Source organism: Micromonospora sp. DT15 (assembly GCF_049841475.1).
In the GTDB taxonomy this organism is placed as follows: Bacteria; Actinomycetota; Actinomycetes; order Mycobacteriales; family Micromonosporaceae; genus Micromonospora.
Map to the genome: position 1 here is coordinate 1 of NZ_JBNCKJ010000006.1, position 115,343 is coordinate 115,343.

The 115,343-nt window shown below is 71.9% G+C and carries 105 protein-coding genes and 1 riboswitch (1 of these 106 running past the window's edge); of the genes, 18 read left to right on the plus strand and 87 right to left on the minus strand.

Going from position 1 to position 115,343, the window contains the following annotated elements; genetic code table 11:
• Positions 1-555: 555 nt before the first annotated feature.
• Positions 556-1,848 (minus strand): tyrosine--tRNA ligase, encoded by a 1,293-nt coding sequence (gene tyrS, locus ACLQ3F_RS14660; protein WP_357206815.1) that lies wholly within the window; start codon positions 1,846-1,848, stop codon positions 556-558.
• A gap of 99 nt (positions 1,849-1,947) precedes the next feature.
• Here tyrS and ACLQ3F_RS14665 point away from each other — a divergent pair, with 99 nt between their 5' ends.
• Positions 1,948-2,337 carry a PaaI family thioesterase gene (locus ACLQ3F_RS14665; protein WP_355009142.1) on the plus strand — a complete coding sequence of 130 codons (390 nt, stop codon included), beginning with the start codon at positions 1,948-1,950 and terminating at the stop codon, positions 2,335-2,337.
• 22 nt (positions 2,338-2,359) lie between these two features.
• Here the strand turns inward: ACLQ3F_RS14665 and ACLQ3F_RS14670 are convergent, their stop codons facing one another.
• From ACLQ3F_RS14670 to ACLQ3F_RS14690, 5 genes are all read right to left on the minus strand, one after another.
• Positions 2,360-3,697 carry a hemolysin family protein gene (locus ACLQ3F_RS14670; protein WP_425849318.1) on the minus strand — a complete coding sequence of 446 codons (1,338 nt, stop codon included), beginning with the start codon at positions 3,695-3,697 and terminating at the stop codon, positions 2,360-2,362.
• 177 nt (positions 3,698-3,874) lie between these two features.
• On the minus strand, positions 3,875-4,516 hold the full coding sequence (locus ACLQ3F_RS14675) for a hypothetical protein (RefSeq protein WP_425849321.1): 642 nt from the start codon (positions 4,514-4,516) through the stop codon (positions 3,875-3,877).
• A 9-nt stretch (positions 4,517-4,525) separates the two neighbouring features.
• Complete coding sequence (locus ACLQ3F_RS14680; protein ID WP_425849324.1) at positions 4,526-5,026, minus strand: GNAT family N-acetyltransferase; 501 nt, start codon at positions 5,024-5,026, stop codon at positions 4,526-4,528.
• A gap of 38 nt (positions 5,027-5,064) precedes the next feature.
• Positions 5,065-6,540 carry a serine hydrolase domain-containing protein gene (locus tag ACLQ3F_RS14685; RefSeq protein WP_425849328.1) on the minus strand — a complete coding sequence of 492 codons (1,476 nt, stop codon included), beginning with the start codon at positions 6,538-6,540 and terminating at the stop codon, positions 5,065-5,067.
• 52 nt (positions 6,541-6,592) lie between these two features.
• Complete coding sequence (locus ACLQ3F_RS14690; protein WP_425849330.1) at positions 6,593-7,096, minus strand: ArsR/SmtB family transcription factor; 504 nt, start codon at positions 7,094-7,096, stop codon at positions 6,593-6,595.
• Positions 7,097-7,256: 160 nt separating this feature from the next.
• On the opposite strand from ACLQ3F_RS14690, the gene ACLQ3F_RS14695 reads away from it, so the two are divergent.
• The 3 genes from ACLQ3F_RS14695 to ACLQ3F_RS14705 all read left to right on the plus strand — a co-directional run bounded on the left by ACLQ3F_RS14695 (position 7,257) and on the right by ACLQ3F_RS14705 (position 11,843).
• Positions 7,257-9,872 (plus strand): cation-translocating P-type ATPase, encoded by a 2,616-nt coding sequence (locus ACLQ3F_RS14695; RefSeq protein ID WP_425849332.1) that lies wholly within the window; start codon positions 7,257-7,259, stop codon positions 9,870-9,872.
• 50 nt (positions 9,873-9,922) lie between these two features.
• Complete coding sequence (locus ACLQ3F_RS14700; RefSeq protein WP_425849335.1) at positions 9,923-10,813, plus strand: universal stress protein; 891 nt, start codon at positions 9,923-9,925, stop codon at positions 10,811-10,813.
• Positions 10,814-10,964: 151 nt separating this feature from the next.
• Positions 10,965-11,843, plus strand: a complete 879-nt coding sequence (locus ACLQ3F_RS14705; RefSeq protein WP_425849338.1) for a universal stress protein — start codon at positions 10,965-10,967, stop codon at positions 11,841-11,843.
• Here the strand turns inward: ACLQ3F_RS14705 and ACLQ3F_RS14710 are convergent.
• The 5 genes from ACLQ3F_RS14710 to ACLQ3F_RS14730 all read right to left on the minus strand — a co-directional run bounded on the left by ACLQ3F_RS14710 (position 11,836) and on the right by ACLQ3F_RS14730 (position 15,865).
• On the minus strand, positions 11,836-12,471 hold the full coding sequence (locus tag ACLQ3F_RS14710) for an FMN reductase (protein ID WP_425849340.1): 636 nt from the start codon (positions 12,469-12,471) through the stop codon (positions 11,836-11,838). The two genes, ACLQ3F_RS14705 and ACLQ3F_RS14710, sit on opposite strands and share 8 nt — an antisense overlap.
• The gene (locus ACLQ3F_RS14715; RefSeq protein ID WP_355009150.1) at positions 12,468-13,610 is read right to left on the minus strand and encodes an LLM class flavin-dependent oxidoreductase; all 1,143 of its coding nucleotides are present in this window, start codon (positions 13,608-13,610) and stop codon (positions 12,468-12,470) included. The genes ACLQ3F_RS14710 and ACLQ3F_RS14715 overlap by 4 nt, the downstream gene beginning before the upstream one ends.
• Before the next feature lie 163 nt (positions 13,611-13,773).
• The gene (locus ACLQ3F_RS14720; protein WP_357201284.1) at positions 13,774-14,049 is read right to left on the minus strand and encodes a ubiquitin-like small modifier protein 1; all 276 of its coding nucleotides are present in this window, start codon (positions 14,047-14,049) and stop codon (positions 13,774-13,776) included.
• 2 nt (positions 14,050-14,051) lie between these two features.
• On the minus strand, positions 14,052-15,137 hold the full coding sequence (locus ACLQ3F_RS14725; RefSeq protein WP_425849344.1) for a WD40/YVTN/BNR-like repeat-containing protein: 1,086 nt from the start codon (positions 15,135-15,137) through the stop codon (positions 14,052-14,054).
• Between the two features lie 86 nt (positions 15,138-15,223).
• Positions 15,224-15,865: a DNA-3-methyladenine glycosylase gene (locus tag ACLQ3F_RS14730; RefSeq protein ID WP_357260294.1), complete on the minus strand. Its 642-nt coding sequence runs from the start codon at positions 15,863-15,865 to the stop codon at positions 15,224-15,226.
• A gap of 184 nt (positions 15,866-16,049) precedes the next feature.
• Here ACLQ3F_RS14730 and ACLQ3F_RS14735 point away from each other — a divergent pair, with 184 nt between their 5' ends.
• The 3 genes from ACLQ3F_RS14735 (at position 16,050) to ACLQ3F_RS14745 (ending at position 17,452) form a co-directional block, all read left to right on the plus strand.
• A complete protein-coding gene (locus tag ACLQ3F_RS14735; RefSeq protein ID WP_355009154.1) occupies positions 16,050-16,505 on the plus strand; it encodes a hypothetical protein in 456 nt (151 codons plus the stop codon).
• An 86-nt stretch (positions 16,506-16,591) separates the two neighbouring features.
• Positions 16,592-17,017 (plus strand): DNA-binding protein, encoded by a 426-nt coding sequence (locus tag ACLQ3F_RS14740; RefSeq protein WP_357201296.1) that lies wholly within the window; start codon positions 16,592-16,594, stop codon positions 17,015-17,017.
• Between the two features lie 81 nt (positions 17,018-17,098).
• Positions 17,099-17,452 (plus strand): MmcQ/YjbR family DNA-binding protein, encoded by a 354-nt coding sequence (locus ACLQ3F_RS14745; protein ID WP_425849347.1) that lies wholly within the window; start codon positions 17,099-17,101, stop codon positions 17,450-17,452.
• Between the two features lie 43 nt (positions 17,453-17,495).
• Here ACLQ3F_RS14745 and argH read toward each other — a convergent pair whose 3' ends face one another.
• From argH to ACLQ3F_RS14800, 11 genes are all read right to left on the minus strand, one after another.
• Entirely contained in the window at positions 17,496-18,959 is a 1,464-nt protein-coding gene (gene argH, locus ACLQ3F_RS14750) for an argininosuccinate lyase (RefSeq protein WP_357201303.1), read from the minus strand.
• Between the two features lie 76 nt (positions 18,960-19,035).
• A complete protein-coding gene (locus tag ACLQ3F_RS14755; RefSeq protein ID WP_425849350.1) occupies positions 19,036-20,247 on the minus strand; it encodes an argininosuccinate synthase in 1,212 nt (403 codons plus the stop codon).
• Entirely contained in the window at positions 20,244-20,759 is a 516-nt protein-coding gene (locus ACLQ3F_RS14760) for an arginine repressor (protein ID WP_355009159.1), read from the minus strand. Before ACLQ3F_RS14760 ends, ACLQ3F_RS14755 begins: the two co-directional genes overlap by 4 nt.
• Positions 20,756-21,709, minus strand: a complete 954-nt coding sequence (gene argF, locus ACLQ3F_RS14765; RefSeq protein ID WP_425849353.1) for an ornithine carbamoyltransferase — start codon at positions 21,707-21,709, stop codon at positions 20,756-20,758. The genes ACLQ3F_RS14760 and argF overlap by 4 nt, the downstream gene beginning before the upstream one ends.
• Positions 21,706-22,935, minus strand: coding sequence for an acetylornithine transaminase (locus ACLQ3F_RS14770; protein WP_357201315.1), 1,230 nt, complete (start codon positions 22,933-22,935; stop codon positions 21,706-21,708). Before ACLQ3F_RS14770 ends, argF begins: the two co-directional genes overlap by 4 nt.
• Positions 22,932-23,837 (minus strand): acetylglutamate kinase, encoded by a 906-nt coding sequence (argB, locus tag ACLQ3F_RS14775; protein WP_425849357.1) that lies wholly within the window; start codon positions 23,835-23,837, stop codon positions 22,932-22,934. Before argB ends, ACLQ3F_RS14770 begins: the two co-directional genes overlap by 4 nt.
• A gap of 114 nt (positions 23,838-23,951) precedes the next feature.
• A complete protein-coding gene (gene argJ, locus ACLQ3F_RS14780; protein WP_425849359.1) occupies positions 23,952-25,124 on the minus strand; it encodes a bifunctional glutamate N-acetyltransferase/amino-acid acetyltransferase ArgJ in 1,173 nt (390 codons plus the stop codon).
• On the minus strand, positions 25,121-26,122 hold the full coding sequence (gene argC / locus ACLQ3F_RS14785; RefSeq protein WP_357201324.1) for an N-acetyl-gamma-glutamyl-phosphate reductase: 1,002 nt from the start codon (positions 26,120-26,122) through the stop codon (positions 25,121-25,123). Before argC ends, argJ begins: the two co-directional genes overlap by 4 nt.
• A gap of 154 nt (positions 26,123-26,276) precedes the next feature.
• Complete coding sequence (locus ACLQ3F_RS14790) at positions 26,277-27,107, minus strand: hypothetical protein (protein WP_425849362.1); 831 nt, start codon at positions 27,105-27,107, stop codon at positions 26,277-26,279.
• The gene (locus ACLQ3F_RS14795) at positions 27,104-29,344 is read right to left on the minus strand and encodes a hypothetical protein (protein ID WP_425849364.1); all 2,241 of its coding nucleotides are present in this window, start codon (positions 29,342-29,344) and stop codon (positions 27,104-27,106) included. Before ACLQ3F_RS14795 ends, ACLQ3F_RS14790 begins: the two co-directional genes overlap by 4 nt.
• A gap of 62 nt (positions 29,345-29,406) precedes the next feature.
• Positions 29,407-30,228: a hypothetical protein gene (locus ACLQ3F_RS14800; RefSeq protein ID WP_425849367.1), complete on the minus strand. Its 822-nt coding sequence runs from the start codon at positions 30,226-30,228 to the stop codon at positions 29,407-29,409.
• Positions 30,229-30,404: 176 nt separating this feature from the next.
• Here ACLQ3F_RS14800 and ACLQ3F_RS14805 point away from each other — a divergent pair, with 176 nt between their 5' ends.
• Positions 30,405-31,292 (plus strand): Crp/Fnr family transcriptional regulator, encoded by an 888-nt coding sequence (locus ACLQ3F_RS14805; RefSeq protein WP_425849369.1) that lies wholly within the window; start codon positions 30,405-30,407, stop codon positions 31,290-31,292.
• Positions 31,293-31,491: 199 nt separating this feature from the next.
• Here ACLQ3F_RS14805 and ACLQ3F_RS14810 read toward each other — a convergent pair whose 3' ends face one another.
• The 12 genes from ACLQ3F_RS14810 to ACLQ3F_RS14865 all read right to left on the minus strand — a co-directional run bounded on the left by ACLQ3F_RS14810 (position 31,492) and on the right by ACLQ3F_RS14865 (position 45,856).
• Positions 31,492-34,458: a hypothetical protein gene (locus ACLQ3F_RS14810; protein ID WP_425849372.1), complete on the minus strand. Its 2,967-nt coding sequence runs from the start codon at positions 34,456-34,458 to the stop codon at positions 31,492-31,494.
• Complete coding sequence (locus tag ACLQ3F_RS14815; protein WP_425849375.1) at positions 34,455-36,563, minus strand: NB-ARC domain-containing protein; 2,109 nt, start codon at positions 36,561-36,563, stop codon at positions 34,455-34,457. The genes ACLQ3F_RS14810 and ACLQ3F_RS14815 overlap by 4 nt, the downstream gene beginning before the upstream one ends.
• Positions 36,564-36,579: 16 nt before the next feature.
• Entirely contained in the window at positions 36,580-36,906 is a 327-nt protein-coding gene (locus ACLQ3F_RS14820; protein ID WP_396796583.1) for a hypothetical protein, read from the minus strand.
• A gap of 340 nt (positions 36,907-37,246) precedes the next feature.
• Positions 37,247-39,796 (minus strand): phenylalanine--tRNA ligase subunit beta, encoded by a 2,550-nt coding sequence (gene pheT, locus ACLQ3F_RS14825; RefSeq protein WP_425849376.1) that lies wholly within the window; start codon positions 39,794-39,796, stop codon positions 37,247-37,249.
• 40 nt (positions 39,797-39,836) lie between these two features.
• Complete coding sequence (pheS, locus tag ACLQ3F_RS14830; protein WP_425849378.1) at positions 39,837-40,904, minus strand: phenylalanine--tRNA ligase subunit alpha; 1,068 nt, start codon at positions 40,902-40,904, stop codon at positions 39,837-39,839.
• 219 nt (positions 40,905-41,123) lie between these two features.
• Positions 41,124-41,921 (minus strand): TrmH family RNA methyltransferase, encoded by a 798-nt coding sequence (locus tag ACLQ3F_RS14835; protein ID WP_425849381.1) that lies wholly within the window; start codon positions 41,919-41,921, stop codon positions 41,124-41,126.
• 83 nt (positions 41,922-42,004) lie between these two features.
• Complete coding sequence (gene rplT, locus ACLQ3F_RS14840; protein ID WP_030488429.1) at positions 42,005-42,397, minus strand: 50S ribosomal protein L20; 393 nt, start codon at positions 42,395-42,397, stop codon at positions 42,005-42,007.
• A 31-nt stretch (positions 42,398-42,428) separates the two neighbouring features.
• Positions 42,429-42,623 carry a 50S ribosomal protein L35 gene (gene rpmI, locus ACLQ3F_RS14845; RefSeq protein WP_007458415.1) on the minus strand — a complete coding sequence of 65 codons (195 nt, stop codon included), beginning with the start codon at positions 42,621-42,623 and terminating at the stop codon, positions 42,429-42,431.
• A 19-nt stretch (positions 42,624-42,642) separates the two neighbouring features.
• Positions 42,643-43,293, minus strand: coding sequence for a translation initiation factor IF-3 (infC, locus tag ACLQ3F_RS14850; RefSeq protein WP_124818759.1), 651 nt, complete (start codon positions 43,291-43,293; stop codon positions 42,643-42,645).
• 612 nt (positions 43,294-43,905) lie between these two features.
• Positions 43,906-44,379, minus strand: a complete 474-nt coding sequence (locus ACLQ3F_RS14855) for a PH domain-containing protein (protein ID WP_355009173.1) — start codon at positions 44,377-44,379, stop codon at positions 43,906-43,908.
• A gap of 318 nt (positions 44,380-44,697) precedes the next feature.
• A complete protein-coding gene (hisG, locus tag ACLQ3F_RS14860; protein WP_030488425.1) occupies positions 44,698-45,543 on the minus strand; it encodes an ATP phosphoribosyltransferase in 846 nt (281 codons plus the stop codon).
• Between the two features lie 49 nt (positions 45,544-45,592).
• On the minus strand, positions 45,593-45,856 hold the full coding sequence (locus tag ACLQ3F_RS14865; protein ID WP_030335709.1) for a phosphoribosyl-ATP diphosphatase: 264 nt from the start codon (positions 45,854-45,856) through the stop codon (positions 45,593-45,595).
• A gap of 133 nt (positions 45,857-45,989) precedes the next feature.
• Between ACLQ3F_RS14865 and ACLQ3F_RS14870 the strand changes: the two genes are divergently transcribed.
• The 3 genes from ACLQ3F_RS14870 to ACLQ3F_RS14880 are packed head-to-tail and all read left to right on the plus strand — an operon-like array spanning position 45,990 to position 48,442.
• The gene (locus ACLQ3F_RS14870; RefSeq protein WP_425849384.1) at positions 45,990-46,853 is read left to right on the plus strand and encodes an ABC transporter substrate-binding protein; all 864 of its coding nucleotides are present in this window, start codon (positions 45,990-45,992) and stop codon (positions 46,851-46,853) included.
• 5 nt (positions 46,854-46,858) lie between these two features.
• Positions 46,859-47,695 carry an amino acid ABC transporter permease gene (locus tag ACLQ3F_RS14875; RefSeq protein WP_425849803.1) on the plus strand — a complete coding sequence of 279 codons (837 nt, stop codon included), beginning with the start codon at positions 46,859-46,861 and terminating at the stop codon, positions 47,693-47,695.
• Positions 47,696-47,698: 3 nt separating this feature from the next.
• Positions 47,699-48,442, plus strand: coding sequence for an amino acid ABC transporter ATP-binding protein (locus tag ACLQ3F_RS14880; RefSeq protein ID WP_357233466.1), 744 nt, complete (start codon positions 47,699-47,701; stop codon positions 48,440-48,442).
• A 28-nt stretch (positions 48,443-48,470) separates the two neighbouring features.
• On the opposite strand, the gene ribH is transcribed toward ACLQ3F_RS14880, so the two are convergent.
• The 7 genes from ribH to rpe all read right to left on the minus strand — a co-directional run bounded on the left by ribH (position 48,471) and on the right by rpe (position 54,679).
• A complete protein-coding gene (gene ribH / locus ACLQ3F_RS14885) occupies positions 48,471-48,971 on the minus strand; it encodes a 6,7-dimethyl-8-ribityllumazine synthase (protein WP_091401939.1) in 501 nt (166 codons plus the stop codon).
• Positions 48,972-48,973: 2 nt separating this feature from the next.
• Positions 48,974-50,239 (minus strand): bifunctional 3,4-dihydroxy-2-butanone-4-phosphate synthase/GTP cyclohydrolase II, encoded by a 1,266-nt coding sequence (locus tag ACLQ3F_RS14890; RefSeq protein WP_425849387.1) that lies wholly within the window; start codon positions 50,237-50,239, stop codon positions 48,974-48,976.
• Positions 50,236-50,919 (minus strand): nicotinamide riboside transporter PnuC, encoded by a 684-nt coding sequence (pnuC, locus tag ACLQ3F_RS14895; protein WP_425849390.1) that lies wholly within the window; start codon positions 50,917-50,919, stop codon positions 50,236-50,238. The genes ACLQ3F_RS14890 and pnuC overlap by 4 nt, the downstream gene beginning before the upstream one ends.
• On the minus strand, positions 50,919-51,563 hold the full coding sequence (locus ACLQ3F_RS14900; RefSeq protein ID WP_396794506.1) for a riboflavin synthase: 645 nt from the start codon (positions 51,561-51,563) through the stop codon (positions 50,919-50,921). The genes pnuC and ACLQ3F_RS14900 overlap by 1 nt, the downstream gene beginning before the upstream one ends.
• Position 51,564: 1 nt before the next feature.
• Entirely contained in the window at positions 51,565-52,626 is a 1,062-nt protein-coding gene (gene ribD, locus ACLQ3F_RS14905) for a bifunctional diaminohydroxyphosphoribosylaminopyrimidine deaminase/5-amino-6-(5-phosphoribosylamino)uracil reductase RibD (protein ID WP_357204697.1), read from the minus strand.
• Between the two features lie 165 nt (positions 52,627-52,791).
• A riboswitch (FMN riboswitch) is annotated at positions 52,792-52,962 on the minus strand.
• A 78-nt stretch (positions 52,963-53,040) separates the two neighbouring features.
• Positions 53,041-54,108 carry a GGDEF domain-containing response regulator gene (locus tag ACLQ3F_RS14910; RefSeq protein WP_425849804.1) on the minus strand — a complete coding sequence of 356 codons (1,068 nt, stop codon included), beginning with the start codon at positions 54,106-54,108 and terminating at the stop codon, positions 53,041-53,043.
• Entirely contained in the window at positions 53,999-54,679 is a 681-nt protein-coding gene (rpe, locus tag ACLQ3F_RS14915; protein WP_357204699.1) for a ribulose-phosphate 3-epimerase, read from the minus strand. Before rpe ends, ACLQ3F_RS14910 begins: the two co-directional genes overlap by 110 nt.
• 254 nt (positions 54,680-54,933) lie before the next feature.
• Between rpe and ACLQ3F_RS14920 the strand changes: the two genes are divergently transcribed.
• The gene (locus ACLQ3F_RS14920) at positions 54,934-55,824 is read left to right on the plus strand and encodes a septum formation family protein (RefSeq protein WP_425849393.1); all 891 of its coding nucleotides are present in this window, start codon (positions 54,934-54,936) and stop codon (positions 55,822-55,824) included.
• A gap of 82 nt (positions 55,825-55,906) precedes the next feature.
• The gene (locus ACLQ3F_RS14925) at positions 55,907-56,797 is read left to right on the plus strand and encodes a septum formation family protein (protein WP_425849805.1); all 891 of its coding nucleotides are present in this window, start codon (positions 55,907-55,909) and stop codon (positions 56,795-56,797) included.
• 79 nt (positions 56,798-56,876) lie between these two features.
• On the opposite strand, the gene ACLQ3F_RS14930 is transcribed toward ACLQ3F_RS14925, so the two are convergent.
• The 4 genes from ACLQ3F_RS14930 to ACLQ3F_RS14945 form a co-directional block, all read right to left on the minus strand.
• Entirely contained in the window at positions 56,877-58,313 is a 1,437-nt protein-coding gene (locus ACLQ3F_RS14930) for an RsmB/NOP family class I SAM-dependent RNA methyltransferase (protein WP_425849395.1), read from the minus strand.
• Positions 58,310-59,236: a methionyl-tRNA formyltransferase gene (fmt, locus tag ACLQ3F_RS14935; RefSeq protein WP_357204704.1), complete on the minus strand. Its 927-nt coding sequence runs from the start codon at positions 59,234-59,236 to the stop codon at positions 58,310-58,312. Before fmt ends, ACLQ3F_RS14930 begins: the two co-directional genes overlap by 4 nt.
• Positions 59,237-59,241: 5 nt before the next feature.
• The gene (def, locus tag ACLQ3F_RS14940; RefSeq protein WP_357189739.1) at positions 59,242-59,799 is read right to left on the minus strand and encodes a peptide deformylase; all 558 of its coding nucleotides are present in this window, start codon (positions 59,797-59,799) and stop codon (positions 59,242-59,244) included.
• An 85-nt stretch (positions 59,800-59,884) separates the two neighbouring features.
• Positions 59,885-62,368: an ATP-binding protein gene (locus tag ACLQ3F_RS14945; RefSeq protein WP_425849397.1), complete on the minus strand. Its 2,484-nt coding sequence runs from the start codon at positions 62,366-62,368 to the stop codon at positions 59,885-59,887.
• Positions 62,369-62,607: 239 nt separating this feature from the next.
• On the opposite strand from ACLQ3F_RS14945, the gene ACLQ3F_RS14950 reads away from it, so the two are divergent.
• On the plus strand, positions 62,608-63,888 hold the full coding sequence (locus tag ACLQ3F_RS14950) for a hypothetical protein (protein WP_425849399.1): 1,281 nt from the start codon (positions 62,608-62,610) through the stop codon (positions 63,886-63,888).
• A 74-nt stretch (positions 63,889-63,962) separates the two neighbouring features.
• Here ACLQ3F_RS14950 and ACLQ3F_RS14955 read toward each other — a convergent pair whose 3' ends face one another.
• From ACLQ3F_RS14955 to pyrR, 15 genes are all read right to left on the minus strand, one after another.
• On the minus strand, positions 63,963-64,946 hold the full coding sequence (locus tag ACLQ3F_RS14955; protein ID WP_425849400.1) for an AAA family ATPase: 984 nt from the start codon (positions 64,944-64,946) through the stop codon (positions 63,963-63,965).
• Positions 64,947-65,203: 257 nt separating this feature from the next.
• A complete protein-coding gene (locus ACLQ3F_RS14960; RefSeq protein WP_425849402.1) occupies positions 65,204-67,114 on the minus strand; it encodes a primosomal protein N' in 1,911 nt (636 codons plus the stop codon).
• Between the two features lie 59 nt (positions 67,115-67,173).
• Entirely contained in the window at positions 67,174-68,367 is a 1,194-nt protein-coding gene (gene metK, locus ACLQ3F_RS14965; protein ID WP_091401916.1) for a methionine adenosyltransferase, read from the minus strand.
• An 88-nt stretch (positions 68,368-68,455) separates the two neighbouring features.
• Complete coding sequence (gene coaBC / locus ACLQ3F_RS14970) at positions 68,456-69,664, minus strand: bifunctional phosphopantothenoylcysteine decarboxylase/phosphopantothenate--cysteine ligase CoaBC (RefSeq protein ID WP_425849404.1); 1,209 nt, start codon at positions 69,662-69,664, stop codon at positions 68,456-68,458.
• A gap of 14 nt (positions 69,665-69,678) precedes the next feature.
• Positions 69,679-69,942, minus strand: a complete 264-nt coding sequence (gene rpoZ, locus ACLQ3F_RS14975) for a DNA-directed RNA polymerase subunit omega (RefSeq protein ID WP_030335666.1) — start codon at positions 69,940-69,942, stop codon at positions 69,679-69,681.
• 64 nt (positions 69,943-70,006) lie between these two features.
• Complete coding sequence (locus tag ACLQ3F_RS14980) at positions 70,007-70,540, minus strand: guanylate kinase (RefSeq protein ID WP_355009192.1); 534 nt, start codon at positions 70,538-70,540, stop codon at positions 70,007-70,009.
• A 25-nt stretch (positions 70,541-70,565) separates the two neighbouring features.
• Complete coding sequence (gene mihF / locus ACLQ3F_RS14985) at positions 70,566-70,883, minus strand: integration host factor, actinobacterial type (RefSeq protein ID WP_030335662.1); 318 nt, start codon at positions 70,881-70,883, stop codon at positions 70,566-70,568.
• Positions 70,884-71,061: 178 nt separating this feature from the next.
• Entirely contained in the window at positions 71,062-71,898 is an 837-nt protein-coding gene (gene pyrF / locus ACLQ3F_RS14990) for an orotidine-5'-phosphate decarboxylase (RefSeq protein WP_425849407.1), read from the minus strand.
• Positions 71,899-71,971: 73 nt separating this feature from the next.
• Positions 71,972-73,246, minus strand: a complete 1,275-nt coding sequence (locus ACLQ3F_RS14995) for an adenosylmethionine--8-amino-7-oxononanoate transaminase (protein ID WP_425849410.1) — start codon at positions 73,244-73,246, stop codon at positions 71,972-71,974.
• A gap of 296 nt (positions 73,247-73,542) precedes the next feature.
• Entirely contained in the window at positions 73,543-74,589 is a 1,047-nt protein-coding gene (locus ACLQ3F_RS15000; protein ID WP_425849412.1) for a quinone-dependent dihydroorotate dehydrogenase, read from the minus strand.
• A complete protein-coding gene (carB, locus tag ACLQ3F_RS15005; RefSeq protein ID WP_425849415.1) occupies positions 74,586-77,933 on the minus strand; it encodes a carbamoyl-phosphate synthase large subunit in 3,348 nt (1,115 codons plus the stop codon). Before carB ends, ACLQ3F_RS15000 begins: the two co-directional genes overlap by 4 nt.
• Complete coding sequence (gene carA / locus ACLQ3F_RS15010; RefSeq protein ID WP_425849417.1) at positions 77,926-79,089, minus strand: glutamine-hydrolyzing carbamoyl-phosphate synthase small subunit; 1,164 nt, start codon at positions 79,087-79,089, stop codon at positions 77,926-77,928. Before carA ends, carB begins: the two co-directional genes overlap by 8 nt.
• Positions 79,089-80,366, minus strand: a complete 1,278-nt coding sequence (locus ACLQ3F_RS15015) for a dihydroorotase (protein ID WP_425849419.1) — start codon at positions 80,364-80,366, stop codon at positions 79,089-79,091. Before ACLQ3F_RS15015 ends, carA begins: the two co-directional genes overlap by 1 nt.
• Entirely contained in the window at positions 80,363-81,289 is a 927-nt protein-coding gene (locus tag ACLQ3F_RS15020) for an aspartate carbamoyltransferase catalytic subunit (protein ID WP_030335650.1), read from the minus strand. Before ACLQ3F_RS15020 ends, ACLQ3F_RS15015 begins: the two co-directional genes overlap by 4 nt.
• Positions 81,286-81,870 carry a bifunctional pyr operon transcriptional regulator/uracil phosphoribosyltransferase PyrR gene (pyrR, locus tag ACLQ3F_RS15025; RefSeq protein ID WP_357196210.1) on the minus strand — a complete coding sequence of 195 codons (585 nt, stop codon included), beginning with the start codon at positions 81,868-81,870 and terminating at the stop codon, positions 81,286-81,288. Before pyrR ends, ACLQ3F_RS15020 begins: the two co-directional genes overlap by 4 nt.
• A gap of 288 nt (positions 81,871-82,158) precedes the next feature.
• On the opposite strand from pyrR, the gene ACLQ3F_RS15030 reads away from it, so the two are divergent.
• Positions 82,159-82,647, plus strand: coding sequence for a transcriptional regulator BldD (locus ACLQ3F_RS15030; protein ID WP_007458348.1), 489 nt, complete (start codon positions 82,159-82,161; stop codon positions 82,645-82,647).
• Between the two features lie 91 nt (positions 82,648-82,738).
• On the opposite strand, the gene nusB is transcribed toward ACLQ3F_RS15030, so the two are convergent.
• The 5 genes from nusB to ACLQ3F_RS15055 form a co-directional block, all read right to left on the minus strand.
• Entirely contained in the window at positions 82,739-83,149 is a 411-nt protein-coding gene (nusB, locus tag ACLQ3F_RS15035; protein ID WP_184188983.1) for a transcription antitermination factor NusB, read from the minus strand.
• Positions 83,150-83,172: 23 nt separating this feature from the next.
• Positions 83,173-83,730: an elongation factor P gene (gene efp / locus ACLQ3F_RS15040; protein ID WP_007458344.1), complete on the minus strand. Its 558-nt coding sequence runs from the start codon at positions 83,728-83,730 to the stop codon at positions 83,173-83,175.
• 98 nt (positions 83,731-83,828) lie between these two features.
• On the minus strand, positions 83,829-84,254 hold the full coding sequence (gene aroQ / locus ACLQ3F_RS15045) for a type II 3-dehydroquinate dehydratase (protein WP_396794527.1): 426 nt from the start codon (positions 84,252-84,254) through the stop codon (positions 83,829-83,831).
• Positions 84,251-85,330, minus strand: coding sequence for a 3-dehydroquinate synthase (gene aroB / locus ACLQ3F_RS15050; protein ID WP_357260334.1), 1,080 nt, complete (start codon positions 85,328-85,330; stop codon positions 84,251-84,253). Before aroB ends, aroQ begins: the two co-directional genes overlap by 4 nt.
• Before the next feature lie 10 nt (positions 85,331-85,340).
• Positions 85,341-86,339: a helix-turn-helix transcriptional regulator gene (locus ACLQ3F_RS15055; protein ID WP_357196201.1), complete on the minus strand. Its 999-nt coding sequence runs from the start codon at positions 86,337-86,339 to the stop codon at positions 85,341-85,343.
• A 79-nt stretch (positions 86,340-86,418) separates the two neighbouring features.
• Between ACLQ3F_RS15055 and ACLQ3F_RS15060 the strand changes: the two genes are divergently transcribed.
• Entirely contained in the window at positions 86,419-87,147 is a 729-nt protein-coding gene (locus tag ACLQ3F_RS15060) for an alpha/beta fold hydrolase (protein ID WP_425849425.1), read from the plus strand.
• A 150-nt stretch (positions 87,148-87,297) separates the two neighbouring features.
• On the opposite strand, the gene ACLQ3F_RS15065 is transcribed toward ACLQ3F_RS15060, so the two are convergent.
• From ACLQ3F_RS15065 to ACLQ3F_RS15130, 14 genes are all read right to left on the minus strand, one after another.
• On the minus strand, positions 87,298-87,801 hold the full coding sequence (locus ACLQ3F_RS15065; RefSeq protein WP_425849428.1) for a shikimate kinase: 504 nt from the start codon (positions 87,799-87,801) through the stop codon (positions 87,298-87,300).
• On the minus strand, positions 87,801-88,979 hold the full coding sequence (gene aroC, locus ACLQ3F_RS15070) for a chorismate synthase (protein ID WP_357196238.1): 1,179 nt from the start codon (positions 88,977-88,979) through the stop codon (positions 87,801-87,803). The genes ACLQ3F_RS15065 and aroC overlap by 1 nt, the downstream gene beginning before the upstream one ends.
• A 201-nt stretch (positions 88,980-89,180) precedes the next feature.
• Positions 89,181-90,104, minus strand: a complete 924-nt coding sequence (locus ACLQ3F_RS15075) for a glycosyltransferase family 2 protein (protein WP_425849431.1) — start codon at positions 90,102-90,104, stop codon at positions 89,181-89,183.
• Complete coding sequence (locus ACLQ3F_RS15080; protein WP_357196188.1) at positions 90,101-90,775, minus strand: glycosyltransferase; 675 nt, start codon at positions 90,773-90,775, stop codon at positions 90,101-90,103. The genes ACLQ3F_RS15075 and ACLQ3F_RS15080 overlap by 4 nt, the downstream gene beginning before the upstream one ends.
• Positions 90,772-91,251 carry a UDP-N-acetylglucosamine--LPS N-acetylglucosamine transferase gene (locus ACLQ3F_RS15085; RefSeq protein ID WP_124821238.1) on the minus strand — a complete coding sequence of 160 codons (480 nt, stop codon included), beginning with the start codon at positions 91,249-91,251 and terminating at the stop codon, positions 90,772-90,774. Before ACLQ3F_RS15085 ends, ACLQ3F_RS15080 begins: the two co-directional genes overlap by 4 nt.
• Positions 91,252-91,465: 214 nt before the next feature.
• Complete coding sequence (locus ACLQ3F_RS15090; RefSeq protein ID WP_425849433.1) at positions 91,466-92,728, minus strand: hypothetical protein; 1,263 nt, start codon at positions 92,726-92,728, stop codon at positions 91,466-91,468.
• On the minus strand, positions 92,725-93,627 hold the full coding sequence (locus ACLQ3F_RS15095; RefSeq protein ID WP_425849808.1) for a sulfotransferase domain-containing protein: 903 nt from the start codon (positions 93,625-93,627) through the stop codon (positions 92,725-92,727). Before ACLQ3F_RS15095 ends, ACLQ3F_RS15090 begins: the two co-directional genes overlap by 4 nt.
• Before the next feature lie 8 nt (positions 93,628-93,635).
• Positions 93,636-95,273: a lipopolysaccharide biosynthesis protein gene (locus ACLQ3F_RS15100; RefSeq protein WP_425849435.1), complete on the minus strand. Its 1,638-nt coding sequence runs from the start codon at positions 95,271-95,273 to the stop codon at positions 93,636-93,638.
• Positions 95,270-96,562 carry an O-antigen ligase family protein gene (locus tag ACLQ3F_RS15105; RefSeq protein WP_357196177.1) on the minus strand — a complete coding sequence of 431 codons (1,293 nt, stop codon included), beginning with the start codon at positions 96,560-96,562 and terminating at the stop codon, positions 95,270-95,272. Before ACLQ3F_RS15105 ends, ACLQ3F_RS15100 begins: the two co-directional genes overlap by 4 nt.
• Before the next feature lie 68 nt (positions 96,563-96,630).
• Entirely contained in the window at positions 96,631-98,229 is a 1,599-nt protein-coding gene (locus ACLQ3F_RS15110; protein ID WP_425849437.1) for a lipopolysaccharide biosynthesis protein, read from the minus strand.
• Entirely contained in the window at positions 98,222-98,737 is a 516-nt protein-coding gene (locus ACLQ3F_RS15115) for an acyltransferase (RefSeq protein WP_355009213.1), read from the minus strand. The genes ACLQ3F_RS15110 and ACLQ3F_RS15115 overlap by 8 nt, the downstream gene beginning before the upstream one ends.
• Positions 98,738-98,869: 132 nt before the next feature.
• The gene (locus ACLQ3F_RS15120) at positions 98,870-100,807 is read right to left on the minus strand and encodes a hypothetical protein (RefSeq protein WP_357196168.1); all 1,938 of its coding nucleotides are present in this window, start codon (positions 100,805-100,807) and stop codon (positions 98,870-98,872) included.
• Positions 100,808-101,028: 221 nt separating this feature from the next.
• Positions 101,029-102,735: a glycoside hydrolase gene (locus ACLQ3F_RS15125; RefSeq protein WP_425849439.1), complete on the minus strand. Its 1,707-nt coding sequence runs from the start codon at positions 102,733-102,735 to the stop codon at positions 101,029-101,031.
• Between the two features lie 250 nt (positions 102,736-102,985).
• The gene (locus tag ACLQ3F_RS15130; RefSeq protein WP_425849441.1) at positions 102,986-103,816 is read right to left on the minus strand and encodes a shikimate dehydrogenase; all 831 of its coding nucleotides are present in this window, start codon (positions 103,814-103,816) and stop codon (positions 102,986-102,988) included.
• Between the two features lie 205 nt (positions 103,817-104,021).
• On the opposite strand from ACLQ3F_RS15130, the gene ACLQ3F_RS15135 reads away from it, so the two are divergent.
• Complete coding sequence (locus tag ACLQ3F_RS15135) at positions 104,022-104,513, plus strand: peptidoglycan-binding domain-containing protein (RefSeq protein ID WP_425849442.1); 492 nt, start codon at positions 104,022-104,024, stop codon at positions 104,511-104,513.
• A gap of 112 nt (positions 104,514-104,625) precedes the next feature.
• Here the strand turns inward: ACLQ3F_RS15135 and mltG are convergent, their stop codons facing one another.
• The 8 genes from mltG to ACLQ3F_RS15175 form a co-directional block, all read right to left on the minus strand.
• Positions 104,626-105,819, minus strand: a complete 1,194-nt coding sequence (mltG, locus tag ACLQ3F_RS15140) for an endolytic transglycosylase MltG (protein WP_357196156.1) — start codon at positions 105,817-105,819, stop codon at positions 104,626-104,628.
• Complete coding sequence (gene ruvX, locus ACLQ3F_RS15145; RefSeq protein ID WP_184184558.1) at positions 105,819-106,277, minus strand: Holliday junction resolvase RuvX; 459 nt, start codon at positions 106,275-106,277, stop codon at positions 105,819-105,821. The genes mltG and ruvX overlap by 1 nt, the downstream gene beginning before the upstream one ends.
• A gap of 72 nt (positions 106,278-106,349) precedes the next feature.
• A complete protein-coding gene (alaS, locus tag ACLQ3F_RS15150; protein WP_425849445.1) occupies positions 106,350-109,028 on the minus strand; it encodes an alanine--tRNA ligase in 2,679 nt (892 codons plus the stop codon).
• On the minus strand, positions 109,025-109,330 hold the full coding sequence (locus tag ACLQ3F_RS15155; protein WP_091401860.1) for a hypothetical protein: 306 nt from the start codon (positions 109,328-109,330) through the stop codon (positions 109,025-109,027). The genes alaS and ACLQ3F_RS15155 overlap by 4 nt, the downstream gene beginning before the upstream one ends.
• A gap of 30 nt (positions 109,331-109,360) precedes the next feature.
• Positions 109,361-109,825: a DUF948 domain-containing protein gene (locus ACLQ3F_RS15160; RefSeq protein ID WP_124823092.1), complete on the minus strand. Its 465-nt coding sequence runs from the start codon at positions 109,823-109,825 to the stop codon at positions 109,361-109,363.
• Positions 109,826-109,974: 149 nt separating this feature from the next.
• Positions 109,975-110,670 carry a hypothetical protein gene (locus ACLQ3F_RS15165; protein WP_425849809.1) on the minus strand — a complete coding sequence of 232 codons (696 nt, stop codon included), beginning with the start codon at positions 110,668-110,670 and terminating at the stop codon, positions 109,975-109,977.
• A 2,438-nt stretch (positions 110,671-113,108) separates the two neighbouring features.
• A complete protein-coding gene (locus tag ACLQ3F_RS15170; protein WP_425849446.1) occupies positions 113,109-114,647 on the minus strand; it encodes a replication-associated recombination protein A in 1,539 nt (512 codons plus the stop codon).
• A gap of 74 nt (positions 114,648-114,721) precedes the next feature.
• Positions 114,722-114,934, minus strand: coding sequence for a hypothetical protein (locus tag ACLQ3F_RS15175; protein ID WP_124855015.1), 213 nt, complete (start codon positions 114,932-114,934; stop codon positions 114,722-114,724).
• A gap of 140 nt (positions 114,935-115,074) precedes the next feature.
• Between ACLQ3F_RS15175 and ACLQ3F_RS15180 the strand changes: the two genes are divergently transcribed.
• On the plus strand, positions 115,075-115,343 hold the beginning of the coding sequence (locus ACLQ3F_RS15180; RefSeq protein ID WP_425849448.1) for a GNAT family N-acetyltransferase. The gene runs 472 nt beyond the window's last position; only the first 269 of its 741 coding nucleotides appear in the window; the start codon lies at positions 115,075-115,077; the stop codon falls past the right edge of the window.

A 115,343-nucleotide genomic window follows, 5' to 3' on the forward strand; every position in this document is an offset into this window, starting at 1 on the left:
AATCATAATTGGCACTGGCTTTACAAGCACCCTGTTGAGTTCTCAAAGAACAACCACACACCGACCAGAAGCCCCACACTCAGTGGAACCCCAACCGGGGCTTTTACCGCTTCGCGCCCCGCGCTTTCAGCGCCAGGCACTTTTACTACGTTACCCGCTCGTTTCCGCCCTGTCAAACCGATATTTCGCGGTTCGTCATGCTTCAACCCGATAACGCGGGCACCATGTCGCGACCGGCTTGCGCCGCTCTTGTCATGGGTTCGGCAGGCCGGCCGTCGCGATTTCCCGCGACCCGCCCGGTGCCCTGCCGGTTCGTAACCATACCCGGTCGGTTTCGCAGCGCCAAATCCGCCTCGCGGCGTTTCTGGTGGCACCTCCCGGTTGGGGCTCCGGTGGGCGTGCCCACCCGACCCCCAGGCCGTTGGCCTGCGCTCCGGCCGCTTCAGGCTTTCGCCTGTTTCGTCCGTTCCGCGCTGGCAGAGAGAAAGTTACGCGTCCGGCGGGATGATCGTCAAATCCGCCGGACGCGTCCCCCGTCACATCGTCGACAGGTGGCTATTCACCCAGCTCAACGCCCGCGAACGAACGCTTCCCCCGGCGCAGCACCAGGTATCGCCCATGCAGCAGGTCGGCCGGCGACACCCCGGCGTCCACAGCGGTCACCCGGTTGTTGTTGACGTAGGCGCCGCCTTCGGCGATCACCCGCCGAGCCTCCTTGAGGCCACTCACCAGACCGGAGTCCCGCAGCAGACCCGCCACATCCGGCAATTCGCCGGTGAGGCGTACGAGGCCCGCCTCGGCCAGGGCCGCGCGCAGGGTCTCCGGCGACAACTCGTCCAACGATCCACGGCCGAAGAGCGCCTGACTGGCGGCGATCGCCTGTCGGGTCTCGTCGGCACCGTGCACCAGTGTGGTCAGCTCCTCGGCGAGCGCCCGCTGCGCCAGCCGGGCCGCCGGCCGTTCGGCTGTCGCCTTGGCCAGCTCTTCCAGCTCGTCGCGGGTGCGGAAGCTGAAGTACCGCAGGTAGCGGTCGACCTCCTGGTCCTCGACATTGAGCCAGAACTGGTAGAAGGAGTACGGGCTGGTCATCGTCGGGTCGAGCCAGACGGCACCGCCCTCGCTCTTACCGAACTTCGTACCGTCGGACTTGGTGACGAGCGGCGTGGTGAAGGCCTGCACCGGCCCCGCGCCCCGTCGGCGTACGTAGTCGACGCCGGCGGTGATGTTGCCCCACTGGTCGGAGCCACCGAACTGGAGCTGACAGCCGTGCCGGCGGTGCAGCTCGAAGAAGTCGTTGGCCTGGAGCAGTTGGTAGCTGAACTCGGTGTAGCTGATGCCGGTCTCCAGCCGGGCCCGCACCACCTCCCGCGCGAGCATCTTGTTCACCGGGAAGTGTTTGCCCACGTCGCGGAGGAACTCGACGATCGACATCTCGCCGGTCCAGTCCAGGTTGTTGACCAACTGCGCCGCGTTCTCGCCGGAGTACGACACGAAGGGCGCGAGCTGGTCGCGGATCCGCTCGACCCAGCCGGCGATCACCTCGGTCGGGTTGAGCGCCCGCTCGGCGCTCTCCTTCGGGTCACCGATCTGCCCGGTCGCTCCGCCGACCAGCAGCAACGGGCGATGGCCGGCGAGTTGCAGCCGGCGGGCCATGAGGACCTGCATGAGGTTGCCGACGTGCAGGCTCGGCGCGGTGGGGTCGAAGCCCACGTAGTACGTGGCGGCACTCCCACCGTCGAGCAGCTCGCGCAGCTCGTCGAGGCCGGTCGAGTCCTGTATCAGGCCACGCCAGAGCAGGTCATCGGTCAGGGAGTCCCGCCCGGGCGGCGGGGGGCTGCTGTCGGTCACGGTCACCGATTCTCCCCCATCGCCGGCGCCAACCCATACCGGGTTTGGCGCAACCCGCCCCGGCTAGGCTTGCGCCAGTTGATCGAGGAGGGCCTTGCCATGGAGATTCCGGACCTGACGGGTGGCTTCGTCGCCCTGCTCGGCCTCAAGTTCGAGGAGGCCAGCGCCGACCGGGTGGTCATCAGCTGGCAGGTCGGCCCGCAGCTGCACCAGCCGTTCGGCATCCAGCACGGCGGGGTGTACTGCTCGGTCGTGGAGACCGCGGCCAGCGTGGGTGGCGCCCTCTGGCTGGCCGACCGGGGCACTGTGGTCGGGGTGTCGAACCAGACCGACTTCCTGCGGGCCGTCCGGGAAGGCGAGCTGAGGGCGATCGGCACCCCGGTGCACCGGGGCCGCAGCCAGCAGCTCTGGCAGGTGGAGATCACCGACGCCGACGAGCAGCTGGTCGCCCGTGGTCAGGTCCGGCTACAGAACCTCTCGCCCGCCTGAGCGACGGCGTTCGCCGCACCGGTCAACTGCGGGCCTCATCCAGCACCGGCTCCGCAGGCTGGTCGGCGTCGGCGTCGCCGTCGGCTTCATCGGGTACGCGGCTGAGCCGTACCTCGGTGATCGCCCGGTGGTCGATGCCGGCCACCATCAGCACCCAACCGTCGAGCGTGACGTCCTCCCCGGCGACGGTGGGGATGTGCCCAAGCCGGGCCAGTACCAGCCCGGCGACTGTCGTGTAGTCACCGGCCGGGCGCGACGGCAGCTCCACGCCGATGTCCGGCAGGTCGTGCACCGGGAAGGTGCCGGGCAGCACCAGCGCACCGTCGGGGTCACGCCGCACCGAACGCACATCCCGGTCGGTCTCGTCGTAGATCTCACCGACGATCTCCTCCAGGATGTCCTCCAGCGTCACGATGCCGTCGACGGCGCCGCGCTCGTCCACGACGAGCGCGATGTGCTGACGCTCGGCCTTGAACTGGCGCAGCGCCTCCACCACCGGCAGCGAGTCGGGCAGCAGCATCGGCGGTCGGGCGATCTCGTCGACCGGGCGGTCGTCGGGCACACCCACCAGGTCACGCAGGTGGATCACTCCGGCCGTGTCGTCCAGGCCGCCGTGGCGCACGACCGGAGCCCGGGAGTGCCCGGTGGCGGCCAGCACGAGCCGCGCGGCCTCCGCCGTGGTCCCGCTGTCGAGCGTGAAGACCTGCAACCGGGGTACGAGGACAGCCCGCAACCGCCGATCGGCGATCTCCACCGCACCCGCGATGATGGTGCGCTGCTCCTTGGTGAAGCCGTGGTTGCCGGCGACGATGTCGCGCAGCTCGTCCGGGCCGATCTCCTCCGGCTCGTGTTTCGGGTTGAGCCCGACCAGGCGGACCACCACGTCGCTGGTGGCGCCGAGGGCCCAGACCGCCGGCCGGGTGAGGCTGGCGAGCAGGTCGAGCGGGCGGGCCACCAACAGCGCCCACCGTTCGGCGGACTGCATGGCGATCCGCTTGGGCGCCAGCTCGCCGAAGACCAGGGTGACGAAGGTCAGCGCGAGGGTGACCGCCACGATCGCCACCGTCTCGGCGGCGCCACCGAAGACCCCGAGCAACGGCACCAGGGGTTTCGCCAGGGAGACCGCCGCGGCGGCGGAGGCCAGGAAACCGGCGAGGGTGATGCCGATCTGGATGGTGGCCAGGAAGCGGTTCGGGTCCTTGGCGAGCCTGGCCAGCACCCGTCCGGCCCGGCTGGTGCGCTCCAGCCGCTGGATCTGGCTGTCTCGCAGCGACACCAACGCCATCTCGCTGCCCGCGAAGAGCGCGTTGATCACGACCAGGACTCCGACCAGGGCCAGTTGGCTCCCGTAGCTCTGCACGCCCGGTTCGCTCCCTCGTGGTGGTGGCACCGGCTGCCCCGCGCGGCACCCGCCGGTCGGCGAGCCCGCCCGGCGTAGGCGTGTCTTTGCCCCGTCCGGCGCCGGCCGAATCCTGCTCCGGCGAGGCTACGCCGAACCGGACGACGGTGACGCTACGCCGACCGGGGCATCGGTGGGTCAGGCCGACTGGGGCGTTGGCGACGCCGGCAGGTCGAGGACGTACGAGTCGCCGTCCGGGCGGAAGCCGAGCCGGTGGTAGTAGGGGGCCACCATCCGGGGCGGGCTGACCACCCGGTGGAAGCCGCGTTCGGTGAACAGGTGGCTGCGCCGGTAGACGAACTCACCCGGGGTGAAGTCACGGAACTTCGGGGTCACATAGTCCAGGTCGATCTGGGCGACGCCGGGCGCCTCGGCGTGCGCCAGCACCACCCCGACCACCTCGTCAGCGGTGACCACGAGGAACGCCGAGCGCCCTGACGCCTCCGGATCCCAGCGGAAGCCGGGATTGAACCGGGCGATGTCGGCGGCGTGCACCCGCAGCGTGTGCGCGAGGAACTGGTCGCCGACGCCGACCTCCACCACCTGGTACGTCTTCTCGTCGTGCCGGGTGGCGAGCATCCCGCGCAGGTACCAGATGTTGATCACCGCGAGCACGACGTTGAGCCCGACCATGGGCCAGACCTCGATCGCGGCGTTGTAGCCGATCAGCACGACGCAGCCGACGAGGTTGATCGCGCGCAGTCGCAACACGCGCGACTGCAGCAGCGACCAGACCAGCACCGCGGAGCCGGCCCAGCCGACGAGATCCAACCAGTTCACGTCGCGAGACTAGTGCCCGCCCAGGTCAGGGGCGTCGGCGGGCAGCTCCAGCAGCCACTCCTCGACGTCTTCGCCGCGACCGTTGGCGTACCCCGAGTCCTCACCGACCACCACGAACCCGCACTTGCGCAGCACCGCGAGGGAGGCGGCGTTGTCCTTGGCGGTGCGGGCGTGCACCGGCCGGGGCAGCTCGCGCAGCAGGGCGGCCAGGGCCGACGTGGCGTGGCCCCGACCCCAACGTGCCGGGTCGATCCAGTAGCTGACCTCGGTCTGGTCGCCGACCGGGAAGGCGGTCACGTAGCCGACCACCTCGCCGTCGACCTCGGCGGTGCGGACCAGGTTCTGCGGGTTGGTGAGCACCCGGGCCCAGTGTGCGGCGAACTCCCGACGGTCGGACGGGTCCTTCGGGCCGAACGCGGCCATCCGGTTGGCCTCCGGGTCCTGCTGGAACAGGAAGAACTCGACGAGGTCGTCCTCCAGGACCGGGCGCAGCCGCAGATCAGAAGTCATCGGCCGAGGGTACGCAACGGCGGGCCCGCGCGACTCGCTCAGTCACTCACGGCAGCCACCGCCAGCACGGCGGCGAGCAGGGAGCTGGCCACCGACAGCAGGCGACGCCACGGCACCCGCGCGTCGACCACCGGCAGGGCGGACCACCGGGTCACGGCCACTGTCGCTCCCACCGCGGACAGACCGGCCCCGAGCGGCCAGAGCCATGCCGGCACCGCCGACCAGTCGCCCATCCGGTGCGCCAACCCGAGATAGGCGAACGCCCACACCACCGCCGCGATCACTGTCACCCGGTCCAGTTCGCGGCGGCGTGCGGTGCGGAGCAGGGACAGGCCGCCGAGGAAGGTGAAGGCCATCGCCAGGCCGGCGCCGATCCAGACGGGCGCCGCCGGTGTCGCCTCCCCCGCCTCCTTCTGCGGTACGCCGAGCAGCCGCAGGCCGATCGACTCGACACCCTTGTCGGTGTTTCCGAGCACCACCGCGGCCCGGCCGGTGGCCCGTTCGAGGCCGATGTAGGACCGGAACCCGCCGGTGGCGCCGTTGTGCCAGATCACCTCGTGGTCGCCGTGCCGGGTGGTGAACCAGCCGTATCCGACGCGGGTGTTCCCGTCCTCGCGGAAACGGGCGGTGGTGGCGTCGGCGCCGGGCGCGGTGCCGGCGAGGGTCGCGGCGGCCAGCCGGCCCAGGTCCTCGGCGGTGGACCAGGGGCCGATGCCGGCCGGCGCGTACCCCTGTCCCGACCAGGGGTCGAGCGGCCGGCCGGCGGCTCGGCCGCCGTGGGCGCGGTCGGCCGGTAGGTCGTCGGCGTGGGTGGCGATGACTGTGGCGTCCATGCCGAGCGGCTGGAGCAGCCGGGCCCGCAGCAGCTCGGGGTACGCGACGCCGGCCTTCGCGGCGAGCGCGTGGCCGAGCACGGACGGGCCGAGGTTGGAGTAGTGGACCTCGCCGCGGTCGTCGGTGTCGGGGGTGACCCGGTTGGCGACACTCCGGATGGTGTCAAGGTCCTGCCCGGCGTAGGGGTTGCCGCCGGAGACGTTGGACCAGAGGATGCGCGCCCAACCCAGGACGGAGCCGGGGGCGAGCCGGGGCAGGCCGGCCCGGTGGCTGGACAGCTCGGCGAGGGTGACGTCGCGGGCGGGGCCGGTGAGCGTGGACCACGTGGCGTCGAGCCGGTCGTCGGGGTGCACGACCCCGGCGGCGGTCTGGTCGGCGAGGAGCATGCCGGTGAGCGCCTTGGTGACCGAGCCGATCTCGAACGCGGTGCCGGGCTCGACGGGCTGGCCGGTCCGGTCCCGGTCACCCAGGCCGGCGGTGCGGATCCGGCCGTTCTCGACCAGTGCGACGGCGAGCCCGCGGTGTCCCGACGGGTCGCGTACGGCCGCGCGTGCGGCGGCGGCCAGATCGGCGTCGCCGGTGGTCTGCGCGCCGAGGTGGGCCACCCGGGGCATGAGCGCGATTCCGGCGAGGCCGGCGATCAGCGCGACGACGATGGTGATCACTGTCGTTCGGCGCATGGTGTTCCTCCCTCCTGTTCGTCGTGCGGGCTGTCGGTGCTGCGGGCGTGGGTCAGCGGCCGGCGGCGGTGAGGATGGTCAGCAGCGGCACCACGCGTTCGGCGGGGACGGCCCACCGACCCCGGCCGGCGCTGCGCAGCCAGCCGGCGGCGGTGATCTGGCGCAGGTGGTGGTGGAGTTGGCCGGTGGTGCCCAGCTCCTCGATCTCGGCGAGCTCGCTGGTGCTGTGCCGGCCGTCGAGGATCTCGCGCAGCAGCCGCAGCCGCACCGGGTGGGCCAACGCGGAGAGCGTGCTGGCCAGCTCCGTCCAGTCCGCGGCGAGCACGTCGTCGACGGTGCGGCCGTACTGCCAGTCGTAGTGCTGCCCGGCGACGCGGACGGTGCCGGTGTAGAGGACCGCGCCGGTGCCCTCGGGTGGCAGGCGCTGCTTGAGGCCGTCGAGGGCCCAGAAGGTGCCCTCGGATGCGGGCGGCGCTGGTGGCGCCGCTGCCAGGCGCTCACTCAAGGCTGCGAACTGCGTCTCCAGCGCGGCGAGCCGCGACTCCATGGTGGTCATAGGTTGATAGTACGTACAAACGTACTCCCGTACAATCGGGACTCGGGTCTTTGGTCCCGGGCCCCTCGGGCGCAACGCCTCTGCCCTGGGTGATCACTCAGCGGGATGGTGAGACGGACGGCGTGCCGGTGACGCGCCGCGCGGGACGGGGAGGTCACTGGTGGCGAAGACGGGCGGTCCGGGCCGGACGCTGGAGGGCACGATCGATGTGCCCGTCGCGGTCGGGCTCGACGCGGCAGAGGCCGCCGCCCGATTGCGGGTGAACGGACCCAACGCGGTGGCGCCACCGCCGCGCCGGCATGCGGCCGTACGGGTGCTGCACCAACTCACGGACCCACTGGTGGCCCTGCTGCTCGCCGCCGCGGTGGTGACCACGCTGCTCGGCGACTACCCGGACACCGCGGTGATCGTCCTGGTCGTGCTGGTGAACACGATCATCGGGGTGGTGCAGGAGATCCGCGCGGACCGCGCCATCGCGGCGCTGGGCCAGCTCGCCGCTCCCACCGCCCGGGTGGTCCGTGACGGCCGGGACCTGGCCGTCCCCGCCGCCGACCTGGTCCACGGCGATCTCGTCCGGATCGAGGCCGGCGACATCGTGCCGGCCGACCTGCTGCTGGTTGAGGCGAACCGGCTGCAACTGGATGAATCCGCGTTGAGTGGTGAGTCGGTGCCGGTGGGGCGGACCGTCGGTCAGGAGGCGCTGGCCGGGACGGTGGTCACCACCGGACGCGCGGACGGCACGGTGATCCGGACGGGGCCGGCGAGCGCGTTGGGCCGGATCAGCGCCCTGGTGGCGGGCACGCGGCCCGGCGCCACTCCCCTGCAGCGCCGGCTCTCCGCCCTGGGCCGCACGCTCGGGTTGGTCGCGGTCGTCCTGTCGGGGCTGGTCTTCGCGATCGGGGTGCTCAGCGGTCGACCGGTGGTCGACATGGCCATCACGGCGGTGAGCCTGGTCGTCGCGGCGGTACCCGAGTCGCTGCCGGCGGTGGTGACCCTGGCGCTGGCGCTGGGCGCGCGCCGGATGGCCGCCGCGCACGCCATTCCGCGTCGGCTGCACGCGGTGGAGACACTCGGCTCGGTGACCGTGATCGCCTCCGACAAGACGGGCACCCTCACGGAGGGGCGCATGGCGGTGCAGCAGGTCGCCACCGCCGACGGGGGGCGGTACGAGGTCACCGGCAGCGGGTACGCCCCGCACGGCGCCGTGCACCAGGATGGCGCGCCGGTGGCCGTACCGGAGGAACTCCGCCGGCTGGCGCGGGCCGGGCTGCTCTGCAACGACGCCGCCCTGTCACCTCCGGACGACGAACGACGCGACTGGGGTGCCGTGGGGGATCCTCTCGAAGCGGCGCTCGTGGCCTTCGCGGCCCGGTGCGGCCTCGACCCCCAGGACACCCGCGCCGCCTGGCCGCGGGTCGCCGAGCACCCGTTCGACCAGGCCCAACGGCGGATGGTCACCGTGCACCGCTCCTGCGACCAGCGCAATCTCGTGGTCTGCAAGGGCGCCCCGGAGAGCGTCCTCACCACGTCCCTGCTCGACGCCACCGACGATGAGATCGCCGCGCTGACCCGCACCGCCCACCGGCTCGCCGGGGAGGGCCTGCGGGTGCTCGCCGTCGCCGCCGCGCTGTCGGACACGTCGCCGGACCCTGCCACGCCGACCGGCCTGCGCCCGCTCGGGCTGGTCGCCGTCGGTGACCCGCTGCGCGCCGGCGCACCCGAGATCGCCGAGAGCCTCGACGCCGCCGGGGTACGGCTGCTGCTGATCACCGGCGATCACCCGGCCACCGCCGCCGCGATCGGCTCCCAGCTGGGCCTGTGGCACGACGGTGATCCTCTCGCCCGCGGCGACGACGACTCGACGGCGCACCCGGACACCCGCGTCTTCGCCCGGACCCAACCGGAACAGAAGCTCGACATCATCGCGGGCCTGCAGGCCCGCGGTCACGTGGTCGCGATGACCGGCGACGGAGTCAACGACGCGCCGGCGCTGCGCCGCGCCGACATCGGGGTGGCGATGGGTGGCGGCACCGAGGTCGCCCGGCAGGCCGCCGATCTGGTCCTCGTCGACGACGACCTGTCCACAGTGGCCGCCGCCATCGGTGAGGGCCGCCGCATCTACGACAACATTCGCCGGTTCCTGCGCTACGCCCTCTCCGGCGGGGTGGCCGAGATCCTGGTGATGCTCATCGGCCCGCTGTTCGGGCTGGCCGTACCACTGCAACCCGCACAGATCCTCTGGATCAACCTGCTGACCCATGGGGTGCCCGGGGTGGCCCTCGGTGCCGAGCCGGCCGAACCCGGCACCCTGCGCCGGACGCCCCGTTCGCCACAGGAGTCGGTGCTCGGCGCCGGGCTCGGTCGGGACGTCCTGGTCACCGGCGCGCTGATCGCCGCCGTGGTGCTGGGCGCCGGTGTGGTCGCCGCCGACCGGGACCTGCCCTGGCAGTCGGTGGTCTTCGTGGTGCTCGGGCTGGCCCAGCTCGGCGTGGCACTGGCCGTCCGGGCGCCCCGGCCGGCAGGCGCGCGGCGCGGCAACCCCGGCCTCCTCGTCGCGGTCGCGGTGTCGGCGCTGCTGCAGGTCGGCGGGGTGCTGTTCGCCCCGCTGCGGGACCTGCTCGGCACCGACCCCCTGGCACCGACCGTACTGCTGGCCTGCGCGGTGGTCAGCGCCCTGCCCGGGTTGGTGCTGTGGCTGGCCCGTCGCCGTCCGACCCCGCCGAGCGACCGGGTCGACGGGACCAATGGCCCCCGGTCCCTTACCGTCCGCCCCTGACCGTCCGGCCCGCATTGCAGGAGGATGAAAACGGAACGAAGGAGGACGTGATGATCAACAGATCCGGTGCCCCAGTGGTGGTGGCTGTGGACGGCTCGACATCGGCGCTGGAGGCGGTGCGTGTCGCCGCCCGGGAGGCCGCGACGCGGGGCCGCCCGCTGCGGGTGGTGCACGCGTTCATCTGGTCGCTCTACGGCGTGTCGTTGGAGCCGGCGCCGGGCGCTCCCGTCAACGCCGGGTTCCGGCGCCAGGCGGAGCAGCTGGTCGCCGAGGCGGTGACCGAGGCCGGCAAGGTCGCACCGGAGCTCGCCGTCACCGGCGCGATCGTCGAGGGCGCGCCCACGCCGATGCTGCTGGTCGAGGCCCGGGACGCGGCGCTGCTGGTGCTCGGCAGCCGGGGCCTGGGCGGCTTCGGCGGGCTGCTGATCGGCTCGGTGGCGGTGCAGGTCTCCGCCCGCGCCGACTGCCCGGTGCTGGTCGTCAAGGGTGAGGCGCGCGCCGACGGGCCGGTCCTGGTCGGGGTAGACGGTTCGGACCTGTCCGCCCAGGCGTTGGGGTTCGCCTTCGAGGAAGCCTCGTTGCGGGGCACCGACCTGGTGGCCGTGCACGCCTGGATCATCCCGGTCGCGCCGAGCGACCTCCTGCCGGTGGCCTTCGACGTGGAGGCGCTCGCCGCGGAGGAGGAGCGGGTGCTCGCCGAGGCGATCGCCGGCTGGTCCGAGCGCTACCCCGACGTGCCGGTGCGGCGCCGAGTGGCGTACGGCGCGCCGGCGCGGATGCTCGTGGAGGAGTCGGCCTCAGCGCAGCTCACCGTGGTCGGTGCACGCGGCCGTGGCGCGCTGGCCGGCATGCTGCTCGGCTCGGTGAGTCACACGGTGCTGCACCACTCGCACAGCCCGGTGGTGGTCGTTCGGCACCGCCGCGAGGACCGCAAGGACTGACCCCTCGTCCCGTCCGCGCCGGCCGTTCCCCCACGGCCGGCGCGGACCCGCGTCCGGTATCACGTCACCCGCCTGGCCGGTCGGCCGGTGCCGGCGCGTTCGGCGTCGTGACGGCTGCGCACCGCCGACAATGGGCTGACCGACCCAGGGAGTGCCGATGAACCGACCTGTCGTGGTGGGCGTGGACGGATCGCCGTCCAGCCTCGTCGCCGCGGAGCACGCCGCCCACGCCGCGCTGCTCCGGTCCCGGACGCTGCGCCTGGTGCACGGCTACCTGCACCCCTTCGGCTACGGCGTGCCGCTCAACCCGTACGACATCGGTGTGCCACCGCCCTCCGCGGAGGCGCAGCAGATGCTGGAGCGCACGGCGGCCGAGCTGACCGACCGGTGGCCCGGCCTCGCCGCCGAGGTGCGTCAGGTCCTCGGGGGCCCGGGGGCCACCATGATCGAGGAGTCCCGCCAGGCCGACCTCGTCGTGGTGGGCAGCCGTGGTCTGGGTGGGTTCACCGGCCTGCTGCTCGGCTCGGTCGGCGCGCAGGTGGCCGCGCACGCCCACTGCCCGGTGCTGGTGATCCGCCCGGACGAGCAGCCGATCCCGGTGGACGCCCCGGTGCTCGTCGGCGTCGACGGATCCGAGTCGTCCCGGCTCGCCGTGGGCCTGGGCGCCGACGAGGCGGCGCTGCGGGACGTGCCGCTCGTGCTGGTGCACGTCGGCCCTGCGGACGGGGACCGGACGGTGCCGGAGGAGATCGAGGAGTCGCAGGCCGCGTACCAGGCCGACGTGGTGCGGCTCCTGGCCGACGCCTCCGCCGTGGTGCGCGCCGAACACCCCGACCTGGTGGTGCGCGAGCATCCGCTCCGGGCAGCCGGCGCGGCCCAGGGGCTCATCGAGGCCAGCGGCACGGCGGCGCTGCTGGTCGTGGGCACCCGGGGCCGGGCCGGTTTCACCGGGATGCTGCTCGGTTCGGTCAGCCAGGCGGCGATCCAGCACGCGCACTGCCCGGTGCTGGTCGCCCACCCGGTCAGCTGACCGGCGCTCCGTCGCCTCGGCCGAGCATCTGCAGGAAGTCGGTGGTGAGGGCGAACGGATCGGCCGGCCCGGTGGCCGGCGGCCGCCGCTCGATCTGGTCGGCCAACTCCCCGGCGGCGCGCCGGATCCGGGCGCGCAACGCGCCGTCGGCGGTGCCGTCGGACCAGTCCTCCGGAGCGGCGAAGACCGCTGTCGGGACGACCACCGACCGAAGGTAGGCGAACATCGGGCGGACGGCGTGCTCCAGTGCCAACGAGTGCCGGGCCGTGCCGCCGGTCGCGCCGATCAGCACCGGCCGGTCGACCAGCGACTCGGAATCCAACACGTCGAAGAAGGACTTGAACAGCCCGTTGTACGAGGCGCTGAAGATCGGGGTGACGGCGATGAGCCCGTCCGCCCCGGTCACCGTGTCGACGACCTCGCGCAGCGCTGCCGGCGCGAACCCGGTGAGCATGTTGTTCACCACGTCGTGGGCGTACTCGCGCAGGTCCACGACGTGCAGCTCCACGTCGGAGCCGCGCCGGACCAACTCGTCGCGGGTGGCCGCGGCGAGCTGGTCGGCGAGCAGCCGGGTCGACGAGGGCTGACTCAGCCCCGCCGAGATCACGGCCAGGGTGCGGTGAGTCATCGGGTCGCCCCCTCCGGCGCCTTGCCCGTCACGTCGTCGACGGCGTGCACTGTGCTGTCCTTGGCGCCGCCGGCGGCGGCGACCAGCGAGGCGTGCGTCGGCGCCGCCGGCACGTGCGCCGGACGTCTCGCGGCGAACTCCTTGCGCAGCACCGGCACGACCTCCTCGCCGAGCAGGTCGAGCTGCTCCAGCACGGTCTTCAGCGGCAACCCGGCGTGGTCCATCAGGAACAGCTGCCGCTGGTAGTCACCGACGTACTCCCGGAAGCCGAGCGTACGGTCGATGACCTGCTGCGGGCTGCCCACGGTCAGCGGGGTCTCCCGGGTGAAGTCCTCCAGTGACGGCCCGTGCCCGTAGACCGGGGCGTTGTCGAAGTAGGGCCGGAACTCCCGGACCGCGTCCTGCGAGTTGCGGCGCATGAACACCTGCCCACCGAGGCCGACGATGGCCTGGTCGGCGGAGCCGTGGCCGTAGTGCGCGTACCGCTGGCGGTAGAGCGCGATCATCCGCTGGGTGTGCTCCTTGGGCCAGAAGATGTGGTTGGCGAAGAAGCCGTCACCGTAGTAGGCGGCCTGCTCGGCGATCTCCGGGCTGCGGATCGAGCCGTGCCAGACGAACGGGGGCACGCCGTCGAGCGGGCGCGGCGTCGAGGTGAACGACTGCAGTGGGGTGCGGTACTTGCCCTTCCAGTCGACCACGTCCTCGCGCCACAGCCGGTGCAGCAGGTCGTAGTTCTCGATGGCCAGGGGGATGCCGGCGCGGATGTCCTTGCCGAACCACGGGTAGACCGGGCCGGTGTTGCCGCGGCCCATCATGAGGTCCACCCGGCCGTCGGAGAGGTGCTGGAGCATCGCGTAGTCCTCGGCGATCTTCACCGGGTCGTTCGTGGTGATCAGCGTGGTGGCGGTGGACAGCAGCAGCCGCTCGGTACGCGCCGCGATGTAGCCGAGCATGGTGGTCGGTGACGACGGCACGAACGGCGGGTTGTGGTGCTCGCCGGTGGCGAAGACATCCAGGCCGACCTCCTCGGCCTTCAACGCGATGGCGACCATCGCCTTGATCCGCTCACGCTCGGTCGGCTCCCGACCGGTGGTCGGATCGACCGTGACGTCACCGACGGTGAAGATTCCGAACTGCATGACCAGCTCCTCGCGTGTCAACCGGGTGCCGTCGTGGTACCCGGACGCAGCTCACAACTTATTTGACGACGCAACTATTCCGTCGGCGGTACGCCTCGCAGTGGCGCCGGTCACCTCCGTAAGCGGACATCAGGTCGATGGTCTCCCCTCGGTGTCGGCCCCCTCAGCCGCCCGCGACCGACGGCAGCACCTGCACCTCCGCGCCGTCCTCGACGGGGGTGGCCAGGCCACCGGAGTGCCGGCAGTCTTCCCCGTCGACAAAGACGTTGACGTAGCGGCGCAGCTCACCACGCTCGTCGCGGATGCGCCGGCCCAGCCGGGGGTGCGCGACGGCCATCTCGTCGAGGACCGCCCGCAGCGTCCCGGCGGCGGTGACGGTCAGCCGACTCGCGCCCCCGGCCTCGCCGCGCAGCGGGCCGGGTAGCAGCACGGTGACCACGCTCAGACCTCCGCGGCGCGGACGCAGAGCACGTCGGGCAGGTGCGCCGCGATCAGGGACCAGGAGTCACCCTCGTCGCGGCTGGCGAAGACCGAGCCGGAGCGGGTGCCGAAGTAGACCCCACCGGGGCTGGCGTCGTCGGCGCACATCGCGTCGCGCAGCACCGCCGGATAGAACGGGCCCTCGGGCAGCCCCACCGACAGCGGCTCCCACTTGCCGCCGGCGTCGACGGAACGGAACACCCGACAGCGGTGGTCGGTCGGGAACCGCTCGCCGTCGGCCACCAACGGGAAGGTCCACACAGTGCCGCCGCGCCCCGGGTGGGCCACCATCGGGAAGCCGAAGTCGCTGGGTAGCCCGTCGGCGATCGAGGACCAGGTGCGCCCGTCGTCGTCGGAACGGTAGACGCCGTGGTGGTTCTGCGCGTACAGCCGCTCGGGGTTGGCCGCGTCCCGGGCTACCTTGTGCACGCACTGGCCGAACTCCGGCCACTCGTCGGGCATGAAGTAGGCGCGGATGCCGGTGTTGCCCGGCGCCCAGCTCGCGCCTGCGTCCTCCGAGCGGTAGACGCCGCCGGTGGACATGGCGACCAGCAGCCGAGCCGGGTCACGCGGGTGAGGCAGCACCGTGTGCACGGCCTGACCACCGAAGCCGCCCTCCCACTGCGGGCGGTGCGGGTGGTCCCAGAGGGAACGGACCAGCTCGAAGCTGCGGCCACCGTCGGTGGACCTGAACAACGCGGAGGGCTCGGTGCCGGCCCAGACCACGTCCGGCTCGTCGGGGCCGGCCGGCGTCAGCTGCCAGACCCGGCCGAGGGAGACGCCGGTGTCGGCCGGAAACGCGACCGGCGCCTGGTCGGGCTCGTCCCAGGAAGCGCCGAGGTCGTCGCTGGTGGCGACGCTGGGGCCGAAGTGGGAGCTGGTCATGCCCGCGAGCAGCCGCGGGGTGGACCGTCGGGTGTCGACGGCGACCGCGTAGACGCCCGTCATCGGAAAGTGCGGACCGGTGATCTCCCAACTGCGCCGCTCGTCGGTGCTGGTGGCGAGAAACAATCCCTTGGCTGTGCCGATCGCGAGCAGTGTCGCCATAACGTCCTCCGAACCGTCGGTGAGCAGGTCCGGTGATTATGGCCACACCCTCCGACAACCCCCGCCGCCCACACGCCGCAGGTGGGTCAGCTTCGGACGCGCGGCACGTGCCTGCGGTAGGCGCTGACCGTCGGGTCGCCGTCCAGCCAGAACCGCCAGGGCAGATCGTGCGCGCCGGTCACCCCGACCCGGGGACCGGCCACCACCGTCTCCGGCGGCACCGGATCGGCCGGCGGCCGCAGGCGGACCGGGCCGTCGCCGAGCAGGTCCGCCCCGTACGCCTCACGGTCGATGCCGAGCGCGGAGCAGAGCCGGGCGGGCCCGCGGGCCAGATCCACCTCCCGCCGGACGGCCGGCCGGCGCTCCCGTGCCGTGGCCAGCCCGTCGACCACCGCGCCGGCGCGCAGCAGCACGGCGGAAGCCTCCCCCTCGACCCCGGTGACCACGTTCACGCACCAGTGCATGCCGTAGGTGAAGTAGACGTAGGCGTGCCCGGCGGGGCCGAACATCACGGCGTTGCGCGGGGTGCGGCCCCGATGGGCGTGCGAGGCGGGATCGCCACCACTGCCCGCGTACGCCTCGACCTCGGTGATCCGGACGGTGACCCCGCCGGCGGACAGCCGGCAGCCCAGCAGCCCACGCGCCGCCGGCAGCACCGGACCGGCGAGCAGGTCCGCCAGCGCCGCCAGGTCGGTGTCGGTGCTGCGGTCACCGGACGACAGGGCCATGACTCCGACCGTACCCATCCCGGTTCCCCGGCACCCGGCCGGGCGCGCCGACCGCTGAGCGCCGGCCCGAACAAGGCTCACGTCGCACACCAGACAGTCGGCCGAACAGTGAAACCGGACCCTCGGCTCGGGAGTGTTCCCGATGTCGTCGCACGGGGCGACGACATCACGGGAGGAATTCACCATGACCGTACGGAGCATCCGGCTACCACTGATCGCCACCGGCCTGATCGCGGCAGCCGCGACCCTGGCCTTCACCCCGTCGGCCAGCGCGAGCGTCCCGCTGCGGGCCGCGGCGCAGGCCGACAACGCGGCGCTGCCCACGATCGCGGTCGGCGCAACGGGCAAGATCGAGGCGAACGGCGCGGCGGCGATCGTGCCGGTCACCGTGACCTGCTCGAAGGCCCTCGAGTTCGACGTCACTGTCAAGGTCGCGCAGGCGGTCGGCCAGACGATGCGCGCGGGCACGACGGTTCGGAGGGTCACCTGCGCGGAGGGCACCCAGGAGGTGCGGGTCGCGGTGATCCCGGTCGAGCGCCCGTTCGCAGCGGGCGTCGCGTTCGGTGTGGTGACCGCGAGCCCCTGTGACCCGTACTGCACACCCATCTTCGGCGAGCGCCAGTTCAACCTGGTGCGCTGAGGCGTCGCCTGGCGGCACGGCATGCCCGTGCCGCCAGGCTTCAACATTCTGTTGACAATCAGGCGTTCATGCGATGTGCTCGGGGTATGACGACCGAGGACATCTTCACCGCGCCGGACCCGGGCCGGGCCCGCGCCCACCGCACCCACGAGGCATTGCAGCGGATCAGCGAACGGCATGCCGGCACCGACACGCGGCGGGGCCGGTGGGCCCACCCGTACGTGCTCGACCCGTGGGAGGCGGTCGCCCTGGTCACCGCGCTGGCCGCCGGCGGGGCCGAACGCGAACCCGCTGAGGAGCCGATCGACGCCGCCGACCTGACCGCCGCGCTGACCCTGCTGCCCCACGTCCGCGCCGAACTGGACGCACTGGAGGCCGGCCTCCTGACGCTGGCCCGCGACCGGGGGCTGACCTGGCAGGCGATCGCGTACGGGCTGGGGTTGGGCAGCGCGCAGGCGGCCCGGCAGCGCTACGAGCGGGTCGCCGCCCGCTCGGCCGAGCAGACCTCCTGACGACCGCGCCCGTCGGACCGGCACGGCGCGTGTGCGCCAGCAGTCGGGCGGGCACACTGTGCGCACGACGAGGAGGCACCCATGGAGCGCGCGGAGATGCTGGCGTACTGCCTGGCCAAGCCGGGAGCGTGGCTGGACCAGCCGTGGGAGGGCGACGAGGTGGTGAAGGTGGGCAGCCGCATCTTCGCGTTCCTCGGCAGTGACAGCGGCAAGCCGACGGTCGGCATCAAGTGCGGGGCGACCCGGGAGGCGGCCGACGAGTGGCTGCACCGGCACCCCGACGACGCCAGCGTGATGGCCTACATCGGCCGATCCGGATGGAACACGCTGCGCCTCAACGGCGGGATCGACGACGACGAGCTGACCGAGGCTGTCGACTCGTCGTACGACATGGTGGTGGCCAAGCTCCCCAAGCGGGAGCGCCCGACGGCCTGAACCGCCGCGGCGCCGGCGGCAGGCGCCGACGCCACGGCACGGCTCAGCGCGGAACGACCCGCTCGGTGGCCCACTCCCGCCAGCCGGCCAGCCGGTCCGCCGCGGCGGCGAGCTGGTCGGCGACCGGGCCGGGGCCGGTGGAACCGGGGGTGGTCCGGGCCGCGAGAGCCGAACGGACCGAGAGCACGTCGCGCACCGACGGGTCGAGGTGCCCGCTGATCGTGGCCAGGTCCTCGTCGGAGACGTCGTTGAGCTCGCACTCCCGAGCAGCGCACAGCGCCACCAACTGGCCGGTGATCTCGTGCGCGTCGCGGAACGGCACATTGCGTCGGACCAGCCAGTCGGCGACCTCGGTGGCGAGGGAGAAGCCGACCGGGGCGGCGGCGACGAGGCGGTCCACCCGGACCGTCATCGTGGAGATCATTCCCGCCAGGGCCGGAAGCAGCAGCTCCAGGGTGTCGACCGCGTCGAAGGCCGGCTCCTTGTCCTCCTGCATGTCCCGGTCATAGGTCATCGGCAGGCCCTTGAGCATGGTGAGCACTGTCATCAGGCCGCCGACCAGACGCCCGGACTTGCCCCGGGCCAGCTCGGCGATGTCCGCGTTCTTCTTCTGCGGCATGATCGACGAGCCGGTGGCGAAGGAGTCGTCCAGCTCCACCCAGCCGAACTCGTGCGAGGTCCAGAGCACCACCTCCTCGCCGAGCCGGGACAGGTGCACCCCGATCAGGGCGGTGGTGAAGAGGAACTCGGCCACGAAGTCCCGGTCGGCGACGGCGTCCATCGAGTTGGCGAACGACGTACGGAAGCCCAACTCCTTGGCCACCGCCACCGGGTCCAGTGGGAGCCCCGAACCGGCCAGGGCGCCCGCGCCGAGCGGGCTGATCGCCGCCCGGTGGTCCCAGTCGCGCAGCCGTTCGAGGTCGCGCAGCAGCGGCTGCACGTGGGCGAGCAGCCAGTGCCCGAAGGTGACCGGCTGGGCGTGCTGGAGGTGGGTCATGCCCGGCGCGGCGGTGTCGATGTGCCGCTCGGCCTGCTCGACCAGCGCCTCCGCCAACTCGACCAGGCGGCTGGCCACGCCCCGGGCGTGGTCGCGCAGGTAGAGCCGCAGGTCGGTGGCGACCTGGTCGTTGCGGGACCGGCCGGCGCGCAGCTTGCCGCCGAGGCTGCCGAGACGCTCCAGCAGACCGCGCTCCAGCGCGGTGTGCACGTCCTCGTCGTCGATGGTGGGGCGGAACGTTCCGGAGGCGCAGGCGGCCTCCAGGTCGTCCAGCGCGGCCAGCATCCGGCCCAGTTCCTCCGGATCGAGCAGGCCGGCGCCGGCCAGGACCCGGGCATGTGCCCGGGAACCGGCGATGTCGTACGGGGCCAGGCGCCAGTCGAACTGCACGCTCACCGACAGTCGGGCGAGCGCCTCGGCGGGGCCACCCGCGAACCGGCCACCCCAGAGGCTCGTCCGGTTGGTGGCGGCGCTGTTCTCGGTCAGGCTCTTGTCGTCCACGTCGCCCATCATTGCGTTGGTTGCCTTTCGCTCGCGACTGCGGGGCCCGCTTGCCGCGTTTGATCAGTCTTCGCGCTCACACGTGTCACTGTCCGCCACCGCCCAACCGGGCGTCCCGAGCTGCGGCCATCCGGCTCGGCAGCCCCCACAGCTGCACGAAGCCCTTCGCCAGGGACTGGTCGAAGGTGTCGCCGGTGTCGTAGGTGGCCAGCTGGAAGTCGTAGAGGCTCGCCTCGGAGCGCCGGCCGGTCACCGTGGCCCGGCCGCCGTGCAGGATCATCCGCACCTCGCCGCTCACGTGCCGCTGCGCGTCGTCGATGAACGCGTCCAGCGACGCCTTCAGCGGCGAGAACCACAGCCCGTCGTAGACGAGTTCGCCCCAGCGCTGATCGACGCCCTTCTTGAACCGGGCCAGGTCCCGCTCGACGGTCACCGCCTCCAGCTCCTGATGGGCGGTGATCAGGGCGATCGCGCCGGGCGCCTCGTACACCTCGCGGCTCTTGATGCCGACCAGGCGGTCCTCGACCATGTCGAGGCGACCCACGCCCTGAGCGCCGGCGCGCCGGTTGAGCTCCAGGATCGCCTGGCACGGGGTGACCGTCTCACCGTCGATCGCCACCGGCACACCGCCGTCGAAGGTGATCACGACCTCGTCGGGGTCGCGCTCCTGGGTAGGGTCGGAGGTGTACGAGTAGAGGTCCTCGACGGGGGCGTTCCAGATGTCCTCCAGGAAGCCGGTCTCCACCGCGCGACCCCACAGGTTCTGGTCGATGGAGTACGGCGACCTGGCCGACACGTCGATCGGCAGCCCCTTCTCCTCGGCGAAGGCGATCGCCTTGTCCCGGGTCCAGGCGAAGTCCCGGGCCGGCGCGATGATCTTCAGGTCGGGGGCGAGCGCGTACAGGCCCACCTCGAACCGGACCTGGTCGTTGCCCTTGCCGGTGCAGCCGTGCGACACGATCGTGCCGCCGTGCGTGCGCGCCGCCGCCACCAGGTGCTTGACGATCAGCGGCCGGGACAGCGCCGACACCAGTGGGTAGCGGTCCATGTAGAGCGCGTTGGCCCGGATCGCCGGCAGGCAGTAGTCGGCGGCGAACTCGTCGCGCGCGTCCACCACCTCGGACTCGGCGGCGCCGCAGTCCAGGGCACGCTGCCGGATGGCGTCGAGATCCTCACCGCCCTGCCCGACGTCTACCGCGACCGCGATCACCTCGGCGCCGGTCTGCTCCGACAGGTACGGAATGGCGACGGAGGTGTCCAACCCGCCGGAGTACGCGAGCACGACCCGCTCGGTCATGACGTGGTGTTCCCTTCAGCGGTGTCGTCCCGGCGGGCCCAACCGGCGAGCTTGTCTCCGAGCGCGGCCCCGCCGACGGCCTCACGGGCCACGACGAGGATGGTGTCGTCGCCCGCGATGGTGCCGACGATCTCGGGCAGGCCCGCCCGGTCCAACGCGCTGGCCAGGTACTGGGCTGCGCCCGGCGGTGTCCGCAGCACGGCGATGTTGCCGCTGGAGTCGACCCCGTTGAGCAGTTCGCGCAGCAGCCGTACCAACCGGGCCGGCGCGGCCTCGGCGTCGCGCAACGGCCGCTGCCCGTCCTCGGGGATCAGGTAGACTGCCGGACCGTCGCCGCCGCGCACCTTGACCGCGCCCAACTCCTCCAGGTCCCGCGAGAGGGTGGCCTGGGTGACACCGACGCCGTCGGCGGCGAGCAGATCCGCCAGCTCGGTCTGCGACCGGATCGGCCGGTCGCGGATCAGCTCCACGATCCGGGCGTGCCGGGCCGCGCGAGTCAGCGGCGCGGTCATCGCGGCCCTCCCGTGGCGTCATCGCCGGTCGCGGGTTCCAGCAGGAACGTCAGCAGCGCCTTCTGGGCGTGCAGCCGGTTCTCCGCCTGGTCGAAGACAGCGCTCTGCGGGCCGTCGAGCACCTCGTCGGTGATCTCCTCACCGCGGTGTGCGGGCAGGCAGTGCAGCACTATCGCGTCCGGTGCGGCCTGACCGAGCAGCTCCTTGTTGACCTGGTACGGCAGGAACGGGGTGATCCGGTCCAACCCGTCGGACTCCTGCCCCATCGACGTCCAGGTGTCGGTGGCCAGCACGTCGGCGTCGCGTACCGCCTGGGCCGGGTCGGTCAGCACCCGCACCGACCCGCCGGTCTCCGCGGCGATCTCAGCGGCCCGTTTCACCACCGCCTCGTCCGGCGCGAACCCGGCCGGGCCGGCGATCCGCACGTGCATCCCGGCCGTCGCCCCGGCCAGCAGGTACGACTGCGCCATGTTGTTAGCGCCGTCCCCCACGTACGCCAGGGTGCGCCCGGCCGTGCCACCGCACCGCTCCCGGATGGTGAGCAGGTCGGCCAGCAGCTGGCACGGGTGGAAACCGTCGGTGAGCGCGTTGACCACCGGCACGGTCGCGCCCGCAGCCACCTCGGCGATCCGCTCGTCACCGTGTGTCCGCAGCACGATCGCCGCGACGTAGCGGGACAGCACCCGCCCGGCGTCGGCGAGCGACTCCCCGCGACCGAAGTGGGTGACCTGCGTGTCCACCACCAGGGGGTGCCCGCCCAGCTCGGCGATCCCGGCGTCGAACGAGATCCTGGTCCGCAGGCTCTGCTTGTCGAAGAGCACCGCGACCGAGCGGGGGCCGACCAGCGGCCGGTGGCCGAACCGGTCAGCCTTCATGCCCGCCGCCAGGTCAAGGACAGCGGACTGTTCAGCCGGCGAGAGGTCGTCGTCGCGCAGGAAGTGCCGGGTCATCGAGTCGTCCCCGTCGTGGTGGTCAGTGTGGCTGGTGCGGTCTGCGCGCCGGCAGCGGCCGGGGCGGTCGCGTCCAGTGCTGCGGGCAGCGCCGCGAGGAAGGTGTCCGCCTGGGCGGCGGTGAGGATCAGCGGTGGGGCCAGCCGGATCACACCCGGCTGCACGGGGTTGACCAGGAAGCCGGCTTCCCTCAGCGCCTCGGCCAGCACCGACGACACCGGCGCGGTGAGCGCCACACCGAGCAGCAGTCCGGAGCCGCGTACCTCGCCGATCAGCGGGTGGCCCAGCGCCTCGATGCCGCGCCGCAACCGCTCGCCGACCCGCTTGACGTTGTCGAGCAGGCCCTCGTTGGCGATGGTCGCCACCACGGCGAGCGCTGCCGCGCAACTGACCGGGTTGCCGCCGAACGTGGTGCCGTGCGAGCCGGGCGTGAGCAGGTCCGCGGCGGGGCCGAAGGCCAGCGTCGCACCGATGGGCAGACCGCCACCCAGCCCCTTGGCCAGGGTGACCACGTCCGGTTCCACACCCTCGGCCTGGTGCGCGAACCAGTGCCCGGTACGCCCGACACCGGTCTGCACCTCGTCGAGGACCAGCAGCGCGCCGTGCCGGGCGGTGATCCGCCGGGCCTCGGCGAGGTAGCCGGCCGGCGGGACCAGCACGCCGTTCTCCCCCTGGACCGGTTCCAGGATCACCATGGCGGTCGCCTCGGAGACGGCCGCTTCGAGGGCGGCGACATCGCCGTAGTCGACGTGGGTCACCTCGCCGGGCAGCGGCCGGAACGGGTCGGCCTTGGCCGGTTGACCGGTCAGCGCGAGGGCGCCCATGGTGCGGCCGTGGAAGCCGCCCCTGGTGGCCACCACCTGGGTGCGGCCGGTGCGCCGGGAGAGCTTGAACGCCGCCTCGTTAGCCTCCGCGCCCGAGTTGGCGAAGAACACCCGGCCCGGTCGGCCGGCGAGCGCCAACAGCAGCTCGGCGAGGGCCACCGGCGGCTCGGCCACGTAGAGGTTGGAGACGTGCCCAAGGGTCGCGACCTGCTTCGACACCGCCGCCACCACCGCCGGGTGGGCGTGACCGAGGGCGTTGACCGCGATGCCCCCCACCAGGTCCAGGTACTCCCGGCCCGCGTCGTCGACCACGACGGCACCCTGACCGGAGACCAACGCCATCGGCGGCGTGCCGTAGTTGTCCATCATGGACTGCTTCCACCGCTGCGCCAACGTGCTCATGTCGCGTCCGTCCCGTCTCCCGGCACCACCATCGTTCCGAACCCTTCCGAGGTGAACACCTCAAGCAACGTGGAGTGCGCCACCCGGCCGTCGACGACGTGCGCGGCGGGCACTCCCCCACGCACCGCTCGCAGGCACGCCTCCATCTTCGGCACCATGCCCGACTCCAGGCTGGGCAGCAGCTTCGCCAGATCGTCCGCGTCGATCTCGGAGACCAGGCTGCTGGTGTCCGGCCAGTCCGCGTACAGGCCGGCCACGTCGGTGAGCACCACCAGCTTGCGGGCCTGCAACGCGATGGCCAGCGCGGCGGCGGCGGTGTCCGCGTTGAGGTTGTGCAGCACCCCCTCCACGTCCGGCGCCACCGTGGAGATCACCGGAATCCGACCCGCCTCGATCAGGTCGGTCACCGCGGACACGTCGACCGACTCGACGTCCCCGACCTGACCCACGTCGACCGGCACCCCGTCCACGTACGCCGGACGCCGCACCGCGGTGAACAGCCGGGCGTCCTCGCCGGAGAGGCCGACGGCGTACGGGCCGTGCGAGTTGATCAGACCCACCAGCTCCCGACCCACCTGACCGACCAGCACCATCCGGACCACGTCCATCGCCTCGGCGGTGGTCACCCGCAGACCACCCCGGAACTCGCTGGCGATGCCGAGGCGACCCAGCATGGCGGAGATCTGCGGACCGCCGCCGTGCACCACCACCGGCTTCAGGCCGGCGTAGCGTAGGAAGACCATGTCGGCCGCGAACGCCCGCTGCAACTCCGGATCGGTCATCGCGTTGCCGCCGTACTTGACCACGACCGTCGAGCCGGTGAAGCGCGCCAGCCAGGGCAACGCCTCGATCAACGTCTCCGCCTTGACCTGGGCACGAGCCAGATCGCTGCTCAGGCTCACCGCACCGGCCTTTCGTTCGCGACTAGGGGACTCCGCTGCGCTGCGTTCCTCGCGCTCACCGCGCCCGCCTTCCGTTCGCGACTTCGGGACTCCGCTGCGCTGCGTTCCTCGCGCTCACGTGGAGTACGCCGAGTTCTCGTGCACGTACGCGTGGGACAGGTCGTTGGTCCAGATCGTGGCGGCCGACGTACCCGCGTGCAGGTCGATCCGGATGGTCACGTCCCGCCCGGTCAGGTCGACCGTCGAGCGGTCCTCGGCCGCGGCGCCGCCCCGGCACACCCACACCCCGTTGACCGCCACGTCCACCTCGTCCGGCTCGAACGCGGCAGCGGTGGTGCCGACGGCGGCGAGGATCCGACCCCAGTTGGGGTCGTTGCCGAACAGCGCCGTCTTGACCAGGTTGTTACGGGCCACCGCACGGCCCACCTCGACCGCCTCGTCCTCGTCCGCCGCGCCGACCACGTCGATAGTGATCTGCTTGGTGGCGCCCTCGGCGTCGGCCACCAACTGCTGGGCCAGGTCGTGACAGGCCGCGGTGACGGCGGCGGCCAGCTCGGCAGGCGTCGGCTCGATGCCGCTCGCGCCGCTGGCCAGCAGCAACACCGTGTCGTTCGTGGACATGCAGCCGTCGGAGTCGACCCGGTCGAAACTGACCCGGGTGGCCGCCCGCAACGCCTCGTCCAACGTCGCCGGCCCGGCCACCGCGTCGGTGGTCAACACGCAGAGCATGGTGGCCATGCCGGGCGCGAGCATCCCCGCACCCTTGGCCATGCCGCCGACCGTCCAGCCGCTCCCCCGGGTCACAGTGGTCTTCGGCCGGGTGTCCGTGGTCATGATCGCCTCGGCGGCGGCCGGGCCACCGTCGCGGGACAGCCGACGGATCGCCGAGCGGACGCCCGGCAGCAGCTTCGGCATCGGCAGCCGCTCACCGATGAGGCCGGTCGAGCAGACCGCCACATCACCGGCGCCGAGGATCAACCGGGGGCTGACCGAGGTCAGCACGGCGGCGGTATGCTCGGCGGTGGCGTGCGTGTCCTGGAAGCCGGCCGGACCGGTGCAGGCGTTGGCGCCACCGGAGTTGAGCACCACGGCGCGGACCACACCGCCCTGCACGACCTGCTGGGTCCAGAGCACCGGCGCGGCCCTGACCCGGTTGGTGGTGAAGACACCGGCGACACCGGCGTCCGGGCCGTCGTTGACCACCAGGGCCACGTCCGCGCCGCCGCCGGTCTTGAGGCCGGCGGCCACACCGGCCGCCCGGAACCCCCGAGGAGCGGTGACACTCAAGGGGTGACCCCCCAGATCGACAGGCCCGTCGTCTCCGGCAGGCCGAGCATCAGGTTGGCGTTCTGCACGGCCTGACCGGCCGCGCCCTTGCCCAGGTTGTCCAACGCGCTGACCACGATCAGTCGACCCGAGTCGACGTCGACGGTGGCCTGCAGGTGACACGAGTTGGAGCCGAGGGTCGCGGCCGTGTGCGGCCACCGGCCCTCCGGCAGCACGTGCACGAACGACGCGTCCGCGTACGCCCGGGCCAGCACCTCCTGCGGGTCGGCGCCACGCGCCGGCACCGCCGTGACGGTGGCCAGGATGCCGCGCGGCATCGGCGCCAGAACCGGGGTGAACGACAGCCCGGTCGCGCCGGTGGCCTGCTTGATCTCCGGGACGTGCTGGTGGGTGCCCACCCGGTACGGCGACAGGTCGCCCATCACCTCGCTGGCCAACAGGTGCGCCTTGGCCGCCCGGCCGGCGCCGGAGGTGCCGGAGGCGGCGACCACCACCACGTCGGCGGGGTTGGCCGCGCCGTCGGCGATCAGCGGCGCGAGCGCCAAGGTGATCGCTGCGGCGTAGCAACCGGTGTTCGCCACCCGGGTGGAGCCGGCGATCAACTCCCGCTGACCGGGCAACTCGGGCAGGCCGTAGGTCCACTGCCCGGCGTGCGTGCCGCCGTAGTACTGCGCCCAGGCGTACGGGTCGGCCAGCCGGTGGTCGGCACCCAGGTCGACGATCCGCACCTCGGCCGGGAGCTGGGCCGCGAGAGCCGCCGACTGGCCGTGCGGCAGGGCGAGGAACACCAGGTCCGCATCGGCCAGGATCGCCGGATCGGTCTCGCCGAGCACCAGGTCGAGCCCGGTGAGCTGCGGGTGCACCACGTCGACGCGGTGCCCGGCCTGGCTGTGCGCGGTGGCGGCGACCAGGTCGAACTCCGGGTGCCCGGCGATCAGGCGCAGCAGCTCGCCCCCGGCGTACCCGCTCGCACCGGCGACCGCGACTCGGATCCCCATACTCACCTCCGCATGACTATGCAGCGAAGATTAACAAGGACGACTCACGAGTGCAAGTTCATGCAGTGCATTGCATGGTAATGAATAGATGAATCACGCCGATCAACGCCCTGGGTGTCCTCTGCCAGACGATCCCGGCAGAGGACACCGCGTGTCAGTTGACCCGCTCGGACAACCCGTGCTGACGCTCGTACGTCCTCAGGGCCGCATCCCAGGCCTCCGTGTATTCGCTCGGTCCCATACCGAGATCGCCATGTCCACGCACCGCCTCACGGAGCAGTTTGATGAGGTCAGGAACGGCCTCTCGACGTTCCTCCACGTACCGGCGGAACACCTCGGCGAACTGCTCACCAGTCAACCGTGCCGCATGCGAGGTCACCGGATCGTCCTCAAGATTCTGCAGCACCGCACACCAGCGACGAGTCAGCTCGTCCGCCTGGGTCGCCCTGATCTTCTGCAACTCATGATCACACTCAAGCCTGATCCGATCCTCCCAGTACGGCCGGAGGCGTTCCCGTACTCGCTCGTCCGGGCTGACGCGAATGAGCACACTGAAGTACGGCACCAATCCCTCGCGCGGCCAGCGTTGGCCACCGAGACGGCCGTTCAGCGCGCGCTCGAGATCGTGCGAGCGGTGAGGTTCGTGTTCACGTGCCAGATCCACTGCCCGCTCCCGGACAATTCCGGCAGCCCACCCCAGGTAGCGTTCGGCGCGGAGTCGAAGCTCCTCATACGCCATGTTCTGCGCGGTCCAGTTGTAAACGACGTGCAGCCGGAAATCGAACGCGTCGCCCTTGGCGGGCACCAGGATCGGCCCCGGGACGTCCTGACGGAACGTCGCCGTGGTGGAGACGACTGGCGGTGGTGGGGCTGGAGGTAGGGGAAGCTCAGCTGGCGGAAAGAGCACATGCCACCAACGACGACGGTCCACCTGTGTGGGTACGGGTGCTCTGGTGCCGGGACCACCAGGCGGATTCATGATCATCGCGTCTCCTCATCGATCAGGCGTTCTACGTCGTCGAGCAGGCTGTTGTGGGGCATCACGGGACGCCATACGTGGTGGAGCTGATGGTCCAGGCGATGACGCAGTGCGGGCTGTCCAGCGATCACGTGACGCACGAGTTGAAGGCAGTGGGCGGCGACGACCGCCTGGCGGTCAGCCCGGTCCAGCCAGAATCCGAGGGACCGCCACGAGCGGTATGCCGTCCACGGCAGGCTGAGGGCGGTAGCCCAGAGCACGGCCAGGTCGGCCAGACGGATCGTCCCCTGATCGACCAGGTACAGCAGCTCCGGCCAGTGCTCTCTGGGCGGTTCCGTCCACCGGTCCGCGAGCACCCGCAGAGTCCGCGCGGCGTGGAGTCGCACCTCGGGATCGCCGGACGCGGTCCAACCCACCAGCGCCGGCACGACGCTCGCCGCGTGATCATTGCGGTACACCTCGACCAGCCCTCGGACGACGGAGTTGTTCCACCGCTGCATCCGGGCCTGCGCCACCTGGCGCAACTGCACCAACGCCGCATCCGGCCAGAGCTGGGCCAGCCCGAGGCTGTACGCCCGCGCCACGGTGTCGCGTAGATGAGCTGCCGGGCCGGCAGTCCACCTACCGAGTTCGGTTCGGACCCGATGGTGCAACGTCGGCTGCATGGCCATGGCGACCAGCACGATGGCCGCGGCCTGCCGAACGCCGGCACGCCGTTCGCGGGCCAGTACTCCGACCGTGTCGAGTGCCGCTTGCACGTCGCGGGTTGCCGACCAGCCGATGGCTCCGGCGGCGGCCTGTCGGACCGCCGGAAGGTCTCCCCGAATCAGGTCCGCCAGCCAGTCGAGGAGCTCTGCCGGAGACCACCATTCAGCCCACGCGACTTCCAGCAACGCCGATCTGAGCGGCTTCGTCCCCGCCGGAAAGTCGATCCGGCACCCACCCGGCACGCGTACGTCGCTCAGCCGGGTGACGGCCTGGCTCAGTGTCGACCCCAACAGCGCCTCGATTGCCGACGCACGCAGGGGTACACCGATCGACGCCACTTCCTGAAACTGCGATCGGGCCAGACGTTGAGCTGCCTGGTGTATCTCGGCCACGGGCTGTCCGGCGAGCACGGCGCAGGACAGGCGGAACGCTCGCACGTCCTCGGCCGTGAACCCATCGATCTCATCGCCGCCGCGTCGCAGGTCGAGAATCTCGACGGCTCGCTCTCGCAGTTGAAGCGGCAGAAACTGCTCCAGCCGCTCCGTCAAAGCGCCAGCCTTGGGAGCGGTCCGAGCGATCGTCTCGACGACCTTCAGGACTTCGCTGGGTGAGGGCTCTCCTGCCAGGTAAGCCGACAGCAGTGGATGTTCGGCGCAGTCCACATCCACGTACTGCTCCAGGCAGTGCCCGTCGCACGTGTCCACACACCAGCCGACACACCGCCCGGCGAGTTGATGGCGAAGTTGCGCCCGAAATACCTCAGCTGCCGGGGCGGCACGGTGTTCCACAACGTGGCCGACGAGGTCGTGTCTCCGTCGGGAGAAGTCCCCCGCCAGGACCAGTGTCGTGCCTGATGTCGCAGCCCTGGCAGCGAGCGCCACGAGTGTGAAGCCGTCGACCTCGCGGAGTACGACCTCGCTCAGCCGGAGCACGTAGCCGTGACCGGCGGGTAGAGGCGTCTCAGCGCCGAGCAGATCGGACAGCTGCTCGACACCGAGCACACGGACCCGGCCAAAGCCGTGTTTCCGAGCCACTGCCAAGGTGGCCGAAGTGATCAGTCCACTTCCGACCGGACCGGAGAGGCAGACCAGGTCGTGGAGCTGGAGATGGTGGTCGAGTCGGTGATCACTGGGCGTGTTCGCGTACCCGCTGGCGATGTCGCGGACCTTGGTCTCGACCAGGGTTTCGAACCAGATGCGCCCAGCGCCGTCGGATCGCGCGGCGGTGACGTTAACCGTCCCGATCGCGACGGCGCCATGACCGGTAGCGTTCTGCCCCTGAACCCGAACATCGCCGACGTCGATGCTCGACCCACCCAATAGGCCAGCGAGCCCGCGCAGCACGTCGGTAGGGTCGAGGAGGTCCTCAGGTTCGTCTACCTCCTCCTCCGGCGGCTCCTCGGGCAGTCCCTCTGCCGGGCCCGGCTCGCCCTTGCCATCGCCGGGACCTGTAGCTGTTGATCCGTCCCGCGATCCGCCCAGCACAACATCGTCGTCGTCACCACTCGGTTCATCGACGGGCGGTGCCTCCAACACGTTGTGCGGAAGGTCCTCCAGATCCCAGTCCGTCCCAGCGGAGGTAGTGGGGTGCCGACCGGTCATCGGGGATTGCCTCGCCCCGTGCCGAAGTTCGCATCGCGACCAAGCGAGCCGATCGCCGTCGCACCGTGGCCGATCGCGTTCTGCCCCTTGACGCGGATATCGCCGGTACGAATTCCACCGTGATCCGCCGCCCTGTTCGCTGCCTCCGCCTCGCCGTTGTCCGGCGGCTCCTCCACAGCCTGGGCGGAGCCTTCCCCATCGGAGGGCACGACGCCCGGGACGGAGACGCCGCTGAGATCCTCGTCCACCACACAGAGCCAGGCGTGCTCGCGGAACTCCTTGTCCGGATGGGCCACCTCGATCCGCAAGAAACGCTCAGGTCGCATCTCTTCCGGATACTCGCTGACCACGTCCCGGAAGATCTCGGTCGACACAACGAGAGCCACCCCGGCCTCGGGAAAGGCTGCCAGGGCCTTCTTGACGGGATCGGCCTCGCACAGGCGACAGACAAAAACGACGGCGTTGCCCGGGAAGCCGTTCGCACCGTCCAGGTGCACCAAACCCTGATGTACGGCCACCCGAAGTCGGATTCGGGCAACGGGGAGGCGGCTGCTGTTGTGGCTGCGCAGCCGCCGGTTCAGCTCCGGCACGAACTTACCGATGACACGAGACTCGGACACCTCGCGGGGCACGATCGCCAGCTCGCCGTCACCCGCCTGCTGAGTTGTCCAGGCCACGCGGTCCAAGCCGACCGTGTCAGCGGCCTCGTGCAGCAGCTCGCGAAAATGCCGTTGCGCCTCATACTGCTGCAGGTTGCTTCGTCGGCTGTACCGTTCCATATCGACAGAGATCAACAGTCGTCGCTCGGGATGTTGCATCAAACTCCCGCCCTTCGTCACCCGGCTCGCCCAACAAGCGAGCACCGCAGGAACCATCGAACCGCCGGGGGCTGATCGGGATCCCGTAGAAGTACGGCATCGTCTCGGGCTGTCGAGAAACGGTCATCCCGTTCTGTTCGGGAGTCAGGCAGAGACCCACACGGTGTCCTTGCCCCATGAGGACGAACCTGTTTGAGCTGCTGCTGGCCCTCGAATGGTCACCGATGGCTGTGCTGGTGCTGATTGCCGTCCGCCTGCTGGTCGAAATCGTCGCCACCACAGGGGCATCGCGCTGCGCACAGGAACGGCTACGCTTCGGCCGCTGTCAGTGGAGGAGGCTGAGGCCGCAGATGCGACGACCACGCGAACTGTCCGCCGGCGAGTGGCCCTACGGCACGTTCCTGCAACGGCTCGCGCCGCCAGTCAGGATGACGCTACTGGGCCTGGGAGTTCGTCGTCAGGTTCCCGCCGGGCAAATCGTGATCCACGAGGGCATACGGGAATCTCACCTGGTACTCCTCGAAGAGGGCCTGACAAAGGTGACAGCTTCCCTGCCGGACGGCCGGTCCGCTCTGCTGTCCCTCCGGGTGGGCGGTGATCTCGTCGGCGAGATGTCGGCGCTGAACAACGCACCCCGCTCCGCGACCGTCACGACCTGCGGGCCCGCAAGGTACAGCGTGATCCAGCCGGACCGGTTCAAGCAGTTCCTGAAGGAACACCCAGACGCCGCCCTCGAACTCGCCGCGATGGTGTCCGACCGGCTGCGGTGGTCCAATCGACGGCGGATCGACTTCACGTCGTACCCGGTGAAACTGCGTGTTGCCCGAGTGATCGCCGAACTGTGCCGGACCCATGGACGACAAGGGCCTGATGGCATCATCATCGACGTCCGACTCACGCAGCCCGACCTGGCGACCATCTGTGGCGCCTCCGAGACCGCGATTCAGAAGGCGCTGCGGGAGCTACGAACAGACGGCCTGGTCGACACCGATTACCGCCGGATCACCGTCCGCGATCTGTCAAGCCTACGGAAGCTCGGCAACCTGGAAGCTGGCGACGATTGAGGGTCTCCTCCTGCGTCCCGTAAGGAGGAGACCCGTCGAATCCGTCAGGCGCCGCACCCGGTGACGCCGAGGCGCTCAGCCGCGACAGCGAACGCCGCGTCCGTACCGCAACCATCTTTTCGACGGTGAGCATCCGGTCCGGTGCCGGGCCTGGCTGTGCCCGGTCGCGGCGACAAGTCAAACTCCGGGTGCCCGGCCATCAGGCCCAGCAGTTCGCCCCCGGCGTACCCGCTCGCTCCGGAGCGCTGGGATGACGGTCGAAGAAGTACGGCAGCCAACGCCGACAGAACGCGCCGAACGGCCGGACCGCCGGACAGACCCGCCAGTTGAGGCCGGACAGGGACACCACGTCCCGCCGGTCGGCCTGGTTGAACAGGCCGATGGTGACGTCGAAGACGCCTCGTTGCACGGCTGCCTGGACACCTGCGGCCAGAATATCCGCATCCACCTCGTCGACGGTGGCGTCCCGCCTCAGCAACTCGCCGGCCACGGCCGGCAACAGGTTGTTGCTGATGACCGTGATCAGTTTCGGGTTCGGCGCGAGATCGACGACTGACGACGAGTAGCCCGAGACGTTGACGAAGGCCTCGGTGAAGGGCAGCAGGACCTTTGCCGTGCCCCAACCGTCGACCAGTTCCGCCGCCGACCGCGACACCTCGGAGACCAGGTACAGGTGGGTGGCGAGGACGGCGTACCGGACCCGCGGATCAGCGGCCAGCAGCTTCGCGACCCGGAACTCCTCGGCGCTGAAACAGAGCCGGGCGAGCATGTACACGCGGGCCAACTCCCGTGCCTCGGCGGTCGTCAACAACACCTCGGCCGACCCCGCCCCCTGCGCGGGACCGCCCGGCGACGGCCGGCGCGAGGGCCGGCCGTCCTCGCCCGCGACGCCGATCGCGTCGTCAAGCGTCGAGAGGATGCGCTCGGCCGGCAGCGGTACGGCGTCCGGGCCGCCCCGACACCGTCGGGCAAGGTCCGGCCAGTGCGTCGACAAGCGGGTCATGACATCCCGGCACGCCTCGGCGTGAGACTGGCCCCGTCGTGACGCGAGCCGCTCGATGCCGCGGAGCAGGTGCGCGGCCGGCGAGCCCGGGGTGGTCTCCTCGCGTAGCCGAGCGACAGCGTCCGGCAGGCTCCGGCCGGCCGTCAGCCCGAAGTAACCGTCGAGGGTGTCGAGATCGGCAGCGCCGAAGCGCACCGCCACCGACTTCCCGGCCACGACCCGTTCCCAGTAGTACGCGCTGAGCGCGGCGGGATCCGCCAGCAGCGCGCCGAGGTCGCCGGACTCCGGCGAGGGTCGCCCCGGCGGCAACACACCCCGCAGCAGCGTGCGAACGAAATCGTCGTTGCGCGCGGTCACCTCGGCGGAAGCGGCCTGAAACCAGACCTCGGATGCCAGCTTGGCGGTCTGCCTCTCCTCGTTCACGGATTCGAGATAGGTGTCCAGCTTCTCCTTCTCCGGATGCGCCGGGCATCGTTCGCCCAGCGAGGGAGCCGCCAACCGGATGTACATCCCGAACAACCCGCCGGTGATCTCGCGGCCCGGGGCGCCCAGGTCGAAAAGGTCGTCGGCCAGCACGGAGCCGAGGGCACCGAACACACACCCGGTGGCCAGGGACGCGTCGTCGGCGATGTCAGCGGCCGCGACGCACAGATCGACGATGAAACGTCGCAGGGACAGCGCGGCCGCGTTCCCGTCGGTCGAACCCCAGACCGGGCCGGCGGGCCGGGACGCGACCGCCGTCGACAGGAGCTGCCGCAGAGCTACCAGCGCGTCGTGCAGCTCATCGGCGAGTTCGCTGACCGGCCGGCGCGGCGCCGCGGACTCCGCGAGCAGGACCGCACCGAGGTAGTGCCGCGTGACGATGTCCTGGATGTGCTCCGGCGTCATCTCCCGGATCACGATCCGCGCCCGCTTGCGCACCTCCTCCCGCAGGTCGGTGTAGAGCGGCATGTTGAGGGCGCCCTGCAGGTCGTACTGCATGCGCAGGACGAGGCGCTGCACGATGGGCGTGTCGTCGTCGACGGCCGAGGCCAGCGTGGCGCGGCGCAGTCGGTCGAGGGAGACGCCCGCGCTCTGCCGCTCGTACCAGGCGCGGAAACCCTCGTCGCGCAGGAGATGCCGGTCCGGGTCGACGACGAAACCGGGCCGGGACGCGGCGGCCGCGAGCGCCGCGACGACCCGTGGCATCTCGTCGGCGAGAAGCTCCAGGAAGGAACGCCCGTCCCCGGTCGCCAACAGGAACCGGTCGAGAGCCGACCCCGGAAGGTCATTGGCGCCGAGGAAGCCGGTGCCCTCGTCGGTCCGGTGGAACGCCGCCATGATCGCGCTGCGTGGCCCGCCGGCGGACGTACGGTACCGGTGATGGACCAGCCGACTCGCGGCGAAGATCGTGTGACACGGTGCCGGGATGTCCTCAAGGTGGACGACTCGCGGGAGGCCGTCGTCGAAGAAACGGGCCTGGGCGGCGAGCGCCTCGTCCACCCGGGCCTGCGAGGGGAAGATGCAGCTGTCCTCGTCGCTCCACACGGCGCCGTCGTCGTCCACGTAGCACTGCCGCAGGAGCCGATTCGTGCGGGGCAGGTAGGTGAGCCCCTGCCCCGAGGGCCCTCGACCGGTGCCCATCGTCCAGGTGACGATCACCTTGAACTCGTCCATGAAGGGGCTGTTGTCGACGTGCAGGGTGTTGTCCCGCGCCACGACGTCGAGTGGCTGCGTGTCCTTGGCGCGCAAGTCGATGATCTTCACGGGCCCGCCGAGGGCGTGCGCGACGAGCGCGACCAGCAGCGGATGGGAGAACGCCTCCCGGAAGTCCGGGTGCTCGACCAGGGAGCCCGCGTCGGCGACGTTCAGGTAGTTGTGCAGCGAGCCACGGCTGCCCCTGGTGTCGATCGCCGAGTCGTACACCCGCCGCGCGCTGTCGAAACGCTCGGGTGGGACGAGCCCGGCGAAGCTGAGGGCACCCTCGGCCGCGAGGTTCCCGCTCAGCGACGTGAAGGTGTTCCGCAGGAGCGGGCCGTCCGCCTCCGCCCGGCAGGCTCTGTCGACCATCGCTTCGATCTCGCGGCGGAACCTCGTGGCTTCCCGCTCCCGCCGCAGTTGCCGATAGGACGCGGGGCTGGCCAGCTCGTCAGCCGGGACGAGCGGCGCGTACCGAGGACTCATGTCGCCGGACTCCCGACCACCAACGTCGACTGGGTGAGATCCGGGTAGTGCTCCAGGCGGGCCAGTGCCCGTTGGACCTCTTCCACGGCGCTCACGTTCCCGCACTGACCGTACGCCTGCTCGAGCTGACCCAGGATCGTCCGGACGGAACGGAAGTTGCCGAGGGACTCCTCCACCCGCCAGGCCCGCTCCAACCAGGTGCAGCCCTCCTCCACCTCGCCCGACCGCAGGCCGGTCGCGCCGAGCAGACGCAGGGCCAGAGCCCTGCCGTAGTCGTTGCCGCGCTCCTCGCACATGGCGAGGCTGCGCAGGCCGAGCCCCCGGGCCCACGAATGGTGGCCCGTTTCGTTCAGGGCTCGCGCCGCGTCGTACAGACCCCGGGCCTCGCGGACGACGTTGTTGCCGCTTCTCGATTCCCGGGCCGCGCGCAACCCCCAGCGGAGCGCCTCCCGGTGGTCACCCGACCGGAGGCAGAGCTCGGCCATGGCGTGATGTGACGACGCCCGACCCGAATCGTCGCCGGACGCCGCGTCCAGCGCGATGGAGGCGCGCAACTGCTCCTTCGCCGGCTCAAGCTGGCCGATGTCCGCGAGGGCCCGTCCCAGTGCGCGTCGGGACAGCGCCTCCATCGCCGGGTCACCGGCGGCCGCCGCGGCGACAGCCTCCCGCTGGACGGACAGCGTTCGCGTGACGTCCTGTCGCCAGTAGAGGAACGTGTTGACCGCCCGCGCGAACCGGGTGATGAAGGCGAAGTCGTCGTCGGCCCGGGCCTCCTCGATGAGGTAGGTCATGGACGCGGTGATCGACTCGAACCAGGAGAGGGCCTGCGCCACCGTGAGGCTGACCGATCCGACGACCGCCAGCAGCTCCTGGTCCACCGGCAGGGAGTCCCGGTGTGGATCGATGGCGCGATCGGCGGCGTAGCTCAACGCCAGGTACACGGTGCGGATGCGGCGCGCGGTCAGCTCCCGCTCGGCGGGGTCCAGCACCTGCCCGAGCGTCTCCGCGAGATAGGCCTTCATCAGGTCGTGGAAGCGGTAACGGCCGGGGCTGATCTCGTCGATGAGGGATGCCAGGCACAGTGCTTGAAGAGTGCGGTCACACACCCGCCTGGGCTGGCCGAGGACGAGGCACAGCACCGCGACCGAGCATTCGTTGCTGGGCAGCATGGACGCGACGTAGAGGACCTTCGCCGTCGCCGCGTCGAGGTCGTCCAGTGACCAGGAGATGACGCGTCCGACCTCGATACCCAGACCGGCGTCGTCGAGGAAGCGAAGTGGACTCTGCTCCTCCTCGATGCCCCTCGCCGCGTCGTCGATCGTCCACGTGGTCTGGATGGCGAGCTTCGCCGAGACGATCGCCAGCGCCAACGGGTGCCCCTCCAGAAGCTGCACGATGCGCCGGGCCGCGGCCTGCTCCCGTTCGACGCGGACGAACCCCACACGTTCGGCGATGAGCTCCACCCCCTCGTCGAGGGTCAGCAACGGAAGTTTGATGACCCGGGCGTCGTGACGAACGCTCATCTCGGGGATCGCCCGGCGGCTGGTCACCACCAACACCGACCCGAAGCCGGGCACCAGGTCCCGAATCTGCTCGTAGGAACCGACGTTGTCCACGATGACGAGGCACCTCCGGCCGGCGGTGACGGCGCGGAAGACGCCGCCCCACTCCGCCTCGTCGTCAGGAAGGTCGGACCGGTTGATCCCCAGCGTGGCCAGGAAGCTACGCAGGGCGTCCCGGGCCTCGATGCGCGGTGTGCCGGAGTACGCACGCATGTCGACGAAGAACTGCCCGTCGGGATATTCGGCGATGCGCGAGTTGGCCCAGGCGACCGCGAGGGTGGTCTTTCCCGAGCCGGCCAACCCCCAGAGCATGCAGCAGCGCGAGCCCGGCGTTGTCGTCGCCTCGTCCATCTCGTGCAGCAGGTGGTGCCTGCCGACGATCCGACCGATTCCACCCGGGAGCATGTGCGGTGGCTCGGGCACACGCGCGGCAGTGCGCGGCTGTTCGACGTAGATCGCGCCGGAGGTGCCCACCTGGAGGACCTGGTGCGCCAACAGGCCCTCGGCCACGTTGTGCGACGAGCTTCCGGAGGCGGGCTCCATGTCGGTCACCTTCCGGCTACATCGTGATGTCGCCGACGCGCTGGGCCTGCACCAGCTTGCCCACGTTGCTGGAGGCCACCACGTTCGTGCTGCCAGCCGGCGTCGCCCCCTGCCGAAGCTCCCGCAGAAACTCCGGATCCTCGGCCGCGAGACGGGCCAGAAGCGCACGGAGCTGAGCCACATCGTCCGCCGAGGCGTCGCCCCGCGTGACCCGGTCCAGGGATTCGAGCATCCCCGCCGGCTCGTCCCCGCGGACGAATCGCCGCCGGATCATGTCGACGAGAGCCGCCCCGGACCCCTCGGCAATCTTGACGAGCGCCCCGGCGACAATTGCCTCGATCATGCGCTGCTCCTTGACCTGAAGGCCTGCGACAGGCGTCGGCGCTCACCCCTTCGCCAGGCAAGGCTACCGATTCGTGTCGACCTCGGAAAGGCTCGTGAGACGGTCGGCAACGTCGACACCGAGCCCCCGGCCGGCCACCCGAACGCCGTCTCGTATCGACATCGACGCATGCCATCGGCGACGGATGCCTGGTGCCCAGCCACCGCGACCTGCCAGGCGACGCCATCGCCGGCGGCAAAGGCTGGCGCGGCCTGTCGGAAGCCCGACACGGCGGAGCCGGCGGCGACACAACGACGGCCCCGCTACCCGCTGCCGGGTACCGGGGCCGTCGTGAATCGCGTCAGGCGCCGCGAAGGGTGGCGCCGAGGCGCTCCGCCGCTACGGCGACCGCCGCGTCCCGTGCCGCGACCGCCTCCTCGACGGTGAGCGTCCGGTCCGGTGCCCGGAAGGTCAGCTTGTACGCCAGCGACCGGCGGCCGGCGCCGAGCTGCGCGCCGGAGTACACGTCGAACAGCCGCACGTCCTCCAGCAGCTCACCGGCGCCCGCCTCCAGCGCCCGGCGCACCTGCTCCGCCGGCACCGACTCGTCCACCACCAGAGCCACGTCGATCAACGCCGGCGGGAAGCCGGAAACCGTCGGCGCCGGCGTCACCGGGGTCGGCGGCAGCGCGTCGAGGTTCAGCTCCATCGCGCTGGTACGGCGAGGCAGCTCCAACGCCGCTACCACCACCGGGTGCAACTCCCCGGCGTGTCCGACGACCGAGCCGTCGACCCGCAGCTCGGCGCAGCGACCCGGGTGCCACGGGGCGTACTCGGCGGCACGCACCTCGACACGCTCGTCGGGGATCCCGGCGGCGGCCAGCACGTCACGGGCCGCCTCGATCGCGTCCGCCCAGCCGGCCGGTCGGCCCGCACCCCACCAGCCGGCCGGGTCCAGGTCACCGGAGAGCACCACCGCGACGTGCACCGGTTGCGCCGGCACCACCGCGTCGGCGGCTGCGAACTCCTCGTCGGTGGGGCGACGGTCCACGCCCATCGCCGGCGGGCTGCCGGCGCCGACGCGCGGGTGGAAGACCGCACCGATCTCGTAGAGGGCGAGGTCGCGGTGACCCCGGCCGAGGTTGCGCTTGAGGATGCCGAGCAGCGGGCCGAGCAGCGTGGTGCGCAGCAGCGGCTCCTCCTCGGACAGTGGGTTGGCCAGCCGCACCGCGGGCCGACGCGGGTCGTCAGCCGGCAGGCCGAGCTGGTCGGCCAGCTCCGGCGACACGAACGGGTGCGCGAGCACCTCCACGTACCCCCGCTCGGCGAGCGACGTCGCGACGGCCCGGCGGCGACGCTGCCGCGGGGTCAGACCGCGCCCCGCAGGCGCGGTCGGCAACACCGACGGCACCTTGTCGTACCCGTCGAGGCGGACCACCTCCTCGACCAGGTCGGCCGGATCGGTCAGGTCGGGCCGCCAGGTCGGCGGGGTGACGCTCAGCACCGTCCCGACGCCGCTGGCCACGCCGACCGCGCCCGGGTCCTCGGACAACCGGTCCGCGCCCTGCGCGACAGTGCAGCCCACCTGCTCCAGCAGGGCGACCACCCGCGCCGGCGGGTACTCGACACCGACCCGCCGGGTCGGCAGGTCCGCCGGAAGACTGATCGGGGTACGCGGCCGGACGTGGTCGATGTCCAGGATCTCCACGCTCGGGGTGCCACCACCGTGCTCGGTGAGCAGCCGCACGGCACGCTCCAGCGCGACCAGCGGCACGGCCGGGTCGACGCCCCGCTCCCAGCGCTTCGCGGCCTCGCTGAACAGCTTGTGTCGACGGGCGGTGCGCCCGACCATCGCCGGGTCCCAGTGCGCCGCCTCGAAGAGCACAGTGGTGGTGACCCCCGTGACGACCTCGCTGGTCTCACCGCCCATCACCGCCGCGAGGGAGATCGGCCCCGTGTCGTCGCAAATCACCATGTCGTCGGCGGTGAGCACCCGGCTGACCCCGTCCAGGGTGGTCAGCTTCTCCCCCGCCTCGGCGCGACGGACCACCAGCGGCCCGGCGATCCGGTCGGCGTCGAAGGCGTGCATCGGCTGGCCCAGCTCCAACATCACGTAGTTGGTGATGTCGACCGGCAGCGAGATGCTGCGAATGCCGGCCGTGACGAGCCGCTGGGCCATCCACGACGGGGTGGGCGCGCCCGGGTCGACGCCCCGCACCAGGCGGGCGGTGAACCGGTCACAGCCGACCGTGTCGCGGACCTCCACCGGGTACGCCGGCGTCTCGGTGCCGGCCGGGGCGGGCACCAGGGCGGGATCACGCAGCGGCACGTCGAACGCGTGGGACAGCTCCCGGGCCAGGCCGCGCAGGCTCAGCGCGTACCCCCGGTCCGGGGTGATCTCCAGCTCGAACACGACGTCGTCGAGGCCGACGACGGGCCGCGCGTCGTCGCCCGGCTTGGCCGCGCCGTCCGGCGGCAGCACGATGATGCCCGAGTGGTCGTCGCCCAGGCCCAGCTCCTTGGCGGAGCAGATCATGCCGGCCGAGTTGTGCCCGTACGTCTTACGGGCGCCGATCGCGAACCCGCCGGGCAGCACACCACCGGGCAGGATCACCACCACCCGGTCACCGACGGCGAAGTTACGCGCCCCGCAGACGATCTCCTGCGGCTCGCCGGTGCCGTTGGCGGCGCCCACGTCCACCCGGCAGAACCGGATCGGCTTCTTGAAGCCGGTCAGCTCCTCGATCTCGCGCACCTCGCCGACGACAAGCTGCCCGGTGACGCTCTCCCGAAGGTCCACCACGGACTCGACCTCGATACCGAGGTCGACCAGGGCCTGCTCCAGGTCACCGGTGGGCAGGTCGGCGGGGAGGTCGACGTACTCCCGCAGCCAACTGACAGAAACTCGCATGACTTCAGACCACCGTTCCCGTGTCTCGTACCCGCATCGCCTACGCCCCGGTCCCGAGCGCGCGGCTGAACCGCACGTCGCCCTCGAAGAGATGGCGGATGTCGCTGACCCCGTGCCGGACCATCAGGGTCCGGTCGATGCCCATGCCGAAGGCGAATCCGGAGTAGACCTCCGGGTCGACGCCGCAGGCCCGCAGCACCCGCGGATTGACCATGCCGCAGCCACCCCACTCGACCCACTGCGGGCCGTCACGGTGCTCCGGGAACCACACGTCGAACTCCGCCGACGGCTCCGTGAACGGGAAGTAGTGCGGCCGCCACCGGGTCTTCGCCTCCGGGCCGAACATCGCCCGGGCGAAGTGGTCCAGCGTGCCCCGCAGGTGGGCCATCGTGATGCCCTTGTCGACCACCAGGCCCTCGGCCTGGTGGAACACCGGGCTGTGGGTGGCGTCGATCTCGTCCGTGCGGTAGACGCGACCCGGCACGATCACGTAGATCGGCGGCTTGCGGCTGAGCATCGTGCGGGTCTGCACCGTCGACGTGTGCGTACGCAGCACCAGGCCGGAGCCCTCCGGTGCGATGTGGAAGGTGTCCATCAACCCGCGCGCCGGATGGTCGGCGGGGATGTTCAACGCGTCGAAGTTGACCCACTCCAGGTCGACCTCGGGCCCCTCGGCCACCTCGTAGCCCATCCCGACGAAGAGATCGCTGATCGACTCCATCAGGGTGCTCAACGGGTGCCGGGCGCCACGCGGACGCCGGTCGTAGGGCAGTGTGACGTCCACCCGTTCCTCGACCAGCACCCGCTCGGCCTGCTCGCGCTCCAGCACCTCGGCGCGGTCGGCGTAGGCGGTCTCGATCGCCCGGCGGGCCTCGTTCACCCGCTTGCCCGCGTCCGACTTCGCGGCCGGCGGCAACGCGCCGATCTCCCGGCGCGCCAGGGAGACCGGAGACCGGTCACCGAGGTGCACCGGGCGCAGCGCGGTGAGCGCGTCCGGGTCGGCCGCCGCCGTGAACGCCTTCGTGGCGTCCGCGACAGCCTCGTCCAGGGCGGCGGGGTCGAGCAGGGCGACCTGCTTCGGGTCGTACGGATCGTTGCGGTAGCTCATGGCGTACGGGCACTCCCTCACGGCGGCGCCTGCCCTCGTCGGGGCGGCGAAGCGAGTCTACGGACGCGCGGCTGCGCCGCAGCCCGCCGGTAGGAGTTGCGCAGGGAGCAGGTCAGGCCCGCCGCCCGCCGACACCGGCGGGCTGGCTAAACGAACGCCGTGTCGCGTTCATGGACGGACGCTCTCCCCTGCTGTCAGTCGCGCCGCAGGCGTTCACCCTCAGCGCTGTGCTCTCGCTGAAGCGTACAGGCAGACCGCTGCGGCGGCAGCCAGGTTGAGGCTCTCCGCGCGCCCGTACAGCGGCACCCGCACCGTGGTGTCGGCGGCGGTGGTCAACTCCTCGGGCAGCCCGTGCGCCTCGGAACCGAACAGCCAGGCGGTGGGCCCGACGAGCCGACCGTAATCGGTCAGGTCGTCCAGGTCGTTGTCGCCGTACCCGGTGGTGGCGAAGATCGAAAGCCCGGCGGCGCGCAGCGCGTCGACCACCGCGACCGGGTCGGGGGCGCGCACCACGTCGACGTGGAAGAGGCTGCCGGCCGAGGCCCGCACACACTTGCCGTTGTACGGGTCGACGGCGTCCCCGGCGAAGATCACCGCACCCGCTCCGGCCGCGTCGGCGGTGCGCAGCACCGTGCCGGCGTTGCCCGGGTCGCGGATCTCGGCGAGCACCGCCACCAGCCGGGGCGCACCCGCGAGGGCCTGTTCCAGTGAGACGTCCAGGTGTCGGCAGACGGCCACCAGCCCCTGTGGGGCGACGGTCTCGGTCAGCGCCGCGAGGGCGTCGTCGGTCACCTCGGAGACCGGCACGTCGGCGCGGGCCGCCGTGGCGGCCAACTCCGGGTACCGGTCGAGCGCGGTGGTCGTACCGAACAGTTCGGTGACCACCTCCGGCCGCGCGAGGGCCTCGCGGACCGCCTGCGGGCCCTCGGCCAGGAAACGGCCGGTGGCGTCGCGGTCCCGGCGGCGTTGCAGCCGGCGGGCGGCGACAACCCTTGGGGTACGCGGGGTGAAAGCCATGGTGTGCGCTCCTCCGGCACGATTGAGGCGCCCCCCGAACGGCGGTGCCGACACGGGAGACGCCTCGCTCTGGTGCGTGGGGATCAGGCGGCCTGAGCCGCCGCGCCGCCGGTGCCCTCGGCCGTGACCGCAGCCCGGGCCAGCTCGACGATCGCCGCGAAAGAGGCGGCGTCGTTGACAGCCATGTCGGCCAGGATCTTGCGGTCGACCTCGATGCCGGCCAGACGCAGGCCCTGGATCAGACGGTTGTAGGTCATCCCGTTGGCCCGGGCGCCCGCGTTGATCCGCTGAATCCACAGCTGCCGGAAGTCGCCCTTGCGGTCGCGACGGTCCCGGTAGGCGTACTGCATCGAGTGCAGCACCTGCTCCTTGGCCTTGCGGTACAGGCGGGAGCGCTGACCGCGGTAACCACTCGCGGACTCCAGCAGGGTACGACGCTTCTTCTGGGCGTTTACAGCCCGCTTGACGCGTGCCATCTCAACTCCTAATTACGTAAGGTGGCGCGCGTCAGCGGCCGAGCAGCTTCTTGATGCGCTTGACGTCGGCCTTGGCCAGCACGACCGTGCCGGTCAGCCGGCGGGTCTGGGTGGAGGGCTTCTTCTCCAGGTTGTGGCGAAGGCCGGCCTGCTGGGCAACGATCTTGCCCTTGCCGGTCACCTTGACCCGCTTACCCATACCCGTGTGGCTCTTCATCTTCGGCATGTGGAACGTCTCTCCCCTGTTACTCGCCGCTGGTGTCGGCGGCGAGGCCGGTGTCACCGGCTGCTGCGGTCTCGCTGACCGCCGCGGTCTCATCGGCTTCCGGAGCGGCGGACTCGTCCCCTGCCCGGTCCCGAGGTCCACCGCGAGACGCCGTAGCGGCGACCGCGGAGGCCTTGACGGCCCGATGCGGAGCGAGAACCATGATCATGTTTCGGCCGTCCTGCTTCGGAGCGGCCTCGACGTATCCCAGTTCCGTGATCTCGGATTCGAGTCGACGCAGAAGCCGGTAACCCAGCTCCGGACGACTCTGCTCGCGACCGCGGAACATGATCGTCACCTTGACCTTGTCGCCCGCCTTGAGGAACCGCACCACGTGACCCTTCTTGGTCTCGTAGTCGTGCGGGTCGATCTTCGGCCGAAGCTTCATTTCCTTGATGACGGTCTGCTGCTGGTTACGCCGCGCTTCGCGCGCCTTGAGTGCGCTCTCGTACTTGAACTTGCCGAAGTCCATGAGCTTGCACACCGGCGGGCGCGCCATCGGCGCAACCTCGACCAGGTCCAGATCGACGTCCGCGGCCAGCTGAAGAGCGCGCTCCAGCGGGACGATGCCCACCTGCTCACCCTCTGGGCCGACCAGTCGGACCTCACGTGCCCGGATCTGCTCGTTCACGCGTGGTTCGACGCTGATGGGGCCTCCTCGAGTCGTTTCTGCTCTGTCGCCGACCCCTGCGGCTCCCGGGAGGGAACCGACCCGAAAAGCAGAAGGCCCCGGCGCATGCCAGGGCCCGCTCGACCGGTCAGCACGATCACAAGGATCGCGCATCCGGCACCGGGACATGCCCGGAACCGGTGACCGGACCCGGCCACCGTAGCGGCGACTCGGGTGGGAGCAGGCGCTCCGCTTTCAAGGCTGCCTGCTCGCACGCGGAGACAGCCTGGTCGACTCGACAACACTACACCGGCGCCCCGGCGACCCCCAAACCGGGCACGACCTGCGGCGAGTCACGAGCGCGACCGACCATTGCGCCGCGCCGCCCTGGCGCGCCTGGCGCCGCTTCAAGATCCGCGCACTTTCCCTGAAACTGCTGTGTCAGGGCGCCGGGAGGCAGCAGTTTCAGGGTAGTTGTCCAGATCTTGGCGAGGGGTGCGCGGCAGGCCTGGCCGCTGGGCGGCGACGCGAGGCCAACGGCGGGCGGTTCCAGCCGCGAACCGGCGGGGGCGGTGGGCCGCGAACCGGCAGGGGCGGTTAGGCCGCCAACCGGCGTGGGCGGTGTCGCGAGGGTCAGCGGCCGACGGCGCGTTCGGCGAGGCGGACCTGGTGGGCCTCGTGCAGCCGGCGCAGCGCGCGGACTCCGTCGACGGCCAGCTCCTTGTCGGCGGCCTGCAACGCGACCATCGGCAGCAGGTCGTCATCGTGCAGCTCCAGGCTGGCCCACGGCGCGCCCCGGTCGAAGCGGACGCCCCGGACAACCTCCCAGGGCAGCTCGTAGGAGCTGATGACGTTGCGGACCCGAATGCTCCGGGCGTCGGCCTCCACCCGGGGACGGGTGAACAGCAGGAAGCCGAGCGCACCGAAGATGCCCAGGCCGATCATGGCGATCTGGTCGCCGCGCTGGAAGCTGCCGTAACCATCGCCGGTCGGGCCACTCAGCGAGGTAGCGACCAGAGCGAACACCACCACCAGAGCGGCCGCCGCCGACCAGCAGACCACCCGGATGCGGCGGGGCTTCAGGCGGACCAGTTCGGTTTCACTCACCCCACCAGTCTGCCATCCGCGCCCGGTCATCGAACGCACCACCCGCCGAGCCACCGCCCCGAGCCCACCACGGCCAGCCAGCCACCTCAAGATCGTGCTCGATCCAGGATCCAGTGGCCTCCGTCGAGATCGAGGCCACTACATCAATGATCGAGCACGATCTTCCGCGTCCAGTCAGCCCCAGGGCACCCGCCGCCGCGTCGATCATGGAGTTGTGGTGGTGGACGTAAGGAGCGAAGGCGGCTGAAACGGCCACCACAACTCCATGATCGACGCCAGCTGGGTGGGGGGCGCGGGGGGCGTGGGGGCGTGGGGGGGTTAGAGGCGGCAGGCGTGGATGTTGGTGACGAGGATGGCGCGGGCGCCCAGTTCGTACAGCTCGTCCATGATGCGGTGCACGTCGTCGCGGAGCACCATGGCCTGCACCGCCACCCAGCCCTCGCGGTGCAGCGGCGACACGGTGGGCGACTCGATGCCCGGGGTGAGCCCGCTGGCCCGGTCCAGCAGACCGGCCGGCACGTCGTAGGCGAGCATCACGTAGCGGCGTGCCACCAGCACACCGTGCAGACGGCGCAGCAACTGCTCGGCCTGCGGTTGCGCGGGTGCGCCGGCACGCCGGACCAGCACCGCCGACGAGCGCAGCAGCGGCTCGCCGAAGACCACCAGGCCCGCCTGGCGCAGGGTCGCGCCGGTCTCCACCACGTCCGCGATCACGTCGGCGACGCCGAGGCGTACGGCGTTCTCCACCGCGCCGTCGAGGCGGATCACGTCGGCCTTGACGCCCACCTCGCCGAGGTGCCGTTCGACCAGCCCCGGGTACGCGGTGGCGATGCGGTGGCCGCCCAGCTCCTGCACGGAGGCGATGTCGTCGGGGCGGGCGGCGAAGCGGAAGGTGGCCCGGCCGAAGGCGAGGTCGACGACCTCCTCGGCCGGCGCGGCCGAATCGATCAGCAGGTCCCGGCCGGTGATCCCGAGGTCGAGGTCACCGGAGCCGACGTAGGTGGCGATGTCCTTCGGACGCAGGTAGAAGAATTCGACGTCGTTGGCCTCGTCCCGGCAGACGAGGTCCTTGGGGTCGGTGCGCTGGCGGTAGCCCGCCTCGCGCAGCATCTGGGCGGCCGGTTCGGCCAGGGTGCCCTTGTTGGGAATGGCGACACGCAGCATGACGGAGTGCTCCTTCGATCCGGTTGGCGATCAACAGGGGTGGGGGCACTCACAGATGTCGGTAGACGTCCTTGAGCTCGAGACCGCTGGCAAGCATCAGCACCTGGACCTGGTAGAGCAGCTGGGAGATCTCCTCGGCGGTGCGCTCCGGCCCCTCGTGCTCGGCGGCCATCCACGACTCGGCCGCCTCCTCGACGACCTTCTTGCCGATGAAGTGCACGCCCTTGTCCAGCGCGGCGACGGTGCCCGAGCCCGGGGTGCCGGCGGCGGCCTTGGCCTGCAGCTCGGCGAACAACTCCTCGAACGTCTTCACAGGGAACGATTCTTCCAGCCACCCCGGCGGCACCCCACGTCCGGGTCTGCCGAAATCCAGTAAGCGGACAATTCCCTACCAACATGGTGGGACAATTGTCGATCGATGCTCATGGAGCTCTACGCTGTCCGCCATGGCCAGCCGCTCACGTCTCCTCGCGCTCACCGTCGCCGGTGCCGTCGTCGTAGCCACCGCCGGGTGCGCGCCACAGGACGAAGACCCGACCCCCACTGTCACCGCAGCGCCGTCCTGCGCCAAGGACAGCCTACCCACGCGTACGCCGGGCAAGTTGACCATCGCCACCGACCAGCCCGCGTACGAGCCGTGGTTCGCCAAGGACAAGCCGGACAGCGGTGAGGGCTTCGAATCCGCTGTCGCGTACGCGGTGGCCGAGAAGCTCGGCTACGCCCGCGCCGACGTCACCTGGACCCGGGTCAAGTTCGACACCGCCATCGCGCCGGGGCCGAAGGACTTCGACTTCGACATCAACCAGTTCTCCATCACCGACGAACGCAAGCAGGCTGTCGACTTCTCCGCGCCGTACTACCTGGTGCGGCAGACCGTCATCGCGTTGAAGTCCTCGAAGATCGCCGGCCGGAAGTCGCTGGCCGAGCTGCGGGACGCCCGGCTCGGCGCGCAGGTGGGCACCACCAGCTACCAGGCGATCACCGACGTGATCAAGCCGGCCGCCAAGCCGCAGGTCTACAACAGCAACGACGATGCCAAGAAGGCCCTTCAGAACGGGCAGCTGGACGGTCTCGTGGTCGATCTTCCGACCGCCTTCTACATCACCGGCGCGGAGATCACCGACGCCGTGATCGTCGGGCAGGTGCCGCAGGTCGGTACGCCCGAGGCGTTCGGGTTGCTGCTGGACAAGAACTCACCACTGACCTCCTGCGTGAGCGGGGCGGTCGGTCAGCTCACCACCGCGGGGACGTTGAAGGAGCTGGAACAGAAGTGGCTCGCCCAGGTGGCGGGGGCGGCCGAGCTGCGGTGACGCTTCTGGATCGGGTGCCCTCCCAGGCGCAGCTGCGGCGGTCGGCGTACCGACGTCGGCAGACCGTCTACAGCGTGCTCGTCGCGGCGTCCTCGACGGCGGCGCTCGGCACGCTGCTGGTGCTCGCGGTGACCGGAGCGCCGGGCTGGGACCGGGTCCGGCGCTCGTTCCTGGATCCGGAGATCGCCCGCGACGCGCTGCCGACGGTGCTGAGCGGGCTCTGGCTCAACGTACGGCTGCTGGTCTGCTGTGCGGTCGGCGCGCTGCTGCTCGGGCTGGTGCTCGCCGTGCTGCGGACGCTGCGCGGGCCGGTCTTCTTCCCGGCCCGCGCGCTGGCCGCCGGCTACACCTACACCTTCCGCGGACTACCGCTGATCATCGTGCTGTACCTGCTCACCCTCGGCGTGCCGGGGCTGCGGTTGCAGGGCATGCCGCCGGTGCTGGTGCTGGGTGGGATCGCGTTGGTCCTCACCTACGGCGGCTACCTCGCCGAGGTGTTCCGGGCCGGCATCGAGTCGGTGCACTCCAGCCAACTCGCCGCGGCCCGCTCGTTGGGCCTGACCCACCGGCAGACGATGCGGCACGTGGTCCTGCCGCAGGCCGTCCGCCGGGTGGCGCCACCCCTGCTCAACGACGTGGTGGCGTTGCAGAAGGACGTCGGGCTGGTCTCGCTGGCCGGGCCGATCGACGCGGTCCGCGCCGCGCAGATCGCCACCGCCCAGACCTTCAACTACACGCCGTACATCGTGGCGGGGGTGCTCTTCGTGCTGCTCGCGATCCCACTGATCGCCGTCACCGACTGGGTGACGCTGCGCGCGGCCCGCCGACAGTCGGGAGGCTGATCCATGGCGTTGCTGCGCTGCCGGGGCCTGCGCAAGGAGTTCGGCGGGCACGCCGTGCTCGACCAACTCGACCTGACCGTCGCCGAGCATCAGGTGGTGGCCCTGATCGGCGCGTCCGGGTCCGGCAAGTCGACCCTGCTGCGCTGCGTCAACCTGCTCGACGAACTCGACGACGGCACCATCGAGTTGGACGGGGAGGACATCTCCGATCCCCGGGTGGACCCGGACCGGGTCCGGCGGCGGATCGGCATGGTGTTCCAGGCGTACAACCTCTTTCCGCACCTGAGCGTGTTGGACAACATCACCCTCGCGCCGCGTCGCGTACACGGGCGGGGCCGGGCGGAGGCCGAGGCGCAGGCCCGGGAGCTGCTCGACCGGGTGGGGCTCGCCGCCAAGGCGGACGCCTACCCGGACCGGCTCTCCGGCGGGCAGCAACAGCGGGTGGCGATCGTCCGGGCGCTGGCCAACTCACCTCGACTGATGCTGCTCGACGAGGTCACCTCCGCGCTCGACCCGGAGCTGGTCGGCGAGGTGCTGGCGATGATCCGCGACCTGAAGGCCGACGGCATGACCATGGTGCTGGCCACCCACGAGATGGGCTTCGCCCGGGACGTCGCCGACGAGGTGTGCTTCCTCGACGCCGGCCGGGTGGTCGAGAGCGGCCCGCCCGAGCAGGTGCTCGGCGAGCCGACGCAGCCTCGTACCCGACAGTTCCTGCGCCGGATCATCGAGGCCGGCCGCCTCTGAAGGCGGGCCTTCAGAGGCGGCAGAGGCGTCAGCCGCCGAAGCCGACCCGTTGGGCGTTGCCCGCCGCCACCGTCCGCACGGCCAGCGCCGCGTCGAGCGCCGCCACCGTGGCGGCCCAGCCCTTGTCCTCCGCCGAGCCGGGCAGACCGGCGCGGTCACGGGCCTGCTCGATGGTCTCCACTGTCAACACGCCGTGCGCCACCGGCTTGCCCTCGTCCAGCGCCACCCGGGTCAGCCCGTCGGTGACCGAACGGCAGACGTAGTCGAAGTGGGCGGTGGACCCACGGACCACCACGCCGAGGGCGACCACCACGTCGCAGCGGCGGGCGAGGGCCTGCGCGACCACCGGCAGCTCGACCGAACCGGCGACCCGGGCGACAACGGAACGCGCGCCGCACGCCTCGGCGGCGGCCACCGCACGCTCCAGCATGTGGTCGGTCAGCTCGCCGTGCCAGCGGGCGGCAACGACCCCGACGGTCAGCCCCGCAGCGTCGACCGCCTCGACTCCCGGCTCACCGAAACCCGCCATCGTCATGCTCCGATCTCGTCGTTGGCGACCGGACGCCCCAGCGGCGCCTCGGAGACCTCGTCCAACTCGTCCAGCAGGTGACCCATCCGGTCCCGCTTGGTGCGCAGGTAGCGCATGTTCTCCGGGTGCGCGCCGGCCGGCAGCCCCTCGCGGCCGGTGATGGTCAACCCGTACCCCTCCAGGCCGGCCCGCTTGGCCGGATTGTTGGTCAGCAGCCGCATCGACCGCACGCCCAGGTCGTAGAGGATCTGCGCGCCGGTGCCGTAGTCGCGGGCGTCGGCCGGCAGGCCCAGGTCGAGGTTGGCGTCGACGGTGTCGCGGCCCAGGTCCTGCAACTGGTACGCCTGCAGCTTGTGCAGCAGGCCGATGCCGCGCCCCTCGTGCCCACGGACGTAGAGCACCACGCCCCGGCCCTCCTGCCCGACCCGAGCCATTGCGGCGTCCAGCTGCGGTCCACAGTCGCAGCGCAGCGAGCCGAACACGTCCCCGGTCAGGCACTCGGAGTGCACCCGGACCAGCACGTCCTGGCCGTCACCGATGTCACCGAGCACCATCGCGACATGTTCGGCCGGGTCGTGCTCGGCGCGGTAGCCGAGCGCCCGGAACACCCCGTGCTTCGTCGGCATCCGGGCGTCGGCGACCAGCTCGACCTGCTTCTCGGTACGCCGGCGGTAGGCGATCAGGTCGGCGATGGTGACGAGCGTGAGGCCGTGCTCGGCGGAGAACTTCTCCAGGTCCGGCAGGCGCATCATGGTGCCGTCGTCGTTGACCAGCTCGCAGAGCACGCCGGCCGGACGCAGCCCGGCCAGCCGGGTCAGGTCGATCCCCGCCTCGGTGTGCCCCGGCCGGCGCAGCACCCCGCCCTCGCGAGCGCGCAGCGGCACCACGTGGCCGGGGCGGGCCAGATCGGTCGGGTCGGTCGCCGCGGCGGCGAGGAGCCGGCTGGTGTGCGCGCGGTCGGCCGCCGAGATGCCGGTGCTGACGCCCTCGCGGGCGTCCACCGTCACCGTGTACGCGGTGCCGCGCCGGTCCTGGTTGGTGTGGTGCATCGGCGGCAGGTCGAGCCGGTCGGCTTCGCTCTCGGTGAGCGCCACGCAGACGTAGCCGGAGGTATAGCGAACCATGAACGCCATCAGCTCCGGCGTGGCCAACTCGGCCGCGAAGATCAGGTCGCCCTCGTTCTCCCGGTCCGCGTCATCGACCACGACGACCGGCCGGCCGGCCGCGATGTCCGCGATCGCCTGCTCGATATCCCCAAAGCTGGTCATGCGACGGCCTCCCGGTAGATGGGCTTACGAACGGTGGCCGTGGCGCGGGAGGTGCGCCACCAGGCGGCGAAGCCCCAGACGCAGAGGGCGCCGTAGATCAGGTACATGACGGCCGAGGGGTAGAACCCGCCGCGCAGCAGCAACGGCACCCCGACCGCGTCCACAGCGATCCAGAGCAGCCAGAACTCCACCCAGCCGCGGGCCATGCCGTACGTGGCCAGCAGGCTGCCGGTGAGGATCCAGGCGTCGGGCAGCGGGCCCCACGAACCGAGGGCCTTGAGCAGCGGGTACGCCGCGGCGGTGCCGACCACGGCGGCCAGCAGCATCATCAGCCGCTCCCGCCCGGTGGCCCAGCGCGGGACGACAGCGGCCTGCCCGGAGTCGCCGCGACGGTTGCGCTGCCAACGCCACCAGCCGTAGACGCTGACCGCGAAGAAGAACACCTGCCGGCCGGCCTGCCCGTACAGGTCGTGCTCCTGCGGGGTGGCGAACACGCCGCCGAGGAAGACGGTGAGGAGGAGCGCGTTACCGACCATGCCGACCGGCCACGCCCAGACCAGCCGGCGCAACCCGAGCAACGCCGAGACCAGCCCGAACGCGTTGCCGACGATCTCCCTGGCCAGCACCGGCGACCCGGCGACGTGCACCTGGGCGTCCAGCAGCCAGCTGAGCGGGCCCATCAGGCCACCCCGCCCTGGTCCGAGGCCAGCCCGCGGGCGTCGGCGTGGGTGAGCCGGTCGCCGAGCAGCCGCTCGACGTACTTGGCCAACACGTCGACCTCCAGGTTGACCGGGTCGCCGACGCCTTTCGCGCCGAGCGTGGTCAGCTTGAGCGTGGTCGGGATCAGCCCGACGGCGAACTCGTCCGCGCCGACCGCGGCGACTGTCAACGAGACACCGTCAATGGTGATCGAGCCCTTCTCCACCACGTACCGGGACAGGGCGGCGGGCAGCCGGAACCGGACCGTCTCCCACTGCTCGGCCGGCTCCCGGGAGATCAGTTCACCGACGCCGTCGACGTGGCCCTGCACCAGGTGCCCACCGAGCCGGCTACCGAGCGCGGCGGCCCGCTCCAGGTTGACCGGGTCGCCGGGGCGCAGCGCGCCCAGCGCGGAGCGGCGCAGCGTCTCCCCCATCACGTCGGCGGTGAAGACACCGTCGGCCACGTCCACGACGGTCAGGCAGACACCGTTGACGGCGATCGAGTCGCCGTGGCGGGCGTCGGACGTGACCAGCGGGCCGCGTACGCCCAGCAGCGCCGAATCGCCTGCCGTCGGCGCCACCCGGACGATCTCGCCCATTTCCTCAATAATGCCGGTGAACATCTCAGCCCTCCCTTTTCCGGGGCAAAGCAGTGATCCGGAGATCCGGACCGATCTGCGTAACGTCGACGAACTCCAGATCGATGGCCTCGGCGATGGTGGTCACTCCCGCGTCGACCAGAGCCGTCGGGCCGGCGCCGAGCAACCGCGGCGCGACGTACCCGACGATCTTGTCGACCAGGCCGGCCTCCAGGAACGCGCCAGCCAGCCGGGGGCCGCCCTCCAGGAGCACCGCGCGGACCCCGCGCTGGTGCAGCGCCGCGAGCAGCGCCGACAGGTCGACCCGGCCGTCCGGGTCGGCTCCGACCTCGTCGGCGGTCGCGATCCAGGTGCGTGCGGCGCCGTCGCGGACCTTGGCGTCAGCCGGTGTACGCCCCGAGCTGTCCACCACCACCCGCAGCGGCTGCCGGATGGCCAGGCTGCCGTCGCGCAGGTTGCGGGCGGTCAACCGGGGGTCGTCGGCGAGCACGGTGCCCACCCCGGCGATGACCGCGTCGACGGTGCCACGCAGCGCGTGCACGTCGATCCGGGCCGCCTCCGAGGTGATCCACATGCTGGTGCCGTCCGCCGCGGCGGAGCGACCGTCGAGCGTGGCGGCGTACTTCCAGATCACGTACGGCCAGCCTCGGCGCATCGAGGTCAACCACGCGACGTTGCCGGCCTCGGCCTCCTCGCCGCGTACCCCCAGATCGACCCGGACCCCGGCGGCGCGCAACGTGGCGGCACCCCCGGAAGCGACCGGGTTCGGGTCGGGTACGGCGATGACCACCCGGCCCACCCCGGCCTGGACGAGCGCGGAACTGCAGGGGCCGGTGCGCCCGGTGTGGTCGCAGGGTTCCAGAGTGACGATCGCGGTGCCGCCCTTGGCCCGCCGCCCGGCCTGCGCCAGGGCGACGATCTCGGCGTGCGGCCCCCCGGCGTACGCGTGGAATCCCTCGCCCACGACCTCGCCGTTCTCGTCGAGGAGCACGCACCCAACCACGGGGTTGGGGCTGGTGGTGCCGAGCCCGCGCGCCGCCAACTCGATCGCACGCCGCATCGCCTCATCAACGGAGACGCTGGCCATCGCGCTGCCCCTGCCCTCTCACTCGCCGTCCGCGCGCTGGCGGTCAGGGAGGCGGTGGCCATGGGGCCACGGGCAGGCGGTGGCGGATTCCGGGAACGGCACAGCCGCCCCGGGGGGTCGGCACGGCACGCTGAAGCCAGCGGCCGGCTCGGACCCGTCCGTCCCGCGCGCTGTCTCCCATCCGGACTTTCTGGGCGCGGACGAACCGCCCCCAACCGTCGGCCCCGGATTTTCACCAGGTCCACCGGACGGCAGAGCCGTCCGGGTCGCGGGCTGACCACGGTCAAACCGTGGATCACCGCCGGTTCGGAATTTCACCGAGTCCCGCCAGCGCGTGGTGGGTACACGGGAAGTCTTACACGCCGATCCGCCTCCGTCGCCACCTAGGCGAGCTACTTCACAGCGTTATCACGCTCAGGTGACGCCTCGACGCCGGTCCACCGCCACGTACGAGCCCGGTTGACTCTTGGCCACCGTCTTCATCTCCGAGGCCACCGCGATCGCTTCGAGCGGGTCGGTGAACCGCTTGCCGGCGTCGGAGAGGGACACCCCGATGGAGAGCGTGACCAGGGCCGCCCGCCGGATGTTGCCGCGTCGATCCTTCAACTCGACGAAGCCACGCTCCCGGTCGGTCTGGTCGTAGAGCGTGTCGGCGGCGTTCTCGAAGTCGACGACCGCCCGGGACGTCAGTGGGCGCACCTGGTCCGGGGCGCAGACGATGACGAAGTCGTCGCCACCGACGTGACCGAGGAAGGCCGGTGGCAGCCCGACGCCCACCACCGCCCGGTGCAGGCTGCGGGCCAGCGCGGAGATGAAGTCGTCGCCGCGCACGAAGCCGTACCTGTCGTTCACGCTCTTGAACCGGTCGATGTCGACGTAGCCGACGGCGTAGTCCACGCCGTTGCGGACCCGATCGCTGATCTCCCGACGGATCCGGCTGTTGCCGGGCAGCCCGGTCAGCGGGGAAACCTCCCGGAACTCCTTGTTCCGGCGCAGCGTGGACGAGACCCGGGCCACCAGCTCGGCGGTGTCGAACGGCTTGACCAGGTAGTCGTCGGCGCCGGCGCTGAGCCCGTGCACCTTGTCGACGGTCATCCCCTTGGCGGTCAGCATGATCACCGGAAGGGCGGACGTCATCGGGTCGGCGCGCAACCGGCGGGTCAGCTCCAACCCGTCGATCCGGGGCATCATGAGGTCGACCACCGCCAGGTCCGGCCGTTGGCGCTCGATGACCTCCAGGGCCTCCTGGCCGTCGCTGGCGTGGATCACCTCGAAGCCGTGCAGCCGCAGGTTGAACTCGACGAACCGGGCGATGTCCTCGTCGTCGTCCACGACGAGAATGATGTCCTTGCGGTCGGCCTCGGGCTCCACCTCAGGCCCCGGGCGCCGCGCGTTCCGCCAGTGCCCGCAGGTGCCGTACCGCCTCCGCCGGGTCGGCGGCCCCGTACACGGCGGTGCCGGCCACGAACGCGTCGGCGCCAGCCGCCGCCGCCTGCTCGATGGTGTCGGCGGCGATCCCGCCGTCCACCTCGATGCGCAGCTCCAGGTGCCCGGCCGACGCGTGCCGCCGGGCCGTCCGCACCTTCTCCAGGAGCTGCGGAATGAACCGCTGCCCACCGAAGCCCGCCTTGATCGTCATGATCAGCAGGGTGTCGAAGCTGGGCAGCAGGTCCAGGTAGGGCTCGATCGGGGTGTCCCGGTCGATGGCCAGGCCCGCCTTCGCGCCTGCCGAGCGCAGGTCCTTGGCGAGCGCCACCGGGTCGTCGGACGCCTCCGCGTGGAAGGTGACGTTGTACGCCCCAGCGTCGGCGTACCCGGGGGCCCACCGGCGCGGGTCCTCGATCATCAGGTGCACGTCGAAGGGCATCGCCGTGACAGCCCGCAGGCTCTGCACCACGGGCAGCCCAATGGTCAGGTTCGGCACGAAATGGTTGTCCATCACGTCGACGTGCAACCAGTCCGCGGCGTCCTCGACGGCACGGACCTCTTCGGCGAGGCGGGAGAAATCGGCGGCCAGGATGCTCGGCGCGACGATCGGCGGCGGTACGGTCACGGGGCCAGTGTACGAACGTGGCCACCCGCCACCCGCATCGCGGCACCTTTGGGGACGCCCTGTGACCCAGCAGTGACCATTGGTGCAGAATTGGACGCTCCGGGCCCCCGAATCCGGACGAACAGATATCAGCCACTGGCCGATCGACGGAAACGCGACGACACTCCAACCGGGACGGTGCCGTAAGCTGCACGCCCGCCGGGGTCTCGCCGCGGGGCGCGGCGACCGGCCGCCAGCTCCCGGGAGGGCGGACGATGCGACGGTGGCTTCCAGCGCTGGCGCTGGCCAGCGTCACGACGATGCTGCTGGCCGGCTGCGCGCCGGCGCGAGGCGCGGACGGTGATCTCACCGACGACTGGCCGACGCTGCGGGTTCCGAAACCATTCACCCCCGCCACCGACACCTGCCTGCCACGGATCGCCACTGTCGTGCAGGCAAGCACGTACGAGACGGTGGACTGCGCGCGCAACCACCTGGCCGAGGCCATCCACGTCGGCACCTTCGTCGGGCCCGACGCGCTGACCGAGACCCGACCGGAACCCGGATCGCAGGCGCTGCGCACGGCTCGCGCCGAATGCGACCAGCGGGCCCGGGAGGTGCTCGGCGGCGACTGGCACACGGCCCGACTCGCGCTGTCCCTCGCCTTGCCGTCCGCGCCCGCCTGGGCCGGCGGCGCCCGCTGGTACCGCTGCGACCTCAGCGAGACCGGCAGCATCGACAACACCCGCCCGGTCAACCGCACCGGCAGCCTGCGCGGCGCGTTGATCGGCGACACGCCCCTGACGCACCGCTGCTTCGACCCCAAACTGATCGGCGACAACCTCAACTACATGGCGCCGGTGCTCTGCACCGAGCCGCACCGCGCCGAGTTCGTGGGCGTCTACGACGAGCGGGACATCAGCTGGGCGGAGTTCGCCAAGTCCGCCGAGCAGGCGCACCGGCGCTGCATGGCGCTGATCGCCGAGTACGCGGCGGTACCCAACAACAGCGAGCTGCCGTACCGGGCCGGGTCCATCTACTACCCGCCGTCGCAGCGGGAGTGGGAGGAGGGCGACCGTGGGGTGCGCTGTTTCCTGTGGAGCGACGACCGCAAACTCACCCGCTCGATGCGCGACGTCGGCCCGGAGGGACTGCCCGCGATCTGAGCATCGGTGCCGTATGCTGCTGCGCCGTGGCGCAATCGACCGGCTGGGTCCGGTCGGAGGCCAGCAGCGGCGGGAGGTCGGGATGCGACGGTGGTTGGCGGCGTTCGCCGGGGGTGGGGCGCTGGCCCTGGCGCTGGCCGGTTGCGGCGCACCCGCCGGAGTCGACAGTGACCTCACCGACGACTGGCCGGCGCCTGTCGCGGCGCAGCAGTTCGTCCCCTCCGCCGACGTCTGCCACCAGAGCTCCCAGCAGGTCGGCTTCCTGACCGGCTACAACCCGACGGCGTGCACCGAGGCACACCGGGTGGAGACCATGCACGTGGGCACCCTCACCGGTCCGGGCGCCGAGGCCGGCACGCCCCCGCAGCCCGGCTCGGCCGGCATGCGGGCCGCGCAGACCGGGTGCGACACGGCGGTCAACAAGGCGGTGGGGGCCGACTGGCGTTCCGGGCGGCTCGGCCTGACCGTCGTCCTGCCGTCGCCGCAGGCCTGGTCGGGCGGCGCCCGCTGGTACCGCTGCGACGTCACCGAGATCGCCAGCATCGACGACACCGCTGTCGACCTGCGCACCGGCAGCCTCCGGGGCGCGCTGTCCGGGCCGGCCCCGCTGGCGTACCGCTGCTTCAACCCGAAGCTGGTCAAGGACGACATCGACGAGATGGTGCCGGTTTCCTGCACGGCCAAGCACCACGCCGAGTTCGTCGGGGTCTGGCAGGCGCCGGACACCAGCTACGCCGAGTTCACCCGCGGCACCAAGCGGACCCACCGGGCCTGCCAGACGATGATCGCCAAGTACGCCAAGGTTCCGGACAACTCCCAGCTCGACTTCCGCGCCGGCACGATCTACTACCAGCCGTACGAGGAAGAATGGCGCAACGGGAACCGGGGCGTGCAGTGCTTCCTCTGGATCTCCGACCGGAACCTGACCCGCTCGATGAAGAACGCCGGCACCAAGGGCCTCCCGGTCACCTAGGCCTGCGGAAGCCCGGTCGCGCAGAGGGTGAGCGCACGCGTCCGGCCGGTCGGCTGACCGGCCGGACGCGTGGAACGGATCAGCCTCGGCGCAGGACGGCGAGGAACATCGCGTCGGTGCCGTGGCGGTGTGGCCAGAGCTGCACTGTCGGCCCGTCACCGAGACCGGGCATGCCGGCCGGCAGCAGCGGGCGGGCGTCCACGAAGTCCACCGGAACCCCGCTACGGCGGGCCGCCTCGGTCACCGTCACGTGCGTCTCGACGGTGTGCGGCGAACAGGTCACGTAGGCGACCAGGCCACCCCGGCGGACCGCCCGCAGCGCCGCGCCGAGCAGTTCCCGTTGCAGCCGGGTCAGCGGCGGCAGGTCGGACGGCTGGCGACGCCAGCGTGACTCCGGCCGACGACGCAGCGACCCCAGTCCGGTACACGGCGCGTCGACCAACACCCGGTCGAAGTGCTGCTCCGGCAGTTTCGGGTCGCCACCGACCTCACGGCCGTCCATGGTCAGCACGGCCACCGGCAGGTCCCGGGTCGCCAGGGAGACCAGCCGAGCGCGGTGCTCGGCCACCTCCACAGCCGTCACCCGGGCACCCCGCTGCGCGGCCAGCGCGCCGAGCAACCCGGCCTTGCCACCCGGGCCGGCGCACAGGTCCAGCCAACGTCCGTCCGGGCCGTCCAGCGGCGCGTCGGCGAGCGCGGCGGCCACCAACTGGGAGCCCTCGTCCTGGACGTGGGCCCGGCCGTCGACCACCGCCGGGATGTCGCCCGGCGAGCCGCCGGGAAGATAGACGGCGTACGGCGAGAAAGCACCGGGCGCGCCGCCGACCTGGTCGGCCAGCTCGACCGGGTCGATCAGGCCGGGCCGGGCCGCCAGGTGCACCGGCGGGCGCTCATTGTCCTCGATCAGGAGGCGCTCCGTCTCACCCAGATCGCCACCGAGCGCCTCGGAGAAGGCCCGCACGATCCACTGCGGGTGGCTGTACGCCAACGCGAGGTGCCCGACCGGGTCGGTCTCCCTCGGCGGTGCGAGCTTCGCCACCCAGGCGTCCGCGTCACGGGTGGACACCTCGCGCAGCACCGCGTTGGCGAAACCGGTAGCGCCCGGTGCGACCGAACGGACCAGGTCCACAGTCGACGAGACCGCGGCGTGCGGCGGCACCCGGGTGTGCAGGAGCTGGTACGCCCCGAGCCGCAGCGCGTCGCGTACCGGCGGGTCGATCCGGGCCACGTCCCGGCCGGCCGCGTCAGTCAGGATCGCGTCCAACGTGCCCAGGTGGCGCAGGGTGCCGTAGGTCAGCTCGGTGGCGAAGGCCGCGTCCCGACCGAACAGCCCCTCCTCCCGCAGGATGATGGGCAGCACCAGGTTGGCGAACGCGTCGTCCCGGTGCACCGCCGCCACCGCCTCGTACGCGGCGCGGCGCGGCCGGTCCATCGGTGGCCGGACCGGGCGGCGGTCCCCGCCACGGCTGGTCGACGGGCCGGAGCGCGTCGGTCGGGTTCCCTCCGGTGCCGTCACGCGAAGTCCTCTCCAGTGCCGACCCGGACGCCGCGCGCCCAGTCGGTCGCGTTCATCGCCCGCTTGCCCGCGGCCCGGACCTCGCCGAGACGTACCGGCACTGTGGCCGTGCCGGCCAGCACCCGGGACTTCTCCACCAGCAACTCCCCCGGCTTGAGCTCGGGGCCGTCGGGCACCGGGACGACCGGGCCGAGCTTCACCCGCTCGTCGCGGAACGTCGTCCAGCCGCCCGGCGCGGGCGTGCAGGCCCGGATCCGCCGGTCCACGGCGAAGGCCGGGTCGCTCCAGCGCACCCGCGCGTCGTCCACTGTCAGCTTCGGTGCCAGCGACACCCCGTCGGCCGGCTGCGGCTCGGCGCGGGCGGTGCCCTCGTCGATCGCGTCGAGCACCGCCACCAGCAGCCCGGCGCCGGAGTCGGCGAGCCTTCCCAGCAGGTCCCCGGAGGTGTCGGTGGCGCGGATCTCGTCGGTCAGCGTGCCGTAGACCGGGCCGGTGTCCAGGCCCTCCTCCAGCTGGAAGACGCTGGCCCCGGTCAGCTCGTCACCGTGCAGCACGGCGTGCTGCACGGGCGCGGCGCCACGCCAGGCGGGCAGCAGGGAGAAGTGCAGGTTGATCCAGCCGTGCCGGGGGATCTCCAGGGCCGCCGGCGGCACCAGCGCGCCGTAGGCGACCACCGGCACGCAGGCCGGCTCCAGCTCGCGAAGCCGGTCGAGGAACTCCGGGTCGCGGGGACGGGCCGGGGTGAGCACCTCGACGCCGTGCTCGTCGGCCCACTCGCCGACCGGTGAGCGGGACAGGCCCCGTCCACGCCCGGCGGGCGCGTCGGGCCGGGTGACAACGGCCACCAGCTCGTGTCGGGAGGCGGCGACGGCGGCCAGGGCGGGAACGGCGACGGCCGGCGTACCGGCGAAGATCACGCGCATCCGGGTCAGCGCCCCAGACCGAACGGGTCGCTGATGTGCGGGCTGAGCTTGACCGTGGGCGGGGCCGCCGCGTCGTACCACTCGGCCTGGCGGATCGCCTTCATGGCTTCCTTGCGCCCCTCCGGGTCCAGTCGGTCCAGGAAGAGCACCCCGTCGAGGTGGTCGGTCTCGTGCTGCACGCAGCGCGCCATCAGGCCGGTGCCGACGATCTGCATCGGGTCGCCGAACGAGCTGAAGCCCTTGGCGATGACGTTCTGCCGACGCTTGGTGTCGAAGTAGAGCCCGGGGATGGACAGGCAGCCCTCCGGGCCGTCCTGCTCCTCCTCGTCGGGGAACTCCAGCACCGGGTTGATCAGGTGCCCGAGGACGTCGTCGACGTCGAAGGTGAACACCCGCAGGCTCACACCGAGCTGCGGCGCGGCCAGGCCGGCGCCGTTCTGCTCACGCATCGTGTCGGTGAGGTCGGCGACGAGCCGACGTAGCTCGGCGTCGAAGTCGACCACCGGATCGGCCGGCGTGCGCAGCACCGGATCCCCAAACAGACGGATGGGCTGGACGGTCACGCGGGACGGCTCCTTCTTCGAATGGACGAGCGGTGCCGTACCAGTCTACGGAGTGCCCGGCCGGACGCCGGGCGGCGCACCTCGCTCAACCACCGCCGGTGTGCCCAGCGTCACCGGCGAACTGCCCGGCCAACAACTCCCGTACCCGCTCGGCGTCCGGGTGGCCGAGATCGTCGAGGATGAGTAGGGCCCGCAGCCAGGTACGCGCGGCGCCGGCCGCGTCCCCCAGCGCCTGCCGGCTCTCGCCGAGCCGGGACAGGGTGTCCGCCTCGTCGTAGCGGTCGCTGACCCGCCGGTACAGCCCGAGGGCCCGCTGGAAACAGCGGATCGCCGCCGGGTGGTCAGCCAGTCGGGCGTGGATGAAGCCGAGGCTGTCCCAGGTGTTCGCCTCGCCGTGCCGGTCCCCTGTCGTCCGCAGCAGCGCCAACGCCTCCCGGCAGTGCCCGAGCGCCGGCTCGTACCGGCCGAGCTGGGCGTACGCCCACCCGACCGCGTTGCGGGCGCTGGCCTCCCCGGCGACGTGCCCGGCGGCCCGGTACAGCGCCAGGGCCCGCTCGCTCTGCTCCAGGGACTCGGCGTGCCGGCCGAGCCCGTCGAGCATCGCGCCGAACGCGCGGTGGGTGCGCGCCTGCCCGGTGTGGTCGGTCAGCTCCGCGAAGATCGCCAGGGCCTGCCGGTAGTTCCTCGCCGCCTCGTTCACCCGACCCAGCCGGGACAGCACCCTGGCGAGGTCGCGGTGGGCGTTCGCCTGCCCGGGTCGGTCGCCGGCCCGCTGCGCCCCGGCCAGGGCGTTGCGCTGGGCCACGGCCAGGTCCGGCCACCGCCCCCGGCGTTGCAGGAAGTCCACCAGTGTCCAGGCCAGCTGCCACGCGTGACCGTCGAACCCGGCCCGCCTCGCGTGGGCGACGGCCGCGAGCAGCACCGGATACTCGACGCTGAACCAGGCGAGCGCCTGACCGAGGTCGGTGATCTCCTCGGGCAGCACACCCGGCGCGGGGGCGGTGAGGGTGACCGGGTCCCGACCCGGTTGCAGCAGCAGTGCCGCCGCGTGGGCGGTGTGCAGGTAGTGGTCCAGCCCGCGCCGGATCGCGGCCCGCCGCGCCTTCCCCGGTTCGAGACGTTCGACCTGCTCGGCCGCGTACGCCCGGAGCAGGTCGTGCGCGCCGAACCGACCGGGGGCGTGCTCGGTGACAAGGTGCGCGTGGGCCAGTTCGGCCAGCAGTCGGGGCACCTGGGCCCGCGGCAGCCCGGCCAGACTGGCCGCCGCGGCGAACCCGATGTCCGGTCCGGGATGGCAGCCGAAGAGCCGGAACAGGCGGGCCGCCGCCGGGGTCAGGCTCCGGTACGACCAGGAGAAGACGGCCTGCACGTCGGTGCCGGCGTCCCCTCCGTCGAACGAGTCGAGTGGTCGCGGCGCCGCCCGCAGTTCGGCGGCGAGGGTGGCCAGCGGGAACGTCGGCTTCTCCGCACCTCTCGCGGCGAGCACGGCCAGCGCCAGCGGCAGCCGCGCACACCGCTCGATGATCTCGTCCACCGCCCGCGGCTCGGCCGCCAACCGGTCAGTGCCGAGCCTCCGGGCCAACAGTTGCCAGGCCTCGGCGGTGCTGAGCAGGTCGACGCCGATCGGCCGGGCGCCCTCGGCCGCGATCAGCCCGACGAGCCGGTTGCGGCTTGTCACCAGGACCAGGCAGTTCGGGCTGCCGACCAGCAGGGGTCGGATCTGGTCGGCGTCGCGGGCGTTGTCCAGCAGCACCAGCATCCGGCGGCCGGCGAGCAGGCTGCGGTAGAGGCCCACCTGCGCGGGCAGGTGGGTGGGGATGCGTTCGGGCGGTACCTCGAGGGCCTCCAGGAAACCTCGGACCGCCTCGACGGCCGTCACCACCGATCCGGTGGCGTCGAACCCGCGCAGGTCGACGTAGAGCTGGCCGTCCGGGAAGCGGTCGGCGACCCGGTGCGCGAAGTTGACAGCGAGGGTCGTCTTGCCGACCCCGGCCGTACCGGACAACGTCATGACGGTGACCGACGCCATGCCCTCGTTCCCGGGTGCCACGGCGCGAGCGCATTCGGCCTCGAGCTGGGCGAGTTGGGTCGCCCGCCCGACGAACCCGGGCAGCGCCGGGGGCAACTGGCGGGGTATCGGGAATCGGGGGGACGTGGTGCCGGCGCGCGGGCCGCCGACCCCGGCCCGCGCGACCGCCCGCCCGCCGGTCGCGTGCTCCCGGTTCGGGCGTCGGCGTCGCTCTTCGACCCGGTCCCGCGCGGTGGCCAGCACCCCCTGTTCGGCGGGGCTGGCCCCGAGCAGTCGGATGAGGACGTCGAACCGCTCCGGTGGCGGCAGGATGTTGCCGGCGAAATACTCGCCGATGATTCCGCGTGACCAGCCGGTCTTCGCGGCCAACTGTCGGTACGTCAGCAGGGTCTCGCCCTGTTGCCGGGCCTCGCGGCGGCGCAGCTGGCGCAGCAACCCGGCCAGCTCGGGCAGTGTCTGCGTCTCGGTGCAGACGCGGACCAGCTCGGCTGACCCGTGTGACGTCTGATGAGTGCCGGACGGTATCCACTGCTCAGACATGCGACCCCCACCCCGGTCATCCGGCCCCCCGGATGCGCACGGGCAGGGTAATTCCGGCCCCACGCCAATCGATAGACGGCTGCCAATGTATGACAGTTCCACTACGGACAGTCGCCCCGTCCAACAGCGTCCAGCGGTGTCCAGTCCCGTCCAGGATCCGCCCCATGGCGTCGACGCCCCTGCCACCGTCCTGGTGCGGGCACGGCCCGCTCCACGACCCCTGGGGGAAGAGGTACCCGATGATCCGTCCACACCCGACCACCCGGCGCCCCGTGGCGATGCTGCGTCGCGTCGCCGTCACCGCGATCAGTCTCACGCTGCTCGCCGCCGGCCTGACCGCCACACCGGCCACCGCCGCACCCGGGGGCAAGGCCCCCGCCACCGGATCGTTCATCGACAGCACGCCGGTGCCCGGCGGCTTCGCCTCCTGGTCGGAGCTGCTCCGGGTGCAGCAGCGCATGAACAACGCCGCCGCCCAGATCACGAACGCGGCGCAGCGCAGCGCCAACTCCGGCTTCGCCGGCATCGTCGCCGACCCCACCACCCGCCACCTCCAGGTCTACTGGAAGGGTGAGCCGCCGGCCAACCTGGTGGCCAACGCCCGGGCCACCGTCGCCACCAAGGTGCTGCCCGCCGCGTACTCGCAGCGGGAACTCATGGCCGCGGCCGACCGGCTGCGGGCCTCCGCCGGTGACAAGATCACCACGGTCGGGCCGCGCGCCGACGGTGCCGGCCTGCTCGTCGGCACGCAGGACGGGCTGCTCGGTGCTACCGCGCTGGCCGGTGTGCCGGTGACCGTGCAGACGAAGGTCGCCGCCGCGCCGGCGACCCGATGGGACGACACCGCGCCGTGGTGGGGTGGTGCCGCCTGGCGCAACGCCACCACCGGTGGTGGCTGCTCGACGGGCTTCGGGGTCTTCAAGAACGGGAACGCGCGGATCCTCTCCGCCGCGCACTGCGGCAACCTCAACAACGTCGCGACCGACCCGACCGGGCAGTCGATGGGCACCGTCAGCACCCGCAACGCCGGCACCGACACCCTGCTGTTGTCGGCCGGCTCCGGCGGCCGGGTCTTCAACAACAGCACCGACGCGAACGGCAACGTGGTCAGTGAGTTCAGCAACCAGGTGATCGGCGCGTCGGCCAGCCAGGTCGGCAACTGGGTGTGCACCTCCGGCGCGTACTCCGGCACCCGCTGCTCGATCCAGGTGAAGGCCCGCAACCTGTGCATCAACGTGCGCGACTTCGGCCAGGTCTGCGGTCAGGTCCAAGCGGAGAACACCACCGGCGCCAACGCCGTCGGCCAGGGTGACAGCGGCGGCCCGGTGGAGATCGTGAACGCGGCGAACACCCTCCAGGTCTGGGCCACCGGCACCAACACCGCCATCGACGACACCTTCACGTCGACGACCTGTACCGGCTACCGCCCCGGCGGCCGGGTCTGCGCCTGGCGGTTCTACTACGAGGACATCTTCTCCGGCATGGCCGGCGTCGGCGCCTCGGGTGTCGTCCTCGGCTGAGCCGTACCAGCTATCCGCCGTACGACTCGGTGGCCGGGCCGGCGCGCGTACCCCGCGCGTCGGCCCGGCCTCGCTCAGGCGCCGGCGGCCGGGTCCCCCGCGAGCACCGCGTCGCCGCGGAGCAACGCCGGCTCGGGCAGCGGCAGTTGGATCTTGTGAGCCGCCTCCCAGTCGTAGATCAGGCCGGGGCGCACCTGGGCGGCGAAGTAGTCGATCGCCGTCATCCCGCCCACCACCGGCTCGTCGACCTCGGCGACCAGCTGGGCGGGGACCAGGGAGAACCCGTTCTGCAGAGCGGCACTGAGGCGGCGATGGCCGTCGACGACGAAGAAGTACTCGCCGGTGAACCCGATCTTCAGCGGTTCGAGGGCCTCGTCGCCGGCCTCGGCCACCCCACCGACGAAGTCGGTGTCCCACAGACCACGCAGGGTGGCGATGTCCTCGGTCGGGTAGACCCGGGCCGGGTCCAGCAGCAGCAGCGGCGGGCCGTCGCGCAGCACCTCGGCGCCGAGCGTGCCCTCGTACGCGGCCACGATGTGCTCGATCACCTCGGCGGCGGACGCCCGGGTGGTGTCGCAGATCAGGTCATAGTTACGCAGCCGAGCCTTGTCCACCCCGTACCGGATGATGAACCGACTGCGCTCGCTGGCGCTGCGCTCCCGGAGCTTGGCCTTGGCCTCCTCCAGCGAGGCGTAGCTCTCGGCCGGCCCGGAGGGGCGGGCGAGCACCCGGCGGGCCGCCTCGCCCGGCTCGGTGATCATGTGCACCTTGAGCGCGTCGGTGAAGAAGTGCCACGCCAGCCGGGAGTCCATGATGAGGGGCTCACCGGAGGCGGCAATGTCCCGCTGGAGCTGGTCCACGTAGCCGTCGACGGCCTGATCCAGCTCGGCGTGCAGGTTGAGCTGCAGCGCGGTCATCTGCCGCTGCTGCGCCATCTCCCGGTAGAGGTCCCCCACGCTGACCCGGCGCATGCCGAGCCGCTTCGCGATCTCGACCGACACGGTGCTCTTGCCGCTGCCGAGGTCGCCGTTGAAGACGATCGATTGTCCAACGGTCACGACTGGTCCACCCCTGATCACCGGCTCATTGACATCATCGACCTCGCGCCCGACCGACGCGTTCCCGCCATCGTCGCGCCATCCCGCGACGGCCCCAGCTCGGCGTGGCTGACGCCCCCTCGAAACCTGGAGCCCGTCGTACGCCTTGGCATGACGGGCGATGCTACCACTCGGACGCCACCGCTTTGCCGGACGCGGTGTGCGAGGGCTGCCGTCAGCGGGTGAGGTCCGCGACCGTCAGTACCGGCCGAAACACCTCAGAACAGGCTGAGCGGATCGACCTGGAGACGAACCGGATCGGCGGCCTTGCGAGCGGCCCGGACACCGGCGGCCGAGTGCAACGCCTCGGCGAGCGCTGCGGCGCGGGCCCGGGGCACCCGGACCAACATCCGTTCCCGGCCCTCCTCGGCCGGCACCGGCCCGAGCACCTCGGCGTCGTCCGGCAGCCGAGCCGCCGCCAGCAGGTCCGCCACCGCCTCGGCCACCCCGGTGACGCTCGCCATCCGCACGGCCGGCGGGAAACCCAACTCGCGGCGCTCGGCCAGCTCCCGACCGGCGAACCAGCCGGCGTCCCAGCGCAGCAGCGCCTGCACGGGGGCGAGCGCGCCGTCGGCGACCACCACCACCCGACCGGCCGGCGCCGGGCGGGCCAGCGCCGCCGCCGCCAACCAGCGGCGCAGCGACTCCTCGCCGGCGCGCAGGTCGGCCCGGGTCAGCAGGGCCCACGAGTCGAGCAGCAGCACCGCGCCGTAGCCGCCCTCGGCGACCGGCTCGGCGCCCGGGGTGGCCACCACCAGGGCCGCGCCGCCTGGCACGTCGGTCAACACCTCCTCGCGCCCCGAGGTGCGCACCGGCACGTCGGGGAACGCCCGGCCCAGCTCCTCGGCGGTCCGCCGGGCGCCGGTCACCGCGGCCCGCAGCCGCCGCCCACCGCACTCCGGGCAGGCGTACGCGGCCGCCACCCGAGCGCACCACCGGCAGGCCGGGGTACCACTGGCCGAGGGCAGCGCGAGCGGGCCGGCGCAGTGCGCGCAGCGGGCCGGGGTGCGGCACTCGGCGCAGGAGATCGACGGGACGTAGCCGCGGCGGGGCACCTGCACCAGCACCGGCAGGTCCTGGCGGAGCGCGTCGCGGGCAGCCGTCCAGGCCAGGCTGGGCAGCCGGGCGGTGGCGGCCCCGGGGTCGCGGGCCAGTTGCGGGTCGTCCCCGGTCGGCGCGATGGCCGGGATCCGCGCCCGTACGGTGGCCCGGTCGGCGACCACCTCCGGGGCCCAACCGGTCTCCACCAGCAACTGCGCCTCGGCCGTCCGGGCGTACCCGCCGACCAGCGCGCCGGCCTCGGCGAGGTGGGCGCGGGTGAGCAGCACGTCGCGGGCGTGCGGGTAGGGCGCCCGGGGCTCGGAGTGCAGGTCGTCACCGTCGTCCCAGACGGCGACGAGGCCGAGCCGGGCCACCGGGGCGAACATCGCCGCCCGGGTGCCGATCACCACCGGCACCTGGCCACGGCGAGCGGCGAGGAACGCCCGGTACCGCCGGGCCGGGCCGAGCGCGGCGGAGAGGCTGACGTGCCGCCCCGGGCCGAGGACGCCGGTGAGCGCCGCGTCGAGACGGTCGAGGTCACGCGCGTCGGGCACCACGACCACGGCCCCGCGCCCACCGGCGACGGTGGCCGCCACCGCGTCGGCGTACCGGGCCGCCCAGTCCTCACCGGGCAGCGCCGACCAGACCGCGCGGGGCGCCCGGCCGTCGGCGAGCGCCCGCAGCAGAGCCGGACCGGTCGGGTAGTCGCGCCACCCGCGCGGGTCGACCGCTCCGACGGGGGCCGCCGGGGTGGGCGGCTCGCCGTGGGGCTCCTTCTCCACCCGCGCGTGCCGGGGCGGCACGGCGAGCCGGAGCACGTCGGCGAGGCTGCCCGCGTACCGGTCGGCGACCGCCCGGGCCAGCCGGGCGACCTCCGGGGCCAGCACCGGCTCCGGGGAGACCACCTTCTCCAGGTACGCGAGACGGCCGGTGTGCCCGGAGTCGTCGGCGCGCGACAGCAGCCACCCGTCGACGAGTTGCCCGGCGAAGCGCACCTTCACCCGCGTACCGGGCACCGCCACCTCGTCCAATTCCGCCGGCACCAGGTAGTCGAACGGCCGGTCCAGGTGCGCCAGTCCGACATCCACGCAGACGCGTGCGACCGGCGACCCGTCCGCGGGTCGCCGGTCGCTGCGCTTGGTGGCGGTCAGGCTCCCGCGGCCGACTTGAGGTCGGCGGCCCGGTCGGTGCTCTCCCAGGTCAGGTCCGGCAGCTCCCGGCCGAAGTGGCCGTACGCGGCGGTCTGCTGGTAGATCGGGCGGAGCAGGTTGAGGTCCCGGATGATCGCGGCCGGACGCAGGTCGAACACCTCGGTGACGGCCTTCTCGATCGAGGAGACGGGCACGGTCTCGGTGCCGAACGTCTCGATGAACAGGCTCACCGGGTGCGCCTTGCCGATGGCGTAGGCCACCTGCGCCTCGCACCGCTCGGCCAGACCGGCGGCGACCACGTTCTTGGCCACCCAGCGCATCGCGTACGCGGCCGAGCGGTCCACCTTGGACGGATCCTTGCCGGAGAACGCGCCGCCACCGTGGCGGGCGTACCCGCCGTAGGTGTCGACGATGATCTTGCGGCCGGTCAGCCCGGCGTCGCCCATCGGGCCACCGATCTCGAAGCGGCCGGTCGGGTTGACCAGCAGCCGGTAGCCGTCGGTGTCCAGGCCGAGGCTCTCCAGCTCCGGGGCGATCACGTGGTCGCGCACGTCCGGGGTGAGCAGCGAGTCCAACGAGATGTCGGCGGCGTGCTGGCTGGACACCACGACGGTGTTCAACCGGACCGGACGCAGCCCCTCGTACTCGATGGTGACCTGGGTCTTGCCGTCCGGCCGCAGGTACGGGATCGTGCCGTCCTTACGCACCGCCGAGAGGCGGCGGGCCAGCCGGTGCGCGAGCGCGATCGGCAGCGGCATCAGCTCGGGCGTCTCCGAGCAGGCGAAGCCGAACATCATGCCCTGGTCGCCAGCACCCTGCGCGTCCAGCGCGCTCTCCGACGCTCCGGTGCGCAACTCGAAGGCGTTGTCCACACCCTGCGCGATGTCCTCGGACTGCGCACCGATGGAGACGCTGACCCCGCAGGAGGCACCGTCGAAGCCCTTCTTCGACGAGTCGTAGCCGATGTCGAGGATGGTCCGGCGGACGATCGTCGGGATGTCGGCGTACGCCTTGGTGGTCACCTCACCGGCGATGTGCACCTGACCGGTGGTGATCATGGTTTCCACTGCCACGCGGCTGTGGGGGTCCTCGGTCAGCAGCGCATCGAGGATGCCATCGCTGATCTGGTCAGCGATCTTGTCCGGGTGGCCTTCCGTGACCGATTCGGACGTGAAGAGACGGCGTGTCACGGCACTCCCTAAGCGTATGAAGTCGTTCCGCGGAAGTTTAATCACCACTGCGGTCCGTGTCGGGTTCGGTTGTGCTCTGTTCCACCCGTCAGGAGCGGTCAGGCAGCCGCGCGACGACGAGATCCCAGACGGCGTCGGCCACAGCTTCCTTGGCCTGCTCGGGCAACCGGCTGACCGAGCCGTCCGCGCCGATGACCGTCACCGTGTTGGTGTCGGCACCGAAGACCAGGTCCGGACCGACCTCGTTGACCACGATCAGGTCGGCCCGCTTGCGGGCGAGTTTCGCCCTACCGTTGGCCTCGGCATCGCCGGTCTCGGCGGCGAACACCACCAGCACCTGCCCTGGCCGTTTGCGCTGGCCGAGCTCCGCCGCGATGTCCGGGTTCGTGACCAGCTCGATGGTGGGTGCGACACCGTCGTCCGACTTCTTGATTTTGCCAGTCGCGTACGTCGCGGGCCGGAAATCGGCCGGCGCCGCCGCCATCACCACCGCGTCGGCCTCGACGGCGGCCTTGACTGTCGCCTCCCGCAACTCGGCGGTGGTGCCCACCCGGATCAGGTCGACCCCGGCCGGGTCGGCGAGGCCGACGTTGGCCGAGATCACGGTGACCCGGGCACCCCGGGCGACAGCCGCGCGGGCGAACGCGTACCCCTGCTTGCCCGACGAGCGGTTGCCCAGGAAACGCACCGGGTCGAGAGGCTCACGGGTGCCACCGGCGGTGACCACCACCCGGCGACCGGCCAGGTCGGCGTGGGCGGAGTCGCCACGGGCCAGCAGCCGACCCGCGACGGCGAAGATCTCCGCCGGGTCGGGCAGCCGGCCCTTGCCGGTGTCGGCGCCGGTGAGCCGGCCCACAGCGGGTTCGATGACCCGGACCCCACGGGAGCGCAACGTGGCCACGTTCGCCACCGTGGCGGGGTGCTCCCACATCTCGGTGTGCATGGCCGGGGCCAGCAGGACGGGGCAGCGAGCGGTCAGCAGGGTGTTGGTCAGCAGGTCGTCGGCGAGGCCGTGGGCGGCCTTGGCGAGCAGGTCGGTGGTGGTCGGCGCGACCACCACCAGGTCGGCCTGCTTACCGAGCCGGACGTGGGGCACCTCGTGGACGTCGGTCCAGACGTCGTCGGCGACCGGTTGACCGGAGAGCGCGGCCCAGGTCGGCGCTCCAACGAAGCGGAGCGCCGACGCGGTTGGCACCACCCGAACCCGGTGACCCGATTCGGTGAAGAGTCGCAGCAGCTCGCACGCCTTGTAGGCGGCGATGCCGCCACCGACCCCGAGGACGATCGAGGCGGACATCGGCCAGCGGGGGCTTACGGCTGGTCGGTCGGCTCGGCGGTGAGCAGGCCCGAGTTGATCTCGCGCATGGCGATGGAGAGGGGCTTCTCCTGCGGGGTGGTCTCGACGAGCGGGCCGACGTACTCCAGCAGACCCTCACCGAGCTGGCTGTAGTAGGCGTTGACCTGGCGCGCGCGCTTGGCGGCGAAGATGACCAGCGCGTACTTCGACGTCGTCTTCTCGAGGAGCTCGTCGATCGGCGGGTTGGTGATGCCTTCGGGGTTGGCGATGGATCCCACGAATTAACCTCTGCGTCTTTCGAGCCGCGCGGACGCGGTGCTGAGTCTCAACGGCGGCCGACCGTCAGCCACGCACGCGTGACCAGGCCGGATCCGGATAAGAAGAACCGAGTAAGCCTACCAGCTCCTCAACCACCCGTTCGGTGTGGTCGTGGGTCAGCGCGTACGCGACGGTGGCGGCCACCGTGGCGTCGGGCGCGTACCCGGGTGGGCTCAGCAACACCAGCCGGGCATCGGGCAGGCGCGCCCGGACCAGCGGGACGCCGCGCAGGTCGAGCGGGAGCAGCACCGGCTGCCCGGCGTCGAGCCGGGCGCGCAGCGGTGGGTACGGGGTGCCCCGGCGGTGCGAACCGATCCGGGACCACTCCAGCAGCTCGCCGTCGACGATCCGTCGATCGAACTCGGCGGGGGCGAGGAAGACGCGGTCCACCCCGTCGATCTCCGACTCCCGGCGCGGCCTGGTGGTTGCCGCGACCGGGATCCACACGGACGGAGAACGCGCCCGGACGAGCTCGACGACACTCTCCCTGCCGGAACCCGAAGGTCCAGCCAGGACAGTGAGCCGAGCCGCCGGGCGCGCCTCGTCATCCGTGCTCACTGCTTGTTTCTACACGCTGCCAGGTTCAGTTGGCGGCGAACTCTCCAAGCAGTGCCTTGCGCTGCTGCTCGCCGAGGCCACGCAGGCGACGGCTGTCGGCGATCTTGAGCTTCTCCATGATCTGGGTCGCCCGGATCTTGCCGATGCCCGGCATGGCCTGCAGGACGGCCGACACCTTGAGCTTGCCAACGACGTCGTCGCTCTCGGCCCGCTCGAGGACAGCACCGAGGGTGGTCTTGCCCTGCTTGAGCTGCTCCTTCAGCTGAGCACGGGCCTTGCGGATCTCCGCGGCCTTCTCGAGCGCGGCAGCGCGTTGTTCGGGGGTCAGTGACGGGAGCGGCACCAGTTCTCCTCAGGTCCCTATCGCGGCGGGCGGGGCGCACCGCCGCATCTGTGAAACGTGGTGTCGCTGTGAACCAAGGGGTCCATGGTTCCCAGCGCGGGGAAAACTAGCGGCCAACGGAGCTTTCGGCAACGTGGGGGCCGCATGATCACCGTAGAGTGACCGACCCGTCAGTCAGTCACCGGGCAGGCAGAACGGCCCGGCAGTCGACCAGAACGCGGTCCGCGGCGGCCCGCAACGCGGCCACATCAGGGCCGGCCGAGAGCACTTCCCGGGAGTACGACGGGAGCACCGAGGCGAGGCTCGAACCGAAGACGGTCCGCAGATCGGCCGCACCGGCACCCTGCGCGCCGAGCCCCGGAGCGAGCAGTGGGCCCCCCACACCGGAGAGGTCGTGACCGGTGTCACCGATGGTCGCGCCGACCACCAGACCGAAGCTCCCGAGTGGGGACGCACCCCTGTTGAGCTGGGAAATCTCGTCGATCACGGTTTGCGCCACGGTGCGGCCGTCGGCCGTGACGGCCCGCTGCACGGCGGCACCCTCGGGGTTGGAGGTGAGGGCCAGCACGAACACGCCGCCGCCGTGCTCGGCAGCCAGTTCGAACATCGGCGCCAGCGAACCGACCCCGAGGTAGGGGCTCGCGGTGACCGCGTCGACATACACGGGGCTGGATGGATCAAGGTACGCGGCGGCGTACGCGCTCACCGTCGAGCCGATGTCGCCGCGCTTGACGTCGAGCAGAACGAGCGAGCCGGCATCCCGTAACTGTCGGATAGTTGACTCAAGAATCGCCACACCTCGGGACCCGAACCGCTCGAAAAAGGCCGACTGAGGCTTGACTACCGCAACCCGGTCACCGAGGGCTTCCACCACGGTTCGGCTGAACCGGTCGAGCCCCTCAACGTCGTCCGGGAGGCCCCACTGAGCCAGCAGACCCGGATGCGGGTCGATGCCCACACAGAATGGGCCCCGCTCGGTGATCGCCCGGTGCAGCCGGGTACCGAAGCTCTCCATCGGAGTGTTCCCCTCTTCTCGTCCGGGCGGCTGACCCGCCCGGGTAACCCGTCGACCCGGTGGCCGGGCCGACTCAGCCAGCCGCCACCGCCGCCGCCACCCCGGTAGCGATCCGGGCCACGTCGGCATCGTCGGTGACGTACGGCGGCATCGTGTAGATCAGGTCGCGGAACGGGCGCAGCCACACCCCCTGGGCGACCGCGGCAGCCGTCGCCGCGCCGAGGTCGACCTCGTGATCGAGCTGGACCACGCCGATCGCGCCGAGGACCCGTACGTCGGCCACGCCCGGCATGCCGCGCAGAGGCTCCAGACCGGCGCGCAGGCCGGCGCCGACCCTGGCGACCTGCCCGGCCCAGTCTCCGGCCCGCAGCAGCCCGATGGAGGCGTTCGCCACCGCGCAGGCCAACGGGTTGCCCATGAACGTGGGCCCGTGCGCCAGCACACCGGTCGCCGAGATGCCCCGGGCGACCTCCGCGGTGCACAGGGTGGCCGCGAGCGTGAGGTAGCCGCCGGTCAGCGCCTTGCCCACACAGAGCACGTCCGGCGTCACCCCGGCGTGCCCGGCGGCGAACATCTCGCCGGTACGGCCGAACCCGGTGGCGATCTCGTCGAAGATCAGCAGAATCCCGTGCGCGCGGGTCACCTCGCGCAGCACCCGCAGGTAACCCGGGTGGTGGAAGCGCATCCCGCCGGCGCCCTGGACGACGGGCTCGACGATCACGGCGGCCAACTCGTCGGCATGCCGCTCGACCGTCTCCACCAGTGCCGCCACGTACCCGTCGTCGGGCGAATCGGTGAAACCGCCCGGCGGCACCGGGGCGAACACCTGCCGGGGCAGCACGTCGCCCCACAGGTGGTGCATCCCGCCCTCCGGGTCACAGACGCTCATCGGATGGAAGGTGTCGCCGTGGTAGCCGCCCCGCCAGGTCGCCAGCCGGCGCCGCTGGGGCCGCCCGACGGCCCGCTGGTACTGCAGGCACATCTTCACCGCCACCTCGACGCTGACCGAGCCGGAGTCGGACAGGAACACGTGCTCCAGGCCGTCCGGGGTCAGCTCGACCAGGCTTCGGGCCAGCCGTACCGCCGGTTCGTGGGTGAGCCCGCCGAACATCACGTGGCTCATCCGGCCGAGCTGGTCGGTCACCGCCGCGTCGAGCACCGGGTGCCGGTACCCGTGGATCGCCGCCCACCAGGACGACATCCCGTCCACCAGCTCCCGCCCGTCGGCCAGGGTGAGCCGTACCCCCTCGGCGCCGCGCACCACGTAGGGCGGGTTGGCCGGCGGCAGCGCGGCGTACGGGTGCCAGACGTGTGCCCGGTCAGCGGCCAGGATCTCCTCGGGTGTCACGCGTACTCCTCTGCGCCTCAAACGGTCCGGACGGCGGACGTCCTGCGGCCGGGTCGGACCTCTCCCCCGCCGCCTCCCCGCCGTGGCCGCCGCTTCCATGTCCGCTGCCTTTGCTCTGCACCCGCGGATGCGCCACCCGGCGGCCGGGTGCACGTCCGTCACCCGGCGGCCGGGTGGCGCGCTCCGGGTGGTGCACCTTGGGGTGCAGAGCAAAGGGGCAACAACGGGCGTGGTGTCGTCGACGCGGAGCGGGCCCGGCACCCCGTTGCGCCGGGCCGGCACCGCACCGGCGGCGGTCACCGGCCGGCGACCGCTTCCGGTGCCGCCGTTGCGGCCGCCGCGCGGGCGGCGGCGCGGACCAGGGCCGGTCCGCGGTAGATGAAACCGGTGTAGAGCTGCACCAGGTCGGCGCCCGCATCGAACATCCGCGCCGCGTCGTCCGGGTCCAGCACACCCCCGACGCCGACGATCGGCAGCCGGCCGCCGGTCTCGGAGTGGACGAAGGCGACCACGTCACGGGCCCGCCCGGTGAGCGGCCGACCCGAGAGGCCGCCGGCCTGCCCGCCACGCTCGACGTCGACGTCGGCCAGCCCGTCCCGGGACAGCGTGGTGTTGGTGGCGATCACCCCGGCGGCACCCCGGGCCAGGCAGACCTCCAACAGCTCGGCGATCGCCGCCTCGGTCAGGTCTGGCGCGATCTTGACCAGCACCGGCTTCTCCCCCACCAACGCGCCGAGCAGCGCGTCCAGGTGGGCACGGTCCTGCAACGACCGCAGACCCGGGGTGTTCGGTGAGGACACGTTCACCGCGAAGTAGTCGCCGTGCCCGCGCAGCGCCCGGTACGAGGCGAGGTAGTCCTCGACCGCCTCGTCCAGCGCTGTCACCTTGGACTTGCCCAGCGAGATGCCCAGCGGCACCCCGAGCGGGCGCGGCAGCGCCGCCAACCGGGCGGCCAGCGCGGCGGCCCCGGCGTTGTTGAAGCCCATCCGGTTGACCACCGCCTCGCTGGCCGGCAGCCGGAACAGCCGCGGCCGGGGGTTGCCCGGTTGGGCGTGCGCGGTGACCGTGCCGACCTCCACGAAACCGAAGCCGAGCGCCGGCCAGGCCGGCAGCGCCGCGCCGTCCTTGTCCATCCCGGCGGCCAACCCGACCGGGTTGGGGAACCGCACCCCGAACACCGTGCGCGGCGCGTCGACCGCGTAGCGGGCCCGCAGCGCGGCGAGCGCGGCCGGCCGCCGCGACAGGGCCGCCAATCGCCGCAGCGTCCACTCGTGCGCCGCCTCGGCGTCGCCACCGCCGATCCGGAACAAACCGGGTCGTACGACCTGCTCGAACAGTGTCACTGGGCCGCCCGCAGAGTGGCGTGCAGGTCCTGCAGGGGGCGGACCTGCATGTCGCCGCGGATCCGCGCCTCGATGCCCATCACCGCCGCGGCGGCTCCGGGAACCGTGGTGATGCACGGGATGTCCGCCGTGACGGCCGCGCTGCGGATCTCGTAGCCGTCGGAACGGGCGCTGGCGCCCGAGCCCTGCGGCGTGTTAATCACCAGCGCCACGTGGCCGCCGCCGATCAGCGACACCGCGTCGTCGCCCGCACCGGCCTGGTAGTGCTTCCGGATCTGCTCACAGGCGATGCCGTGCCGGCGCAGCACCTCGGCCGTGCCGGCGGTGGCGACGATCTCGAAGCCCAGATCAGCCAGCCGCTTGATCGGGAAGATCATGCCGCGCTTGTCCCGGTTGGCCACCGAGACGAAGATCTTCCCAGCGGTCGGCAGCGACCCGTACGCGGCCGACTGGCTCTTGGCGAAGGCGTGCCCGAAGTTGGTGTCGATGCCCATCACCTCGCCGGTCGACTTCATCTCCGGCCCGAGCAGCGAGTCGATCCCCTTGCCCGCGCGGGTCCGGAAACGCTTGAACGGCAGCACCGCCTCCTTGACCGCGACCGGCGCGTCGGCCGGCATCGTGCCCCCGTCCCCCGTCGCCGGCAGCAGGCCCTCGGCGCGCAGGTCGGCGACGCTCGCACCGAGCGCGATCCGGGCCGCCGCCTTGGCCAGCGGCACCGCCGTGGCCTTGGAGACGAACGGGACGGTCCGCGACGCGCGCGGGTTGGCCTCCAGCACGTACAGCACGTCGTCCTTGAGGGCGTACTGCACGTTGAGCAGGCCACGGACCCCGACGCCACGCGCGATGGCCTCGGTGTAGCGGCGGACCTCGGCCAGGTGCGAGCCCGCGAGGGTGATCGGCGGGAGCGCGCACGACGAGTCGCCGGAGTGGATGCCCGCCTCCTCGATGTGCTCCATCACGCCACCGATGTAGACCTCGCCGTCGGCGTCGCACAGCGCGTCCACGTCGATCTCGATGGCGTCGTCGAGGAACCTGTCCACCAGCACCGGGTGGTCCGGGGAGATGTCGGTGGCCCGGCCGATGTAGTCGCGCAGCGTCGGGTCGTCGTAGACGATCTCCATGCCCCGCCCGCCCAGCACGTACGACGGCCGGACCAGCACCGGGTAGCCGATCTCGTCGGCGATCGTCTTGGCCTCGTCGTACGAGGTGGCCATGCCGTGCGCCGGTGCGCGCAGGCCGGCGCGGGCCAGCACCGCGCCGAACGCGCCGCGCTCCTCGGCCAGGTGGATCGACTCCGGGGAGGTGCCCACGATCGGCACACCGGCGTTCTTGAGCCGCTGCGCCAGCCCCAGCGGGGTCTGCCCGCCGAGCTGGACGACCACCCCGACCACGCCCGGCCCGCCGGCCGCCCGGCCGGACGAATCCTCGGCGTGCCAGACCTCCAGGACGTCCTCGAAGGTCAACGGCTCGAAGTAGAGCCGGTCGGCGGTGTCGTAGTCGGTGGAGACCGTCTCCGGGTTGCAGTTGACCATGACCGTCTCGTAACCGGCCGACCGCAGAGCCTGCACGGCGTGCACGCAGGAGTAGTCGAACTCGATGCCCTGCCCGATCCGGTTCGGGCCGGAGCCCAGGATCAGCACCTTCGGCCGGTCCGACGGCACGACCTCGGTCTCCAGGTCGTACGTCGAGTAGTGGTACGGCGTGGTCGCCTCGAACTCGGCCGCGCAGGTGTCCACGGTCTTGTAGACCGGGCGCACGTCCAGGCGGTGGCGCAGGGTCCGCACGCCGTCCTCGGCGGCCAGCTCCGGGCGCAGCGCGGCGAGCTGCCGGTCGGACAGACCGGCCCGCTTGGCACGACGCAGCAGGTCGGCGTCGAGCACCGGCGCGTCGACGATCTCAGCGCGCAGCTCGATCAGCGCGGCGATCTGGTCCAGGAACCACGGGTCGATCCCGCCGGACGCCTCGGCCACCTCGGCGATCGACGCCCCGAGCCGCAGCGCCCGCTCCACCGTGTACAGCCGGCCGTCGTGCGGGATACGCAGCGCCGCGAGGGTGTCGGCCAGGGTGACGCCGGCAGGGTCCGGCACACTCCAGAAACCGGCCGACTTGGTTTCCATCGAGCGCATCGCCTTGTTCAGCGCCTCGGTGAAGTTGCGTCCGAGGCTCATCGCCTCGCCCACCGACTTCATCGTGGTGGTCAGCTCCGGGTCCGCGCCGGGGAACTTCTCGAACGCGAACCGGGGGATCTTCACCACCACGTAGTCCAGGGTCGGCTCGAACGCCGCCGGCGTCTTCAGGGTGATGTCGTTGGGGATCTCGTCGAGGGTGTAGCCGATGGCCAGCTTCGCGGCGATCTTCGCGATCGGGAAACCGGTCGCCTTGGAGGCCAGCGCCGAGGACCGCGACACCCGGGGGTTCATCTCGATGACGACGATCCGGCCGTCGACCGGGTTGACCGCGAACTGGATGTTGCAGCCGCCGGTGTCCACCCCGACCTCACGCAGCACGGCGATGCCCAGGTCACGCAGGTGCTGGTACTCCCGGTCGGTGAGCGTCATGGCCGGGGCCACTGTGACGCTGTCACCGGTGTGCACGCCCATCGGGTCGATGTTCTCGATCGAGCAGACCACCACCACGTTGTCGTGCCGGTCGCGCATCAGCTCGAGCTCGTACTCCTTCCAGCCGAGCACGCTCTCTTCGATGAGCACCTCGTGCACCGGGCTGGCGGACAGGCCGTCGCCGGCGATGCGGGCCAGGTCCTCCGGGGTGTGCGCCATGCCGGAACCCAGGCCACCCATGGTGAACGACGGCCGGATCACCACCGGCAGGCCCAGCTCGGCGACGGTCGCCTCGACCTCGTCCATGGAGTGGCAGACCCGCGAGCGGGGCACCAGCCCGGTCGGGTCGTCGACGCCCAGCCGTACGCCGGCCTTCGCGACGATCTCCTTGAACAGCTGCCGGTCCTCGCCGCGGTTGATGGCGTCGATGTTCGCGCCGATCAGCTCCACGCCGTACTTCTCCAGGACGCCGGCCTCGTGCAGGGCGACGGCCGTGTTCAGCGCGGTCTGCCCGCCGAGGGTCGCGAGGATCGCATCCGGGCGCTCCTTGGCGATGACCAGCTCCACGAACTCCGGGGTGATCGGCTCGACGTACGTGGCGTCGGCGAACTCCGGGTCCGTCATGATCGTCGCCGGGTTGGAGTTGACCAGGCTGACCCGGATCCCCTCGCTGCGCAGCACCCGGCACGCCTGGGTGCCCGAGTAGTCGAACTCGCAGGCCTGCCCGATGACGATCGGCCCGGAGCCGATCACGAGGATGTGCTGGAGATCGGTCCGCTTAGGCATTGCTGCGCCCCTTGCTGTGGTTCCGACCTTCGATCAAGTCGGCGAAACGGTCGAAGAGGTAGTCGGCGTCGTGCGGGCCGGCCGCCGCCTCCGGGTGGTACTGCACCGTGAACGCGGGCACGTCGATCGCCCGCAGCCCCTCGACCACGTTGTCATTGAGGCAGACATGGGACACCTGAACGCCGCCGAAGTCGGTGTCGATCACCTGGTCGGGAACGACGGCGCCGACGCCGGCGCCGGGCACCTGGACGGCGAAGCCATGGTTGTGGCTGGTCACCTCGACCTTGCCGGTGGCCCGGTCGAGCACCGGCTGGTTGATCCCCCGGTGGCCGTAGCCCAGCTTGTAGGTGCCGAAGCCGAGCGCCCGACCGAGGATCTGGCTGCCGAAGCAGATGCCGAACAGCGGGATCCGCCGGGTCAGCACCTCCCGGGCCAGCGCCACCGGCGCGTCGGCGGTCGCCGGGTCACCCGGGCCGGGCGAGAAGAAGACCGCGTCCGCGCCGGTGGCGAGCAGGTCGTCGATGCTCGATCCGGCCGGCAGGACGTGGGTGGTCACCCCGCGCGCGGCGAGCCGGCGGGGCACGTTGCGCTTGATGCCCAGGTCCAGTGCCGCCACCGTGAACCGGTGCTCGCCGACAGCCTCGACGACGTACGGCTCGGCGGTGCTCACCTCGGCGGACAGGTCCGCGCCGACCATCTGCGGCGCCTGACGGACCCGGGCCAGCAGGCTCTGCGGGTCGTTGTCGATGCTGGAGATGCCCACCCGCATGGCGCCCCGCTCGCGCAGGTGCCGGGTCAGCGCCCGGGTGTCCACGCCACTGATGCCCACCACACCCTCGGTGGCGAGACGGTCCTCGAGACCACCGGTGGCCCGCCAGTTCGAGCCGATCCGGGCCGGGTCGCGCACGACGTAGCCGGCCACCCAGATCCGACCGGACTCGTCGTCCTCGCCGTTGACGCCGGTGTTGCCGATGTGTGGCGCGGTCTGCACCACCACCTGACGGTGGTACGACGGGTCGGTGAGGGTCTCCTGGTAACCGGTCATGCCGGTGTTGAAGACCGCCTCACCGAAGGTCTCTCCGACGCTGCCGTACGCCTCGCCGGGGAACGTACGCCCGTCCTCCAGCACCAGGATTGCGGGTCTGCGCTTGACCATTACTTGACAGCCTTTCCGTCCAGGACCGTCGGCTCGCCACGCAGGAAGGTCGCCACGATGCGACCTGGCAGCGTCATGCGGGCGTACGGGGTGTTGCGACTGCGACTGGCCAGCTCCGCCGGATCGATGGTGCGGTGGGCGGCCGGGTCGATCAGGGTCAGGTTGGCCGGCACACCCGGCGCGGGGTCGACCCCGTGCCCGGAGAGGCCGGCGATCCGTGCGGGGGTGCGCGACATCCGCTCGGCGATCAGGTCCCACTCGGGGCCGAGCACGTCCAGCGCGATGGAGAGGGCCGTCTCCAGACCGAGCATCCCCGGTCGGGCGTACGCCCACTCGCACTCCTTGTCCTCCACGGCGTGCGGCGCGTGGTCGGTGGCGATCACGTCGATCACCCCGTCGGCGAGGGCGGCGCGCAGCGCGGCGATGTCCGCGGCGGTGCGCAGCGGCGGGTTCACCTTGTAGACCGGGTCGTAGCTTTCCGCCCGTTCGTCGGTGAGCAGCAGGTGGTGCGGGGTCACCTCGGCGGTCACGCGTACCCCGCGCGCCTTCGCCTGGCGCAGCACCTCGACGCTGCCGGCGGTGGAGACGTGGCAGACGTGCAGTCGGCTGCCCACGTGCTCGGCGAGCAGCACGTCCCGGGCGATGATCGCCTCCTCGGCGACCGCCGGCCAGCCGATCAGGCCGAGCCGGGTGGAGACCTCACCCTCGTGCATCTGGGCGCCCTCGGTGAGCCGGGGCTCCTCGGCGTGCTGGGCGATGATCCCGTCGAACGCCTTCACGTACTCCAGTGCTCGGCGCATCAACTTCGGGTCGGCGACGCAGTGCCCGTCGTCGGAGAAGATCCGCACCCGGGCCGCCGAGTCGGCCATCGCGCCCAGCTCGGCCAGTCGCTCGCCGGCCAGCCCGACGGTGACCGCGCCGATCGGCTGCACGTCGACCAGACCGGCCTCGCGGCCGAGCCGCCAGACCTGCTCGACCACGCCGGCGGTGTCCGCCACCGGGGAGGTGTTGGCCATCGCGCAGACCGCCGTGTAGCCGCCCAGCGCGGCCGCCCGGGAACCGGACTCGACGGTCTCGGCGTCCTCCCGGCCGGGCTCGCGCAGGTGGGTGTGCAGGTCGACGAGGCCGGGCAGGGCGACCAGGCCGGTGCCGTCGACGACTGTGGCGTCCGGCGCGGTCAGGCCGGGGCCGACCTCGGCGATCACGCCGTCGCGGATCAGCAGGTCGGTCGGCGCGGCGCCGACGACACTCACGCTGGTGATCAGGTACGCGGTCACCGGTTGTTCCCTCCGAGCAGCAGGTAAAGGACAGCCATCCGCACGGAGACCCCGTTGGTGACCTGTTCGACGATGGTGGAGCGGGGTGAGTCGGCGACCTCGGGGGTGATCTCCATCCCCCGGTTCATCGGGCCGGGGTGCATGACGATCGCGTGCTCGGGCAGCCGGCGCATCCGGGGCCCGTCCAGACCGTAGCGGCGGGCGTACTCGCGCGCGGAGGGGAAGTAGGAGTCGTTCATCCGCTCCCGCTGCACGCGCAGCATCATCACCACGTCCACGTTCGGCAGGACGGAGTCGAGGTCGTAGGAGACGTCGGTGCCGGGCGCGAGGGCGCCCGCGATGTCGACCGGGATGAGGGTCGGCGGGCCGACCAGGGTGACCTTGGCGCCGAGGGTGGAGAGCAGCAGCACGTTGGAGCGGGCCACCCGGGAGTGCAGCACGTCCCCGACCACCGCGACCGACAGGCCGGCGAGCCGGCCCAGACGGGCCCGCATGGTGTACGCGTCCAGCAACGCCTGGGTGGGGTGCTCGTGGGTGCCGTCGCCGGCGTTGACGACCGACCCGTCCACCCAGTTGGCCAGGCGGTGCGGCGCGCCGGAGGCGGGGTGTCGGACGACGACGGCGTCCGCGCCCATGGCTTGCAGGGTCAACGCGGTGTCCTTCAGGCTCTCACCCTTGGTGACGCTGGACCCCTTCGCGGAAAAGTTGATCACGTCGGCGCTGAGCCGCTTCGCCGCCGCCTCGAAGGAGATCCGGGTACGCGTGGAGTCCTCGTAGAAGAGGTTCACCACGGTCCGTCCGCGCAGCGCGGGAAGCTTCTTGATCTCCCGGCCGGCGACGGTGGCCATCTCGGCGGCGGTGTCCAGGATCTCGGTGGCGGTGTCGGCGTCCAGGTCCCCGCCGGAGAGCAGGTGCTTGATCATGAGGCAGTTCCCCCGTACAGCTTGACCTCGTCCGTCCCGTCGATCTCGGCGAGCGTCACCTTCACGCTCTCGGCGAGCGAGGTCGGGATGTTCTTGCCGACGTAGTCGGCGCGGATCGGCAACTCCCGGTGGCCCCGGTCGACCAGGACGGCGAGCTGGACCGAGGCCGGGCGGCCCACGTCGTTGAGCGCGTCGAGCGCGGCCCGGACGGTGCGGCCGGAGAAGAGCACGTCGTCGACCAGGATGACCCGTTTGCCGTCGATCCCGCCGGGGGGCAGCTCGGTCGGACCCACCGCGCGGGTGGCGTGCCGACGGAGGTCGTCGCGGTACAGGGTGATGTCGAGCACACCGACCGGGACGGCGACGTCCTCGAAGGTGCTGATCCGGTCGGCGAGCCGCCGGGCGAGGGGGGTGCCCCGGGTGGGAATCCCCAGCAGCACCGTGTTGGCGGCGCCCTGGGTCTTCTCCAGGATCTGGTGGGCGATGCGGTCGACCACGCGTTGCACGTCGGCGCTGGCGAGGATCACCTTCACCGAGGGTTGTTGCGGTGGTGACGAGCGGGCAGCCTGTGGGTACGCCACGGCGGACCTCCTTCCCCGCCTCACGGGACGGGTCGTTAAAGGATGTCGGGCACCTCCGGCCGGACCGCACAGCGGACCTGGACCGGGGCTTCCGCCACGTTACCAGTGGTCACCGGGGTGATGGCCGGCGGCCACTGACCACCGGGTCAGGTACCGGAAAAGGAGAAAACTCCCCGGACGCTCCGCAACGGTAGGGGCACGACCACTTGACCACGTGTCGCATTCCCCGTACCGTCACGCTCCGTAGCGATCGACGGGAGAACCCCGAGCAGCACTGGGAGTGTCCGAATGCCCTCTGAATACGCCAAGTCTCTGGGCGCCCGCCTGCGCTCCATCCGCCAGCAGCAGGGTCTCTCCCTGCAGGGTGTGGAGGAGAAGTCGAACGGGCGGTGGAAGGCCGTGGTGGTCGGCTCTTACGAGCGTGGCGACCGGGCCGTGACGGTGTCCCGTCTGGCCGAGTTGGCCGAGTTCTACCGCGTACCCGTCTCGGAGCTGCTGCCTGACGGCAGTGGCGTCCGTCACGAGCCCACCAGCAAGATTGTCCTGGACCTGGAGCGGCTCTACGACGAGGCCTCCGAGGACCTGGCCTACGTCGCCCGCTACGCCCGCGCCATCCAGCAGCAGCGCGGCGACTACAACGGCCGGGTGCTCTCCATCCGCGCCGACGACCTGCGGGCGCTCGCGATCGTCTACGACGCCTCACCGTCGGGCCTGATCGAGCGGCTCACCGAGCACGGCGTGCTGGTGGCCGACCCCCGGGCGTTCTTCGCCTCCTGATCTGCCGTTCCACCTGATCTGCCGCTTCACCGAAAGGGCCCGTGCCGGCTGGCACGGGCCCTTTCGGATCAGCGGTGTCCGGTGCGGACGCTCAGCGGGTGGCGTACTCGGCGATGCGGCCGAGCACCCCGTTGAGGAAGCGCGGCGAATCGTCCGTCGACATCTGCCGAGCCAGCTCGACGGCCTCGCTGATCGCCACCGCGTCGTCGATCTCGTCGACGTAGAGCAACTCGTAGACGGCGATCCGGGCCAGATTACGGTCGACGACCGGCATCCGCTCCAGCGTCCAACCCTCGGCGTAGCTGGCGATCAGCTCGTCGATCCGGTTGAGGTGCTCGGCAACCCCCTCGACCAGACCCACCGCGTAGCCGAGGTGCTCCGGCCGGGGCTGCTCGATCCGCTGCACGTAGCCGGCGAGCACCTCCACCGGAGGCTTGTCCCGCAGGTCGGCCTCGTAAAGGACATCCAGCGCCCGCTTGCGCGCCTTGCGGCGCGCCGGCATCTGCTGCTTGGAACCCTCAGCCATCAGGCGCGGCCGAGGTAACGGCCGTCGCGGGTGTCGACCTTGATCTTCTCGCCGGTGGTGATGAACAGCGGAACCGGCACGGTGGCGCCGGTCTCCACGGTCGCCGGCTTGGTGCCGCCGGTCGAACGGTCGCCCTGCAGGCCCGGCTCGGTGTAGGTGACCTCCAGCACGACGCTGGTGGGCAGCTCGATGTAGAGCGGCACACCCTCGTGCTGGGCGACGGTCGCCTCCGCCTCGGGCAGCAGGTAGTTGGCTGCCTCACCGACGGTGCCACCGGGCACGGTGATCTGGTCGAAGGTCTCCAGATCCATGAAGACGAAGTCCTCACCGTCGGCGTACAGGTACTGCATCGTGCGCTTGTCAACGGTCGCGGTTTCGACCTTGGTGCCCGCGTTGAAGGTCTTGTCGACCACCTTCCCGGACAGCACGTTCTTCAGCGTGGTGCGCACGAAGGCACCACCCTTACCGGGCTTGACGTGCTGGAACTCGACGACGGCCCAGAGCTCGCCGTCAAGGTTGAGTACCAGGCCGTTTTTGAGGTCGTTGGTGGAGGCCATTTCCTGCCTTGATCATCAATTGGCGGACAGACCTGGCAAGTCTACAAGCTGCGTCGAATCGGTCGGCCCCCCGTTCGGAGCGCCCAGTCGGTGGGCCCTCAGCGGGTGGCCAGATGGTGCAGAGCGAGACGATATCCGTCGATACCGAGACCGCAGATCACCCCGGTCGCCACCGCCGAGACCACCGAGTGGTGCCGGAACTCCTCACGGGTGTGGATGTTGGAGATGTGCACCTCCACCAGCGGCCCGCGCAGCATGGCGCAGGCGTCGCGCACCGCGTACGAGTAGTGCGACCAGGCGGCCGGGTTGAGCACCACAGCGGCGCCCTCGTCGGCCGCCGCGTGCAGCCAGCCGAGCAGCTCGTGCTCCGCGTCGGTCTGCCGGACCGTCACCGCCAGCCCCAGCTCCCGACCCGTGCTCTCGCAGAGCGCCACCAGGTCCGCGTAGCTGGTCGCGCCGTACACGTCGGGCTCGCGGGTGCCCAGCCGACCCAGGTTCGGCCCGTTCAACACGTAGACCTTCACGGGGTTGCCACCTCCCGGTAGGCAGCCTCCAGCAACGCGTCGTCGGGGCCCTCCAACATCGCCGGGCGGGCCAGCCCGTCGAGCACCACGAAGCGCAGCCGACTGCCCCGGGCCTTCTTGTCCACCCGCATCGTGGGTAGCAGCTTCGGCCAGGCATCGGCCGGGTAGCTCACCGGCAGGCCCAGCGCGCTCAGCGTGACCCGGTGCCGGTCGGCGGTCGGCGCGTCCAACCGCCCGGCGAGCCGCGCCAGCGTGGCCGCGTACACCAGACCGACAGCGACGGCGTGGCCGTGCCGCCAGCGGTAACCCTCGTTCTGCTCGATGGCGTGGGCCAGGGTGTGACCGTAGTTGAGCACCTCCCGCAGGCCCGACTCGCGCAGGTCGCCGGCGACCACGTCGGCCTTGACCCGGATGGCCCGCTCGATCAGCTCCCGGCTCACCGGCCCACGGGGGTCGGTGGCGGCCTCCGGGTCGTTCTCGATGAGATCCAGGATCGTCGGGTCGGCGATGAAACCGCACTTGACGACCTCGGCCAACCCGGCCGCCAGGTCGACAGCGGGCAGGCTGTCCAGAGTGGCCAGGTCCGCCAACACCCCGACCGGCGGGTGGAACGCGCCCACCAGGTTCTTGCCGGCGGCCGTGTTGATGCCCGTCTTGCCGCCCACCGCGGCATCCACCATGCCCAGCAGCGAGGTCGCCACCGGCACCCAGCGCACACCCCGCAACCAGCAGGCCGCGACGAAGCCGGCCAGGTCGGTCACCGCGCCGCCGCCCACCCCGACCACCGCGTCGGTACGGGTGAAGCCGGCCGCTCCGAGCCGGTCCCAACAGGCGGCGGCCACCTCGACGTGCTTTCCCGACTCGGCGTCGGGCACCTCGATCGGCAGTGGCTCGACGCCGGCGGCGCGCAGGCGTTCGCCGAGCGCGTCCGCGAGGGCCTTGAGCGGAGGCGCGTGCAACACCGCCACCCGGGTCGCGCCGGGCAGCAGGCCAGGCAGCGCACCCAGCAGGTCACGTCCCACCAAGACGTCGTACGGCCGCTCGCCGCCGACCGGAATTCGGGTCACCTCGTCCATCGCCGGCAGCCTAGTCCAGCGGGCGGCGCGGGGAGGGCGGCTGTCCACCTGCTGGCCGAGCGGCCCAGTCCGCCAACCGGCGGGCGTGCTCGGCCACCGCGGCGCGCAGCGCGTCCGGATGCCGCACGGTGAACGGACAGCCCAGCCCGGCGAGCAGCGCGGCCATCCCGGGCAGGCTCTCCGCTCGGGCCCGCAGCAGCACCCCGTCGGTGGTGGCGGTCAGCTCGGCCACGCTGGGCGGGATGCGGCGGCGGGCGGCGACCAGGTCGGTCTCCAGCACGACCTCCACCTCGTGCCGGTACGGCACGCCGGCCAGCGACCGGGTCACCCAGGCCACCGCCTCGAAGCCGTCGGGCACCGTGAACGTCGCCACGCCGGGCGTCACCGCGCCGATCCGGTCCAGGCGGAAGGTCCGAATCTCCCCGCGTCGGTGGTCGTGGCCGGTGACATACCAACGGCCGGCGTGGAAGACGAGCCCGTACGGGTCGAGTTCGCGCTGCGACCGCTCGCCCCGCCAGGAGCGGTAGTCCAGTGCCACCCGCTGCCGGTGCCGGGCGGCCGAGGCCAGCGCGAGCAAGGTGCCGGACGCTGGCCCGCGCTCCGCCTCCGGGCGGCGCAGGGTGAAGCCCAGGTGTTCCTGGACGGCGGCGAGCCGGTCGGCGAGCGCGGCCGGTAGCACCCGGCGGATCTTCGCCAGCGCGGTGGCGGTGGCGGGCTGCTCGGTGGCGAGCCCGACCCGTTCGGCGACGACGAGGCCGAGCAGCACGGCCACCGCCTCGTCGTCGGTGAGCATCAGCGGCGGCAGCTTGTAACCGGGGTGCAGTCGGTAGCCGCCGTGGCGGCCCCGGTCGGCGGTGACGGGAATGCCCAGCTCGACGAGCGTGGTCGCGTACCGGCGCACGGTCCGCTCGTCCACCCCGAGGTGGCCGGCGAGTTCTGCGGCCGTCGACCGGTGCCGGGTCTGCAGCAGTTCGAGCAGGGCCAGCACCCGCCCCGCGGGATGTGACACGGGCCATTCCTCCAAACCGGGCGGATCCTGTCCGGAATAGATCGTACGGTCTGTCGGTAACCGAGAGAAGGAGCCACAGATGGCGACATTCGTGCTGGTGCCGGGATTCTGGTTGGGTGCCTGGGCGTGGCGGGACGTGACCGCCGCGCTGCGGTCGCAGGGGCACGAGGTCTATCCGATGACGCTGACCGGGGTGGCCGAACGCGACCACCTCGCCGGGCCGGAGGTCGGCCTGGACACGCACACCACCGACATCGTTCGACTGATCGAGGTCGAGGACCTGCGCGACGTACTGCTGGTCGGGCACTCCGGCGGTGGGATGCCGGTCGCCCAGGCGGCGGACCGCATCCCGGACCGGATCGCCCGGGTCGTCTACGTGGAGAGTGGGCCGCTGCCGGACGGCACGGCACAGTTCGACACGCTGCCGCCGGACGAGCAGCAGCGGCTACGCGAAGCGATCGGCACCGGGCACCTGCTGCCGCCGCCGGCCTGGGACCCGGCCGCCGACCCGACGAACCTGGCCGGCCTGGACGAGCCGACGCTCGCGCTGCTGCGTACCCGGGCCACCCCGCAGCCGCTGCGGACCGCCACCGACCCGGTCCGACGCACCGGCGGGCACCCCGTTCCGACCGCGCTGGTCGCCAGCACCTTCCCGCTCGGTGTGGTGCGGCAGATGATCCAACAGGAGCATCCGTTCTTCACCGGACTGGCCGACAGCCAGCTGCACGAGTTGCCCACCGGGCACTGGCCGATGCTCAGCGAGCCGAAGGCCCTGTCCGACGTCCTGGACCTGATAGCCCAAACCTGACCCCGCTGCCTTTGCCCCCGCGCCCGCGCCCCCGCCCGAGCCCCGCCGATCTTGCACTTTCAGTTGCCGAGATGCGGTTCATGCCCCTTAAGTCAGAGCAGCAAGTGCAAGATCGGCGCAAAGGGGGGCGCGAGGGCGCGGGGCCTGACGTCAGCGCGGGAGCAGTGCGGCGACGTCCGCGACGACCTGCGCCGGGGCCCGGCCGTCGGTGACCACCGTCTCGGTGGCGACCTCGGCGTAGAGCGGCCGGCGCTGGTCCAGCAAATACTTGAGGGTGGCCCGTGGGTTGATCGCCAGCAGCGGCCGGCCGGCGCCGAGCCCGACCCGCTTGACCGCGTCGGGCAACTCGACCGAGAGGTGCACCACCCGGTGCCCGATCAGGGCCGCCCGGATCTCCTCGGCCAGCACCGCGCCGCCGCCGAGGGCGAGCACGCCGGTGCCGCCGGCCAGCGCCGCGGCCACGGCGGCCCGTTCCAAGGTACGGAAGTGCGCCTCACCCTCGTCGATGAAGATCTCCGGGATCGGCTTCCCGGCCATCTGCTCGATGTCGGTGTCGGTGTCGCGGAACTCCACGCCGAGGGTGGCGGCGAGCGCCCGGCCGACAGTGGTCTTGCCGCAGCCGGGAGCACCGACCAGCACGACGACCGGTGCCATCAGCGGATGACCAGCGCGTCGAGGTACCCGGCCAGGTTGCGGCGGATCTCGGCGATCGAGTCTCCACCGAACTTCTCGGTGGCCGCCTCGGCCAGCACCAGCGCCACCATCGCCTCGGCGACGACCGCCGCTGCGGGCACCGCGCAGACGTCGGAACGCTGGTTGATCGCGGTGGCCGGCTCACCGGTGGTGACGTCCACAGTGGAGAGGGCCCGGTTCAGCGAGGAGATCGGCTTCATCGCGGCGCGGACCCGCAGCGGCTCGCCGGTGGTGATGCCACCCTCCAGCCCGCCGGCCCGGTCGGTGACCCGGCGGACACCGGTGGCCGACGGAATGATCTCGTCGTGCGCCTCCGAGCCACGGGACCGGGCCTGCTGCCAGCCGTCGCCGATCTCCACGCCCTTGATCGCTTGAATGGACATCAGCGCGGTGGCCAGCCGGGCGTCGAGCTTGCGGTCCCACTGCACGTGGCTGCCCAGCCCCGGTGGCACCCCGTACGCCAGCACCTCGACCACGCCGCCGAGGGTGTCGGCGGCCTTCTTCGCGGCATCGACCTCGGCGACCATCAGGGCGCTGGCCTCCGGGTCGAGGCAGCGCAGCGGGTCGGCGTCGATCCGCGCGGCGTCGGACGGCGTGGGACGCAGCCCGGGCTTCGCGGCCACCGGGCCCAGCTCGACGACGTGCGAGACGATCTCGATCCCGAGCGCCTGACGGATCAGCGCCTTGGCCACCGTGCCGACGGCCACCCGGGCAGCGGTCTCCCGTGCGCTGGCGCGCTCCAGGATCGGCCGGGCGTCGGTGTGGCCGTACTTCTGCATGCCGGCCAGGTCGGCGTGGCCCGGCCGGGGGCGGGTCAGCGGGGCGTTGCGGGCCTGCCGGGCCAGCTCGTCGGGGTCGACCGGGTCGGCGGCCATCACGGTCTGCCACTTCGGCCACTCGGAGTTGCCGACCCGGATCGCCACCGGGCTGCCCAGGGTCACGCCGTGCCGCAGGCCGCCGAGCAGCTCGACCTCGTCCCGCTCGAACGACATCCGGGCACCCCGCCCGTAGCCCAGCCGTCGACGGGCCAGCTCGTCGGCGATCTCGGTGGTGGTCACCTCGATGCCGGCCGGCACCCCCTCCAACATCGCGACGAGGGCGGGACCGTGCGATTCACCTGCAGTCAGCCAGCGCAACACAGCGGTCAGTCTGTCACGGCGGGCCACCGACGCGGCGCGCTCCCCGGGGCGTCCCGCCCAGCGGACGCCGCCGCCCGCTGAACAGGACATCCGTTGCTCCGCACCCGCCGCCGCGGCAATCCGCGACGCAACCACCGGACGGCCTTTGCTCTGCACCCGCCACTGCGACGCGCGACGCGCGACGCGCGACGCGACGGTGGCTCAGATCCCCCGACCGCGCTTGTGCAGGGTGCGCAGCACCGCGTCGGCCCGGACCACCCGACCCGCGACGGCGAGGGCCAGGTAGGCGCGCGGCTCGCGGGGGTTGCTCCGCAGGGTGCGCCGGGCCCAGCGCAGCGCGCCCCGGCGGTCGCCGGAGGCGGCCTGGGCGAACGCGATCTGCCCGGCGACACGGGCCTCGCCGGCCGGTTGACTGGCGAACTCCGGGTAGCGCTGGAGCAGCCACTGCAACGCCTCGGAGATGGTGTCCCACCGCTGCGCGAAGTACGAGCGCTTGTGCCAGCGGACCAGCACCGACGGCGTCCGCAGGTTGATCAGAGGCGCGCTGCGCGCGGCCCGCAGCAGGAACTCGTAGTCCTCCGCGTAGCTGCCCGGGATCTCCTCGTCGACCAGCCCGAACCCGTCGCGCAAGGCGGTGGCGCGGATCAGGAAGGTCGACGGGTGCAGCTCCGTCATCCGATCGCGGAGCAGGTCGTCCAGGGTGATCCGGTCCTTGTCGAGCACCCGGTCGACGCTGTGCCCGTCGTAGTTGACCCGGATGCCGCAGCAGACGAACTCGGCGGCCGGGTCGCCGGCCAGCGCCTCGACCTGGGCGGCCAGTTTGCCGGGCAGCCACTCGTCGTCGTCGTCGCAGAACGCGACAAGCTCGCCCTCGGCGGCGAGGGTGCCGCTGTTGCGCGCACCGGCCAACCCGGGGGTACGGGCGTTGCGGATCACCCGCACCACGCGGGCCGGGCCGCTCCCCAGCTCGGTCAGCGACTCGTCCGGCACGGACTGGTCGAACACCACGACGACCTCGATCAGGGCCGGGTGATCCTGTGCCAGGATCGCGCGCACCGCGGCCCGCAGCAGCTCGGGGCGGTCCCGGGTGGGTACCACGACGCTGACGGTCGGCTGCTGGGTCATCGAATCTCCTCCGTACCCGGGCGCGGCCGGGACCAGGCCCGCCACCGGGGTGGGCGCGGGGTCGAACGGGCCACCAGGTCGTCGACGATCTGCCCGACCCGGGCCACCGCCGCCCGTCGTGCCTCGTGTGCCTCCGGGTCGGCGGCCACCGCGTACCGGGACGGGTCGGCCAGCCCGGCGGCCAACGCGTCGTGCAGGGCCTCCCGGGTCTCGCAGAGCGCCACCAGCCCGGCGGCGCCGAGCCGGCGGGCGAAGAGGAGCTGGTGGTTGTCGACGTGCTCACCGCGAGCCGGGTCGCGGGGCACCACGATGGGCAGGTGGCCGTGCCGGCGGGCTTCCAGGATGGTCGCCGGGCCACCGTGGCAGACCACCAGATCCGCGTCGATCATCGCCTGTTGCAACGCGTCGTGGCCGAGGAACGGCACCGCGCCGCTGAGCTGGGGCGCGGTCGTGTGCCCGTGCTGCATGGTCAGCCCGATCGGGCCGGCAGCCTGCGCGTGCCACTGCGCCAACCAGTCGACGAGCCGGTCGAAGGGGTGCTTGTCGGTGCCCACCGCGACCAGCAGTCGGAGCTGGGCGACCGCCGAGCTGTCGCGCTGGCGCGGCAGGCGGGCCGCCTCGGTGCCCGGTCGGGGTTGCGGACGCCGGGCGGTGCCCGTCTCCCCGGTCACAGCAGCGTCCCGACGACTGTCGCCTCGGGGTACTGCCGGCGCTGCTCGTCCCACTGCACGAGCATCGCGGACAGGAACGGCCGGCAGAGCCGAGCGGTCAACGTCGGGGTGTCGATCCGGTCGTACACCTCGATGTAGACGGTCGGGATGCGCCGCAGCCGGGCCAGCACCACGAACGGCACCGCCACCCCGGCGCCTGTGGTGACCACGGCGGCGACCCGCCGGGCCCGCAGCACCCGCCAGGCCAGCAGCGCGTTGCGCAGCAGGTTCGGCACGTTGCGGGTGGTCGGGTGGTGCGCCGGCACCAGGTCCTCGCCGGCCAGCAGCGACACCGCCTCCGGGGTGTCGAAGGTGACCCAGCAGCGCCGCCACTGTTCGTACCAGGGCCGCAGGGCCAGTAGTTGGGCCAGATGGCCACCGCTGGAGCCGACCAGCAGCAGCACCGGTGCCCCACTGTCGTCGTTGTTCGTGTCCACGCGACTCCCCACAAGTTCGCTTGGAATTTCAGTTCACGCCAGGCAGAAGCAGATCACACGATTCCCGGTCGTTGAATAGCGCGACCGGCCGAGCCGACGATCTCCACAGCGGGCGGTGCGGTGCACCGAACGTCCGAGGTCCATCGATCGTCATCACCACCTGCGATTATGTCGTCACTCTGCGGCGCACCGTCGTCGCCGCGATTCCTCCAGATCAGCCGCTATGTCTTTTCTCGATGACGTCCAAGAGTGCGGGATGCAGGGCGGCGTTCCAGCCCGCGCCCGCGTCGGCCAGCCGCCACGTCCGCAACCACATCTCCACCAGGTACGCGTCGGCGACGAGCCGGCGCTGCGCGGCGTCGAGGCCGAGCCGCTCGCCGTGCCGGCTCAGGTGTCCGTCCACAGCCGAGGCGGCGGCGTCGGCCGGCTCCCCGCGCAGCACGAGGGCCCGCTGGAACGCGTCGTGCGCCAGGTCGAAGCCGACCGGCACGTCCGGCCCGCTGTGCTCCCAGTCCCAGGCGACCAACCGGCCGGCGTGCCAGCCCAGGTTCCACGGCACCCAGTCGCCATGCCAGTGACCGAACTCGACGCTGGTGTCGCCATGCATGCGGGCCAGCGCCGAGACCGCGGCGACCGCCCGCGCACCGGCCGGCTCGGTCGCGGCGGCCCGGCCGGCCTGATCGGCCAGCCGACGCAGGAAGGTCGAGTCGACCAGCGGTCGAGGTGTGCCCTCCGGGCCGCCCCGCCGGGCGACCGCGAGCAGCGCCGCGATCCGCGGCGGGTCGTCCACCGGCACCCCGCGTACCGCCGGGGGCAGCGGCTCGATCACCGCGACCACCTGACCCGCCCACGACGTCTCGGTGAGCAGCCGCGGCGGCGTCGGATGATCGGCGACACCGACCACCTCGCGCAACGCCCGCAGCGCCGCCGCCTCCGCGCTGACCAGCGCGCGGGTCGCGTCGTTCCAGCCGATCTTCGCGTAGCCGCGCGGACTCCCGTCGGCACTGAAGAGTTGCAGGGTGGGCTTGCCGTTCGGGTCGGGTGGGCGGACCCCGAACGCGGCCAGCAGCGGCGTGTCACCCAGGTCGGCGGAGAGCCGCTCGCTCAGCAGCAGCTCCGCGGCCGGCACCCCGGCCGGCACCGAGACGGTCAAGGTGGGAAAGGGCGCGAGCCCCGCCCGACCGAACCGGGCCAGCCCGCCGAGCACCGCCCGCAGCGCGCGCACCTTCGGTGGCCGCAGGGCGTTGTACGCCAACAGGGACGCCGCCCCGGCCCGGGGCGCGCCCAACGGCACCAGGAACCGGGCCCGGGCGACCGACGGCACCACCGCGTACCGGGCCACCGCCTGGTGACCGGCCGGCAGGGCACCGGCCACGGTCAGGCCGACCCGATCGTCCGGGAAGACCGCGCGGCTCACCCAACCCAGGCCGTCCACCCGCGAACGCGGGTCGGTGGCCGGGCCCACCCCTGTCGTCACGCCGCCCGGTCCGCCCAGTCGAGGTCCAGCCCGAGCCGTTGCCGCAACGCGTCGTTGTACGGCCGGTAGTAGTCGGTCAGCTCGGCGCGCACGCTCGGCTCCAACGGTGCCGAGCGCCGATCGTTGTAGACCTTGAAGTTGGGCAGGTCGTACGCCGGCAGACCGAGGAAGTCCAGGGTCCGTCGGTAGGTCGCCCGCGAGTCGCGGTACAGGTCCTCGCTGGGCAGGAAGAGGATCTGCCCGGAGTCGAAGCGCTCCAGCCACGGCTCCAGGTGCTCCAGGTAACGCCCCCGGGCCCGGTACGTGTACCAGTCGTACGGCTCGCTGAACGACTCCGGCTCGGCGATCAACCGCTCCCGCTCCCCCGCCGTGCGTTCCGGCTCGGCGGCGAGGGCGGCGGCGAAGTCCAGTGGTTCGATGCCGTGGGTGCGGCGTTCCTTCCAGTGCGAGTACGCCCGCTCCACCGGGTCCCGCAGCAGCACGATGAGCTTCACCGACGGCATCAGCGCGGAGACCCGCTGCGCGGCGAGCGGGTGGAACATGTACAGCGGGGCGGCCTCACCGACCCGGACCGGCCCGCCGTGCCGCTTGGCCAGGGCCTCGCGCTGCCGCTCGGTCGGGAAGTGCGAGCGGTACCAGGCTTCGCCGCGGCCCCAGTGCTCCTCGAAGTAGTGCGCCGACTTGGTGTTCCACGCGGGAAAGAGCCGGGGCACCAACGGGTGCTGGATGAGGTAGTTCCACAGGGAGGTGGTGCCACCCCGTTTGGTCCCGATGATCAGGAAGTCCGGCAGCGGCCGGCGGTCGCTGGTGCGAACGCCGTAGTCGACGAGCGACTCCCTCACCCGGGTGGTCACCTGGGTCGGAACCAACTGCTTGACCCGGTCACGGATGGACACCACGACGAACCTCACCTGCCTCTCGTCGATGCCGAGGTGGGTTCGGCGGCCGCGGCCGCGTTGTCCCCTCCACGGATCTGCCTCATGGTCCCCCGGATGCCGGCGCGCACCCGGGGCAACGTCAACATGCCGACGCAGCCGGCCAGCAGCACCGCCAACGCCACCGCGAGGCCGGGCAGGCCGCGACCGCCCACCAGCACGCCGGCCCCGGCGGCCAAACCCACACCGGCGATCGTGGCCGCCGCGGCACGCACCATCGCGGCGTCGAACAGCGGCTCCCGAACCACCGACCGGGCGAACCCGGCGGCGGTGAGGTTCTCGGTGGCGATGCCGGCCGCCCAGGCAACCGCCGCGCCCGTCGCGCCGTAGCGGGGAATCAGCCAGAGACCCAGCGAGACGGTCACCGTCAACCCGGCAACGGTGGCGACCAGGTGCAGCCCGCTGCGCCCGCCCATCAGGAGCAGGCTCTGCACGTTGCCCACTCCGGTGTTGACGAGCATCGCCAGCGCCAGCACCGTCATCGCCGGCACACCGGCGGTGAACTCCGGCCCGAACAGTTGGAGGAAGGCCAACGCGAAGACCGCCAGCAGCAGGTACACCGGCCAGGACAACACCAGCCCCCAGGTGGTCAACTGCCGGTGCACGGCCGCCGCCGCGGCCCGCTCACCCCGCCCGAGCAGCCGGGACAGCTGCGGCGACACCGCCACCCGCAGCCCCTGCATGGCCAACTGACCCGCCAGCACATACCGGCCGACGGCGCCGAAGACACCGGCGTCCGCCGGCCCGGCCAGCACCGAGGTGAGCAGCACGCCCACCCACATGCTGCCGGCGTCGATGGCCGCCGAGGCGGCCCGGGGCAACGCGAAGCGCCAGAACGTGGACCAGTCGGCGCGGTGCGGACGCAGCGTCGCGCCCCGACCCAGCCCGAGCGGGCCGGCGACGAGGGTGAGACAGGCCAGCAGCGCCAACGCCGCCGGCACCAACCAGCCGGTCATGCCGGCGAGCAGGCCACCACCGGCCAACGCGGCCGCGCCGACCAGCACCGGGCGGGCGACCGGCAGCAGCAGGAACTGCACCCCGACGTACGCCCGGATGGGCCGCACGCAGCGCAGCGCGGCCAGCAGCAGGGTCATGGCGACCACCACCGGCACCGCGGCGAACGTGACGGTGAGCAGAGCATCGCCGCTCGCGCCGGAGCCGCGCAGCAGCCGGGGCGCGAGGGCATCGGCGGCCAGCACGCCCACGCCGGCGACCAGCAGCCCGGTCAACAGCGGCGGGATCAGCGCCACCGGGAGCACCCGGGCGGCGTCGCCGCGCACGCCGGCGGTGCGGCGGGGCAGAGCCCACATCAGGCCGGTCTCCGCGCCGAGCGTGCAGATCGCGGTGGCCACTGTGACGACCCCGATCGCGGCGAAGAACGCTCCCGCGCCGGCCGGGCCGTAGCCGCGGGTGATCACGACCGCCAGCACGAACCCGAACAGGCCACTGGTGGCCGCGCCGAGCAGCCCGGCCACGCCGCTGCGCGCGCTGCGGCGGGTCTCGGCCGAGCCGGTGTCCTCGGCGGGCGACGGCGTCGCCTGATCCTCGGCGGGAGTGGACGTGGGCCGGCCCTCGTCGGCACCGGCCGACGGTCGGGTCGCGGCGGTCACGCGGGCACCGGCGCGGTCCGCGCGGGCGTCGGCGACGACCCGGCCAGCCGGGTCAGCCGTTCACGTTCGGTCAGCGCCATCGCGAAGGCCACAGCGAAGAACGCGACCGCCAGGTTCTGGTTCGCCATGCCGTAGAACGGGACCTGCACGAGGCAGACCACCGGCACCACCGCCAGCCACTGCCCGGCCGCCGACGTCGCCCGCGCGCAGATCACCGCCGCGGCGACGAACCACGCCAGGAAGCAGATCAGCGCGGGTACGCCGTGGCTGAACAGCACCATCCACAACTGCCCCTGGGTGCCGATCGGCGCGGCCGCCGACACCGTGTCGACGTTCACCGGAGCCCCGTAGCCCAACCAGGGCGACTCCTGCACCCGGCGGATCACCTCGGTGTAGAGCGAGAGCCGGTCGGTGTTCGTGTCGCTGGAGTCGACCCGCTTGCTGATCAGCTCGGTGATCGGGATGAACAGGGTGGCCAACCCGCCGATCACCACGACCCCGACGATGGAGGCGGCCACCCGGACGTTGCCGCGCAGGCTGGCCCGCACCCCGAGCACCGCCAGCCCGGCGCCGAGGCTGAGGAACATCGCCCGGTTGAGGGTGAGGAACGCCGGCGCCAGCGACAGCGGCAGCGACGCCAGCAGCGCCCAGCGCAGCAGCCCCTGCCGGCGCAGCATCGCGAAGGCCACCACGCAGGGCAGGGTCATCGCGTAGGCGCTGCCGTAGTTGTTGGTGTACGCGAACGGCGCGGCCGGCCGATAGATCGGGTTGAGCGATCGGGCGCTGTATTCAGCGGTGGTGAGGTGCACCATGTCCTGGATGAACGGGGTGCCGGCCACCCCGCCGGGCAGCAGCACCTCCATCGGGGTCGTCATGGCCAGCCGGGGCACGAGCACCCCGAGCCAGCCCAGTGCCACCAGCCCGAACCAGAACGCGCAGAGCGGGGTGAGCACCGCCACCAGGCTGGCGCGTTCCCGGGCGGCCGCGTAGACGTAGACGCCGACCACCAGCGCGGTCAGGTAGAAGGCCAGCCGCAGGGCGAACGTGAGCAGCGAGGCGGGCGAGGACAACTGGGTGGCGCTGACCACCACGATGGCGAGGAAGAGCAGCCAGATGCCGGCCGCCGGCGGCAGCGGCACGCGCCCCCGGGTCAGCAGCAACGCGAGCAGCAGCGCGCCCAGCAGCGGCCAGCCGAGGTAGAACGCACCGAGCAGCCACCAGAGCGGCACCAGGCCGAACATCAGTGACAGCGGCCAGAGCGGCAGGTGCGGCGGCGCGGACGGCGGCACCGGCGCGGGCTCCTGCGGAGCGCCTCCGGGTGGTGGTTCGGTCGCCGGGGCGCGGGTCACCGACACGCTCAGGCCCGACCGTTTCGGGTAAGGACGAAGCCCAGCGGGGTGACCCCGGCGGCGCGCAGCCGCTCCACCAGGCGTCGCAGGTCGCTCTGCCGGGTGCGGTCGCGCTCCACGACCACCACCGCGCTGCCCTGCCGGGCCACGGCCACGCCACGCTCGTCGGACTCGGCCGGCGGGGCGTTGAACAGAACCAGGCCGTGGTCGGCGCCCTGCCGCCAGGTGCCGAACCGGACACTGCCCACACCCACGACAACCTCGTCGGGGGTGACGACGCGACTGTTCTCCGGGCGGGCGGACGCCACTCTCGGCAGCGTCAGGGTGGCGTCGGGGTCGGTGGACGGGCGGGCGCCGGGCGGGTGCGGGGAGGGCCGACGGGCGGGCGTGCTCTCCGTGGTGGCACCGGCGGCCGGTGTGCTGCCGGCCGGCCGGGGCTTGGGCACCAGCGGGCGGGACGGGTCGATGGGCAGTCGCCCCCGGTCGGCGAGGACGCTGGCCCGTAGCCGGTCGATCCGTCCGCTGTCGTCGGCGACGAAGACCTCCCGGCCGTCGACGGCGAGCGCCACGGCGAGCCCGGCGGTGAGCGGGGTGGCGTCCTCCCGGGCGGTGACCAGGGCCACCCGGGCCGGCTGCCGGACCCGCTCGGCGACCGCCATCGCCACGTACCGGATGTCCGCGTCGACCGCCCGGGGGCTGCCCCGGAACGCCGGCCGGCGCACCGTGCCGAGCAGCGGCAGGCCGGAGGCCTCCCGGCCGTCGGCGACCGAGCGGACCCGCCGGTCGGTCGACTCCCAGAGGTACGCCAGGACGACGCCGACCAGCGCGCCACCGAGCAGGCCGGCGACCAGGTAGAGCGGCCGGTGCCCGGCGGAGGTGACCAGCGCCTTCTCGGCGGTCTGGGTGACCCACCCGGGGTTGACGTCGACCGCGGCGATCTCGGTACGGGCGGCGTTGAGCTGGGTGAGCTGGTTGTTGATCCCGGCCAGTTCGGCCACCAGCGCGTCACCGGCGGCGCTGTCCTTGGCGGTGTTCGCCCGCTTCTGCAACGCGGTCTGCTGGGCGGCGACCTTGGTGATGCTGGCGTCGTAGGAGCGCAGCATCTCGGCGCGCTGCTGCTCGTACATGGTCCGGCGCACGCTCAGGTACGCCTCGGCGGCCCTGTTGGCGCTCTGCACCGCCTGGTGCGCCTCGCGCGCCTGGTAGGTGAAGCGCAGGATCTGCCCACCGGTGGGCACCTCGACCTCGAGCGCGTCACGGATGTCGCGCGGGTCGCCGCCGGCGAATTCGGCGAGCTGCTGCACCACCTCGGTGCCGGTGGCGATGCCGCTCTCCACGTTCATGTTGACCGCGCGGTCGGCGCCCGCGCCGCTGGGGGTGAAGGCGTCTGTCACGACCGGCCGGACCGCGACCACGGCGCTCGCGGACAGCGCCGCTGGGACCAGCAGCACGTAGCCGAGCGCGGCGAGCAGGCCGACCATGGCGACCGCCGCGACCAACCGCAACCGGTGCATCGGCACCCGCAGCAGGTCGGTCAGTGTCACGGCACGTGAGGTGCCGGGGGACGGGCCGTCCGTGGGCCAGGGGGCGGGCGCTGCATCAGTCATGGAACTTCTTCACCGTCTGTTGAGGATTGCCGACGACCACGACGCCGGGCGGTACGTCCGTGCGGACCACAGTCGCCGCGCCGACGACACTGTCCCGGCCGACCCGCACGCCCTTCAGGACCAGGGCGTGCGCACCGACCCAGACGTTGTCCTCGAGAACGATCGGAGCACGGGTGAGCGGGCCCGGCGGTGCGTGCCGCTGCTCGGGGGGCAGGTTGTGGAAGTCGTTGTCGAGCAGCTCGCAGTCCGACAGGAGGCACCGGTCCCCCACCGTCACCGACGTCCAGGTGCCGATCCAGGTGGCGTTGAGCAGACAGTCCGCGCCGACGCGTACCTCACCGGGACCGGCGAAGCGGACGAGTTTGTTCAACCGGGTGCGGTCACCGATGGTGACCCGCACACCGCGCCGCAACCGGATCCGGCCACGGATCTCCACGTCTCGACCGAGCGTCAACCGTCGGTAACGGAGCTGATACCAGCCGCGTTTGACCGCGAAGACCAGACGCACCGCGCGTCTCGTTCGGATGCCACCGGCGCCGAGCAACGACCCTCCCCCACCGTCGCGGGCCGGCGGCGGTGGGTACCCGCCACCGGCCCAACGTGAACAATCTACCGATGCTCCGTTACGAACGGTTGACCCTTACTGTACGGAGAAGAATGTCGATGGGGTAGACCAGGACAACTCGGGCGTCGCGCTGCTGATGACCGTCGCCGTGGTGCCGTTGACCACCGCCGTCGGCGCGGCCGTCGGGTCGAACGGCACGCTCCGCAGAGTGCCGTCGGTGGAGCCGTAGACGATCCGGCCGCCCACCCAGGCCATGCCCCGCACCGTGGACCACGTCACGCCCGTGGTCGGCAGGGCGAACTCGGTGGCACCGAGGTAGTTGCCGTCGATCTCGAAGTACCGGTAGTAGAGGTTGTTGGCCCCGGTACGGGTGTAGTAGAGCCGGCCGTCGAGGAAGAAGGCACCGGTCAGCAACGCCGGGTTGTACCAGTCGTTGTAGCCGGACGCCTCCCACGGCGAGCCGATCGCGCCCCCGTTGAAGAGCGAGATGTCGATCCGACTGCCGGTGGGCGTGCCGGCCACCGTGTGCGACCAGTAGATCCGGTCGTCCACCCGCCACGTCGCGCCGGCCGCCGTGTACGTGGGCTGGCTGACGCTGGTCGCGGTGCCCAGCTCGGTGCCGTTGAACGGCACCTTCGCCACGGTGCCCGAGGCGGTGCCGACGTAGAGGTTGCCGGTGGTGGCCGACGGCGGGTTCTTCGCGGTGAAGGTGCGTCCGCCGGCGAGCGGGAACATACCGAGCCGGCCGTGGTACTCCTCGCCCATGCCATCGGAGTTGTGCCCGAAGTAGAGGCCGTCCGAGCCGCGCCAGAGCACCGGCACCGACGAACCCCAGCTGCTGGTGCCCGACGGCATCGAGGCGCTGCCGCTACGGCGTGGGTTCCAGTTCACCGGCATGCCGGTCGCCGGAGTGACGGCGGCGATGCCGAGCCGGTCGATCGCGCCCGAACCCGCGTTGTCGCTGGCGTTCGGGTTGTTGAGCCAACGGAAGTGCCCGCCCAGGTAGATGACGTTGTCCGCGACCTCGACCGAGGTGATGGTGTCGTTGCCGGTGAAGTCGACCCAGGTCGCGAGCAGGCCGCTGCCCCGCGCGGCGGTCTCGAAGCGAACCAGGGCGTCGCAGTACGCGGTCGGCCAGCCGGCGCCGCCGTTGGTGCCGACCACGAACCAGCTGCCGTCCTCACCGAACTTTACGTCCTGCACGTAGTGCACGAAGGTCGTCGGCGAAGCGCACGGCGGGGTGAACTTCTCGGTGCTCCAGTCGAGCAGGGTGGGAGTCCCGGAGACGTCCACCAACGCCATCTGGTTGCGCGGCAGGTCGTTGACGAGCGTGAAGTTGCCGCCGACGACCAGGGTGCCGCCGTCCGGCGCGACGTCGATGGTCCAGACGTACGACGTGGTGCCGTGCCGTCCCACAGTGGCGTCGATGCTGAAGCTCGGGTCGATCGCGCCGGTGGTCGCGTTGAGCCGGCCCAGACCGGCGTGCGCGGTGCCGTTGAGCCAGTTGAACGCGCCGGCCACGTACAGCCAGTTGCCGTGCAGCGCCAGGTCACGGACGGTGCCGCCGTCGGAACGCCCGACCCAGCTGTCGATGATCGCGCCGGTCGACGGGTTGAGCGCCACCAGGTTCTTCCGGGAGACGCCGTTGACGTTCTTGAAGGTGCCGCCGACGATCAGCGTGCCGCCGGGGCCGGCGAGGAGCGTGTTGACCGCGCCGTCGAGCACCGGCAGGAAGGTGGTCGACATGGTGCCGGTGGTCCGGTCGTACGCGAAGAGGTAGCGCTGCGTCACCCACGCGGAACTCGCGGTCTGCCGGAGCTGGGTGAAGCTGCCGCCGACGAAGACCGTGTTGCCCACCTGCGCGAAGGCACGGGTCTCACCGTCTCGGGCGTGCGGGGTCGTGTCGGCGGGGTTCGCCGACACCAGAGTCGCCGTGGCCGGGACCGGTACCACAGCGGCCGACGCGGTCGTGGGCACGCCCAGAGCTGCGGCGATGATCGCCAACGCGACCATCCCCGCCCGAGTACGACGTCGTCCTGCAAAACGCCACAAGTGCGAGAGTTTGGGCACGCTGCGCCTCCAGATTGGATGAGAACCCGAGGTAGCGTGCCTCGTCCAGCCTGGTAAACAAAATCCGCCGATTGGGCGGTGCATGAATCCGCAAGCCGACAGAACGCCGGAGGATCGGCTGTGCGACCCCCGGCGAACGTCGTCCGGTCAGCCCATTTCGAACGTCAGCGGTTACCTCCGGTGGGTTGCCGCAGGTAGGGGTCCTGGCCGGCCTTCGCGAAGCCAGCCACCGCCGCGGCGTCGTGGTTCATCGTCATGTCGCAGGTCGACGTGCGGCTGGTCATGCCGGCCGAGTTGAAGTAGATGGCCGCCTTGATCTTCGGGTGCTCCTTCAGCGCCGCCGGGAACTCCTGGAACCACCGCTGCTTGGCGCCCAGGTCGGCGGAGTTGAAGTTGGTGCCGAACTCGGCGAGCATCCGGGGCTTGCCCGCGCCGATGCCGTTGTCGTCCAGCCACCGGTAGAAACCGCCGACCGTCGTGCTCGGGCTCTTCCACACCGTGCTGCCGTTGCAGACGTGGAAGTTGTACGGGTCGTAGGCCACCCAGTCGACGTACCGGTCACCCGGGTACAGGCCGGCGTACCGGGAGTAGTGCCCGGACCAGCCCATCATCGTCCAGACCCAGACCGCGTTGGTCGCGCCGGCGCTGGCGAACCGCTCGTGGACGTAGCGCCAGGCCCGGACGAAATCGGCGTCGCTGCCCTTGTTCGGCTCGTCCTCCGGCTCGTGGTCGAAACCGATGAAGACCGGCACACCGGCGGCCTTGATCCGGCCCGCGACCGCGTCGATGGTGCCGTCCTGCTTGCCGCCGTAGACGTCCGACCACTTCAGGGTGGTACCTGCGGAGAAGTCCCGGGACTCCCAGGCGAAGAACATCAGCCGGCCTTCGCGCATCTGCTGCTGCTCGTACATGTCGGGGAATGCGCCGTTACTGCCGGCGTTCGAGAAGTCGTGGTAGCGGTGCACGATGTCGAACTTGCGCCCGACCTGAGTCTCCACATCGGTGACGGCCTTGCCGTGGTCCCAGCCGCCGGCCGCACCGGCGGGCGAATACATGCCCCACCAGGCGCCACAGGACGGGACGAGCTTGTCCGAGACGGAACCACACTTGCCGGACGGAACGGTGCCGCTGGCGCTCGGGGTCGCCGTCCGGGTCGGGGCGATGGTCGGCGACGGCTTCGGCGAGGCGGTGGTCGGCGACGCGCTCGGCGACGGCGGCGGTGCCGGCCGCGTGGACGACGGCGGCGACGGCCGGGACCCGAGGTCGTAGCTGATCAGCAGGCTGGGCCGCAGGTCCGGGTTGCGATTCTCGACCGACGCCCAGTAGATCCGGCTCTCCAGGCCGCTCTGCGCCAACGAGACCGTCCAGGTGCCGTTGCCGGTGACCAGTTTGGAGACGTCCCACTCGTTGAAGCCCTTGGACACGCTGGTCACGCTGTCCAGTGCGGCACCGGCCGACGTCAGCGGCGGCCGCGACTCGCGGGCGCTCAGCGGCGAGGCGTGCGCCGTCACCGTGGCGGGGAACTGCTGCCAGGCGTGCACCCGCAGCGTCGCCCGGATGTTGACCGCGGTGGACGGCACCGTGGTCACCGCGAACTCGATGACCGCCTCGCGGCCACCGCGCGGGTTGCCGTCGCAGCGCGTCGCGCAGGTGGCCAGCGTCGACTTCGCCGCGTTGTCACCGTCCTGCGACACCGCGGTGGCGGTGGTGTCGGCCGCCGCCCGGATCGACAGGTCGTCGCTGGCGAGCAGCGGCATCATCGTCGCCACGATGCCGGCCACCACCGAACCGCCGACCACGCCGATGGCAATCGCCTTACGCCGGGGCCCGGAGCGGAACCGGGTGATGCGGTGCAGTCCGTGCCTGGTCAAGGAAACTCCCTGTGTCTGCGTCCGTAACGGTGAGCAGCGTATCGATGACCAGGACATGTGGCAGGTAGGACAGTTTTCCGTAAGCGCGTCTTAACCGTCAGCTAAGGAACCGCCTCGGGGAAATCAGGGCCTCTGGCCACAGGCGCGACCGAAGCCCGCCACACACCTTGCCGGTGGAGCACGCGCGCAGTCAACGGAACCCGTGGAAAGCTGCCCGCCACCAGGACGTTGCGGCTGCCTGTTCGGTCCGTCAGCCGGCGCGAGCGACAGTCAGCGCGGCGGCCATCGCCGCCGTCGGCGCGGTCACGCCGGTGAACTGTTCGAACTGCCCGACCGCCTGGGCCAGCAGCAGATCCAGACCGGAGACGATCCGGCAACCGGCCGCGTCGGCGGCCGTCGCCAACGGCGTCGGCCACGGGTCGTAGAGCGCGTCGAAGAACACCGCGCCCGGCCGCCAGGCCACCGCGCCGGCCAGCGGGTCGGCCACCCCCTTCGGCACCGTGGAGACGACCACGTCGGCGGTGCCGAGCCGCCGGGGCGCGTCGGCCCACGAAGCGGGTGTCAGCGCGACGCCCACCGCGTCCGCCACCGGGCGCAACTCGTCGACCGCCTCGGGCCGGCGGGCCACCACCGTCACCGACCAGCAGGCCAGTTGCGCGGCGGCGGCGAGCGCGGCGCGGGCCGTCCCGCCGGCGCCGAGCACCGCCACGGCGGCACCGGCTGTCACACCGGCGTCGGTGAGCACCCGCACCATGCCGGCGACGTCGGTGTTGTCCGCGTACCAGGAGCCGTCCGGACGGCGTACCAACGTGTTGGCCGCACCGACGGCGGCGGCGACCGGCGACGCGGCGTCGGCCACGGCGAGCGCGGCCTCCTTGCCCGGCATGGTCACCGACAACCCGGCCCACTCCGGGCCCAGGCCGGCGACCAGATCCGGCAGCTCCGCGGCCGCGCACTCGATCCGGGTGTACGACCAGCCGGTCAGCCCGGCGGCGACGTAACCCGCGGTGTGGATCACCGGGGAGAGGGAGTGCGCGATCGGCTTGCCCAGCACCGCGGCCCTACGGCTTGCCTCGGTCACCCCGCACCACCCAGCGCTGCTGTCGTGTTCCGCATCACGTCTCCGTCCTCACGGACCCTCGGATCGACCCTACCCAGCAGGCAGATCGAGCCACCAGAGACCCACTGTCGAGGACCACGCCCGGGGGCGGCCAGCGCTTGACGCTCATCGATGGGAGTGAAAGCATTTCGGTGACGGTACGACCGATCTGAAAATGGGGGGAACCTTGAACAAACGCATTCTGCGTGCCCTGGTCGCAATTGCCGCAGCCTTCAGCCTTTCGCTGATGATCGGCGCGCCCGCCAAGGCGGACGCCGCAGCGGGCAGCTGGTCGGACAACCACCAGCTGTGCAATTCCAGCTCCTGCGTGCGCTCGGGCAACATCGTGCGGCTCTGGCAGGCCATCGTCTGGGCCGACGACCTGAGCGGCACCGTCGGCACCAGCTTCATCGACGGGGAGTTCGGCTCCAACACCGCTGCCAAGACCAGGACCTGGCAGGACGTGATGAACATCGGCATCGACGGTTCCGTCGGGCCGCAGACCTGGGGCAAGGCGTACGGCGCTGTCAATCGCAACACCGGGTTCGACACGAGCACCCAGACCGGCTACTTCTACTACGGCTACAACCGCACGTTCGGTCTGCGCAAGCAGAACAGCAATGGCGTGTGGACGTTCCTCAACCCGCGCACCGGCACGTGGACCGGCACGAGTCACTGACAATGACGCAGTAATTGCGCGTCAGGACTGAAGACGTAAAGGCCCCCTTCCCGGCGACGACCACAATTGCGGTCGCAATGGGAAGGGAGCCTTTACGGCGTGATTCGGCCGGTCAGATGATGCCGGCCTCCCGAGCCTTGTTCTCATTGCGCTGGTGCTGTTCGTACGTCTCAGCGAATGCGGAGTGGCCCTTGTCGTCGATGGCCACGAAATAGAGCCACTTGCCGGTCGGCGTGTCCATCGCGCCTTCCAGGGCCTGCTTGCCCGGGTTGTTGATCGGGGTCGGGATCATGCCCGGCAGCTTGCGGTTGTACGGGTTCTTCGGGTCGTCCAGCTCGGCCGCCGTCATCTGCTTGGAGGACTTGGTCGGCTTACCGATGGACTCCAGGTAGTAGTTGACGGTGACGTCCATCTCCAGGCAGTTGCACGGGAACTCGCCGTACGCCCGGTTGTAGGCGACCCTGGCGACCTTCCCGAGGTCGTCCTTGTTGCCCGCCTCGGCCTGGGCCAGCGAGGCCACGATCAGCGCCTCGTACGGGCTGACCTTGCGTTCCTCCTGCACCCGGTCGGCGAACTTCATCTCACCGGTCACCGAGAGGAAACGGTTCACCATCAGCTTGAGGATGCTCTCGGCGGTGGACTTCGGCGGGATCTCGTAGGTGTCCGGGAAGAGGAAACCCTCGATGGACTTGACGCTCTTCTTGCCGTCACCGCGCGTGTACCACCAGTCCGGGACGCCGAGCCCCTCCGGGTCCTTCGCGGCGGCCTGGAAGTCCTTGACCGGGATCTTGGTCTTCTCGGAGAGCAGCTTGTAGATGTTGAAGCTGGTGCGGCCCTCGGGGATGGTCAACCCGTTGACGATCTTGTTCTTCAGGTCGAGCATCGCGGTCACGGCGTTCGCGCCGCTCATCTGCTTGCGCAGCTTGTACGTGCCCGGCTGGATGTTCTTGCTGCGCGAGTTGGCCTCGGCCGCCTCGATGAACGCCTTCTGGCTCTTGACCACGTCGGCCGCCACAAGGGCGTCGGCCATGTCGGCGAGTAGCGCGCCGCTCTTGATCTCGACGGTGATCTCACCAGCCCCGCCGCCGTCGTAGTCGGGGGTGACGAAGTAGTTCTGAATACGGTCGAAGCCGTAGAACGCGCCACCGCCGATGCCGCCCAACAGGAGCAGGGCCATCAGCAGAGCCAGGAACGTCTTGCCCCGGCCGCCGCCGGACCCGCTCTTGCGCTTGCGGAAGCCGCGCCGGTGCCGACCCTTCTCCCCCCGCTCCGCATCGTCGAACCCAAGATCCAGATCGTCGATCATTACGTCCGCCTCCGCTGCGCGTCCAGCCAGCTCTGCAGGATCTCCACCGCGGCCGCCTGATCGACAACCGCACGTTGACGTTTACCTCGGACGCCACGCTCGGCAAGCCTACGAGAAGCGACCACGGTCGACATCCTCTCGTCAGTGAGCGTTACCGGGACAGGCGCTATCACATCGACCAGTCGGTCAGCGTACGCCTTCACATGGACGGCCGCAGGGCCATGCTTGCCGGCGAGATTGACCGGAAGACCGACGACAACCCCGACGGCCTCGTGCTCGGCCACCAACGCGGCCAACTCGGCGAGGTCACTCGGCACCGCGTCCGGCGCCGCCGTGAGATCGCGGGCCAGCGTGACCAGCGGCGTTGCCAAGATCCCGTCCGGATCCGAGCGGGAGATGCCCACCCGCACCTGACCGACATCCACACCGATCCGCACACCGCGCGTCAGCTCAGCCACCGACGGTCACCCCCGACCGGGTACGAACCAGGGCGGACCAATCGGCCCGCCCTGACTCACAGTGATGATCGGTCACGCTTCAGTAATCGCCTTCTCGACGGTGAGCAGCAGGTTCGGCGCCTCGGCCGCGGGCAGACCGCCGCCCTGGGCCAGATCGGGGCTGCCACCGCCACGCCCGGAGAACGCCGCCTTCACCAGATCCGACGCGGCCAGGCCCCGGCTGCGCGCCGCCGCGTTGACCGCGACCACCAGGGACGCCTTGCCGTTCGACCGCGCCGCCACCGCGACGACCGCCGGCCGCGCCGGGTCGATCTTGCCGCGGATCTCCTGAGCCAGGGTGCGCACATCGTTACCGGCCGCGCCCTCCGGCGCCTCCGTGCCCACGTACGCGACCCCGCGCACGTCCTTGGCCTGCGCCGCGAGCGCCGCCGCGCCACCCAGCACCAACTGGGCACGCAGCTTCTCCAGCTCCTTCTCGGCGTCCCGAAGCTGGGTGACGGTCTGCTCCACCCGGTCGGCGACCTGATCGTTGGGCACCCGGTACAGCTCGGCCAACCGGGAGACCAACAGGTGCTCCTTGGCCAGGAAGCCGAAGGCGTCCATGCCGACCAGCGCCTCCACCCGGCGGACACCGGAGCCGATCGACGACTCGGAGAGGATCTTCACGAGGCCGAGTTGGGCCGAACGGGCCACGTGCGTGCCGCCGCACAGCTCCCGGGCGTAGTCACCCACCTCGACGACCCGCACCTCCTCGCCGTACTTCTCGCCGAAGAGCGCCATCGCCCCGATCCGCCGCGCCTCGTCCAGCGACGTGATGAAGGCGTGCACTTCCAGGTCGGCCAGCAGCACCTCGTTGACCTGCTGCTCCACGTCACGTAGGACGCTCGGCGACACCCCGGTCGGGGTGTTGAAGTCGAACCGGAGCCGGCCGGGCGCGTTCAACGACCCCGCCTGGGTGGCCGACTCGCCGAGGAAGTTCCGCATGGTCTGGTGCACCAGGTGGGTGGCGGTGTGCGACCGGGAGATCGCCCGACGCCGAGTCGTGTCGATCTCGGCGAAACCGGCCTCGCCGGCACGCACCTCACCCCGGATCACCCGAGCCCGGTGCACGATCAGGCCGGGCACCGGCTGCTGCACGTCGAGCACCTCGACCTGCCCGCCACCAACGGTGATCATGCCCTGGTCAGGCTGCTGCCCACCGCCCTCGGCGTAGAACGGGGTGGTGTCCAGCACCAGCTCGATGGTGTCACCCTCGGTGGCCGCCTGGCGCGGACCGTCGGCGCCGAGCAGCGCCCGCACCGTCGACTCGCGGGACACCTCGCTGTAGCCGGTGAACGTGACCGGGCCACCCGCGTCGAGCACCGACCGGTACGCCGACAGGTCCACGTGCCCGGTCTTGCGCGCCTGCGCGTCCGCCTTCGCCCGGGTCCGCTGGTCCGCCATCAACCGGCGGAACCCCTCGTCGTCGACGGTGAGACCCTGCTCGGCCGCGATCTCCAGGGTCAGATCGATCGGGAAGCCGTACGTGTCGTGCAGCTGGAACGCCTTCGCCCCGGACAGAGAGCTGCCACCCGCCGTGCGGGTCTCCGCGATCGCGGTGTCCAGGATCGTCGTACCCGCCCGCAGGGTGGACAGGAACGCCTCCTCCTCCGCGTACGCGTAGTCGGCGATCCGGTCGAAGTCGGTCGCCAACTCCGGGTACGACGGGGCCATGCAGTCCCGCGCCACCGGCAGCAACTCGGGCAGCGCCCGCTCCTGCCAGCCGAGCAACCGGATCGACCGGATCGCCCGACGCATGATCCGCCGCAGAACATAGCCGCGACCCTCGTTCGACGGGGTCACCCCGTCGCCGATCAACATCAACGCCGTCCGCACGTGATCCGCGATCACCCGCAACCGCACGTCGTCCGGGTGCGACTCACTCGCCACGTGCCCCGAGTGCGCCCCGTACCGCTTCCCGGTCAGCTCGGCCGCCCGCGCCAGGATCGGCCGGACCTCGTCGATCTCGTACAGGTTGTCCACACCCTGCAGGATCGACGCCATCCGCTCCAGGCCCATGCCCGTGTCGATGTTCTTCGCCGGCAGGTCACCCAGGATCGGGTAGTCCTCCTTGTTGGTGCCCGGCCCGCGCTCGAACTGCATGAACACGAGGTTCCAGTACTCCATGTACCGGTCCTCGTCGACCGCCGGGCCACCCTCACGCCCGTACTCCGGGCCCCGGTCGTAGAACAGCTCCGACGACGGACCACACGGCCCGGGAATGCCCATCGACCAGAAGTTGTCCGCCTTGCCCCGACGCACGATCCGCTCCGCCGGCACACCCACCGACCGCCAGATCTCGTACGCCTCGTCGTCGTCGAGGTAGATCGTCGGCCAGATCCGCTCCGGATCCAGCCCGTACCCACCCTCGGCGATCGGCTTCGTGGACAACTCCCACGCCAGCGGAATCGCACCGGCCTTGAAGTAGTCACCGAAGGAGAAGTTGCCATTCATCTGGAAGAACGTGCCATGCCGGCTCGTCTTACCGACCTCGTCGATGTCCGGCGTGCGGATGCACTTCTGCACACTCACCGCCCGCTGGTACGCGGGCGTCTGCTGACCCAGGAAGTACGGCACGAACTGCACCATGCCGGCATTGACGAACAGCAGGTTCGGATCGCTGATGGCGGGCAGCGGAGCGGACGGCACCACGGCGTGCCCATTCGCCTCGAAATGCGCGAGGTACCGCCGCTTGATCTCCGCCGTCTTCATCGCTGGTGTTCCTCCGGAAAGATTTCTCGATCGCCGATTCGCGGGTCTTCCCGCAGATCGGCGAACTTGTCGTCGAACGCCTCGCCCTGGGCGAACGCGTGGTGGATCTCCTGCTCGCGTTCGGCCATCCCGACCCGGACGTCCTCCACGAAACTACGCAGGGACTCGACGAGCCCGCCAGCGGATTCCGTCAGCGAGCTGGCGATACCCGCCGGCGTGTACGCCTGCGCGGTCCGGGTCGCCTTGCGGACCACGATCACACCGACGGCCACCCCGATGCCGAGCCAGAACAAGCGCCTCATGTCCCGCTACCTCCTGGTGCGCCGGGCCGGTCAGCTGTTGCCGCGTCGCGCGGCCCGTCGCTGCTGCTTGATGGTGTCGCGTACCTCGCGCTCGGTCTCGGCGTGCCGGCGGCCGGCGGCGGCCTTCCGCACGCCGTAGCCGAACGCGGCCACCTTCACCAGGGGGTTGGCGGCCGCGGCGGAGACCACGGTGGCCAGGTTGGCGACGTTGGCGGTGACGTTCTGCGCGTGGCTGGTCATGGTGTCGACCTTCGCCAGCTGGAGGTTCACACCGTCGAGCGAGATCTGCACCTGCTCCAGCGCGGTGTTGACGTTCTTCACAGTGGTGTTCACGTCACCGAGCAGCGGTGCGGTCCGATCGTTCAGGTCGTTGATCATGCGGGTGGTGGCGTCAACCGTGTGCCGCAGCCGCAGGATGGGCAGCGTCAGGATGAGCACCAGCACCGCGAACGCGGATGCCGCGATCAGCGCCGCTATCGCTCCAATGTCGCCCACGCCTGTCCTCCTCAAGCAGAGTTCCGCAGGACCCGACGTCCCCGGAACGCACAACCATGCCACCCGTACCGGCCGCCGAGCCGTCGGCGCTCACCGGTAGCGGGCGTGCCCGCCAGCCCCAGACCCTACCGTCCGTGATGGAGACCGGCTCAGGACGGTGAGGGTGTCAGCTCACCCAGCGGATCCGCACTGACCGTCGGGAACGGATCCTCACCGGTCAGTGACGGGTCGGTGGTCGGCTGCGGCCTGGTCCGCTCATCGTCGATCGCATTGCGCACCTTCACCGACACCAACGAGCCGGTGCACTCGGTCGCAGCGGCCGACGGGTCGCCGGACGGCACGGTCGCCGGCTCGCCGTCCACCGGCGGCGGCACACAGGTCGGCTCACGTACCCACAGGTCGAGGGTCAACTCGTCGCGACGCCAGCAGGTGTAGCTGCCCTTCGTCTCCTGCTCCGGGCAGCGGCTCACCTTCCACGGCTGCCACCCGTCCCGCCGCAGCGCGTCCTCGTAGACCTGCGCCGTCTCCTTGGGCGCCTTCTCCGAGGTCACGGTGCGCTCACGCAGCCGGCAGTCGAGCAGGCACCAGCGGCTGCCGCTGACGTCGTCGACCGTCTTCGCGGCCGCCCAGCCGGGCACGCCGAGCTGGTCCAGGTTGTCGAAGACCGGGTCACGGCTCAGCGTCCGGAGCCCGAAGAAGAGCGGCACCGCGCCGAGCAGCACGACGCTGACCAGCACCAACACCGCCGCACGCAGGCGACGTCGTTCACGGGTCTGTCGGCGTTCCTCGGAACGGGCATTCGGTGCGGCGTCGTCGTCCGGCGCGTCCTGACCGGCCGAGCGCAGCGCCGGCCCGTCGGAGGGCTCCGGTTCCGGGCGGTCCACCGGTCCGGCCGCGGCGGGCACCGCGGCGGCGGCGCGGGCCACGCCGACTGGCTCGCCGGCGCGTCCGGGCGGCGGCACGGGCGCGACACCGCTCGGCTCGGCACGGCCGGGCTCCCGATTCGGCGGCAGGGCGCGGCCGGCGGCGCGGTCGGCCGGCATGGGTCGCCCGGCCGGCGCAGCACCACGGGCCGGGCCGGGCTCACCGGGCCGGCCGTCGGCTGGCGGCTGCCCGCCGGGTGGGCGGACAGCGGCACGAGCCGGACCATCTGGACGGGTACGCGGCGGACCGTCCACACCCGGCGGCACGGCGGCACGAGCCGGACCATCCGGACGGGTCGCGTCCGGGGGTGCCGCATCGCCACCCGGGCCGGGACGCGGTGGGCCGTCGGCGCCACGGTGCCCGGTACCGGGTGCCGGCGCGTCGCCCGGAACGGGGCGGGCCCGCCCGGGTGGGACGGAGCGGGCAGCGCCCCGAGCAGCGGGACCGACGCCGGGTCGACCGCCGGCGTAGGGGTCGTCGCCACTGTCGCTCGCGGTCCCCGGTCGACCGGGGACAGCCGTACCGTCAGGGCCGGGCTCGGCCGGTCCACGTCGTCGTCGGCCGGTCGGATCCGGGGCGGGCGGTGCGTCCGGGCCGGGCCCCGCCACGGCACGGCCGCGCCGAACAGTGGGGTCCGGAGTGGGGGGCACCGCCGCAGCGCCCCGCCCACGGGCGGGCCGGTCACCGGGCGGCGAGGGGTAGGTCAGGGCCTGCTCTCCGGTGGATCCCGACCCGTCGGGCCGGACGGCGCGACGACCGGTCGGTGCGTCCGCGCCGGGGTCGACCGGCGGGCCGGCGGGCCGGCGGGCGGCGGTGTGTTCCGCGGCCGGGTCGGGCACGGCGAGCCGACCGGACGCCTGGTCGGTGAGGTCTACCGGCCCGGTGGGCGGCGCCGGACGGCGTCCCCCGGCCGGCGGACTGCCGTCTCGACGGTTGACCACTCGCAGGGCGGGGTCGGTGTGTGGCAGGCGGCCGGCCTGGCGCAGCCAGTCCGCTGGCCGCTCCGGCCGATCTGGGCGGGGTTCGCCGCTGGGCGGCGTTCGGCGTTCCGGTTCATCGGAGACAACCCGGCGGCGACCGGTGCCGTCGGCGGGGCCGGTGGTGGGCAGGGCGCCACTGTGCGCGCCGGTCGCCTCGGGCACCGACGACGCGTTCCCCGAGCGGGGCACGGGTGGCGCGTTCCCCGAGCGGGGCACGACCGGCTCGTCGGGTTCCGCGGCGCGGCGACGCCCGCCGGCTGTCGGACGGGCACCCTCGGACGCGCGCCCGGCGGGTTCGGGTGCTCCGGGGTCGGCCGGGCCCGGACGACGCCGGGCGGTACGCGGGTCACGGTCGATGGCGGGGTCGGGCCGCAGGCCGTCCGCTGCCGACGGCACGACGCCAGCCGGCGCACCGTCGAAGCGGGCCGGCCCGGGGGCGGCGGAAGCACCGGCGGCCCGCGTCGGGTCGGGTGCCGAGCCGGCGGCGCGGCGACCGGCGGGCGGGCCGCCGGCGGGAGGCCGGGCACGGCCGGGTTCGACCGGTTGCTCCGGGCCGGGTCGGCGGACCGGCGGACCGGCGTCCGGACGGCGCAGCGGCGGCATGGAGTCGGGTTGACCGCCGGGTGCGGCGGGGTCCTGATGACGGCCCGGCGGAACAACGGCGTCCGGACGACGGGCCGGCGAAGCGGCGGCGTCCGGGCGACGACCGGCCGGGGGGCCCGAGGTCGGTGGGCCCACGGGTGGGCCGGGAGGGGCGGCCGCACCGCGCGGACGGGCCGGGCCGCCGGGCGCGTCGGGTGCCGGACGAGGCCCCGCCGGGCCGGCCGGGTCACCCCCGCCCGGGCGAGCGGGGGGCGGGGACTGTGGTACGGCAGCGCGGGCGCCGGGCACCGGCTGAACGCCTCGGCGTGGCGGCTGCCCGGCTGCGGGGCCGGCTGCGGGCGGCCGGTTGTCCGGGCGACGACCCGCTGGCGGCGTCTCCCCGGGCCAGGGCCCGTCGACCGGTCGACGGCCGGCGGCACCGCCCGGTTCACTCTGACGCGGAGCCGGCGGCGCCGAGGGCTCCGGCGCACTGCCGCGCGCACCGGGCGGCTCTCCCGCCGTACGCGGGGCGGCGGGTTGTGCCGGAGGCCCGGCCGGGTCTGCCGGCGGCATACCCCCGCGGGGCCGGTTCGGCTCCGCCGGAGCGCCGTCCGGGCCCAGCTCGGTGCGTTGCTGCTTGGCCGAACGAAGATCGTCGATCCAGCCGAACTCCTCGCCGGCGACCGGCTCCTCCGGCTCGGGCTCAGCAGCCCGGCCGCGACCCCAACGGCGGGTCTTGGCGCGGGGATCGCGCCGCTCGTCCGGGCCCTCGTCCGGGCGGTCCCCACCACGCGATCTCACTGTTGACCCTCTCCTGCGGCGTCGGTGCCGCTGTCCTGCATCGTGCCGGGGGCATCCGTGCCCGTCGTCGGACGGGCGGCCCCCGGGGATAGCGCTGGCGCGGTCTGCGCCGTTACGGACGGCTCGGATGTCGGCGTCTGCGGGCGCACGGCCGGAGCCGGCAGACCACGCACGATCCGGCGCAGCAGCGGCAACCTGGTGGCCACCGACCGCTCCGCGCCGTGCGGGCTGGGCTGGTAGTAGTCGGTGCCCACCAGGTCGTCCGGGACGTACTGCTGGGTGACCACGCCGCGCTGGTCGTCGTGCGGGTAGCGGTAGCCGGTTCCGTGGCCCAACCCTCGGGCGCCGGAGTAGTGCGCGTCGCGCAGCCCTCGCGGCACCGGGCCACCGCGACCGGCCCGGACGTCGGCGATGGCGGCGCCGATGGCGGTGGTGGCCGAGTTCGACTTGGGCGCGGTGGCCAGGTGGATCACCGCCTGGGCGAGGTTGAGCTGTGCTTCGGGCAACCCGACGTACTCGACCGCGTGCGCGGCGGCGGTCGCCACGCTCAGCGCACCGGGGTCGGCCATGCCCACGTCCTCGCTGGCGAAGATGACCAGGCGACGGGCGATGAATCGGGCGTCCTCACCGGCGACCAGCATGCGGGCCAGCCAGTGCACCGCAGCGTCCACGTCCGAGCCGCGCATGCTCTTGATGAAGGCGCTGACCACGTCGTAGTGGGCGTCGCCGTCGCGGTCGTAGCGCACCGCCGCCACGTCGACGGCCTGCTCGGCGGTGGCGAGGTCGATCCGCCCGCCGCCGAGGGCCGTCGCGGAGGCGGCCGCCGCCTCCAGGGCGGTGAGTGCCTTACGGACGTCACCGGCGGCCAGCCGGACCAGGTGATCCTCGGCCTCGGTGGTCAGCACCAGCGCGCCGTCCAGGCCACGCTTGTCGGCGACCGCGCGGCGCAGCAGGCCCCGCACCGCCTCGTCGTCCAACGGTTGGAGGGTGAGCAGCACGCACCGCGACAGCAGCGGTGAGATGACCGAGAAGTACGGGTTCTCGGTGGTCGCCGCCAGCAGGGTGACAGTGCGGTCCTCGACGGCGGCGAGCAGCGAATCCTGTTGGGTCTTGCTGAAGCGGTGCACCTCGTCGATGAAGAGCACGGTCTGCGGGCCACCGGAACGACGCTGGCGGCGAGCCGCCTCGATCACCGCCCTTACGTCCTTCACGCCGGCGGAGAGCGCCGACATGGCGACGAAGCGGCGGTCGGTGGCCCCGGCCACCAGGTGCGCGATCGTGGTCTTGCCGCTGCCCGGCGGGCCCCAGAGGATCACCGACATCGGAGCCCCGCCGGAGACCAGCTGCCGCAGGGGTGCGCCGGGAGCGAGCAGGTGCTCCTGCCCGACCAACTCGTCGAGGGTCACCGGGCGCATCCGGACGGGCAGGGGCGAATCGTCGGCCACCGCGGTGAAGCCGTCGACACCGGCGGGACCGTCGGGCGCGCTGCGCGACCCGGCGGGTTCACCGAGGGAGAAGAGGGCGTCGGACTCCATCACGAAGACAGTACCGGGCCGGGCCCACGACGCCGGAATCGCGCCGCGGGCCCGCCACCGGTGATCGGTTCCGGTCAGCCACGCCCGGGGCGACGGCCCCGGTACCAGCGGCCGCCGCCACCGCCGCGCGGGCCGCTGCCCACGCCGGCCAGGTAGAGCGAGAGCAGAAGCAGCCCGATGAGTACGAGGGTGTTCCAGTTGAACAGGTCCGGCGCTCCGAAGTCGGTGCCGAGCAGGTCGAGCAGCAGAGCAAAGCCAAAGACGATGGCCGCGAGAATGGCGAGCATGTCGGTCCTCCGGTGGGGGTTCCCAGTAGGTCGGCGCGTGATGTACCCAATCGGTCGACTCGCCAATCTCCACGGTGGAGGTGGCCACGCCGCGACGGCCCGGCGGAGGCATTCGCCCCCCGGCTCCTAGGCTGGACCACATGATCATCGACGACCAGGTGCTCCAGGACCGGAGCGCCGTCCTGGCCGCCGTCGGGCACCACCCGTTCGCCCGGCACGCCCTCGGACGGGCCGGGCCGGTGCACGCGTACCAGCGTGGCGGTGCCGTGCTGTGGGTGGTGCCGCCGGGACACGGGCCGGCCGGCTGCGCGATCGGCCCGGCCGAGCCGGCGCTGGAGATCTGTGTCGCCCTCGCCGCCGACGGGATGTTCCAGTCCGGACAGCACCTGCACCTGCCTCGACACGATCG

Coding starts and splice junctions, on each gene's coding strand:
- ACLQ3F_RS14740 (WP_357201296.1), top strand. CDS start 16,592: ATGACGACCGAGGACATCTTCACCGCGCCGGACCCGGGCCGGGCCCGC.
- ACLQ3F_RS15060 (WP_425849425.1), top strand. CDS start 86,419: ATGGCGACATTCGTGCTGGTGCCGGGATTCTGGTTGGGTGCCTGGGCG.
- ACLQ3F_RS15065 (WP_425849428.1), bottom strand. CDS start 87,801: ATGGCACCGGTCGTCGTGCTGGTCGGTGCTCCCGGCTGCGGCAAGACC.
- ACLQ3F_RS15020 (WP_030335650.1), bottom strand. CDS start 81,289: ATGATCAAGCACCTGCTCTCCGGCGGGGACCTGGACGCCGACACCGCC.
- ribD (WP_357204697.1), bottom strand. CDS start 52,626: ATGGCCAGCGTCTCCGTTGATGAGGCGATGCGGCGTGCGATCGAGTTG.
- coaBC (WP_425849404.1), bottom strand. CDS start 69,664: ATGTCCGCCTCGATCGTCCTCGGGGTCGGTGGCGGCATCGCCGCCTAC.
- nusB (WP_184188983.1), bottom strand. CDS start 83,149: ATGCCGGCGCGCCGCAAGGCGCGCAAGCGGGCGCTGGATGTCCTTTAC.
- ACLQ3F_RS15175 (WP_124855015.1), bottom strand. CDS start 114,934: ATGCTCGCCATTCTCGCGGCCATCGTCTTTGGCTTTGCTCTGCTGCTC.
- aroB (WP_357260334.1), bottom strand. CDS start 85,330: ATGGACGAGGTGACCCGAATTCCGGTCGGCGGCGAGCGGCCGTACGAC.
- ACLQ3F_RS15110 (WP_425849437.1), bottom strand. CDS start 98,229: ATGACTGATGCAGCGCCCGCCCCCTGGCCCACGGACGGCCCGTCCCCC.
- alaS (WP_425849445.1), bottom strand. CDS start 109,028: ATGAAGACGGCGGAGATCAAGCGGCGGTACCTCGCGCATTTCGAGGCG.
- ACLQ3F_RS14690 (WP_425849330.1), bottom strand. CDS start 7,096: ATGACCACCATGGAGTCGCGGCTCGCCGCGCTGGAGACGCAGTTCGCA.
- argC (WP_357201324.1), bottom strand. CDS start 26,122: ATGGGGATCCGAGTCGCGGTCGCCGGTGCGAGCGGGTACGCCGGGGGC.
- ACLQ3F_RS14715 (WP_355009150.1), bottom strand. CDS start 13,610: ATGCAGTTCGGAATCTTCACCGTCGGTGACGTCACGGTCGATCCGACC.
- pheS (WP_425849378.1), bottom strand. CDS start 40,904: ATGAGCTACCGCAACGATCCGTACGACCCGAAGCAGGTCGCCCTGCTC.
- ACLQ3F_RS14755 (WP_425849350.1), bottom strand. CDS start 20,247: ATGACCGAGCGGGTCGTGCTCGCGTACTCCGGCGGGTTGGACACCTCC.
- ACLQ3F_RS14730 (WP_357260294.1), bottom strand. CDS start 15,865: ATGGCCCTGTCGTCCGGTGACCGCAGCACCGACACCGACCTGGCGGCG.
- ACLQ3F_RS14790 (WP_425849362.1), bottom strand. CDS start 27,107: ATGATCATGAATCCGCCTGGTGGTCCCGGCACCAGAGCACCCGTACCC.
- ACLQ3F_RS14820 (WP_396796583.1), bottom strand. CDS start 36,906: ATGATCGAGGCAATTGTCGCCGGGGCGCTCGTCAAGATTGCCGAGGGG.
- ACLQ3F_RS14710 (WP_425849340.1), bottom strand. CDS start 12,471: ATGACTCACCGCACCCTGGCCGTGATCTCGGCGGGGCTGAGTCAGCCC.
- ACLQ3F_RS14920 (WP_425849393.1), top strand. CDS start 54,934: ATGCGACGGTGGCTTCCAGCGCTGGCGCTGGCCAGCGTCACGACGATG.
- carB (WP_425849415.1), bottom strand. CDS start 77,933: ATGCCTAAGCGGACCGATCTCCAGCACATCCTCGTGATCGGCTCCGGG.
- ACLQ3F_RS14665 (WP_355009142.1), top strand. CDS start 1,948: ATGGAGATTCCGGACCTGACGGGTGGCTTCGTCGCCCTGCTCGGCCTC.
- ACLQ3F_RS14700 (WP_425849335.1), top strand. CDS start 9,923: ATGATCAACAGATCCGGTGCCCCAGTGGTGGTGGCTGTGGACGGCTCG.
- ACLQ3F_RS14950 (WP_425849399.1), top strand. CDS start 62,608: ATGATCCGTCCACACCCGACCACCCGGCGCCCCGTGGCGATGCTGCGT.
- efp (WP_007458344.1), bottom strand. CDS start 83,730: ATGGCCTCCACCAACGACCTCAAAAACGGCCTGGTACTCAACCTTGAC.
- ACLQ3F_RS14745 (WP_425849347.1), top strand. CDS start 17,099: ATGGAGCGCGCGGAGATGCTGGCGTACTGCCTGGCCAAGCCGGGAGCG.
- ACLQ3F_RS15075 (WP_425849431.1), bottom strand. CDS start 90,104: ATGACCCAGCAGCCGACCGTCAGCGTCGTGGTACCCACCCGGGACCGC.
- ACLQ3F_RS14880 (WP_357233466.1), top strand. CDS start 47,699: ATGGCGTTGCTGCGCTGCCGGGGCCTGCGCAAGGAGTTCGGCGGGCAC.
- argF (WP_425849353.1), bottom strand. CDS start 21,709: ATGACCCGGCACTTCCTGCGCGACGACGACCTCTCGCCGGCTGAACAG.
- ACLQ3F_RS14805 (WP_425849369.1), top strand. CDS start 30,405: ATGAGGACGAACCTGTTTGAGCTGCTGCTGGCCCTCGAATGGTCACCG.
- ACLQ3F_RS14685 (WP_425849328.1), bottom strand. CDS start 6,540: ATGCGCCGAACGACAGTGATCACCATCGTCGTCGCGCTGATCGCCGGC.
- ACLQ3F_RS14870 (WP_425849384.1), top strand. CDS start 45,990: ATGGCCAGCCGCTCACGTCTCCTCGCGCTCACCGTCGCCGGTGCCGTC.
- ACLQ3F_RS14890 (WP_425849387.1), bottom strand. CDS start 50,239: ATGACCAGCTTTGGGGATATCGAGCAGGCGATCGCGGACATCGCGGCC.
- ACLQ3F_RS14735 (WP_355009154.1), top strand. CDS start 16,050: ATGACCGTACGGAGCATCCGGCTACCACTGATCGCCACCGGCCTGATC.
- ACLQ3F_RS14945 (WP_425849397.1), bottom strand. CDS start 62,368: ATGTCTGAGCAGTGGATACCGTCCGGCACTCATCAGACGTCACACGGG.
- rplT (WP_030488429.1), bottom strand. CDS start 42,397: ATGGCACGCGTCAAGCGGGCTGTAAACGCCCAGAAGAAGCGTCGTACC.
- ACLQ3F_RS14725 (WP_425849344.1), bottom strand. CDS start 15,137: ATGGCGACACTGCTCGCGATCGGCACAGCCAAGGGATTGTTTCTCGCC.
- carA (WP_425849417.1), bottom strand. CDS start 79,089: ATGGTCAAGCGCAGACCCGCAATCCTGGTGCTGGAGGACGGGCGTACG.
- rpmI (WP_007458415.1), bottom strand. CDS start 42,623: ATGCCGAAGATGAAGAGCCACACGGGTATGGGTAAGCGGGTCAAGGTG.
- ACLQ3F_RS14680 (WP_425849324.1), bottom strand. CDS start 5,026: ATGACTTCTGATCTGCGGCTGCGCCCGGTCCTGGAGGACGACCTCGTC.
- fmt (WP_357204704.1), bottom strand. CDS start 59,236: ATGCGCGTGATCTTCGCCGGTACGCCGGCCGTCGCCGTTCCCGCCCTG.
- mltG (WP_357196156.1), bottom strand. CDS start 105,819: ATGATCGACGATCTGGATCTTGGGTTCGACGATGCGGAGCGGGGGGAG.
- ACLQ3F_RS14925 (WP_425849805.1), top strand. CDS start 55,907: ATGCGACGGTGGTTGGCGGCGTTCGCCGGGGGTGGGGCGCTGGCCCTG.
- ACLQ3F_RS14760 (WP_355009159.1), bottom strand. CDS start 20,759: ATGACCGCGCCGCTGACTCGCGCGGCCCGGCACGCCCGGATCGTGGAG.
- ACLQ3F_RS14800 (WP_425849367.1), bottom strand. CDS start 30,228: ATGCAACATCCCGAGCGACGACTGTTGATCTCTGTCGATATGGAACGG.
- argH (WP_357201303.1), bottom strand. CDS start 18,959: ATGGGCGACGTGGACGACAAGAGCCTGACCGAGAACAGCGCCGCCACC.
- pnuC (WP_425849390.1), bottom strand. CDS start 50,919: ATGGGCCCGCTCAGCTGGCTGCTGGACGCCCAGGTGCACGTCGCCGGG.
- ACLQ3F_RS14810 (WP_425849372.1), bottom strand. CDS start 34,458: ATGAGTCCTCGGTACGCGCCGCTCGTCCCGGCTGACGAGCTGGCCAGC.
- ACLQ3F_RS15030 (WP_007458348.1), top strand. CDS start 82,159: ATGCCCTCTGAATACGCCAAGTCTCTGGGCGCCCGCCTGCGCTCCATC.
- ACLQ3F_RS14835 (WP_425849381.1), bottom strand. CDS start 41,921: ATGGCTTTCACCCCGCGTACCCCAAGGGTTGTCGCCGCCCGCCGGCTG.
- pyrF (WP_425849407.1), bottom strand. CDS start 71,898: ATGGAGAGCTTCGGTACCCGGCTGCACCGGGCGATCACCGAGCGGGGC.
- ribH (WP_091401939.1), bottom strand. CDS start 48,971: ATGGCGGGTTTCGGTGAGCCGGGAGTCGAGGCGGTCGACGCTGCGGGG.
- ACLQ3F_RS14900 (WP_396794506.1), bottom strand. CDS start 51,563: ATGTTCACCGGCATTATTGAGGAAATGGGCGAGATCGTCCGGGTGGCG.
- pheT (WP_425849376.1), bottom strand. CDS start 39,796: ATGCGAGTTTCTGTCAGTTGGCTGCGGGAGTACGTCGACCTCCCCGCC.
- ACLQ3F_RS14770 (WP_357201315.1), bottom strand. CDS start 22,935: ATGAGCACGTTGGCGCAGCGGTGGAAGCAGTCCATGATGGACAACTAC.
- ACLQ3F_RS15170 (WP_425849446.1), bottom strand. CDS start 114,647: ATGGAGTCCGACGCCCTCTTCTCCCTCGGTGAACCCGCCGGGTCGCGC.
- ACLQ3F_RS15155 (WP_091401860.1), bottom strand. CDS start 109,330: ATGAGGCGCTTGTTCTGGCTCGGCATCGGGGTGGCCGTCGGTGTGATC.
- ACLQ3F_RS14815 (WP_425849375.1), bottom strand. CDS start 36,563: ATGGAGCCCGCCTCCGGAAGCTCGTCGCACAACGTGGCCGAGGGCCTG.
- ACLQ3F_RS15120 (WP_357196168.1), bottom strand. CDS start 100,807: ATGGTCGCGTTGGCGATCATCGCCGCAGCTCTGGGCGTGCCCACGACC.
- hisG (WP_030488425.1), bottom strand. CDS start 45,543: ATGCTGCGTGTCGCCATTCCCAACAAGGGCACCCTGGCCGAACCGGCC.